The organism is Kibdelosporangium philippinense, from assembly GCF_021390435.2.
Classification (GTDB): domain Bacteria; phylum Actinomycetota; class Actinomycetes; order Mycobacteriales; family Pseudonocardiaceae; genus Kibdelosporangium; species Kibdelosporangium philippinense.
Map to the genome: position 1 here is coordinate 2,637,965 of NZ_JAJVCN010000001.1, position 115,343 is coordinate 2,753,307.

85 protein-coding genes, 2 pseudogenes and 1 riboswitch (1 of these 88 cut by a window edge) are annotated in these 115,343 nt (G+C 66.2%); of the genes and pseudogenes, 37 read left to right on the forward strand and 50 right to left on the reverse strand.

All coding sequences use genetic code 11. The features are described from left to right. Positions 1-1,300, reverse strand: the 5' portion of a protein-coding gene (locus LWC34_RS12080) for a monocarboxylic acid transporter (protein WP_233725143.1). The gene continues 302 nt to the left of window position 1, outside the view; the window shows 1,300 of its 1,602 coding nt (coding positions 1-1,300); the start codon lies at positions 1,298-1,300; the stop codon falls past the left edge of the window. Continuing rightward, positions 1,297-1,659 carry a DUF485 domain-containing protein gene (locus LWC34_RS12085; RefSeq protein ID WP_233725144.1) on the reverse strand — a complete coding sequence of 121 codons (363 nt, stop codon included), beginning with the start codon at positions 1,657-1,659 and terminating at the stop codon, positions 1,297-1,299. The genes LWC34_RS12080 and LWC34_RS12085 overlap by 4 nt, the downstream gene beginning before the upstream one ends. A 315-nt stretch (positions 1,660-1,974) precedes the next feature. Between LWC34_RS12085 and LWC34_RS12090 the strand changes: the two genes are divergently transcribed. From LWC34_RS12090 to LWC34_RS12100, 3 genes are read left to right on the forward strand one after another with little or no spacing between them, the layout of a single operon-like run. Then, a complete protein-coding gene (locus LWC34_RS12090; RefSeq protein WP_233725145.1) occupies positions 1,975-4,431 on the forward strand; it encodes a sensor histidine kinase in 2,457 nt (818 codons plus the stop codon). Then, positions 4,428-4,859: a roadblock/LC7 domain-containing protein gene (locus LWC34_RS12095; RefSeq protein ID WP_233725146.1), complete on the forward strand. Its 432-nt coding sequence runs from the start codon at positions 4,428-4,430 to the stop codon at positions 4,857-4,859. The genes LWC34_RS12090 and LWC34_RS12095 overlap by 4 nt, the downstream gene beginning before the upstream one ends. A gap of 12 nt (positions 4,860-4,871) precedes the next feature. Next, the gene (locus tag LWC34_RS12100) at positions 4,872-5,363 is read left to right on the forward strand and encodes a DUF742 domain-containing protein (protein WP_233725147.1); all 492 of its coding nucleotides are present in this window, start codon (positions 4,872-4,874) and stop codon (positions 5,361-5,363) included. Here LWC34_RS12100 and LWC34_RS12105 read toward each other — a convergent pair. Continuing rightward, the gene (locus tag LWC34_RS12105; protein ID WP_233725148.1) at positions 5,353-6,219 is read right to left on the reverse strand and encodes a TIGR03564 family F420-dependent LLM class oxidoreductase; all 867 of its coding nucleotides are present in this window, start codon (positions 6,217-6,219) and stop codon (positions 5,353-5,355) included. The genes LWC34_RS12100 and LWC34_RS12105 overlap by 11 nt on opposite strands. A gap of 87 nt (positions 6,220-6,306) precedes the next feature. Here LWC34_RS12105 and LWC34_RS12110 point away from each other — a divergent pair, with 87 nt between their 5' ends. Continuing rightward, on the forward strand, positions 6,307-6,843 hold the full coding sequence (locus LWC34_RS12110; RefSeq protein WP_233725149.1) for a TetR/AcrR family transcriptional regulator: 537 nt from the start codon (positions 6,307-6,309) through the stop codon (positions 6,841-6,843). A 178-nt stretch (positions 6,844-7,021) separates the two neighbouring features. Here LWC34_RS12110 and LWC34_RS12115 read toward each other — a convergent pair whose 3' ends face one another. Beyond that, positions 7,022-7,939, reverse strand: a complete 918-nt coding sequence (locus LWC34_RS12115; protein WP_233725150.1) for an SDR family NAD(P)-dependent oxidoreductase — start codon at positions 7,937-7,939, stop codon at positions 7,022-7,024. Between the two features lie 96 nt (positions 7,940-8,035). On the opposite strand from LWC34_RS12115, the gene LWC34_RS12120 reads away from it, so the two are divergent. The 3 genes from LWC34_RS12120 (at position 8,036) to LWC34_RS12130 (ending at position 10,810) form a co-directional block, all read left to right on the forward strand. After that, positions 8,036-8,572 (forward strand): TetR/AcrR family transcriptional regulator, encoded by a 537-nt coding sequence (locus LWC34_RS12120; protein WP_233725151.1) that lies wholly within the window; start codon positions 8,036-8,038, stop codon positions 8,570-8,572. A gap of 103 nt (positions 8,573-8,675) precedes the next feature. Next, positions 8,676-10,109 (forward strand): purine-cytosine permease family protein, encoded by a 1,434-nt coding sequence (locus LWC34_RS12125; RefSeq protein WP_233725152.1) that lies wholly within the window; start codon positions 8,676-8,678, stop codon positions 10,107-10,109. Beyond that, positions 10,106-10,810 carry a GntR family transcriptional regulator gene (locus tag LWC34_RS12130; protein ID WP_233725153.1) on the forward strand — a complete coding sequence of 235 codons (705 nt, stop codon included), beginning with the start codon at positions 10,106-10,108 and terminating at the stop codon, positions 10,808-10,810. The genes LWC34_RS12125 and LWC34_RS12130 overlap by 4 nt, the downstream gene beginning before the upstream one ends. On the opposite strand, the gene LWC34_RS12135 is transcribed toward LWC34_RS12130, so the two are convergent. Next, positions 10,807-12,288, reverse strand: coding sequence for an alpha/beta hydrolase (locus tag LWC34_RS12135; RefSeq protein WP_233725154.1), 1,482 nt, complete (start codon positions 12,286-12,288; stop codon positions 10,807-10,809). The two genes, LWC34_RS12130 and LWC34_RS12135, sit on opposite strands and share 4 nt — an antisense overlap. Positions 12,289-12,363: 75 nt before the next feature. Next, the gene (locus LWC34_RS12140; RefSeq protein ID WP_233725155.1) at positions 12,364-13,068 is read right to left on the reverse strand and encodes a VIT1/CCC1 transporter family protein; all 705 of its coding nucleotides are present in this window, start codon (positions 13,066-13,068) and stop codon (positions 12,364-12,366) included. 154 nt (positions 13,069-13,222) lie between these two features. Here LWC34_RS12140 and LWC34_RS12145 point away from each other — a divergent pair, with 154 nt between their 5' ends. The 8 genes from LWC34_RS12145 (at position 13,223) to LWC34_RS12175 (ending at position 19,828) form a co-directional block, all read left to right on the forward strand. Continuing rightward, positions 13,223-14,512 carry a ThuA domain-containing protein gene (locus tag LWC34_RS12145; RefSeq protein WP_233725156.1) on the forward strand — a complete coding sequence of 430 codons (1,290 nt, stop codon included), beginning with the start codon at positions 13,223-13,225 and terminating at the stop codon, positions 14,510-14,512. Positions 14,513-14,581: 69 nt separating this feature from the next. Further along, complete coding sequence (locus LWC34_RS12150; RefSeq protein ID WP_308200021.1) at positions 14,582-14,989, forward strand: HIT family protein; 408 nt, start codon at positions 14,582-14,584, stop codon at positions 14,987-14,989. Positions 14,990-14,991: 2 nt separating this feature from the next. Continuing rightward, positions 14,992-15,531, forward strand: a complete 540-nt coding sequence (locus LWC34_RS57995) for a pyridoxal-phosphate dependent enzyme (protein WP_308200022.1) — start codon at positions 14,992-14,994, stop codon at positions 15,529-15,531. Further along, complete coding sequence (locus tag LWC34_RS58000) at positions 15,414-15,998, forward strand: pyridoxal-phosphate dependent enzyme (RefSeq protein ID WP_308200023.1); 585 nt, start codon at positions 15,414-15,416, stop codon at positions 15,996-15,998. Before LWC34_RS57995 ends, LWC34_RS58000 begins: the two co-directional genes overlap by 118 nt. 67 nt (positions 15,999-16,065) lie before the next feature. Beyond that, positions 16,066-16,956 carry a hypothetical protein gene (locus LWC34_RS12160; RefSeq protein WP_233725158.1) on the forward strand — a complete coding sequence of 297 codons (891 nt, stop codon included), beginning with the start codon at positions 16,066-16,068 and terminating at the stop codon, positions 16,954-16,956. A 163-nt stretch (positions 16,957-17,119) separates the two neighbouring features. Next, complete coding sequence (locus tag LWC34_RS12165) at positions 17,120-17,482, forward strand: DoxX family protein (protein ID WP_233725159.1); 363 nt, start codon at positions 17,120-17,122, stop codon at positions 17,480-17,482. Positions 17,483-17,635: 153 nt separating this feature from the next. Further along, entirely contained in the window at positions 17,636-19,174 is a 1,539-nt protein-coding gene (locus LWC34_RS12170) for a DHA2 family efflux MFS transporter permease subunit (protein ID WP_233725160.1), read from the forward strand. Positions 19,175-19,264: 90 nt separating this feature from the next. After that, positions 19,265-19,828 carry a DUF3558 family protein gene (locus LWC34_RS12175; RefSeq protein ID WP_233725161.1) on the forward strand — a complete coding sequence of 188 codons (564 nt, stop codon included), beginning with the start codon at positions 19,265-19,267 and terminating at the stop codon, positions 19,826-19,828. A 71-nt stretch (positions 19,829-19,899) separates the two neighbouring features. Here LWC34_RS12175 and LWC34_RS12180 read toward each other — a convergent pair whose 3' ends face one another. The 4 genes and pseudogenes from LWC34_RS12180 to LWC34_RS12195 form a co-directional block, all read right to left on the reverse strand. Next, complete coding sequence (locus LWC34_RS12180) at positions 19,900-21,144, reverse strand: IS701 family transposase (protein ID WP_233726375.1); 1,245 nt, start codon at positions 21,142-21,144, stop codon at positions 19,900-19,902. 362 nt (positions 21,145-21,506) lie between these two features. Further along, a complete protein-coding gene (locus LWC34_RS12185) occupies positions 21,507-22,751 on the reverse strand; it encodes an IS256 family transposase (protein ID WP_233726419.1) in 1,245 nt (414 codons plus the stop codon). 304 nt (positions 22,752-23,055) lie between these two features. Then, positions 23,056-23,334 (reverse strand): annotated as a pseudogene (locus LWC34_RS58770) (IS21 family transposase); the annotation flags it as partial. A 229-nt stretch (positions 23,335-23,563) separates the two neighbouring features. Next, positions 23,564-24,655 (reverse strand): IS701 family transposase, encoded by a 1,092-nt coding sequence (locus LWC34_RS12195; protein WP_443667746.1) that lies wholly within the window; start codon positions 24,653-24,655, stop codon positions 23,564-23,566. A gap of 642 nt (positions 24,656-25,297) precedes the next feature. Between LWC34_RS12195 and LWC34_RS12200 the strand changes: the two genes are divergently transcribed. The 8 genes and pseudogenes from LWC34_RS12200 (at position 25,298) to LWC34_RS12235 (ending at position 32,829) form a co-directional block, all read left to right on the forward strand. After that, positions 25,298-26,101: an ABC transporter ATP-binding protein gene (locus tag LWC34_RS12200; protein WP_233725162.1), complete on the forward strand. Its 804-nt coding sequence runs from the start codon at positions 25,298-25,300 to the stop codon at positions 26,099-26,101. 17 nt (positions 26,102-26,118) lie between these two features. After that, complete coding sequence (locus LWC34_RS12205; RefSeq protein ID WP_233725163.1) at positions 26,119-26,997, forward strand: ABC transporter permease; 879 nt, start codon at positions 26,119-26,121, stop codon at positions 26,995-26,997. 95 nt (positions 26,998-27,092) lie between these two features. After that, entirely contained in the window at positions 27,093-28,178 is a 1,086-nt protein-coding gene (locus LWC34_RS12210) for an ABC transporter substrate-binding protein (RefSeq protein WP_233725164.1), read from the forward strand. 22 nt (positions 28,179-28,200) lie between these two features. Beyond that, a complete protein-coding gene (locus LWC34_RS12215; protein WP_233725165.1) occupies positions 28,201-29,259 on the forward strand; it encodes an LLM class flavin-dependent oxidoreductase in 1,059 nt (352 codons plus the stop codon). Continuing rightward, on the forward strand, positions 29,259-29,918 hold the full coding sequence (locus LWC34_RS12220) for a cysteine hydrolase family protein (protein WP_233725166.1): 660 nt from the start codon (positions 29,259-29,261) through the stop codon (positions 29,916-29,918). The genes LWC34_RS12215 and LWC34_RS12220 overlap by 1 nt, the downstream gene beginning before the upstream one ends. A 5-nt stretch (positions 29,919-29,923) precedes the next feature. Continuing rightward, positions 29,924-31,249: an NtaA/DmoA family FMN-dependent monooxygenase gene (locus tag LWC34_RS12225; protein ID WP_233726420.1), complete on the forward strand. Its 1,326-nt coding sequence runs from the start codon at positions 29,924-29,926 to the stop codon at positions 31,247-31,249. A gap of 54 nt (positions 31,250-31,303) precedes the next feature. After that, positions 31,304-31,534 (forward strand): annotated as a pseudogene (locus LWC34_RS12230) (YkvA family protein); the annotation flags it as partial. Positions 31,535-31,815: 281 nt separating this feature from the next. Beyond that, positions 31,816-32,829 carry an ABC transporter substrate-binding protein gene (locus LWC34_RS12235; RefSeq protein WP_233725167.1) on the forward strand — a complete coding sequence of 338 codons (1,014 nt, stop codon included), beginning with the start codon at positions 31,816-31,818 and terminating at the stop codon, positions 32,827-32,829. A 69-nt stretch (positions 32,830-32,898) separates the two neighbouring features. Here the strand turns inward: LWC34_RS12235 and LWC34_RS12240 are convergent, their stop codons facing one another. The 7 genes from LWC34_RS12240 to entS are packed head-to-tail and all read right to left on the reverse strand — an operon-like array spanning position 32,899 to position 57,433. Beyond that, on the reverse strand, positions 32,899-36,273 hold the full coding sequence (locus tag LWC34_RS12240; protein ID WP_372496470.1) for a non-ribosomal peptide synthetase: 3,375 nt from the start codon (positions 36,271-36,273) through the stop codon (positions 32,899-32,901). Next, positions 36,267-43,529 carry a non-ribosomal peptide synthetase gene (locus tag LWC34_RS12245; protein WP_233725169.1) on the reverse strand — a complete coding sequence of 2,421 codons (7,263 nt, stop codon included), beginning with the start codon at positions 43,527-43,529 and terminating at the stop codon, positions 36,267-36,269. The genes LWC34_RS12240 and LWC34_RS12245 overlap by 7 nt, the downstream gene beginning before the upstream one ends. Continuing rightward, a complete protein-coding gene (locus tag LWC34_RS12250; RefSeq protein WP_233725170.1) occupies positions 43,522-47,835 on the reverse strand; it encodes a non-ribosomal peptide synthetase in 4,314 nt (1,437 codons plus the stop codon). The genes LWC34_RS12245 and LWC34_RS12250 overlap by 8 nt, the downstream gene beginning before the upstream one ends. After that, complete coding sequence (locus LWC34_RS12255; protein WP_233725171.1) at positions 47,832-55,127, reverse strand: non-ribosomal peptide synthetase; 7,296 nt, start codon at positions 55,125-55,127, stop codon at positions 47,832-47,834. Before LWC34_RS12255 ends, LWC34_RS12250 begins: the two co-directional genes overlap by 4 nt. Before the next feature lie 3 nt (positions 55,128-55,130). After that, positions 55,131-55,337, reverse strand: coding sequence for an MbtH family protein (locus tag LWC34_RS12260; RefSeq protein WP_233725172.1), 207 nt, complete (start codon positions 55,335-55,337; stop codon positions 55,131-55,133). 51 nt (positions 55,338-55,388) lie between these two features. Continuing rightward, on the reverse strand, positions 55,389-56,195 hold the full coding sequence (locus LWC34_RS12265) for an alpha/beta fold hydrolase (protein WP_233725173.1): 807 nt from the start codon (positions 56,193-56,195) through the stop codon (positions 55,389-55,391). Then, positions 56,171-57,433, reverse strand: coding sequence for an enterobactin transporter EntS (entS, locus tag LWC34_RS12270; protein WP_233725174.1), 1,263 nt, complete (start codon positions 57,431-57,433; stop codon positions 56,171-56,173). Before entS ends, LWC34_RS12265 begins: the two co-directional genes overlap by 25 nt. 68 nt (positions 57,434-57,501) lie before the next feature. On the opposite strand from entS, the gene LWC34_RS12275 reads away from it, so the two are divergent. The 3 genes from LWC34_RS12275 to LWC34_RS12285 are packed head-to-tail and all read left to right on the forward strand — an operon-like array spanning position 57,502 to position 61,120. Further along, on the forward strand, positions 57,502-59,106 hold the full coding sequence (locus LWC34_RS12275) for a (2,3-dihydroxybenzoyl)adenylate synthase (protein WP_233725175.1): 1,605 nt from the start codon (positions 57,502-57,504) through the stop codon (positions 59,104-59,106). After that, positions 59,103-60,104 carry a FecCD family ABC transporter permease gene (locus tag LWC34_RS12280; protein ID WP_233725176.1) on the forward strand — a complete coding sequence of 334 codons (1,002 nt, stop codon included), beginning with the start codon at positions 59,103-59,105 and terminating at the stop codon, positions 60,102-60,104. The genes LWC34_RS12275 and LWC34_RS12280 overlap by 4 nt, the downstream gene beginning before the upstream one ends. After that, a complete protein-coding gene (locus tag LWC34_RS12285; protein WP_233725177.1) occupies positions 60,101-61,120 on the forward strand; it encodes a FecCD family ABC transporter permease in 1,020 nt (339 codons plus the stop codon). Before LWC34_RS12280 ends, LWC34_RS12285 begins: the two co-directional genes overlap by 4 nt. Before the next feature lie 35 nt (positions 61,121-61,155). Here the strand turns inward: LWC34_RS12285 and LWC34_RS12290 are convergent, their stop codons facing one another. Continuing rightward, the gene (locus tag LWC34_RS12290) at positions 61,156-62,463 is read right to left on the reverse strand and encodes a salicylate synthase (protein ID WP_233725178.1); all 1,308 of its coding nucleotides are present in this window, start codon (positions 62,461-62,463) and stop codon (positions 61,156-61,158) included. A 362-nt stretch (positions 62,464-62,825) separates the two neighbouring features. Between LWC34_RS12290 and LWC34_RS12295 the strand changes: the two genes are divergently transcribed. Beyond that, a complete protein-coding gene (locus LWC34_RS12295; protein WP_233725179.1) occupies positions 62,826-65,912 on the forward strand; it encodes a hypothetical protein in 3,087 nt (1,028 codons plus the stop codon). A gap of 36 nt (positions 65,913-65,948) precedes the next feature. On the opposite strand, the gene LWC34_RS12300 is transcribed toward LWC34_RS12295, so the two are convergent. The 7 genes from LWC34_RS12300 to LWC34_RS56815 all read right to left on the reverse strand — a co-directional run bounded on the left by LWC34_RS12300 (position 65,949) and on the right by LWC34_RS56815 (position 71,877). After that, entirely contained in the window at positions 65,949-66,512 is a 564-nt protein-coding gene (locus tag LWC34_RS12300) for a hypothetical protein (RefSeq protein WP_233725180.1), read from the reverse strand. Positions 66,513-67,063: 551 nt separating this feature from the next. After that, the gene (locus LWC34_RS12305; protein WP_233723014.1) at positions 67,064-68,068 is read right to left on the reverse strand and encodes an IS3 family transposase; all 1,005 of its coding nucleotides are present in this window, start codon (positions 68,066-68,068) and stop codon (positions 67,064-67,066) included. Beyond that, on the reverse strand, positions 68,065-68,496 hold the full coding sequence (locus tag LWC34_RS12310) for a hypothetical protein (RefSeq protein ID WP_233723013.1): 432 nt from the start codon (positions 68,494-68,496) through the stop codon (positions 68,065-68,067). The genes LWC34_RS12305 and LWC34_RS12310 overlap by 4 nt, the downstream gene beginning before the upstream one ends. Before the next feature lie 524 nt (positions 68,497-69,020). Next, positions 69,021-69,695 carry a helix-turn-helix transcriptional regulator gene (locus LWC34_RS12315; RefSeq protein ID WP_233725181.1) on the reverse strand — a complete coding sequence of 225 codons (675 nt, stop codon included), beginning with the start codon at positions 69,693-69,695 and terminating at the stop codon, positions 69,021-69,023. Positions 69,696-69,782: 87 nt separating this feature from the next. Continuing rightward, entirely contained in the window at positions 69,783-71,066 is a 1,284-nt protein-coding gene (gene eno, locus LWC34_RS12320; protein WP_233725182.1) for a phosphopyruvate hydratase, read from the reverse strand. A 77-nt stretch (positions 71,067-71,143) separates the two neighbouring features. Next, positions 71,144-71,395: a hypothetical protein gene (locus tag LWC34_RS12325; RefSeq protein ID WP_233725183.1), complete on the reverse strand. Its 252-nt coding sequence runs from the start codon at positions 71,393-71,395 to the stop codon at positions 71,144-71,146. 350 nt (positions 71,396-71,745) lie between these two features. After that, positions 71,746-71,877: a hypothetical protein gene (locus LWC34_RS56815; protein ID WP_284051438.1), complete on the reverse strand. Its 132-nt coding sequence runs from the start codon at positions 71,875-71,877 to the stop codon at positions 71,746-71,748. A gap of 211 nt (positions 71,878-72,088) precedes the next feature. On the opposite strand from LWC34_RS56815, the gene LWC34_RS12330 reads away from it, so the two are divergent. Next, positions 72,089-73,045 (forward strand): cyclase family protein, encoded by a 957-nt coding sequence (locus tag LWC34_RS12330; RefSeq protein WP_233725184.1) that lies wholly within the window; start codon positions 72,089-72,091, stop codon positions 73,043-73,045. 59 nt (positions 73,046-73,104) lie between these two features. Here LWC34_RS12330 and LWC34_RS12335 read toward each other — a convergent pair whose 3' ends face one another. Further along, positions 73,105-73,284 carry a hypothetical protein gene (locus LWC34_RS12335; protein WP_233725185.1) on the reverse strand — a complete coding sequence of 60 codons (180 nt, stop codon included), beginning with the start codon at positions 73,282-73,284 and terminating at the stop codon, positions 73,105-73,107. Between the two features lie 170 nt (positions 73,285-73,454). On the opposite strand from LWC34_RS12335, the gene LWC34_RS12340 reads away from it, so the two are divergent. Next, on the forward strand, positions 73,455-73,799 hold the full coding sequence (locus LWC34_RS12340) for a DUF3140 domain-containing protein (RefSeq protein ID WP_372496534.1): 345 nt from the start codon (positions 73,455-73,457) through the stop codon (positions 73,797-73,799). A 140-nt stretch (positions 73,800-73,939) separates the two neighbouring features. Here LWC34_RS12340 and LWC34_RS12345 read toward each other — a convergent pair whose 3' ends face one another. The 9 genes from LWC34_RS12345 to LWC34_RS12385 all read right to left on the reverse strand — a co-directional run bounded on the left by LWC34_RS12345 (position 73,940) and on the right by LWC34_RS12385 (position 86,231). Continuing rightward, positions 73,940-76,051, reverse strand: a complete 2,112-nt coding sequence (locus LWC34_RS12345) for a catalase (protein ID WP_233725187.1) — start codon at positions 76,049-76,051, stop codon at positions 73,940-73,942. Between the two features lie 356 nt (positions 76,052-76,407). Beyond that, entirely contained in the window at positions 76,408-78,510 is a 2,103-nt protein-coding gene (locus tag LWC34_RS58005; protein ID WP_233725188.1) for an ATP-binding protein, read from the reverse strand. Between the two features lie 27 nt (positions 78,511-78,537). Next, positions 78,538-78,705, reverse strand: a complete 168-nt coding sequence (locus LWC34_RS12355; RefSeq protein ID WP_233725189.1) for a hypothetical protein — start codon at positions 78,703-78,705, stop codon at positions 78,538-78,540. 941 nt (positions 78,706-79,646) lie between these two features. Continuing rightward, positions 79,647-80,984, reverse strand: a complete 1,338-nt coding sequence (locus LWC34_RS12360) for a type 1 glutamine amidotransferase family protein (protein WP_233725190.1) — start codon at positions 80,982-80,984, stop codon at positions 79,647-79,649. A 39-nt stretch (positions 80,985-81,023) separates the two neighbouring features. After that, a complete protein-coding gene (locus LWC34_RS12365) occupies positions 81,024-82,349 on the reverse strand; it encodes a hypothetical protein (RefSeq protein WP_233725191.1) in 1,326 nt (441 codons plus the stop codon). After that, entirely contained in the window at positions 82,342-83,802 is a 1,461-nt protein-coding gene (locus LWC34_RS12370) for a purine-cytosine permease family protein (RefSeq protein WP_233725192.1), read from the reverse strand. The genes LWC34_RS12365 and LWC34_RS12370 overlap by 8 nt, the downstream gene beginning before the upstream one ends. Further along, positions 83,799-84,227: an RbsD/FucU family protein gene (locus tag LWC34_RS12375; protein WP_233725193.1), complete on the reverse strand. Its 429-nt coding sequence runs from the start codon at positions 84,225-84,227 to the stop codon at positions 83,799-83,801. Before LWC34_RS12375 ends, LWC34_RS12370 begins: the two co-directional genes overlap by 4 nt. A gap of 17 nt (positions 84,228-84,244) precedes the next feature. Next, positions 84,245-85,240, reverse strand: a complete 996-nt coding sequence (locus LWC34_RS12380; RefSeq protein ID WP_233725194.1) for a LacI family DNA-binding transcriptional regulator — start codon at positions 85,238-85,240, stop codon at positions 84,245-84,247. Between the two features lie 91 nt (positions 85,241-85,331). Then, a complete protein-coding gene (locus LWC34_RS12385) occupies positions 85,332-86,231 on the reverse strand; it encodes a LysR family transcriptional regulator (protein ID WP_233725195.1) in 900 nt (299 codons plus the stop codon). 79 nt (positions 86,232-86,310) lie between these two features. On the opposite strand from LWC34_RS12385, the gene LWC34_RS12390 reads away from it, so the two are divergent. Both LWC34_RS12390 and LWC34_RS12395 read left to right on the forward strand, forming a co-directional pair. Next, entirely contained in the window at positions 86,311-87,714 is a 1,404-nt protein-coding gene (locus tag LWC34_RS12390) for an aminopeptidase P family protein (RefSeq protein ID WP_233725196.1), read from the forward strand. Positions 87,715-88,405: 691 nt separating this feature from the next. Continuing rightward, positions 88,406-88,549, forward strand: a complete 144-nt coding sequence (locus LWC34_RS12395; protein WP_233725197.1) for a hypothetical protein — start codon at positions 88,406-88,408, stop codon at positions 88,547-88,549. 203 nt (positions 88,550-88,752) lie between these two features. Here the strand turns inward: LWC34_RS12395 and LWC34_RS12400 are convergent, their stop codons facing one another. Beyond that, on the reverse strand, positions 88,753-89,130 hold the full coding sequence (locus LWC34_RS12400) for a BlaI/MecI/CopY family transcriptional regulator (RefSeq protein ID WP_233725198.1): 378 nt from the start codon (positions 89,128-89,130) through the stop codon (positions 88,753-88,755). 31 nt (positions 89,131-89,161) lie between these two features. On the opposite strand from LWC34_RS12400, the gene LWC34_RS12405 reads away from it, so the two are divergent. Further along, positions 89,162-90,085, forward strand: a complete 924-nt coding sequence (locus tag LWC34_RS12405; RefSeq protein WP_233725199.1) for a M56 family metallopeptidase — start codon at positions 89,162-89,164, stop codon at positions 90,083-90,085. Between the two features lie 59 nt (positions 90,086-90,144). On the opposite strand, the gene efeB is transcribed toward LWC34_RS12405, so the two are convergent. The 7 genes from efeB to LWC34_RS12440 form a co-directional block, all read right to left on the reverse strand. Beyond that, complete coding sequence (efeB, locus tag LWC34_RS12410; RefSeq protein ID WP_233725200.1) at positions 90,145-91,392, reverse strand: iron uptake transporter deferrochelatase/peroxidase subunit; 1,248 nt, start codon at positions 91,390-91,392, stop codon at positions 90,145-90,147. Beyond that, a complete protein-coding gene (gene efeO / locus LWC34_RS12415; protein WP_233725201.1) occupies positions 91,389-92,513 on the reverse strand; it encodes an iron uptake system protein EfeO in 1,125 nt (374 codons plus the stop codon). The genes efeB and efeO overlap by 4 nt, the downstream gene beginning before the upstream one ends. Beyond that, positions 92,510-93,355: an iron uptake transporter permease EfeU gene (gene efeU, locus LWC34_RS12420; RefSeq protein ID WP_233725202.1), complete on the reverse strand. Its 846-nt coding sequence runs from the start codon at positions 93,353-93,355 to the stop codon at positions 92,510-92,512. The genes efeO and efeU overlap by 4 nt, the downstream gene beginning before the upstream one ends. Before the next feature lie 743 nt (positions 93,356-94,098). Then, complete coding sequence (locus LWC34_RS12425) at positions 94,099-94,596, reverse strand: hypothetical protein (RefSeq protein ID WP_233725203.1); 498 nt, start codon at positions 94,594-94,596, stop codon at positions 94,099-94,101. Between the two features lie 415 nt (positions 94,597-95,011). Next, on the reverse strand, positions 95,012-95,332 hold the full coding sequence (locus LWC34_RS12430) for an NrdR family transcriptional regulator (protein ID WP_233725204.1): 321 nt from the start codon (positions 95,330-95,332) through the stop codon (positions 95,012-95,014). 82 nt (positions 95,333-95,414) lie between these two features. Further along, positions 95,415-96,491 (reverse strand): ribonucleotide-diphosphate reductase subunit beta, encoded by a 1,077-nt coding sequence (locus LWC34_RS12435; protein ID WP_233725205.1) that lies wholly within the window; start codon positions 96,489-96,491, stop codon positions 95,415-95,417. After that, the gene (locus LWC34_RS12440) at positions 96,482-99,325 is read right to left on the reverse strand and encodes a ribonucleoside-diphosphate reductase subunit alpha (protein ID WP_233725206.1); all 2,844 of its coding nucleotides are present in this window, start codon (positions 99,323-99,325) and stop codon (positions 96,482-96,484) included. The genes LWC34_RS12435 and LWC34_RS12440 overlap by 10 nt, the downstream gene beginning before the upstream one ends. Positions 99,326-99,445: 120 nt before the next feature. After that, positions 99,446-99,679, reverse strand: a riboswitch (cobalamin riboswitch). Between the two features lie 110 nt (positions 99,680-99,789). On the opposite strand from LWC34_RS12440, the gene LWC34_RS12445 reads away from it, so the two are divergent. Beyond that, on the forward strand, positions 99,790-100,056 hold the full coding sequence (locus LWC34_RS12445; RefSeq protein ID WP_233725207.1) for a hypothetical protein: 267 nt from the start codon (positions 99,790-99,792) through the stop codon (positions 100,054-100,056). Between the two features lie 1,021 nt (positions 100,057-101,077). Next, positions 101,078-102,289 (forward strand): YncE family protein, encoded by a 1,212-nt coding sequence (locus LWC34_RS12450; RefSeq protein WP_233725208.1) that lies wholly within the window; start codon positions 101,078-101,080, stop codon positions 102,287-102,289. Positions 102,290-102,591: 302 nt separating this feature from the next. Here the strand turns inward: LWC34_RS12450 and LWC34_RS12455 are convergent, their stop codons facing one another. After that, the gene (locus tag LWC34_RS12455) at positions 102,592-103,632 is read right to left on the reverse strand and encodes an ATP-binding protein (protein WP_233725209.1); all 1,041 of its coding nucleotides are present in this window, start codon (positions 103,630-103,632) and stop codon (positions 102,592-102,594) included. A 788-nt stretch (positions 103,633-104,420) separates the two neighbouring features. On the opposite strand from LWC34_RS12455, the gene LWC34_RS12460 reads away from it, so the two are divergent. Continuing rightward, a complete protein-coding gene (locus LWC34_RS12460) occupies positions 104,421-105,359 on the forward strand; it encodes a class II glutamine amidotransferase (RefSeq protein WP_233725210.1) in 939 nt (312 codons plus the stop codon). Here LWC34_RS12460 and LWC34_RS58780 read toward each other — a convergent pair. The 5 genes from LWC34_RS58780 to LWC34_RS12485 all read right to left on the reverse strand — a co-directional run bounded on the left by LWC34_RS58780 (position 105,326) and on the right by LWC34_RS12485 (position 109,937). Next, positions 105,326-105,706 carry a phosphatidylglycerol lysyltransferase domain-containing protein gene (locus tag LWC34_RS58780; protein WP_372496472.1) on the reverse strand — a complete coding sequence of 127 codons (381 nt, stop codon included), beginning with the start codon at positions 105,704-105,706 and terminating at the stop codon, positions 105,326-105,328. The genes LWC34_RS12460 and LWC34_RS58780 overlap by 34 nt on opposite strands. A gap of 195 nt (positions 105,707-105,901) precedes the next feature. Next, positions 105,902-107,662, reverse strand: coding sequence for an aa3-type cytochrome oxidase subunit I (ctaD, locus tag LWC34_RS12470; RefSeq protein WP_233725211.1), 1,761 nt, complete (start codon positions 107,660-107,662; stop codon positions 105,902-105,904). Positions 107,663-108,096: 434 nt separating this feature from the next. Beyond that, positions 108,097-108,735, reverse strand: a complete 639-nt coding sequence (locus LWC34_RS12475) for an AMP-binding protein (protein ID WP_233725212.1) — start codon at positions 108,733-108,735, stop codon at positions 108,097-108,099. 21 nt (positions 108,736-108,756) lie between these two features. Continuing rightward, positions 108,757-109,260, reverse strand: a complete 504-nt coding sequence (locus tag LWC34_RS12480) for a hypothetical protein (protein ID WP_233725213.1) — start codon at positions 109,258-109,260, stop codon at positions 108,757-108,759. Continuing rightward, the gene (locus tag LWC34_RS12485; protein WP_233725214.1) at positions 109,257-109,937 is read right to left on the reverse strand and encodes a hypothetical protein; all 681 of its coding nucleotides are present in this window, start codon (positions 109,935-109,937) and stop codon (positions 109,257-109,259) included. The genes LWC34_RS12480 and LWC34_RS12485 overlap by 4 nt, the downstream gene beginning before the upstream one ends. Before the next feature lie 574 nt (positions 109,938-110,511). On the opposite strand from LWC34_RS12485, the gene LWC34_RS12490 reads away from it, so the two are divergent. Further along, positions 110,512-110,661, forward strand: coding sequence for a hypothetical protein (locus tag LWC34_RS12490; protein WP_233725215.1), 150 nt, complete (start codon positions 110,512-110,514; stop codon positions 110,659-110,661). Between the two features lie 461 nt (positions 110,662-111,122). Continuing rightward, a complete protein-coding gene (locus LWC34_RS12495) occupies positions 111,123-114,926 on the forward strand; it encodes a Pls/PosA family non-ribosomal peptide synthetase (RefSeq protein ID WP_233725216.1) in 3,804 nt (1,267 codons plus the stop codon). Between the two features lie 193 nt (positions 114,927-115,119). Here LWC34_RS12495 and LWC34_RS12500 read toward each other — a convergent pair whose 3' ends face one another. Then, positions 115,120-115,314 carry a response regulator transcription factor gene (locus LWC34_RS12500; protein ID WP_233725217.1) on the reverse strand — a complete coding sequence of 65 codons (195 nt, stop codon included), beginning with the start codon at positions 115,312-115,314 and terminating at the stop codon, positions 115,120-115,122. Positions 115,315-115,343: the final 29 nt, after the last annotated feature.

The window sequence follows — 115,343 nt, forward strand, 5'->3', positions numbered from 1 at the left end:
ACAGGATCGCGGGCAGGTTGGCCGAGGCGGCGAGCGCGAACGCCAGCGCCACCAGGAAAGCGACGTTCTGCCCGGTGGCCAGGATGCCGCCGCCGACGGAGAGGGCGCCCACCACGACCGCGGTGATCCGCGCGACCTTCACCTCGGAACCCGGCTCAGGGTTGCCGTTCTTGAGCACGTTGGCGTACACGTCGTGCGCGAAGGACGCGGACGCCGTCAGCGTCAGACCTGCCACCACTGCGAGGATTGTGGTGAACGCGACGGCCGAGACGAGTCCGAGCAGGACGGTTCCGCCGACATGGAACGCAAGCAGTGGCACAGCGGAGTTCTCGCCGCCGGGGGCGCTGGTGATCGCATCCGAACCGACGATCGCGCTTGCGCCGTAACCGATGACGAGCGTGCTCAAGTAGAACAGCACCATGGCCCAAATGGCCCAGACCACTGACCTACGTGCCTGATAGGCATTCGGCACGGTGTAGAACCGCATCAGCACGTGTGGCAACGCGGCCGCGCCGAGTACGAGTGCCAGCGACAGCGAGACGAAGTCCAGCTTGGACGTCTCGGTCCGGCCGTACCGCGCGCCTGGCTCGAGAATCAGGTCGCTCAGCGCGTTCTTCTCCGCCGCACGGCCGAACAGCGAACCGAGGTCGAAACCGAACTTGCCGAGGATGAACACGCTCATCAGGCTCACGCAGACCAGCAGCAGCGCCGCTTTGACGATCTGCACCCACGTGGTGCCCTTCATGCCGCCGACCAGCACGTACAACACCATGATCACGCCGACGACACAGATCACCAACGCTTGCCCGCCAGCGGTGTGCACGTCGAGCAGCAACGCGACAAGGCCGCCGGCACCGGCCATTTGGGCGAGCATATAGAAAAACGAGATCACCAGGGTCGCGTTGGCCGCCGCGGCGCGTACCGGGCGCTGCTTCATCCGGTAGGCCACGACGTCGCCCATGGTGAACCGGCCGGTGTTGCGGAATCTCTCCGCGATCAGCAGCAGTGGGATGAGCCACGCCACCAGGAAGCCGATCGAGAACATGAAGCCGTCGTAGCCGTAGACCGCGATCGCGCCAGCGATTCCAAGGAATGACGCGGCGGACAGGTAGTCACCGGACAGCGCGATGCCGTTCTGCATGCCGGAGAAACCGCCGCCTGCGGCGTAGTAGTCGGCCGTGGTGGTATTCCTGCTGCTCACCCGGTAGACGATGAACAGGGTGACGACCACGACACCGAGGAAGATGCTGACATTGACGGTCGGATTGCCAGCTGCCTGCGCCAGATTCACCGTGTTCATCGACCCGCGCCCGCCTGGTTTCGCAATTGTGCGGTTTGTGGGTCGATGCGCCGTTTCGCGAAGCGCACGTACACCAACATGATCACGACTGTGCTCACGAACTGCGACAACCCGAGCAAAAGGCCTACCGTGATGTTGTCGCTGATGCGGTGGCTCATGAACTCCGGCACGTATGCGGCAAGTACGACATAGCTGAGATACCACACAAGGAACAACAGTGTGACGGGGATGACGAACCGGCGGATCCGCTTACGGAGCTGGACGAATTCGGCACTCTGCGCGATCGCGGAGAAGTCCGGCGCGCCCTCGTCTACCTCCGTGAAATCGTGCTCCCGTGAAAAGGACGGCATCGTTTTCATCGGGGTTGTCCTCCGCGGGGTTCTCGTTCGGCGCGTTCCATTGGATGGGGGAGCGGGCCGTGGCCGAAGCCAAGCTAGGCTGTCGTCCCTGCGACGTCAAGCACCATCCCGGAGAGGTTTCAACGCAGTGCTGTTACGGTGTGAAAAGTTCCAACACCATTGTTGGTTTGGATGCCGAGTCATTGACTGACCGTGCCGCGATCGTGGCGTAATTGACACTTGAACAAATGGGCGACAGTTACCTAGGTTATCCGCGATGTCCTATTTGTATTTGAGGTTCTCGTGACTGCTCGGCGCTCTTGGTCCAGGGTGGCCATGCAGTGGCGGAACTGGCCCGTGCTCGTCAAGATCGGCGCCGTACTGGTGGTGCCGGTCGTTGGCGCGATGACGCTCGGCACTTTGCGGGTGCAGTCAGACCTTGACCTGGCTGATTCCTACGCCGAAGTCGAGCGGCTCGCCCAGCTTCGTGAGGAGCTCGTGCCCACGCTCGGTCTGCTGCAGGGCGAGCGCAACCTCGCGATGGAGGCGGACCAGGACGAGTACCGCGCGCAGTGGGCGCGGACCGACACGTTGATGGAGACCGTCGACTGGATGGTCGCCAACACGCCTGACTTCGGTCCAACCGCGACAGCGGGCTACGACAACCTCAAGCGCGCCATGCGCGCGTTGCCGGGGCTGCGCCAGCAGGTGCTCAACAGGAGCGACACCGAGGTCATCCGGTCCGGCTACGCCATCCTGACCCAGGCGATGCTCGACTTCGACCGGTCGCTGGTCAGCAAGTTCCCCGACGAGGAGCTGACCGGTTCGTCCACGGCCCTTTTCGACCTGCAGGTCGCCCGTGAACAGGTGTCGTTCCAGCAATCCCTTGTGCTGGAAGGGATCCGGCGCGGCGAGCTGACCGGCCCTGAGCGTGAGCGGTTGATCGAGTCGGACGTCCGGCTCGCCGACGTGATCGCCGACATGCGCTCGGTCGCCCCGCCCCAGCTGTGGCAGCAGTACCTCGACACGGTAGCGGGCTCGGATGTCACCCAGCGCCAGGAATTCGTCCGCCAGGCACGTGCCGAGGCCCCGCCTCGCCGCCCTGGGACGCGGGCGACGATGCCGTTCAACGCAGTGGACTGGACCAGGACATCGGACCAGACGACCGCGCTGATGACGTTCGTGCTCAAGGCGGTTGCGACCGAACTGCGTGACGGCGCGACGCGGCTGCAGGACGAGACGAGCAGCCGCGCGGGTTTGCAGTCCGTGGTGCTGCTGGCAATGGTGTTGCTCGCGGCCGCGATCGGTGGCGTCGTCGGTCGATACCTGTTGCGCTCGTTGAGGTCGCTGCGCAACGCCGCGCTGGATGTCGCGTCGACCAAGCTGCCGGATGCCGTGTCGGACATCCGGGCCGGTCGCCCGGCGAAGCTCGATCCGATGCCGGTCAACACCGACGAGGAGTTCGGTCAGCTGGCCCGCGCGTTCGACACCGTGCAGAACCAGGCGGTCCGCTCGGCCGAGGAAGAAGCCGAGCTGCGCGGCAACCTCCGCAACATCTTCGTGAACCTCTCGCGGCGAAGCCAAGGTCTCGTGGAACGCCAGCTGCGGCTGATGGAGCAGCTCGAGCAGAAGGAAGACGACCCGGACCAGCTGGCCAACCTGTTCAAGCTGGACCACCTGGCCACCCGGATGCGGCGCAACAACGAGAACCTCGTCGTGCTCTCGGGTGCGGAACTCGGTCGCCGTTTCACCGAGCACGTCCCGCTCGCCGACGTGCTGCGTGCCGCGGTGTCCGAAGTGGAGCATTACGAACGCGCCTCGGTCCGGTCGGTTCCGCGCGTCGACGTGCTCGGTTACGCCGCCGGTGACCTGGTTCGGTCAGTGGCCGAACTAGTGGAGAACGCCACCGCGTTCTCGCCGCCGGACTCGCAGGTGATCATTCAGACGACACTGCGTGACGACGGCGCGGTGCTGATCGAGATCATCGACGACGGTATCGGCATGGGCGACGCCGAACTGGCCGACGCCAACGCGCGTGTGGCCGCCGGTGGTGGCGTCGACGTTCCGGTGTCCCGCCAAATGGGACTCTTTGTTGTCGGTTCCCTCGCGAACAGGCACGGTATTGGTGTGCTGCTGGCCAGAAAGGACAACGGCGAGGATGGTCTCGTCGCGTCCGTTGGCGTGCCGGCGGAACTGATCACCAGTTTGGTGCCCGCACAGGCAGGCGCGCCTGCCCCTTCGGCCGCCCCTTCAGGTAAGGCCGAGCCCTCGCCCGAGGAGACGATGGTCTTCGATCGGCCTGTCCCCGACGAGGGCAGCCTGACCGGACGGCTGCACTCCGTCGGGATCACGGTGAAACTGCCTGACCTGCCGTTGGCCAGTTCACCCGCGTCGATTCTGTTCCGCTCACACCGGCCGGTCATCGAGGACGACCAGGCGCCGCCGGCCGTGGCGCAACCGAAACCCCAGGAAGAATTCGCTTGGCTCGGTGGGCCCGGAGGCGGGCCCACGTCCCCTGCCAAGCACGCCGCACAACCGTCGGTCCCGGTGCAGGCCAGGCCGACGGCCCCTCCACCGCCGCCACAGAAAGAAGGGGAGCTGCCCAAACGGGTCCCCAAGGCGCAGTTGTTCGTCGAACCGATGGCTCCGACGGGAGGCGACAGCGGCAAGCGTGCCGCCGCCGTGCCTGCCCGTGGGCCAGGCAACGCCGAACGCGCTCGCGGATTCTTGAGTAGCTTTCAATCTGGCATCCGCCAGAGTGAGAACAAGGAACAGGGGGAGGAGCAACCATGACCGAGACGCCGACCAAGGGCCGGCAGGTCAGTCGGTTCGGATGGCTCGTCGACAACTTCACCGAGCGGGTGGCAGGCGTTGCCCACGCGATCGTGATCTCCGTCGACGGTCTCCTGCTCACCGCGTCGAACAGGCTTCCCCACGACCGGGCTGACCAGATGGCCGCGATCTCCGCGGGCATCCACAGCCTGAACCAGGGTGCGGCGAAGGTGCTCGGCGCGCAAACGGTGAACCGCGCGATCGTGGAGATGGACTACGGCGTGCTGTTGCTGACGTCCATCAAGGACGGTTCGTGCCTTGCTGTGCTTGCCCGTCGCGACAGCGACATCGCACAGATCGCGTACGAGATGACCGTGCTCGTCGACCAGGTTGGTCAGATGCTGACTCCGGAACTGCGTGCCGAGCTGAGTGGGTCAGTGCGGCGGTAAGCGAGGTGATCCATGAGCGCAGGGGATCCTGACAACAGATTCGCCGATGTGCTCAATGGATTCAGCCTGAACTTCCGTTCAGGTGGCCATGCCGGACCGTCGTCCGCTGAATCGATACCGCCACGGCCAGTGCCCGCACACGCCGCCGAACCCGACTATCCGGTCGAGCAGGCATCCAGTGTCCGGGCATACGCCTGGACAGGTGGGCGGACGCGGTCGAACTACCGGATGGAGATCGAGACCCTGGTCTCGACCAGTGCGCGAGCGCTGGAGAAGATGTGGGAGCTCAAAGGCGAGCACCAGGAAGTTGCCGAGCTGTGCCGTCAGTCCAAATCGGTCGCCGAGGTTGGCGCGCTGCTGCGGCTGCCGCTCGGCATCGCCAAGGTTCTGCTCGGTGACATGGCGATGCTCGGTCTGATTACCGTGCACGAGAGCAACTCCACCAGCCCGGACATGGAACTGCTCGAACGAGTCCTCAGAGGACTGACGAACCTCAGGACGTGAGCTCGCCAAGCAGCTTGACGGCGCGCCTGTGGTCGCCGACAGTCACCGCGATGATCTCGGTGGCGCCAGCATCCTGGAAGCGTCGGAGTTCTTGTGCCACTTGGTTTTCATCGCCCGCGATCACGGTGTCGCCGATGTTGTCGACACCCTCCCGGTCAAGAATGCGGCGATAGCTTGGAAGATCGCGGGCAGGCGCGTACGTCCGGTTGAGACTTTCCCGTGCTGCCTCAGGGTCATCGGTCACGGCCACCGTGACGGTCGCGACGATCTTGGTGCCTTTCCCGCCTTTGTCCAATGTGGGCGCGAAGTAGTCGGCGATTGTCTTTGGCCCCGCCCAGACCGTGATCGTGCCGTCGGTGAGTTCGGCGGCGAGCTTGAGCATCTGCGGGCCGAGTGCGGAGATGAGCACCGGCGGCGGCTGGCTTCCCCTGGCGGTGATTTGCCCTTGTGTTGTTAGGGTTTCGCCTTGGTAGTCGACGCTTTCCCCGTGCAGCAAGGGGATGAGAGCGGTCAAGTACTCACGCATGTGGCGGATGGGTTTGTTGTAGTCGTAGCCGTACTGCGCTTCGATCAGCGGCTTGTGGCTCGGTCCGATACCTAAGATCAGCCGATCGCCGACGGTCAATGCTTGGGCTGCCAACGCAAGCGGGTGATGTGGGTATGTCCGCACGACGGCCGCGCCTAGGGCGATGTCCGGCACCTCGCGACTGGTCATCGCCAGCAGGGTGAGGGGATCCCAAGACAGCCGTTCGCCGAGCCAGACGGCTTGGATGCCAGCCTGTTTGGCCGTTGCGACCTCCTCGAAGTACTCGTCGATGGTCTTGCCCATGTCCTCGACGAACAAGCCGATCCGCATGTCGGTCGCCCCCTGTAAGTGGACTAAATCCTTCCGCTTACGCTACACTAAGCGGAAGGATATCGTCCACATTCCGGGAAGGGCGGCATGAGAGCGGACGCGCAGCGCAATCGTGCTCAGATCGTCGCCGCCGCGCGCACGCTGTTCGTATCCAAGGGTGTGGACACCCCGATGGAGGAAATCGCCCGCGCGGCCGGGGTTGGCGTTGGCACGCTGTACCGGCGTTTCCCCGACCGGGATGCTCTGATGAACGCGGTGTCGACGGACATGTTCGAACGTCTGGTCGAGATGATCACCTCGGCTTCGGCGGCTGAATCGTCCGCATGGGGAGTATTGCAACGGTTTCTGCGGTCATGGGCGGAGATGCGGCTCGGCCTGTTGCTCGACCCGATGTGTCACGGGATGCCCGCGGCGATCGAGGCGGATCCGCAGCTGCGTACGGTCCGGCAGGAGTGGCTCGACTTGTTCGATGACCTGATCCAACAGGCCCATGTGGACGGTGAGCTACGGAAAGACGTTGGCCTTGCGGAGATCGCGACGTTCATGAACATGGTCGTCCGGGACGACCGCAGCGAGGTCACCGACCGGATTCTCGACGTGATGATCGATGGACTGAAGGCTTAGGTGACCTTGCGGACCTCGCCCCCGCGGGCGGCGTCGATCAACGACTGTTCGGTGGGAGAGAGATCACTCGGCATGCCGGGGCGGGCGTCCGGGGTCCCGTCGGTGTCTGCCACACCCGGCATGTTGCTTCCATCCGGCCATTACCGGCGGCTGGCCAGTGCGGCCGTTGGACTGAAAATCACACGGGGAACTTGATGCCGGTCAGCTCCTCCGAGACTGTCCACAAGCGACGCTGGACTTCCACGTCGTGCGATTGGGCGCTGGATTTGACCAGGACCGGCCTGCCACGGGCCTCGCCGATGCCGGATGGGCCGTAGTATTGGCCGCCAAGAACATTCGGGTCTGTTGCCGCGCGCAGAATCGGCAACGAGCCGTTGGCCGGTGTCTGAGTGACCACCGGGCCGAGCACCCGGTACGCGATGCGAACCCCGAGGGGAGGGTTGCGCGTCAACTGGGTCCGTGCGCCGCCGGGGTGCGCGGCGACGGCGATTGTCTTGCCCTTGCCCGATAGCCTGCGCTGCAGCTCATAGGTGAACAACAGATTGGCCAGTTTGGACTGTCCATACGCGCCGGCCCAGCTGTAGGACTTCTCCCACTGCAGGTCGTCGAAGTGGATCGCGGCCTGCATCCGGTGGCCGACGCTGGAGACCGTGACCACCCGTGAGCCGGGCACCGGCAGCAGCATGTCCAGCAGCAGGCCGGTCAACGCGAAGTGACCGAGGTGGTTGGTGCCGAACTGCAGCTCGAAGCCGTCGGACGTGGTCTGTTTCGGCGTGTACATCACGCCAGCGTTGTTGATCAACAGGTCGATACTCGTGACATTGTCGCGGATCGCGTCCGCCGCCGTGTGGATCGAGTCCAATGAGGTCAGATCCAGCCGTTGCACCCGCACGTCCGCGCCGGGGCCGGCGGTGCGGATCCGGTCGGCGGCCGCGTTGCCCTTCGCGACGTCGCGGACGCCCAGAACCACTGTGGCGCCACGGGAGGCGAGCATCTTCGCCGCCTCGAAGCCGATCCCGCTGTTCGCGCCGGTGATCACCGCGGTCCGGCCGTCCTGGCTCGGCACGTTCGCTGCCGTCCACTTTTGTTTTGCCATGATCTCTCCTGGAGTAGAATCCGGGGCGCGCGTTCCGGTTATCGACGACTATACGGAACGTGCGCCCCGTTTGTCGAGACAGGGAGGAGCGTCACCGTGCGTGCCGACGCTGCCCGAAACAGAGCCAAGGTCCTCAAGGTGGCCTACGAGACGTTCGCCGAGGAGGGGCTCGGCGTGCCGATCGACGAGATCGCCCGGCGGGCCGGGGTCGGCGCTGGCACCGTGTACCGGCATTTCCCCACCAAGGATTCGCTGTACCAGGCGGTCGTCACCGATCGGATGCGCCAGCTTTCCGAGGACGCGCAGGCGCTCGCGGCCGAGGATCCCGGGGGAGCGCTGTACACGTTCCTTCGCCGGATGATCGACGAGGCCGCTGTCGACCACGGTCTCGTCGACGCGATGGCTGGGATCGGGATCGATATGAGTGTCGTGGTCCCCGAGGGGGAGCGGGAGTTCATGGTCGCTCTCGGCGAACTGCTCATACTGGCCCAGCGGGCGGGCACCGCGCGGTCCGATGTGGACGTCATGCACGTGAAGACGTTGCTGATTGGTCTACAGGCGATGCAACGGTTCGGTGGCGATTCCGATCGGATCTTTCAGATCATCCGGGACGGCCTGGCACGATCATCGTGACGTGAGGGTCGAGTTCGGGGCGTTGGGCGCCACAAGGTGGTCTTCACGGCGCGAGGTTTGTACAGTCAACTGAACAGGTCTGAACCGGATCAGGGAGCTCGAGATGGCACAGGCCGAGAGCAAGGCGTTCCAGATCGAGGCGAACGGCATCAACGTGATCACCGATGCCGAGCGCAAAGGAACGCCGCGCCAGCTGTTCTGGCCATGGTTCGCTGCCAACGTCTCGGTGTTCGGCCTGAGCTACGGCTCGTTCGTGCTCGGCTTCGGCATCTCGTTCTGGCAGTCCGTGATCGTCGGCATCATCGGTATCGGGGTGTCGTTCCTGCTCTGCGGATTGATCGCGGTCGCGGGCAAACGCGGATCCGCCCCCACGATGGTGTTGTCCCGCGCGGCCTTCGGCGTCCGCGGCAACCGGCTGCCTTCCCTGATCTCGTGGATGCTGACCGTCGGCTGGGAAAGCGTGCTGACGATCCTGGCGACGTTCGCGACCGCCACCGTGTTCGAACGGCTCGGCTGGGGCGGCGGTACGACCACGAAGATCGTCGCCTTGATCGTGGTGACCGTGCTGACGGTCGCCGGTGGCGTGCTCGGGTTCGAGCTGATCATGCGGATGCAGACGTGGATCACGATCATCACCGGCGTGCTGACGGTCGTGTACATCGGATTTGTCGCGCACCGCGTCGATTGGTCCGCGGTGTCCGCTGTGCCCGCGGGCTCGGCGCAGAACGTGATCGGCGCGCTCGTGTTCCTGATGACCGGGTTCGGGCTCGGCTGGGTGAACGCGGCTGCGGACTATTCCAGATACCTGCCACGCGGCACGTCTGGTCGCGCGGTCGTCGGATGGACGGCGTTTTCCTCGTCGCTGGCGCCGGTGGTCTTGCTGCTTTTCGGTTTGTTGCTGGCCGGTTCGTCCAGTGAGCTGAACGAGTCCATCGCCGCCGACCCGATCGGCGCGCTGGCCGCGATCCTGCCGACCTGGTACCTCGTGCCGTTCGCGTTGGTCGCCGTGCTCGGCCTGGTCGGTGGGGCGGTGCTGAACATCTATTCGTCCGGTTTGACCTTGCTGGCGCTCGGCATCCGGATCCCGCGCTATGCCGCGTCTTTCGTCGATGGCGTGGTCGTGGTGATCGGCACGGTGTACGTCGTGTTCTTCGCAGGCACCTTTTTCGGTCAATTCCAGGGCTTCCTCATTACCCTCGGCGTGCCGATCGCGGTATGGTCCGGCGTCATGTTGGCCGATATCGCGCTACGCCGAACCGACTACGCGGAACAGGACCTGTATGAGCCATCTGGGCGGTATGGGGATATCCGTGTGCTGCCGATCGCGACCGTGCTGGTTGGCACGGCGATCGGCTGGGGCTTGGTGACCAACAGCAGCGCGGAATGGCTTGGCTGGCAGGGCTATCTGCTCTCACCGCTCGGACTCGCCGACGGCTGGTCCGGCGCGAACCTCGGGGTGCTGGTGGCGTTGGTGATCGGCTTCCTGGTCACGTTCCTGTTCAGCCGCAAGCAAGTCAGTGCACAGGAGCGAGTGTGAACGATCGAGTTGGCAGGCTGAAGCACGAGCGGATCGTCGAACAGCTGGCAAAAGAGATCCAATCAGGACGGCTGGCGCATGGCGCCCAGCTGCCGGGCGAGAACGCGCTGGCCGCGCGGTTCAGCGTCAGCCGTAACACTGTTCGGCAAGCGTTGACAGAGCTCGGCAACCAGGGCCTGATCGCGACGCATTCGGGCAAGGGCTCGTTCGTCACGTTCGACGACCGGACCATCGACGACCGTCTCGGGTGGACCCGCGCATTGGCTGACCAGGGCGTACGTACCGAGGTCATCCGGATCGCGCTGGTCGAGGAGGTCGAGCTGGCCGAGCGGCTCGGCCTTGAATCGGCCGAACTGATCGCTGTGGACAGATTGCGTTCCATAGTGGACGGCATCCCGATTTCCTTTGAGCGGAGCCGTGTCCCGGCCATCGGGAGCCTGCGTGACCTGCCGTCCCAAGGACTCGACGGATCGCTGTACGAGGCACTACGCGGCGTCGGCCTCGTGCCGGACTACGGCGAGGAGTGGTGCGAACTCCACCGTCTCAGTGCGACAGAGGCCGAACTGCTCCAGCGTCCTGTGGGTGAGCGGTTCATGCGCACCCGGCGACTGGCCCATGACGTCAACGGCCAGTTCGTCGAGCACGTGGAAAGCCTGCTCGATCCCGACCGGTTCCGCCTGCACCTGAGGTTCGGCAGCTAGGGATCACACGTCATGTCCCGAGCGGGAAGGGTGCCGTCGAGCAGGTAGCGGTTCACGGCGGCGGCCACGCATTCGTTCGGGTAGTAGGGAAATATGCCGTGTGTCCTAACTGGAACAGTGACTAGCTTCGAGCCACGCATCGCCCGGTACATCCCGAGACCGTTCGCATAGGTCGTACGAGTGTCCCTGGTCGCGTGGAGGATCAACGCGGGCAAGGAATTCCCGACCGCGAGCGGTCGTTCGCGCGGTGGAGCCCAGAAGGCACAGGGTGACGCCATACTGTGCATCGCGCCGAAGATCGGCTGGGTTGCCCGTGCACGCTGGACAGCGCGCCAGTAGTACTCGGGATCGCGCGGCGCTACCTTGTCGCCGCAGATGATCGCGAGCATCAGGGAGTTCTGGGCGCTGCTGCGGGTTGTGATGTCGCCGAGTCCGGGGTGTGCCAGGTACGTCGCGACTCCGGTCAACCATTCCGACGGCGGCTCAAGGCCTTTCAGGGCACGGACAGTGCTCGCTAACTGCTCGCGTTGACGGTCGTCTGACGAGACCGCGTTGTACACGAACGGCACGGTGTGCTCGTCCAGGGTCTCATCGCCGACTTGCAATGGCTTGGTCGCGGCATCACGGATGACCTGCTGCATACCTTCACGAACCTCGGCCGCCGTCTGGCCAAGACCCAGCCGTGAGTGCTGTACTGCGGCCCACGCGGCGAACTCGTCGACGGCTTCTTCGTTGGCAGGCCCCATGTCCTGCAGCATCTCGGTGCCGTAGCGCTTCGGGTCACTGGCGCTGTCGAGCACCAGTCGGTCGACCTTGTCCGGGAACATTGTGCTGTATACCGCCCCGAGGTACGTGCCGTACGACTGGCCGAAGAACGAAGTCTTCCGCTCTCCCAACGCGCCGCGGATGACGTCCATGTCCCGTGCGATGTCGCGGGTTGTGATGAAGGGGAGTACCTCCGGGTACTTTCGTTGGCACCGCGCGGCTTCGTCCGCCGACTGGGCGAGCGTGTCGTCGAAACTCGCACGGTCGAACCCGGCCGAACGCATCCAGATGCTGAACTTGAGGCCGCAGTCGATCGGTGTGCTACGGCCAAGTCCGCGGGTGTCCATGCCGATCACGTCGTAGCGGCTGGCTACTTCGGGCGCCAGGCCTGCCCTGATGTCCTTGGGCATGCCGAGGCCGTAGTCTCCTGGCCCGCCGGGATTGGTCTGCAGGATCCCGATTCTGCCTTCGGTGTCGGTTGCTTTGATGCGTGAAATGGCGACCGTGATCGTCCGGCCGCGGGGCTTGCTGTAGTCGAGCGGCACGGTCACGTCCGCGCATTGCGCCGCCAAGTCCGGGTCGGCGCAGTCTGTCCACTCGATGTCTTGTCGGTAGTACTGGTCGATACCGTCAACGGTGCAAGCGGGCCCAGCGAAAACCGCGGTCCCGATGATGACGACGAGCGTCATGGCACCGGTTCGCTTGAGGTTCACACCTTACTACTTTAAGTGATCATCTGGTTACGGAAAGGGTATCTGCACCCGTTTCACGCTTATGGCTAGCCCTACCTAGATCGCTGCTCCGACCAGGTGACCGATGCCGTACGTGGCCGCCATAGCGACGATGCCGCCTGCGACGTTGCGCGCGATCGCGGGCAGACGCGGTGCGCCGCCGAGGCGGGCGCTGGTCGAGCCGGTCAAGGCCAGGGCGAGCACGGCGACGAGGACTGTGAGCGACACGCGAAAGTCGCCAGTCGGGATGATGAACGCCAGCAACGGCAACAACGAGCCCACGGTAAAAGCGACAAAACTGGCGAATGCGGCCTGCCATGGGCTGGTCAGGCCCTCCGGGTCGATTTTCAGCTCGGCCTCGGCGTGTGCCGCCAACGCGTCCTTCTCGGTGAGCTGTTCGGCGACTTCCCGAGCCAGTTCCGGCGACAGTCCTTTTTCCTCGTAGATCTGGGCCAGTTCCTCGAGTTCGTACTCCGGCATCTCCTTCAGCTCACGCCGTTCCTGATCAAGCAGTGCCTTTTCGGCGTCCCGCTGGCTGGAAACCGAGACGTATTCTCCCGCCGCCATCGACATCGCGCCCGCGAACATTCCGGCGAATCCGGCGGTGAGGATTTGCGGAACCGAAGTCGTCGCACCCGCGACGCCGAGGACCAGGCTCGCGGTGGACACCACACCGTCGTTCGCGCCTAGCACACCGGCCCGCAACCAGTTCAGCCGTGCCCCGGTGTCCTCGTGCGGCTCATGGTGTAGTTCCGTTGTCACAGGCCAAGCCTAAGTCATGGCAGCCGTTCGGCCTCTTGCGAAAGTGGTTTAGACCTCTATACGCTGCATATCGCTGTAAAAACCGCCTGTCGTGTCGGTCTGGGCCACCCATCGCGCCCAGTTCAGCGCCGCCATTGATTGAAAGGGCACCTGCATGTCCAAAAATGCGGGAATGTCCGCGATGACGCGGGCATTTGTGGTCCTGGGCTTGTTACTCGGCGTGATTCTCGTGCCAACGCAGAACTCCGCCCAGGCCGCGCCGCAGTTCAACGTGATCGGCTTCTATCACGGGACCTACGATTCGGGGCACATCGCGTTCGTCCGTGAGGCCAACCCTTGGTTCACCCAGGCGGCCGCACAGAACAACTTCTCCTACACCGCGAGCAACAACTGGGACCTGCTGAACAACATCAGCCCCCAGCAGTACCAGGTCGTCATGTTCCTCGACGACCAGCCTGCCTCCGGCTCGCAGCGGGCGGGCTTCCAGCGCTACATGGAAAACGGCGGTGGCTTCTTCGGCTGGCACGTGTCGGCGTTCACCCAGAACGCCTCGCAATGGCCGTGGTACCACAACACGTTCCTTGGCAGCGGCAACTTCCGCAACAACACGTGGTTCCCGACCGCGGCGACGTTGCAGACTGACAACCGCACCCACCCGGCCACCAAGCGCCTGCCCGCGACGTTCCGCTCGTCGGTCAGCGAGTGGTACAGCTGGAACGGCGGCCTGCGCAACAACCCGAACATCACCGTGCTGGCCTCGGTGCACCCGTCGAGCTTCCCGCTCGGCACCGACCCGAACCAGTCCTGGTACAGCGGTGACTACCCGATCATGTGGACCAACAAGAACTTCAAGATGGTCTACGCGAACTTCGGGCACAACTCGGTGAACGGCAGTGGGCAGAGCACGTCGTCCACGTTCGCCAGCGCGGATCAGAACAACTTCATCATCGACAGCCTGCTGTGGCTGGGTGGCGGGACCATCCCGCCGCCGGACCCGCCCGGTCCGATCCCGCCGAACCAGTGGTTCTCGGTGGTGAACAAGAACAGCTCGAAGTGCGTTGACGCGCGGAGCGCGGGAACGGCCAACGGAACCGCTATCCAGCAGTACGCGTGCAACAGCAGCTTGGCGCAGGGCTACCAGTTCCAGGCAACCGACGGTGGCTACGTGCGGATCAACAACCGCGGGAACGCCGCCCAGGTCATCGACGTCAGCAACGTGTCGTCCGCGGACAACGCGCTGCTGCACCTGTGGGCCTACGGCGGCGGGAACAACCAGCAGTGGCAGCCGGTCGCCGAGGACGGCGGCTACTTCCACTTCGTGAGCAGGCACAGTGGCAAGTGCCTGACCGTGCCGAACAGTTCGACCGCCGACAGCGTTCAGCTTGTCCAGCTGACGTGCAACGGCAGCGCCGCGCAGTCCTTCCGGCTGACGCAGCAAGCCTGAAAAACCCTCGTGAGTGGTTATCAGGGCTAGAACCCTGATAACCACTCACGAGGTTCTAGGCTCACCGCTGTGGCTTGTTTGTTCTGTGAGATCGTGGCCGGCGAGAAGCCCGCCTTTGTCGTTGCCGATGAACCCGTTGGCATGGCTTTCCTTGATATCCGTCCGGTTTTCAAGGGGCATACGCTCGTTGTGCCACGGACGCACATCGTGACCCTGACCGACCTGCCCGAGGCCGATATTCCCGGGTACTTCGGCTTCGTACAGCGAATCACGGCCGCGGTGACCGAAGCGCTTGGCGCGCAGGGCACGTTCGTGGCCATGAACAACATCGTCAGCCAAAGTGTTCCGCACCTGCACACGCATGTCGTCCCACGGACCAAAGGCGACGGTCTGCGTGGATTCTTCTGGCCACGCACCAAGTACGCCTCGGACGAGGAAGCTCAGTCGTTCGCCGACGACATCCGTGCGAAGGTGTGACGATGGCGATCGACCTGTCCGGCCAGCCCCGTGTCGCACTCGGCCACTGGCCCACTCCGCTGGATGAATGCCCGAGGCTGTCCGAGGCCATCGGCGGCCCGCGGATCTTGATCAAACGCGACGACGTCAACGGGCTCGGCGTCGGTGGCAACAAGCTGCGTAAGGCCGAGTTCCTGCTGGCGCAGGCCCAGAACGACGGCGCGGACACGATCATCACGTTCGGTGCCGTGCAGACCAACCATGGACGGCAGACCGCAGCCGCCTGCGCGCGCCTTGGCCTGCGCTGTGAGCTCGTGCTGACCAAATCCGTGCCCATGTCCGGCGAGGCGTACGAACGCTCTGGCAACATGGCGCTGGATGGCCTTTTCGGCGCCCACGTGCACGTGTGTGACACGCCTGAGCAGACGGCCGAGGTCTACACCAGGTGGTCGCGGTCGCCGAGGCTGAGGGCCGAAAAACCGCGACCTTCCCGGTCGGCGGGTCCAACGCGGTCGGTGTCCTTGGGTACGTGGAGGCAGCCAGGGAGTTGCACGGCCAGCTGAGTGAGATCGACCGGCTCGTCGTCGCTGTGGGTAGTGCCGGTACCGCGGCTGGGCTGGCGCTGGGAATTCATCTGCTCGACTGGCCGGTGTTGCTGGATGCGCAATGCGTCTCGCACACGGCTGAGGAATCGGAATCCGATATCCGCAGGCTGGCTGGCGAGGCGGCCGAGCTATTGGGCGTGGACACGGGCGACCTTGCGCACGTGCGCGTCTCCGATGGCGCGGTCGGGCCTGGTTACGGCGTCGCGACCGACGAGATGTGGGAGGCGCTGCATCTGTTCGCGCGGACCGAGGGAATCGCGTTGGACCCGGTCTATTCGGGCAAGGCCGCGGCCGGGCTTGTTGCCGGTGTGCGCAGTGGGGCCATTGGGCCTGATGAAACCGTTGTGTTCATGCATACGGGTGGCCTGCCCGGACTGTTCGCCTATGCTCCGGAACTGGTTCGTTTGAGCGAAAACTCGCGGTAGGTATCCCGCGCGAGGTCATCCGCACGGGAATATGGGCCCAGGGTGGGGCTGACGAAAGGCAGGTCCCATGGGGCACAGCAACAAGACCCGGCTTGCCTTGTTGGCGGCCGTACTGACGACCATTGTCGTATTGGCGTCGAGCCTGCTGTTACCTGGCCCGCTCGGCATGTGGGCGGCGATCCTTGTCGGCGCGAACGGAATTGCTGTTCTGCTCGCGAGACATCTGGTGCACCGATGGGAGCAGGCCGAATTGCGGAAAGCGATGGAAGAACAACGGCAGGCCAAGATGCCGGAACCGGTCGCCGAACAACCGACCGCGAGCTCGGAGCCGGAGCAGGCGACGCACGTGCAGTACCCGGTTTCCGCGGTGCCGTTGCCCAGTTCCGAAGTGGATTACCGGTTTCTGTTCTCGGCGACGGTGTGCTGGCGGCAGAGCAGCCCGAAAACCGTTGTACCGCACGCGAGCCCTGGCGACTTGGCCGTGCATTGGATTTTGACCAGGGCCCGTGAACTGACGGTTCTTGAGCGGCCGGAGGATTACCGCGTCGTTCAGCACCGGTTGGCGGTCGCGTTGGGCACGGCGCTGGCCGAGCCGTACGGCCACGTTGTCGCGTGGGCCGTTGACGTGTCGCTGGCGATGTCCGACGAGGACACCAAGCGCCTTGAACGGCTCGCTGAGATGCGCAAGCACGAGCGGATGTGGGAGCAGGAGCGGCGCATGGAGATCAGCATGCGCCGGTACCTCAGCGAGGACGTGCTCAAGGACACCGGCAGCGCGGTCGTCTGGTGGTTGTCGCGGCACACCGACCAGATCGAGGAAAGTGTGCAGATGATCGGCCACCTCGCCCAGCTCACGGCCGCCGCGAACAGCAAGGAGATCCCCGGCCCCGACCTGCTGCGGGCGATTCAGGCGGGGGAGAACGGCAGGCACATCAACGGCTCAGCCCAAGATCTCTAGCGCGACAGGACCGGTTCTACCGGGCGTCCGGCGCGCGGTCGCCCGGTAGAACGCCCTGACATCGAGGCTGGCATCCAGGCGTTCACGCACTGCACGGCCGACCACTGCTTGGCGGCCGTCAGAATAGATCTATTCTGACGACTATCAGAAAGCGGAGGTCGGGATGAACGTGGTGTTGTGGATCGCGCAGGGCCTGCTGGCGGCGGTGTACCTGATGTCAGGGACCTTGAAGGCGACGCAGCCGAGGCAGAAGCTGATCGCGAACATGGGCGGCGGCTGGGTCGAGGATTTCTCGCCAGGCGCGGTCAAGGCGATCGGCGTCGTCGAAGTGCTGGGCGCGCTCGGCCTCGTGCTCCCTTGGGCGACCGGAATCGCCCCTTCGCTCACCCCGATCGCGGCTGCCGGATTCGTTGTCGTGCAGATTCTGGCCAGTGTTGTGCACGGCAGGCGAAAGGAATACAAGAACCTGCCGGTCAACGTTATTCTCTTGGCGCTCGCGCTTTTCGTTGCGATCGGCCGGTTCTGACCGTCCGATCATGATCGGCAGCGGTCCGTAGTGTGATCGCGCACACTCACCATTGTCTTTGCTGGCAACGATGTGCCGCGGATAGGGTTTCTTTCGTATTGCCCGCGATGGGGGTTGCGGGCAAATCCGAACGAGATCCTTGGGGGATTCTTCGTGACCAGCTGGGCCCCGGCTGGGGCGGACAAGCTCGACGCGGCAACACTCAAGATCGCCGGTGTCGTCATTCTCGGCACTGTCATGGCGATTCTGGACACCACCGTCGTCAACGTGGCGCTGCAGGCGCTCGCCCTGGAATTCAAGACTTCCTTCGACACAATTCAGTGGGTCGCGACCGGTTACATGCTGGCGCTGGCGACGGTCATTCCGGTGACCGGCTGGGCGTCCGACCGGTTCGGCACCAAACGGCTCTACATGCTCGCGATCGTGCTGTTCCTCGCCGGTTCGATCCTTGCCGGGATGGCGTGGGACATCACGTCGCTGATCGTGTTCCGTGTCCTGCAAGGACTCGGCGGCGGCATGTTGATGCCCGCCGGTATGACGATCTTGACGAAGGCGGCCGGCCCGCAGCGCGTCGGCCGGGTGATGTCGGTACTCGGTGTGCCGATGCTGCTCGGTCCGATCGGCGGCCCGATCCTTGGCGGCTGGCTGGTCGACGAGGTCAGCTGGCGCTGGATCTTCTACATCAACGTGCCGATTGGACTGATCGCGTTGCTGCTTGTCTGGCGGGTGCTGCCGCCCGACGAGCCGCAGCCGGGCGAGAAGTTCGACTTCGCTGGCATGCTGATGCTTTCGCCCGGTCTTGCCGCGCTGATCTACGGCGTGTCCAACATTCCGGCTGCCGGTGGCGTCGGTGAGGTCGAGGTCTGGCTGCCTGTCATCGGTGGCATCGTGCTGATCGGCGCCTTCCTGATGCGGGCGAAGCGCGTTGCGAACCCGCTCGTCGACCTGAAACTGTTCGCCAACAGGAACTTCTCCATCTCGGTGCTGGCGACCGCGTTCTTCGCGATGTCGTTCTTCGGTGCGATGCTGCTGTTCCCGACGTACTTCCTTTTGGTACGAGGGGAAACGGCGCTGGACGCCGGACTGTTGATGGCGCCGCAAGGCATCGGCGCGATGCTGACGATGCCGATCGCGGGCGCGCTCGCCGACAAGATCGGTCCCCGCAAAGTCGTTCTGCCAGGACTTGTCCTGATCGTCGCGGGGATGGTGATGTTCACACAGGTCGGCGCGGACACTCCTTATTTGCAACTGCTTGGCGCGCTTTTCGTGACCGGCCTTGGGATGGGCGCGACGATGATGCCGATGATGTCGGCTGCCTTGCAGACGCTGACTCAGCGAAATGTTGCCAGGGCGTCGACCGCGTTGAGCATCATTCAGAACGCTTTCGGCGCCATCGGAACGGCGATCATGTCGATCATCCTCGCCGCGCTGCTCGCCGGAAAGTTCAACGTACCGACGCAATTGGGCCAGCTCGCGGCCACACAGGCGATCTTCGATCCACGCACCCACGACATCGCGGCGGCTGCCGCGGGCGACGCGTTCGCGGCGACGTTCGTCTGGGCGCTGATCTTGATCGCCGTGTGTGTCGTGCCCGCGATGTTCCTGCCAAGTGCCCGAAAGAAGGTATCGTCGGGCCCGGCGGGGGATCAAGACGAAGAAGAGGGCACCACACCGGTGATGCTCGGGCACTGAATGCCCCGGGCGGATATTTCAGATCGACAACGGCGTCGACTGTGGTATCAGAGGTGTGCGAACCGTCCCGGCAGAGGGAGTGCGGAGGAAATGTTCCGGATCGGGCTTGGCGTAGCGGCGTGTCTTGTCGTGCTGGGTGGCTGCGCTCAACGCGGCCAAGGCATCATCATGGCCACCCCACCGCCGCCCCCGAGCCGGCTGGCGCCCGAAGTCTCCCTGCCGCTGGACATCAAGCAGTACGCCGACAACCCGTGCTCGATGCTCAAGCAAGGCCAGCCGGTGACCAAGGATCTGGCCGCCGGTGTCAACGAAGGCGGCAACACCTGCACGTGGCGGGCGAAAACCCCGCAACAGCCGCAGATGACGGCGACGATCGACCTGGTGTCCGGTGGGCTGGAAGGGTTGTACGGCAAGCGAACCCGCTTGCCGTACTTCGAGCCCACCGACATCCAGAACTACCCAGCGGTGCGCTACGACGCCGATCGCGCTGTACCGGACCAGGGCAGGTGCACAGTGAGTGTCGGCGTTGCCGAGGACGCGTTGCTGACGGTGACCACGACGATCGCTGATTCACGGACGTTGAACTACCCGGTGCCCTGCCCGGACGCGGAACTGTTGGCCAACGCCATCATCAGCGACATCACCCGCAGCTGACCCCAAAACCCCCTCGTGAGTGGTTAGCCGTGTTCTAACCCTGCTAATACTCCAGTCGTAGATCGTGATCTTCATGGTTCCTGGAGCGATTGGTGCTGGTAGTGGGCTTGCTGGGCTCGGTATTGGTGTCGCCTGCGCCAGTGTGAGCAGTGCAGGACGTGCCGGATGTCTGTGGCCGGAGTGAGCACCAGTGCGTTGTAGAGATGGCGGATTTCGTTGAGTGTCAACGGAATCAGCCCGTCCGCAGCGGGTCTGGCGCGGGCGGTGACCGTCACGATCGCGAGGAAGACGTGGGCGAGCAGCACCAGGGTTGTCCAGCGATACCAAGATGTCCACGTGCGGACTTGGTGTTCGTCCAGACCGGTTTGGCCTTTGCCGGTTTGGAAGGACTCCTCGACGGTCCATCGGCGCCCGGCCACCCGCACCAGCGTGGCCAGCGGCACCCTTTCGGGCGCGTAGCAGCGGTAGAAGGCACGTTCGCCGGTGCGGCGGTTGCGCCGGACCAGCAGCCACCGATGCCCGGCGGGCTCGTCATCACCGCTGGTGAGACTGATCCAGGCCCAGTCGTAGAACCGGTGTCCTTTCACGCCTTTGCCCGCGGACAGTCGCTGCCAGGCACGTTTCGGTAGCCGCGCGAGCAGTTCATCGGCCCGATAGGTGCCCGTGGCGGTGCTGACCCGGTGGTCGCAGGCCACCGCGAGCACGTACCCGACCCGCCGTTTCTCCAGATCGCCACGCAGCGTCGGATTGCTGCCGTAGACCTCGTCCGCGGCGACCCACCCGGCGGGCACACCACCGTCGAGGGCACGCAGAATCATGCGCGAGGCCAGCGCGGGCTTGGTCGCGAACCCGGTGTCCTCAGGGACCCCGGCCGCCGCGCACCGATCAGGATCACCGGTCCAGGAGCGCGGCAGGTACAGCTCACGGTCGATCAGTGTGTGCCCGACCTTGGTGGTATAGGTCAGAAACACCCCGACCTGGGCGTTCTCGATCCGCCCGGCGGTACCGGTGTATTGGCGCTGGGTCGCGACCGTGCACGTCCCTTTCTTGACGTCGCCGGTCTCGTCCACGACCAGCATCGCGTCGGTGTCACCGAGATATTCCACCGCGGCATCCCGCACGTCGTCGCGCACCTCATCGGCATCCCACACCGCCCGCGACAGCAGGTGCTGCATCCCGTCCGGCGTCGCGTCCCCGGCGTGCTCGGCGATCGTCCAGCAGTTCTTGCGCGGCAGGTCGGCCAGCAGCCCCTCCACGAACGCTCGTGCTCGCCGGCGCGGTTCCACCCGCTTAAACCGCTTCGCCACCCGAGCCATCAGCCCGTCGAACTTCTCCCGCCAGCCAACGGGATCCACACCCTCAACGGGGTTTACGATGGCGCCCGCGGCCACCACACGATCTTGAGTTGTCCACACAACTGCTCATGATCAACTGGTGGCCGCGTCCGTATTCAGGGACCCTCACCAGCCAAGATCACGAAGTCCGGCTGCCGTACTAGACTGGTAGAACAAACGGCCTCTACAATCCTTATTCTCCCCGCTCAGGAGCACTTTTCCCATATCGACAGACAAGATCACATGCCATCAGCTGTGAAAGGCCGAGGTTAAGCTTGTTGTTTAAGCGGTTCGGCGGGGTCTGGGGGTCTGTCAAGTTTTCGGTGTAACTGTTGATCTTCGGTTTACGTGCGTCCAACGGACAGGCGTCCGTCGAAGGTGATCTCGAACGCGTTGAGTGCTTTCTTCCAGCGGTTGGACCAGCGTTTGCGGCCCGTGCCGGTGGGGTCGAGGCTCGTGATCGCGAGGTACACGCACTTCAGCGCGGCCTGCTCGTTCGGGAAGTGCCCGCGCGCGTTGACGGCCCTGCGGATGCGGGCGTTGATGCTCTCGATCGCGTTGGTGGTGCAGATGATCGTGCGGATCTGGGTGTCGAACTGCAGGAACGGCACGAACTCGGCCCACGCATTGGTCCACAGCCGGATGATGGCCGGGTAGCGTTGCTCCCACTTGTCGCTGAACTCGGCGAACCGGTCCAGCGCGGCCTGCTCGCTGGGCGCGGTGTAGACCGGCTTGAGGTCTTTCGCCAGCGCCGACCAGTCCTTTTGGGGCGCGTAGCGGAAGCTGTTGCGCAGCAAGTGAACGATGCAGGTCTGCACGATCGTCTGCGGCCACACCTGCGCGATCGCGTCGGGCAGGCCCTTGAGCCCGTCACACACCACGATACAGACGTCCTGAGTGCCCCGGTTCCTGATCTCCGAGAGCACCCGCGGCCAGAACTTGGCGCCCTCCCCGTCGCCGTGCTCGCCGGCCCACAACCCGAGCACCTCGCGGGTGCCGTCCACGGTCACCGCGAGCGCGACGTAGATCGGCCGGTTGGCGACCTGGCCGTCGCGGATCTTGACGTTGATGCAGTCGATGAAGATCACCAGATACACCGCGTCCAGCGGCCGGTTCTGCCACTCGGCCATGCCCTCGATGACCCGGTCGGTGATCGTGGAAAGGGTCTGTTTGGACACCTCCGCGCCGTACACCTCGGCCAGGTGCGCCGAGATCTCGCCATGCGTCAAGCCTTTGGCCGACAACGAGATCACCAGATCATCGACCCCGGTCAGCCGCCGTTGCCGCTTCTTGACAATGGTCGGCTCGAAACTCGCCTCCCGATCCCGCGGCACCGCGATCTGCACCGGACCGGCCTCGGTCAGCACCGTCTTCGCCCGGGTGCCGTTGCGCGAGTTGCCGCCGTTGCGGCCGGCCGGATCGTGCTTGCCGTAGCCGAGATGGTCGTCCGTCTCGCCCTGCAGCTCCGCCTCGGTGACCAGCTTGGTCAACCGGCCCAGCAGCCCGCCCTCACCGGTCAACTGCAGCCCCCCGGCCCGAGCCCGATCCGCCAGCCGCTGGATCTCCCCCTCCAAAGCGGCAAGATCCACAGCCGCCGCCTCACTCGCCTTCTTGCCAATCTTCACATCAGCCACAGCTGCCTCCTACATCTCAGGAGTTACACCGTTGAAATTACAGTCCCTGGTTTTTGGGGGGACGGCGGTGCAGCAGCTCGTCGTAGACACTCACCTGTGGTGGTGGCCGTTGGTCGGCGGGCAGGCCGGCGATCACTGAGGCCGGGTCAGCGAGGCGGCGCTCAGTCAGACTCACCACCGACGCCGGCGCGGCAGAAGTCGTTGGCGCGGTTGCTGTCTCGAGCGTGACACCGTCCTTCTCGGTGTCGTTGTCGCTGGCTTTCCGGGCCTCGACCGCGACCACGTCCGCGCTGACCGCGCCAATGCTGGTGGCGGCGACCAGCCCGGCGACCACATTGGCGTGACGCAGGTGCCGGTGCAACAACAGCACCTCGATCAGGGCGCGGGTGCCGGCCGCATCACCGAGTTTGGCACGGGCGGCGGACCAGAACGCCTCGTGCGCGGCGGTGAACGTGCCGGCCTTGCGCGCCTGCGCCAGCGCGGTGGAGCCGGGCAGCGCGCCGGGCTTGCGCGCCAACACTTCCAGGTAGTGGTCCAGCACCAGCACCGCGTTGAGCGGCCTCGATTTTTCCGGACAGCTGCTTAGTACGGCAGCCGCACCTTGTGATATTTGAGGTGTTGTCGCTGGTAGTGGCTGCGGCGGGCTCGGGTTTGGTGGCGTCGTCGCCAGTCTGACCAGTGGTTGGTGTGGGTTTCGGGGTGGACCGGGTGGGTGAGGGTGGCCCAGAGTCGTCGAATTTCGTTACAGGACAACGGAATCAGTTGGCTTAAGGTGGCGAGATCGCCCCTTTTTGGTCATTGCGGCCGCGTTCTCGATATGCGGTGACGGCGAGGAACGCGGCGGCCAGCATCGCCAGGGTGATGTGCCGGTACCAGACGTCGTACTTGCGCACCTGATAGTGATCCAGTCCGGTCTCGTTCTTGGCGAACTGGAACGTTTCCTCGACCGCCCAACGGGATCCGGCTACCCGGACCAACTCGGCGACGGGTACTGGTTGGGTGCTGTGGCAGATGTAGTAGGCCAGCTCGCTGGGCTTGGAGATCGAGCGACGCACCAGCAGGAGGTGCTCGTCAGCGCCGGGGTCGATGAGCAGCCAATCGTAGAGGCGATGTCCCTTGCTGCCCTTACCGGCTGAGAGTCGTTGCCAGCCTCGTTTCGGCGCGGTCGCGGCGAGTTCGTCGGCTCGCTGAGGCCCGGTTGGAGTGGTGAACCGGTCGTCGCAGGAGACCGCCATGACGTAGTTGATGTCCTCGTCCTCCAGCCAGTCCCGCAGTCCGGGGTTGTCGCCGTAGGCTTCGTCGGCGGTGAACCAGCCCACCGTCTGCTTGCCGTGCTTGGCGATGAGTCGTTCGAGCATCCGCCGCGCCAGCTTCGGTTTGGTCGCGAACCCGACCGTGTCCGCGATGCCCGCCTCGGCACACCGCTCCCGGTCACCGGTCCAGGATTTCGGCAGGTAGAGCTCTCGGTCGATCAACGCCCGCCCCCGCGACGACACGTAGGTCAGGAACACGCCGAGCTGGCAGTTCTCGATACGCCCGGCAGTGCCGGAATACTGACGCTGCACGCCGGCGGATTTGGTGCCCTTCTTGAGAAAACCTGTCTCATCGCCCACCACGACCCCGCTGGGGTCGGCGAGAGTGTCCAGCACATAGGAACGTAGATCATCCCGCACCGCCTCGGCGTCCCAGCGGTAGAAGTTCAACAACCGCTGCATGCCATCCGGAGTCAGGTCACCAGCCTGCTCCGCGATGGTCCAGGAGTTCTTACGCTCGGCTGCCGAGAGCAGTCCCAGCAGGTACATCCGTGCCCGGCGACGTGAGTCCGCCTGCGCGAAACGCCCGGCCACCAGCGCGAACATCTCATCGAACCCCGCTCGCCACCGCGTGAGGCGATCATCAACTACAGTCTTCGACGCGGCCACCGCGTCTGCTTCGAGTCCTAACACACCTTGAAGTTGATCACGCGGTGGCCGCGTCCATGATCACGACCCCACACCAAGATCACACAGTGCGGTTGTCGTATTACTTGCCCGGGTGTTGCCGAGCGGCGCGTTCTTGACACTCGATAGAGGTATGCTGAACTGCCGTTCGTCGTCGCTGGTGCATCGCTGGTTTATGTAGGGTTCTGTAGAGCTCGCGGAACTCCCCTCGGGTCGTGGTTGTCGACGACTCGCCAAAACTCACTCCGACGGGCCGTCATGAAATTTGTGGTTAGTTAGATCCTGGCAATTTCTTGCCGTAGAGGATGTTGTCGAAGCGGCCACGGGTAAAGATGAGGATCGCGAGGCCTGTAGCGTAGACGGTGGGAGCCGAGAATGTATGCCAGTCTGGGATCATTGTGAAATTGCCCGCTCCACCCCTGCCCGCCTGTGAACTGCGTACGAGTGATCGTCTGACCATCATTTTGGGGAGCGGTAGACCGTAGTGCGACAAGTCCATCTGATCTTCCGGCTGCCGCGATGCTCGGCTTACCAGAGGTTACAGCTGTTGGGAGCGTTATGGTGTCCGATGGTTCGAATGTCGCCGCGATCGAGGTCCGCGACGTCCGCCGCGTCTACGGTCTTGGCGCCTCGGCGATGGTGGCGCTGGATCGCGTTGGCCTGTCGATCGAACCCGGCCGGTTCGTCAGCATCATCGGCCCGAGCGGGTGTGGCAAGTCCACGTTGCTGCGGCTCGTGGCCGGGCTTGAACCGCCGGCCGAGGGAACGGTCCGCGTGCACGGGGTCAGCCCCGAGGAGGCGTGTGCCGCGAAGATGATCGGGCTCGTGCCGCAGACGCCCGCCCTCCTACCGTGGCTTTCGGTGCTGAAGAACGTCTCTCTGTCACAGAAGGTGAACCGGGCGGCGAAGCTTCACCGCCGCGATCCGCCCGACATGCTCGAACTCCTGCACAAGGCCGGACTCGGGGAAGCGGTGCACAAGCTACCGTCCGAACTGTCGGGCGGAATGCAGCAACGGACCGCCATTGTCCGCGCCTTCGGGCTGCGGCCCGCGGTGTTGCTCATGGACGAGCCGTTCTCCGCGCTCGACGAGTTCACCCGCGAGAGCCTGCAGGAGCAGCTGCTGGACCTGTGGGACGAGCTTAAGACCACCGTCGTGTTCGTGACTCACTCGGTCAGCGAGGCGGTCCGCCTGTCCGATCAGATCGTTGTTATGGCCCCGAAACCGGGCCGTGTCACTGACGTCGTCACCGTCGGTCTGCCCCGGCCACGCGGGCGTGAGCTGCTTAAGACACCGGAGTTCCACCATCTCGAGGACCTGATCCGCGACAAGCTGCGCGGCGCCTGGCACGCGCCGGTGGCGTGAAGGGAGCACGGGCCGCTATGGTCACCGTCGGCGACTACGTCTCGACCACCCCGGAAACCGGCCGCGCCGCCGCGGACGTGGCGCCCGAGCCGTCCCGCTTCAGCTTGCGCCATCCGAAGTCACGGCTGGGGTTCGTGCGTCCAAGGGTGTGGCTGCCGCTGGTACTCATGATCGTTGTGCTTGGCGCGTTGTGGGAGTGGGGCGCGAGCTCGATGCCTTATCTCCTGCCGAAGCTGTCCGCGATCGGCCGAGCGCTGGCCGACGACCCCGGCTACTACCTCGACAACGCACTGGTGACGTTGTGGGAAGCGTTGCTGGGGCTGGCGATCGGGTTCGCCGCGGCGTTCGTGCTCGCGGTACTGGTCAGCGAGCTGCCCTGGGCACGGCGGGCGATCATGCCCGTCGCGGTCGTGCTCAACGTGACCCCGCTGGTCGCGATCGCGCCGGTGCTCGTCGTGGCGTTCGGTTTCGGTCCAGAGCCCAAGCTCATCGTCACCGGGTTGATTTGCTTCTTTCCGATCCTGATCAACACCTCGGTCGGGTTGCGCGCGGTGCCGCCCGCGGTCGTCCAGGTCTACCGCACGGTCAACGCGTCCCGCCTGGAAATGCTGTGGTGGATCCGGGTGCCCAGTTCGCTGCCGTTCCTGTTCGCCGCGCTGCGCATCGTCTTCCCACTGTCCATTGTGGGCGCCGTGGTCGCTGAGATGTCCGCGCCCGGCGCGGCCGAGGGCCTTGGCACGGCGATCAGCCTGGCCTCGACGATGAACCAGCTCGCGGTGGTATACGCGTCGATCGCGATCCTGGCGCTGATGGGCTCGCTCCTGTTGCTCATCGTCACCACGGTCGAACGCCGGATGCTGCACTGGCACGAAAGCACTCAGGGCGCGAACTACTAGCTCGCCGCTCGTCGACGGCATCCCGCCGTTCGGCTGACACGCCGCCGAACCCGCCCCTGCGTTCGCATGCGCCGATGAAATCCAGGAGCTCCCTCATGAAGAGACCGTTGTTCCGTTCCCTGATGGCGATCGTCGCCGTCACCGCGCTCGCGGCTTGTGACAGCGGCAGCAGCGGCGCACAGCAGGTGCCGACCGGCACCGCTATCTCCGCCGCCCGCTGTGCGCAGAACAAGGCGGCAGGCAAGATCACGTTCCTGACCGGGTACTACTACCAGGCTTCGGCGTCCATTCTGGAATACGTCGCCGCCAAGAAGCTCGGCTACTTCGACGCGCTGTGCCTCGACGTGGGCATCCAGCCGGGCACCGGCGACACCGGCCACAACACGCAGCTGCTCGCCAGCGGCCAAGCCACCGTCTCACCAGTCAGTGAGCAGGACGTGATCCAGGCGCGTGACAACGGTGTGAACGTCGAAGGCATTTCGGCCTACTCGAACGCCGGGCTCGAGATCCTGATGACCATGCCGGACGTGACCGCGCTGAACCAGCTCAACGGCACCACTCTCGGGCACAGAGGCGCCCTCCCGATCGGCGTCCAGGTGATGCTCGTCGACGCGGGCGCGGACCTGAAGTCCATCAAGCAGGTCACCGTCGGCTACGACTCGTCGGTCCTGACGCGCGGGCAGGTCAAGTCGCTCACCGGGTTCGTCTCCAATGAGCCGAACCTACTGAAAGCGGCCGGAACGCCGGTCACGGCGTGGCGACCCTACGATTACCATGTGCCCGGCTCGCTCGGTGGCATGGCGGTCAACCCGGCCTTCGCCGCGAAGAACCCGACGGCGGTGCAGGACTTCCTGCGGGCAGGTCTGCACGCCTACGAATACTGTTCGGCCAAGAGCGAGGAATGTGTCGGCTACGCCTCGGATCTTTCCGCCGGCGGTTACGACAAGGCGCACAACCTTAAGATATGGCAGACCGAGACGGCCCTTGTGCAGGAGACGAAGCCGGCCGCCACCCCGCTCGGCACCATCGACCTGAACAACGTGGCCGCACTGGCCGACCTGCTGGCCAGGTACTCGGTGCTCAAGAACCCCGCCACCGCGGAGCAGGCGAAAACCTACTTCGACAACTCCTTCGTCTCCGCCATCTACGATTCGGGCAAGCTCGTCTGGCCCGCCCCATAAACGCATTCGAAAGGTTCGACAGTTGTCCGGAAAGGAATACGGGATATTCTTGCCCATCGGCAGCGGCGGCTGGATGCTCTCCACCACCGCACCACATCCCGAAGCCAGCTACGCGTACAACAAAAGGGCCGCGCTGCACGCGGAGGCCATCGGGCTTGACTTCATCATGTCGATGGCGAAATGGCGGGGTTTCGGTGGCACAACTGACCATTGGGGCGAGAGCCTGGAATCGATGACCATGATGGCTGGCCTCGCCGAGGCCACCGAACGGATCAAGATCTGGGCCACCACGCACGCGAACATCCACCACCCAGGGATCGCGGCGAAGATGTACACGACCCTGCAGGAAGTCTCGAACGGCCGCGCCGGAATGAACATAGTCAACGGTTCATACGCGGCGGAGTTCGAGCAATTCGGCCTGTGGGACGAGATGACCCACGATGACCGCTACCGGATGACCGCCGAATGGACCGAGGCGATCACCCGGCTGTGGACCGAGGACTCGGTCACGATGAAGAGCGACTTCTTCATCCTGCAGGACTGCGAATCCCGGCCGCACCCCAAGACCCTGCCGACCATCATCAGCGCCGGGCGCTCCCCTGCGGCACGGGAGTTCCAAGCCGCATACGCCGACGGCGCCTTTCTCTCGGCTGCAAACCTTGAGGAAATGCGCACCATTTCCCGTGATGTCCACGAGAAGGCCACGGCGCTCGGTCGGACCGTCAAGACGTACTCGATGCTCACGGTCGTCCAGGACGAAACCGATGCCGACGCGAAGGAAAAGGTCCGGCGCTGGGGTGATGGCGTGGACCGCGAGGCGCTCGCGTCGATGCGCCGGTCATGGGGCATCACCGACGAGCAAGCGCGCGCGTGGGCCGAAGACGCCACCGGAGAGGCGGCTTTCCAGACACCGTATGTCAGCGGCTCGGCCGACACGGTCATCGAGCACATCGCGACCATCGTGCGCGAGGCTGAGCTCGACGGCCTGATGCTGATCTTCCCCGAGTACGACCAGGACATGGTGTTGTTCGGCGAGACCGTGCTGCCCGCGCTGCGGAAGATCGACGAAGGACCGGCGTGATGGACGACCTGCGCACCCGGCAGCTGGGGCAGCTCTCCGCACCGGGCCGCCGCCCGGCGCTGCTCGTGGTCGACGTGCAGCGTTCCTTCGGCGATCCGGAGTTCCTTGGCGCCTACGGGCTCGACGAGAAGGCGGCCGCGCTGGTCGAGGCCGCCGTCACGACGATCGTGCGGCTCGTCGACGACGCGCGCGAGCGTAACGTGCCTGTCGTCTGGATTGAGCTGGCCAGTGACCCGGCGAACCCGTGGCGGGCTAGTTCCTGGTTCCGCAGCGGTGATCTCGACGCGCCGTTCGGCCCGGACGAACCGTGTGTGATCGGCACCCCAGGTGCTGAGTGGTATCGGCTCACCCCGGCGGCGGGCGAGCAGCGGGTGGCCAAACGTGGTTACAGCGGTTTCCTCGGCACAGACCTCGAAAAATGTCTCAGGGCAAGAGAAATCGACTGGGTCGCGGTCGCCGGGCTGACCACCGACTGCTGCGTCGCCGCCACCGCGACGGACGCGTTCCAACTCGGCTGGCCCGTGCTGGTCCCGTCCGACGCCGTCGCCGCCTACGACACCGACCTGCAGGAGAACGCACTCGCGAAGCTCGCGCTCAACGTGGCCGTGCTGTCTACCGCCTGGGAGCTGGCCGCAATGTGGACGGAGGTCGGTCGGTGAACGGGATGCACATCGCGTTCGACCTGTCCTTCACCCACACGGAGGGACGCTGGGCGCGTGCCGGCTCCTGGATCGGCCGGGACTTCCCCGATGCGCGCATGTACATGGAGCTGGCGCAGACCGCGGAGCGCGCCGGGGTCGACATGCTCTTCTTCGGTGATGGCACCGGGATTCCCGACACATGGCGCGGCTCGATCGCGCCTGCCGTCGAATGGGGCATCCAGTGGCCGAGGCACGACATGTCCCCGGTCATCGCGGCCGTGTCGACGGTGACCTCGGCAATAGGGTTCGGCCTGACCTACTCCTCGACCTTCATGCACCCGTTCTACGTGGCGCGGCTGCTGAATTCGCTCGACCATGTGACGAACGGCCGGATCGCCTTCAATGTGGTCGCTTCCACGCGCAGCGCCGACGCGGCGAACTACGGGTACGACGAGTTGCCCGAACACGATCTGCGGTACGAGCGGATGGAGGAGTTCGTCGGCGTCTGCCAGGCACTGTGGGACTCGGTCACCCCGGACGCGATCATCAGGGACCGGGCGTCCGGCCGGTTCGCCGACCCTGCGAAGATCGCGCCGATCAACCATCGGGGCCGGTTCTTCAGCGTTCGGGGTCCGCTGCCAGCCGTGCCGAGCCCCCAGGTGCGCCCGGTGCTGGTCCAGGCAGGGAACTCGGCACGCGGAATCGCGGCCTCGGCACGGTTCGCCGATGTCGTGTTCGGGTTCGGCGCGAACCTGCGCGGGCAGCAGCGGCACCGGGAGAGGCTCGACGAGGCACTGACCGCTGAGGGACGAAAACCGGAAAGCGTCGGGATTCTCTGGGCCACGCAGGTGATCGTCGGACGCACCACGGAGGAGGCGAAGGCACGACGGGCACACGTGCTCGAGTTCTGGGACACCGAAGCCGTCGGCGCTTTCCTCTCGCACAACATGGGGTACGACCTGTCGCGGCTGCCGGCCGCGTTCCGGTTAGGCGACCTGCGTGACGAGATCCATGCGGCCCAAGCGAGCCAGGCCGGGCTGATCGGTGCCCTCGTCGCGGAGTACGGGGACGACCACCGGATGAGCCGCGAGGAGTTCTTCGAGCACGGCTGGAAGAGCGCCACGGGCATCGACCACTCGATCGTCGGCGATGCCGGGACCATCGCCGACGCACTGGAAGAGAACTTCGCCGCGACAGGTTCGCGCGGGGGGTACATGTTCTCCACCCCGCTCAGCATGCCTTCGGGATTCGGGGAGATCGCCGAGCTGCTCGTCCCCGAACTGCGCCGCCGTGGTGTGCTCGCACCCAGGTACCCCGGCCGCACGCTCCGGGAGAACCTCGCCGGATGAGAGCAGCGGGCGCCGCGATGATCCCCGTGGGTGCCGATAATTGCGTCCACGCAGGTCGACCTCATCCCCGACTTCGTTCCCGTCCTGGGCTATGCCGATGACGCGATCATCGTCATCGCGGTGCTGCGCAGCGTGGTCCGCCATGCCGGGATCGGGGCCGTCCGTGCGCACTGGCCCGGCACCGATGACGGAGCTGACGTGCCTGGGTCAACCGGCCGGGTCAAACGCGCTGACCGACGTCGTGTAGGTGTCCGATGCGACTCACCGACCCTGGCGGATCGGTGAGTGATCGCACTGATACGCACTGTTCAGCTTGGGCCGAACGAGGTCACAGATGCGTTGCGGTAGGTCGCGGATTCGGCTGGCTTTCGGCAGGTATCCAGGCGGTCGCGGATCTTCCATGCCGACTGGAAACCCGTGATCCAGGCCGTAACGAGCTACGTTCGGAGGTCGGTCGGCGGCCTGGCTGGACGTGATCGGTGTCGCAGACGAAGGGTTTGCTTAATTAGGTTAGCCTTGCTTGACTTGGCGCGCTCTCGACCACCGTGCACCGAAAGGGTGTTGCCATGTCCAGCAGGGTTCGTCCGTCCGGCAGAGCGCTGGGGAGTTTTGTCCTCGCCGCGGTACTGGGTGCCGGTCTGACCGCGTGCGGCCAGGTGCAAGAGTCGCCCACCCAGTCGACGAGCCCGCCGAGCTCCGACGCGTCGGCGTTCCCGGTGAAGATCACGCACAAGTTCGGCACGGCGGAGATCACCAAGGCGCCGTCGCGTGTCGTTGTGGTCGGCACCGCCACCGACGACCTCGACGCCGCGCTCGCACTGGGTGTCACGCCCATCGCGTGGTTCAACAAATCCGGCTCCGAGACCGTGCCCAGCTGGCTGACGGGCAAGCTCGACCCGGCCAAGACGAAGATCGTCAACGCGGCCGCCGGTGTGAACGCGGAGGAGATCGGTGCGCTCACGCCTGACCTGATCCTCGCCACGTCCAGCTACGGGCTCGAGCAGGAGTACGCGAACCTCGCCAAGCTCGCGCCGACCGTCGGCTACGCCACCGAGTGGGGCAAGCAGACCTGGCAGGAGCACGTGCAGGTCGTCGCGCAGGCGCTCGGCAAGACCGGTGACGCGAAGAAGATCATCGACAGCACCGAGGCCGCGATCGCCAAGTTCAAGAGCGACAACCCGAAGGCAGCGGGCAAGACCTTCACCGCGTCGGTCGGCAACACCGCGGGCAAGATGTTCTCGCTGGTGTCCAAGGAGGACTTCGCGGTCAAGCTGATCGAGCAGACCGGCCTGACGCTCAGCCCGGCCGTCGCCGACACGACCAAGAACGAGTCCGGCAGCCCGACCGGCACGCTCACCCCCGAGCAGTACGACAAGCTCAAGGCCGACCTGGTGATCGTCGCGTTCACCACGCCGGATCTGCAGGCCGCGTTCGAGGGCAACCAGCTCGCCGCCGCACTCAAGAGCGGCAACTACCTGCGCGTCGACATGGAGACCATCTCGGCGCTGCGCTACCCGACGGCGCTCGACATCCCGTGGGTGCTGGAGAAGCTGCAGCCGGGCGTGTCCAAGCTGGCCTGACACCCGAGCGAACGGGGCGGCATCCCGCGGGATGCCGCCCCGTTCGCGGTTCTGGAGAGTTCCGTGGTTCTAGAGGCCGAGCTCTTCCTCGGTCATCGCGTCGACCTCCAGGTAGATCTCCGCGACCTGGCCAAGGCGTCCGGGCACCGACTCGTCGGCCTGCATTCGGGCCGCCATCGCGCCCACGCTCAGCGTCGCGAACAGCGTCCGCACCGTCACTTCGGACGTGTCCAGCGCCTCCCGCAGCCGGCCGACGATCATCGTCGCCAGTACCGAGTCACCGCCCAGTGCGAAGAACGCGTCGTCGAGCCCAACCCGTTCGACGCCGAGCACCTCGGCCCAGATCTTCGCCAGCACCTGCTCCAGCGCGGAAACCGGGGCGACGTAGGTGTCCGTCTCGGCCGCCCAGTGCGCGGCCACCACCTTGCGGTCGACCTTTCCGTTGGCAGTCAACGGCATCGCGTCCAGCACGACCACTCGCGTCGGGACCATGTGCGGCGGCAGCAGGGTGCGCACGAACTCGCGGACCTTCTCACCGTCCACCTCGCCGGAGACGGCGGCGACGAGCTGCGTGCCTGCCACGCCCGCCACGCCACGCCGGACTCCGGGGAACTCGGCCAGCGCCGCCTCGACCTCACCCAGTTCGATCCGCATGCCACGCACCTTCACCTGGTGGTCACGGCGGCCCAGGAACTCCAGCGTGCCGTCCGGCCAGTACCGCGCCAGGTCACCCGTGCGATACCAGCGACGTCCCTCATACGTAACGAACCTGTCCGCAGTGCGCTCCGGATCAGCGCGGTAGCCGTGGGCCACGCCGTCGCCACCGATCCACAGCTCGCCGGTGACCCAGTCCGGGCAGTCACGGCCGCGCACGTCCACGACCCGGCACGCGACGTTGCGCAGCGGCGTGCCGTAGGGAACCGAACGCCACGACGGCGCCACCTCCCGAACCTCGCACACGGTCGAGTGGATCGCCGTCTCGGTGGTGCCGCCGAGGCCGGCGAACCGGCAGGAGGGCGACTGCTCGAACACCCGGCCGGGCAGGTCGGTGCCCACCCAGTCGCCGCCCAGCAGCACCGTGCGCAGACCGGCGAGCTCACCGGGCCGCGCGGTCACGAGCAGCATGTCGAGCAACGCTGGCACGCAGTTCACCAGCGTAGCGGCGCGCGTAGCGGCCAGCTCAACCCACTGGCGGGCCTCCTTGCGGTCGTCCTCCTCGACCAGAACGACCGCGCCGCCAACGGAAAGCAGACCGAACACGTCGTAGACGGACAGGTCGAACTCCAGTGCCGACACGGCCAGGCAGCGGTCGGCCGGGCCGATGCCGAAGCGCTCGTTCAGGTCGTCGATGGTGTTCATCGCGGCCCGGTGCGGCACCTCGACACCCTTCGGCTCACCCGTGGAGCCCGACGTGAACAGCACGTACGCGATGTTCTCCGCAGGCACGGGCACCGGCGAAGCCAGCGGCTCGGCCGTCGAATCCCACGACGTCAGCACGTGCTCGACGCCCGCGATGCGCTGGATCCGCTCGGCCCGCGCCGGCGGCTGGTCGACGCCGATCGGCACATACCCGGCGCCCGCCGCCAGCACACCGATGGCGGTGGCGACCTGCTCCGGGCCCTTGCGCTGGCTCACCCCGACGAGGTCGCCGGGCTTGACTCCCTTGGCCGCCAACGATCCCGCAATGCGCAGCGCCTTGTCGGCCAGCTCGCCGTACGTCAGCACGCCATCACGGCCCCACAGCAACGCGGGCGCGTCCGGCGTCTCCTGAGCCCGCGCGAAAAACCCGTCGTGCAGCAGCTTCCCGCTGCGCGGGCCCTCGGTGGCGTTGGCGGAAGCGCGGACCTGCAGCTGAGAGGAGGGCAGCGCGCCCCCGGCCGGACGCTCCCACACGTCGTCGCGCTGCCCGAGATTCGTGACGAGGTCGCGGAACGCCGCGAACATCGCATCGATCACGCCGTCCGCGAAGGCGTGCTCGCGCACGTCCCAGTTGATCAGCAGTCCCTCGTTGACCTCGGTGACCTGCGCGTCCAGCAGCACCTGCGGGCCCTGCGAGACGATCCACACCGCCTCGCCGAAGCAGCGGCGGACCCGGGCGTCGAACAGTTCGCCGAGGTTCAGCGCGCTGGTGAACACGATCGGCGCCAGCACCTGCTCGCCGTGGTGGCGCGACAGGTCACGCAACACCTCGACACCCGAGTAGGCGGCGTGTGCCGCGTCCTCGTGCATCCGCGCCTGCAACGCCCGCGCGTGCGTCACGAACGACGCTTCCTCGCTCAGGTCGACCTCCAGCAGCACGGAGCTGGTGAAGTCGCCGACGAGCTTGTCCACGTCGGGGTGGTCGCTCTGCCGGTCGAACATGGGCAGGTTCATCAGGAACCGCGGCTGCGCGCTCCATGCCGACAGTGTCTCGGCGAACGCGGCCGCCACCACCATCGCCGGCGTGAGGCCGTGCTCGTGCGCGCGGGCGGCGAGGCGCTTGCGATGGTCGGGCGTGAGCCAGTGGTGGCGCCGGGTCACCCGGGAGGCGTCCGCGCGCTCGGACTCGGGCACCAGCGGCAGGTCCGGCGCGGTCGGCAGCTCGGAAACCCTGTTCTGCCACCATTCCCGCGCGGCCTCCTGCTCGGCCTTACGGCTCAGCTCGCGCTCGGCGAGGTAGCGCGGGTAGCTGTAGTTGATCGGCGCGGGCACGTACTCGGGCTCGTCGTAGAACCGCGCCAGGTCGGCGAGCAGCACGCGGTAGCTCAGCGCGTCCGCGGCCAGCATGTCGACGTCGACGTGCAGCCGCGCCGTGCCACCGGGCAGACGGCTCAGCGCCACCTGGAAGACCTCACCGTTCGCCACGTCCATGCGCGCGTGCGACAAGGCGTCCCGCAGCTCGTCGAGCCGTTGCGCGACAACGTCTTCATCGAACGAGCGCAAGTCGTGCACGGTCAGCGGGTCCTGGCGGCGGTCGGGCAGGATGCGTTGCTGGCCGTTGTCACTGAACTCCGCGCGCAGCATGCCGTGCCGGGCGACGAGCTTGCGCACCGCCGTCGCGAGACGCACCGGATCCAGGTCGGGCCCGTCGAACTCGACGTAGAGGTGAGCGGCGACCGAGCCGAGAGTGGCCTCCTCGTCGCGGCCGATCCAGTACGCGTGCTGCATCAGCGCAAGCGGGAACGGCGCGCTCTCGTCGACCTCGACCGTCACCGCCGGCTCCGGCGCCACACCGGCGTCGGCGAGGATCTTGCGCCAACCCGCGAGCGTCGGGTTCTTCGCCAGCAGCGCGAACGGCACCTTCACGCCGTTGCGCCGCCACTGGTTCGCCACCTGCATGAGCTGGATGGAGTCGAGGCCCCACTCGATCAGGCTGTCGTCGTCCGACAACCCGGCGGCCTCCGGTCCCAACAGGTCGGTGACATCGCGCAGGAGTTGCGCCGCTGTCGGTTGCTGACTCACCACGTGCCCAGCTCCACTTCGAATTCGTCCATGTCTGCCGCCGAAACGTCTACAAAGGACGTCTCGATCGCCGTCGGTGCGCTGCCCGCCAGTTCCGTGCGGAACTTGCCGACCAGCCCGGGTTCGTCCGGTCCCGTCACCGCCACCCGCAACGTGTCGCCGACGGCGACGGCGTTGATCTCCAACGCCCAGTGCGGTGTCTTCGGAGGCACCCGCAGCGCCGGTGCCTCCGGTGCGACCGTCCAAGGTGCGCCTGAACTCTCGGGCAACCGGCCGTGGTAGTTGACGACGATCGTGGGTTCACGCAGCCCCGCGAACGGCCGGACCAGGCCGTAGCCGAGCCCGTGGTCGGGCAGCGCGTCCAGTTGCTCGGTGATGTCGCGCAACCGGATGCCCGGCCGCAGCCGCACCGGGTGGATTGTCGTGAACCAGCCGACCGTGGCGGACAGGTCGGCGCCGGGCGAGATCTGCTCCTCCCGGCCGTGGCCCTCGACCGCCACCACGACGTCACCGCTGCGGCCGCGCCATGTCTCCAACGCCCGCGTGAGCGCCGCCAACAGCAGCTCCCGCACGCCCTTGGTGTCGGGCAGTGGAACGGTGAACTCGGTAACGAGCTGCTCGCCGCCCAGCGACAGCACGGGGTCCGCGCCGTCGAGAACATCCCGCCACATGCCGGTTTCGCCGCCGCGCTGCTGCTCGGCGAGTACCTGCGACCAGCGCCGGAACGACGTGCCGGTGCGCATGAGCTCACGTCCCGCCCACGCCTCGGCGAGGTCGTCCATCAGGATCCGCCACGAGACACCGTCGACCACCAGGTGGTCGGCGACGATCAGCACGCGGTCGTCGAACCACACGACCTGGATCATCCGGTCGGCGGTGAGACGTTCGCGGGCCGCGGCCAGCTCGGTGTCCATGTCGCTCTCGGCGCGGCGGACGACCTCGGCCGCGTCGAACGAGTCCGCCGGCACCTCCAGAGTCGTTCCGTCCCAACGGGAACGCAGCACGTCGTGCCGGTCCAGCACGGCCCGCACGGTCCGCACCAGCTTGTCGTGCGTCAGGCCGTCCGGCGCGACCAACAGCATCGCCTGTGCGAGACCGCCGCGGGTCCAGCGCATGATCGGCGTTGGCTCCACCCGGCCCACCGGCTCGTCCTCGATCGCGAGTGCGGGTGCCGAGATCAGCGTGGCCAGCGCTGCCGGAGTGCGGTGCTCGAACACCTGCCTCGGCGTGATCACCACACCTTCCTTGCGGGCGCGGCTGACCAGCTGGACGGACAGGATGCTGTCGCCGCCGAGGGTGAAGAAGCTGTCCTGTGCGCCGACCTCGGGCAGTCCGAGCACCGCGGCGAACAGCTCGCACAGCACGGCTTCCCGCTCGTCGGCGGGCTTGGCGTCCCCGGTGAGCGCGGCGAAGTCCGGCGCGGGCAACGCCTTGCGGTCGAGCTTGCCGCTCGGCGTGAGTGGCAGCTCGGGCAGCGGTACCAGCGCGGCCGGGACCATGTGGCCGGGCAGTTCGCGGGCGAGCTCGGCGCGGATCGCGTCCGGCGTCGCGGCGCCGACGATGTACGCGACGAGCCGATCGTCCCGCACCACCACGGCGGCTTGCCGTACACCGTCGACCTTCGCGGCCGCCGCCTCGATCTCGCCGAGCTCGATGCGGAAGCCGCGGATTTTGACTTGGTCGTCGGTGCGGCCGAGGTATTCCAGTGCCGCGCCGTTCCAGCGCACCACGTCGCCGGTGCGGTAGAGCCGTTGTCCTGCGGTGAAAGGGTTGGCGACGAAGCGTGTGGCGGTGAGGCCTGGTCGATTGAGGTATCCGTCGGCCAGCTGTACGCCGCCGAGGTAGAGCTCGCCGGGCACGCCGGGTGGGACCAGGCGTAGGTGGTGGTCGAGTACGTAGACCTGGGTGTTCCAGACGGGTTTGCCGATGGGCACGGTGGTGTTGCCGATGCCTCGCGCGGCGGCCCAGTAGGTGACGTCGACGGCCGCTTCGGTTGGGCCGTAAAGGTTGTGGATGTTCGGCAGTGCCTGGCCGAGGTCGGACGGTAGTGCTTCGCCGCTGCAGATGACGCGTTCGAGTGTTTCCGGTCGGGCACCGGATTCGATGAACGCGCGGAGCATGGAGGGTACGAAGTGGACAGTCGTGACGTTCTCCCGCTCGATGAGCTCGGCCAGGTAAGCGGGATCCTTGTGGCCATCGCGTTTCGCGACCACCAGAGTCGCGCCGGTGATCAGTGGCCAGAAGAACTCCCACACCGAGACGTCGAACGATGATGGTGTCTTGTGCAGGACCCGGTCATCGGCGGTGAGCCGGTATTCGTCCTGCATCCACAACAACCGGTTCACGATCGCCCTATGCGACACCACGACACCCTTGGGACGCCCGGTAGAGCCAGACGTGTAGATCACGTAGGCGGCGTCACCGGGAGTGGGCGGGTGCACGGGAGCGGTGGGTCCGTCGAGCAGGCCGGGTTCCAGCACGACGACAGGCTGCGCGTCCTCGATCATCATCGCGAGCCGGTCGGCCGGGTAGGACGGGTCCAACGGCAAGTAGGCCGCGCCCGCGCGCTGAACGGCGTACAGGGCGATGATCAGGTCGAGTGAGCGGTCCAGCCGCACACCCACGATCGAGCCGGGACGAACACCGCGGGCAGCGAGGTGGCCCGCCAACTCGCTGACTCGGGCGTCGAACTCGCGGTACGTCAGCGAAGATCCCTCGAATACCACCGCAGTGGCGTGCGGAGTGCGGGCAACCTGCTCTGCGAACAGCTCCACCAAGGTGGTGTCCGGAATCTCGTGGTCGGTGCCGCGGCGCAGCAGCGCCTCCCACTCGCCGGACGTGAGCACGGAGGCCCGCGACAGCGGCCGGTCCGGGCTGGCCACGAGCTGGTCGACCAGCTGTACGAAACGTGCCACCAAATCGTCCGCAGTGGACCTGTCGAACCGGTCCTCGCTGTAGACGAGCCAGCCGTCGAGCCCGCCGCCGTCGGCGTGCTCGAACAGGTGGAACGACAGGTCGAGCCGCGCGGCGTAGAAGTCGACGTGTTCCTCGCGCAGCGAGGCGGCACCGAACGGGACAGGTCCGCCGGACGCTCGCTGGAACGCGAGCATCACCTGGAACAACGGGTGCCTGCCGAACTGCCGCGCCGGGTTGAGTGCCTCCACGAGCCGTTCGAACGGCAGGTCCTGGTGCGCGTACGCGGCCAAGTCGGTGTGCCGCACCCGTTCCAGCACCTGCTGGAACGTGGGGTCGCCGCTGATGTCCGTGCGCAGCACCAAGTTGTTCACGAAGAACCCGACGAGACCGTCGAGCGTGGTGTCCGTCCGGCCCGCCACCGGCACGCCGAGCGGGATGTCGTCGCCCGCGCCGACCATGCCGAGCAGTGCCGCGACCGCCGCCTGCACGGCCATGAACACCGTGCCGCCGCACTGCTGAGCGACGTTCGCCAGGGCGCGATGGGTCTGCGGGTCGATGTGGAACGCGACGGCGTCACCCGCGTACGTCGCCTCAACGGGACGCGGCCGGTCCGCGGGAAGGCTGATTTCCTCCGGCAGGTCGGCGAGCTGCTGCGTCCAGTACGCGAGCTGGCCGGCCGCGAGACTGTTCGGGTCCGTGTCGTTGCCGAGCAGATCGCGTTGCCACAGCGCGTAATCCGCGTACTGCACGGGCAGCGGCGTCCACGCGGGCGTGCGGCCGCGCGACCGTTCGTGGTACGCGGTGGTCAAGTCCGCGACGAGGCGCTCGGCCGACCAGCCGTCGCTCGCGATGTGGTGTGCCAGCAGCGAAAGCACGTGCGCGTCGTCGCTAACTCGGTAGAGTGTGGCCTCGAACGGCGGTTCACGGTCGAGTTCGAAAGCCCGTGCCGCCGCGTCGCGTGGCGCGCCCGTACCGAACTTCAGTCGCGGTAGGACGTTGAGCACCTGCTGGTACGGCTTGCCTTCGAACTCGGGGTAGATCGTGCGCAGCACCTCGTGCCGCCGTACCACGTCGGCGAGCGCGAGCCCGAGCGCATCGGTGTTCAGCGGACCGTCGATCCGTACCGCGAACGGCACGTTGTAGGTCGCGCTCGGCCCCTCCAGCCGGTACAGGAACCACAGCCGCTGCTGCGCCGACGACAACGGGATCCGCCGGGGCCGCGGCATCGGGGTGAGGGCGGGCCGCTTGCGCCTGCCGTCGTCAAGCAGCGCCGCCAGGCCCGCGACCGTGGGCGCCTCGAAGACCTCACCGATCGCGATCTCCGCGTCCAGGTCGGCACGAACCCGGCCGACGAGCCGCGTGGCAAGCAGTGAATGCCCGCCCAGCGCGAAGAAGTCGTCGTGCCTGCCGACTCGCTCGACCCCGAGCAACTCGGCGAAGAGCGTGGCCACCGCCTCTTCCCGGGGCGTGGCCGGTTGCACCGACACCGTGGTCAGTTCGGGTGCGGGCAGCGCCTTGCGGTCGAGTTTTCCGCTGGGGGACAACGGAAGCTCGTCGATCTCGACAATCACCGACGGCACCAGGTGCTCGGGCATCGCGGCGGCCAGCCGGGACCGGATCGTCGTACTGTCCGCGCCGTCGCGCAGCACAACGTAGCCGACGAGCTGCTGGCGTTCCTGGCGAGCGACCACACCCGCGCTGACGACCTCGGGCAACGCCGTCAGCGCAGCCTCGACCTCGCCCAGTTCGACGCGGAAGCCGCGGATTTTGACTTGGTCGTCGGTGCGGCCGAGGTATTCCAGCGCGTTGCCGGTCCACTTGACCAGGTCGCCAGTGCGGTAGAGCCGTTGTCCCGCAGCGAAAGGGTTGGCCACGAATCGTGCGGCGGTGAGGCCCGGCCGGTTCAAGTAACCCTCAGCCAGTTGCACGCCGCCGAGATACAGTTCGCCCGCGACACCCGGTGCGACCGGCTTCAGGAACCGGTCGAGCACGTAGACCTGGGTGTTCCAGACGGGTTTGCCGATGGGCACGGTGCCGGTGCCCACGCCCGCGGCCGCGGGCCAGTGGGTGACGTCGACGGCTGCTTCGGTTGGGCCGTAAAGGTTGTGGACGTGGGGCAGCGCGTGCCCGAGGTCGGACGGGAGTGCTTCACCGCTGCAGATGCCGCGTGTGAGTGATTCGGGTCGGGCGCCGGATTCGACGAAGGCGCGGAGCATTGAGGGTACGAAGTGGACGGTCGTGACCCGCTTGTGGTCGATCAAATCGGCCAGGTATGCCGGGTCTTTGTGGCCTTCCGGCTTGGCCACGACGAGGGTGGCGCCGGTGATGAGTGGCCAGAAGAATTCCCAGACTGAGACGTCGAATGACGATGGTGTCTTGTGCAATACCCGGTCATCGGCGGTGAGCCGGTATTCGTCCTGCATCCACAACAACCGGTTCACGATGGCCCGGTGGGAGACGACCACGCCTTTGGGGCGGCCGGTGGAGCCAGACGTGTAGATCACGTAGGCGGCGTCGCCGGGAGTGGGCGGTTGCACGGCAGCGGTCGGTCCGTCCAACAGCCCTGGTTCGAGCACCACGACAGGCTGGGCGTCCTCGATCATCATGGCCAGCCGGTCGGGCGGGTAGGACGGGTCCAACGGCAAGTAGGCCGCACCGGCCCGTTGGATGGCGTACAAGGCGATGATGAGTTCCAGTGAACGGTCCAGCCGCACGCCGACGATCGAGCCGGGACGGACACCGCGGGCGGCGAGTTGGCCCGCGAGTTCGTCCACCCGTGCGTCCAGTTCGGCGTAGGTCAGCGAAGATCCCTCGAACACCACGGCCGTGGCGTCCGGAGTTCGCGCGACCTGCTGCGAGAACAGCTCGACCAGTGTCGAGTCCGGAACTTCGGCCGCCGCGCCGAACGCCTGCGACAGTTCGTCAGCGGAGAGGAAGTCCAAGTCGCTCAGCCGGGCTGACGGGTCGGCGAGTGCGGTGGTGAGCAGGCTTTCGAGGTGTGCCAGGAACCTGTCGATGGTCGCGGGCGCGAACAGCTCGGTGGAGAACGTGGCCTCCACGCGCATCTGCCCACCGGTGACGAACGCCTCCAGCGCCAAGTCGAACTGGGTCGTGTCGTTGTGCACGGTCTCCCAGCTGGCCCGCACACCAGGCAGGTCGAAACCCTGCAGGCCCTGCACCAGGAACAGCAGCATCACGTCGAACAACACGGAACGACCGGGCACCCGCGGCGGGCGCAGGCGTTCGACAAGCAGGTCGAACGGCAGGTCCTGGTGTGCGTAGCCCGCGGTGCACACCTTCTGCACGCGTTGCACCAGCTCAGCGAACGTCGGGTCGCCGGTCAGGTCCGCGCGCAGTACGAGGGTGTTGCCGAAGTTGCCGATCAGCTTCTCGACCTCGCCCGCGTCGCGGTTCATCGACGCCGAGCCGATCGGCACGTCGGTCGCGCCGGTGTACCGGCCGAGCAGGGCCGCGTAGGCCGCGAACACCACCATGAACGGTGTGACGCCACGGGTCTGCGCGAACTCGCCGACCAGTTCCGTGACGCTGGGGTCGAACGTGCGCAACCGCCGGTCACCCCGGTCCGACCGCGACGCGGGCCTGGGCAGATCTGTTGGCAGCGGCAGGTTCTCCGGCATCGGGTCCAGCGTGCGCCGCCAGTACTCGATCTCACGGTCCAGTTTGGAATCGAGTGTTTTGCGTTGCCACACCGCGAAGTCCGCGTACTGGATGGGCAGCGGGCCGAGCTCGGCCGGGCGGCCCGTCGTGTCCTCCCGGTACAGCGCCGAGAGGTCGCGGGAGAGCGTGTTGAACGTGAAGCCGTCCCATGCGATGTGGTGCACAGTCAGGACGAGCACGTTGTCGTCCTCGCCGCGCCGCAACAGCCGCAGCCGCAACGGGTGGTCGCGCCGCAGGTCGAAGACGTACCCGGACTCCTCCCGGGCGATCCGCGCGACCGCGCGGTCCCGTTCCTGCGCGGCCAGCCCGCGCAGGTCGGACTCCGGCATGGTCACCACGGCGAACTTGTCCACCACCTGGCGGGGTTCGCCGTCGTCGCCCTCGGTGTAGCGGGTGCGCAGGATCTCGTGCCGTTCCACCAGTCGCTGGAACGACCGGTGCAGCGCCGCCGTGTCGAGCGGGCCGCGCAGGTCGATCGCGAGGCACACGTTGTACGCGGGGCTGTTCGGGGCGATTTGCTGCAGGAACCACATGCGCGACTGGGCGTACGACAGCGGCAGGTCGTCGTCGCTGTCGCGCTTGGGGATCTGTGCCGTGTTCGCGAGACCGGCCTCGGCCAGCCTGCGGCGCAGCAGCTCGCGCTTGCGGGCGGCAAGGTCACTCACCAGGGGTCTCCTTCGCGATCAGCGTCAACGCGGCGAACCACGCACGCGACAACTCGCGGATGCGGTCTTCGGTGAACAGCGCGGCCGGCCACTGCCAGTCGGCCTCCAGGACCGACCCGCGCACCAACACGTTGAGCACCAGGCAGTACGGGGCGGGTGCGTCGTCGTCGACCCCGCCACCCATCGCGCCCACCTCTGGCGCACCGGTCCACGGCTGGCCGTCGCGTTCGCCGATGGTCAGCCGGCCGAGGTAGTTGAACTCCAGCTGCGGTTCGGGCAGCCGGGCCAGCTCGGCGGCCGTGTCCGGGTTGAGGTAGCGCAGCAGGCCGTGGCCGATGCCCTTGTCCGGCACCGCGAGCTGCTCGCTGACCCGTCGCAGTCCTTTGTGGACCTCCGAGGCGAGATCGCCCGGATCGACACGGACCGGGTAGACGCTGGTGAACCAGCCGACCGTGCCGGACAGGTCGGCGCCGGGCACGACCTGTTCCTCACGTCCGTGGCCTTCCAATGCCAGCAGCAGACCGGTGTCGGACGTGTCCCGCCAGTGGGAAACCGCGTGCGCCAGGCCGGATAGCAGGACGTCGTCGACGGTGACTTCGTGTCGCGCGGGCACTCTCGTCAGCAACGCCTCGGTGGTCTGCTCGTCGAGGAACGTGCGTGTGGCGAGCATCGTGGCGCGGGTGTCCACCGCCGGGTCGAGCCTGCGTGTGCCGAGCAACGGATCCGGGCCGGCGAGCATTTCCCGCCACAGCGCCAGTTCCGGCGTCTTCGCCCGTGCGGCCTCCTGTAGGCCGGTAGCCCACTCGCGGAACGACGTGCCGACCGGCGGCAGCTCGCGGCCGTCCCACAGCTCGGCCAACTCGGGCACCAGCACACCCCACGAAGCGCCGTCGACGACGAGGTGGTGCAGCAGCACGAGCAGCCGGCCCGGACGGTCGCCGGTGTCGAACCACACGAACCGCGCCATGTCGCCGGTCGCGGGCCGCAGTTCGGCCAGCTCTTGGTCCATCACCGACGGCAGCAGCTCCGCGATGTCCTGATAGGACAACAAGGTCGCGTCGATCCGGCGTACCGAAGGATGCACCGTACCGCGCGGCGGCACGGTGAAGGTGCCGCCGAACCGGGCCCGCAGCACGTCGTGCCGGTCGAGCAACGCCCGCACCAGGTCCACCAGCCGCGGCTCGGTCAGCTCGGCGGGGGTGCAGAGCAGGCGGGCCTGGCTGAGCCGGTCGTACGGAGGGTTGTCGACCAGCCAGTGCAGCATCGGCGTCAACGGCACTTGCCCGATGCCATCCGACTGTCCGGAGTGGACAGATTCACGGGTGACGGCGGCCAGCGCGGCCACAGTCCGTTGCTCGAACACGTCACGCGGGCTGAACGACAGCCCGGCCCCACGTGCCTTGCTCACCAGCCGCATCGACACGATGGAATCGCCGCCCATGGCGAAGAAACTGTCGTCGGCGCCGACCGACGGCAGGCCCAGCACCTCGGCGAACAGCTCCGCGATCCGCCGTTCCCGCTCGGTGGCGGACGGTCGGGACGTCGTCGCCGTCCAGTCCGGCGCGGGCAGCGCCTTCACGTCGAGCTTGTCGTTGCGGGTCAACGGGAACGAGTCGACGCGCACGATCGCCGCGGGCACCATGTGCTCGGGCAGCGCCGCGGCGACGTGCTCGCGCAGCCCCTCGGTGCCGCGCGCCACGACGTATGCCACGAGCCGCTTCACACCCGGCACGTCCTCGCGGGCGATGACCACGGCCCGCTGGACGCGTTCGTCGCGCAGCAGCACGGCCTCGATCTCACCGGGTTCGATGCGGAACCCGCGGATCTTCACCTGGTCGTCCACGCGGCCGAGTAGCTCGATCAGGCCCTCGCCGTTCCACCGGGCCACGTCACCGGTGCGGTACATGCGGGCGCCGGGCGCGCCGAACGGGTCGGCGACGAACCGCTCGGCGGTCGTGCCAGGGCGCTTGAGGTAGCCGCGGGCCAGGCCCGCGCCCGCGATGTACAGCTCGCCCTCCACCCCGGGCGGGCACGGCCGCAGGTCGCGGTCGAGCACGTAGGCGTGCGCGTTGCCTACCGGCGAGCCGATGCACGGGTTCTCGGTGCGGTCGAAGTCGCACGCCGCCGAGTCGACGGTGCATTCCGTTGGGCCGTAAAGGTTGTAGATCGCGAGGTCCGACTCCGCGCGCAGCGAACGCCACAACGGCAACGGCACCGCCTCGCCGCCGACACCGAGCACCTTCAACGCACCACGCCAGCCCGGCTCGGACGCGACCTGTGCCAGCAGCGACGGGGACAGCTCGACGAACTCGATCTCGTTGTCCGCCAGGAACTTCCGCAGCAGGTCAGCGTCGCGCCGGGTGTCGGCGGGCACCAAGTGCAGCTCGTGCCCGGCGAACATCCACAGCATCGGCTGCCAGGAGGCGTCGAACGCCATCGGCCACGCGTGCGCGACCCGCAGCGGGCGGCCGACGCGTTCCCGTGCCGGATCGAACAGGTCGGTGCGATGGCTGACCAGCAGGTTCGCGATCGACCGGTGTGGCACCACGACCGCCTTGGGCGTACCGGTGGACCCGGACGTGTAGATCACGTACGCGGGGTGCTCCGGCCGGGCCATCGGCTCCAGGTCGTGGCCCGGCACGCCGGTGACGTCGGGCAGGCTGGTCAGCACGACCGCCGGATCGGCGTCACGCACCATGAAGTCGATGCGCTCGGCTGGCCACTCCGGGTCGAGCGGCAGGTACGCCGCGCCGGCTTTGAACGCCGCCGCGAGCGCCACCAGCACGTCCGGACCGGGCGGCAGGAGCAGCGCGACGATCTTCTCCGGCCCGGCGCCCGCCTCGATCAGCTTGCGGGCCACCTGGTTCGCGTGCTCGTTCCACTGACCGAACGTCAGCCTGCGCTCGCCCGCGACGATCGCGACCGCGTCCGGCGTGCGGCGTGCCTGCTCGGCCAGCACCTGCGCGAGCGTTATGCCCGCGGTGCCGAGCACCTTGCCCGTGCCCCACTGGCGAAGCTCGGCGATCTCGTTGTCGCTCAACAACTCCACGTGCCGCACGTCGATGCCGGGCTCGTCGGCGAACACCTCGGCGGCACGCCGGAACCGGTCGGCGAGCGTGTGCGCCCACGTCTCGTCGAACACGCCCGGCCGGTACTCGAAGACGACGGTGAGCCGTTGCTCGGCGCCGACAGCGAGGGTGAGCGGGTAGTGCGTGGAGTCGTCGACCTCGACCTGGCTGATCGCGATGCCCGCGGCGCGTTCCCGTTCGGCGACGGCGTCGGTGTCGACCGGGTAGCTCTCGAACACCACGAGCGTGTCGAACAGGTCGCCCTGCCCCACAGCCCGCTGCACCTCGGTCAGACCGATGTGCTGATGCTCCATCAACGCACCCTGCTCGTCCTGCACGGACCGCAGCACGTCGAGCACGGTGCCCCGAGTACGAACGCGCACCGGCACGGTGTTGATGAACAGACCGATCATGCTGTCGGCACCGGGAAGGTCGGCCGGTCGGCCGGACACCGTCGCGCCGAACACGACGTCCTTACGGTTGGTCGCCAGCGCGAGCAACAACCCCCACAGACCCTGCACGACGGTGTTGATGGTCAGGCCGTGCTTACGGGCACGCGCGTAGATTCGTGCGGTCAGCTCTTCGGACAGCTCCAGCCGCACCTTGCCCGGCCGGACAGGGACCTTCGGCGCCGACGGGGCGAGCAGCGTCGGGCCCTCGACGTCGCCGATCGCGTCGAGCCACGCGGCGACAGAGGTGTCCCGGTCCTGTGCGGCGAGCCACGCCAGGTAGTCGCGGTACGGCCGCGGCGCGGGCGGCGTGACGCCCTGATACAGCTCCAGCAGCTCCCGTACCAGCAGCGGCAGTGACCAGCCGTCGAGCAGCACGTGGTGATTGCTGATCACCAGGCGGAAGTCCCGCTCGCCCAGCTTCACCAGGGTCATCCGCAGCAACGGCGGCTCGTCCAGAATGAACCTGGCGGTCCGGTCGCGCTCGAGGAACTCGGCGAACTCGGCGGCCGTGAACTCGTGCTCGGCCCATGGCAGCTCGACGTCGCGCAGGACGACCTGGACGGGCTCGTCCACGTCCTCGTGCACCAGCGCGACCCGGAGGTTGGCGTGCCGGTCGAGCAACGCCTGCGCCGCCTTGTGCAGCCGATCGGCCTCGATGTCGCCGCTGAGGCCGAGCACGAACTGCGCGGTGTAGACGTCGTCGGCCGACTCGTCGTACAGCGCGTGGAACAACATGCCTTGCTGCAACGGAGACAGCGGCAGCACGTCCTCGATGGGGTCGCTCACTTCTTCCGCCATTTCGCTGCGATCTTGTCCAGCTGGTTCTGCGGCAACGACACCAGCGGCACGTCCGACGGCGTCAGCGCGGACACCTGACCCCCGCGCGCCTGCTCCACGAGCGTCTCCAGCGCCGCCAGCCAGGCCTGGGCGATACTGTCCACTTCGGACTGAGTGTGTGCACCGGTCCACGACCAGGTCGCCTTGAGGACCGGCCCCTCGGCCCGGTCCTCCGTGACGATGTCGATCTCCAGTGGCCGGTGCTGGATCCGTGATCGCGGCAGCCGCTCGGCAGCGGGCACCCAATAGCCGTCCGGGATGTCGAAGCGGCCCAGGTAGTTGAAGCCGATCGCGGGATCGGCCGCGCCGTTGAGCAGTCCGTAGCCGATGCCGTTGTTCGGCACCGCCCGCAGCTTTTCCTTGACCTGCTTGAGAGTCTCGCCAGGCGTGCCGGCCGGTGCCAGCGTGACCGGGTAGACCGTGGTGAACCAGCCGACCGTGTGGCTCAGGTCGGCGCCGGGTACGAGATGTTCCTCGCGGCCGTGGCCTTCCAGCGCAACGGTTTCGGCCTTGCCCAGCGCGGTCGCGAGCGCGGCCAGCAGCACGTCCTGCACACCTGCGCGGAACGCACCGGGTACCTCGCGCAGAAGCGCGCCTGCCAGGTCGCCGCCGATCTCGACGGTGCGCCAGCCCGCGGTCGGACCGGGACGCACCGGTTCGGTGACAGTGAAGGCTTGCTGCCGCCACCACTGCGCCTCGGAGTCCGGGGGAGTGGGCAGGTTCCTGGCCCACCAACGGAACGACGTCGGCACCGGGTCGAGCTTGACCGCGTTGCCCGCCACCCGAGCCGTGAACGCCTGCTCCAGGTCGCCCGCCAGCACCCGCCACGACACGCTGTCCACCGCGAGATGGTGGACAGCGAGGAGCAACCGGCCCGGCGTCGACGGCCCGAGGTCGAACCACACGGCCCGCACGAGCGTGCCCGCTGCGGGATCCAACTCGGCCGAAACGCGCTCGAACTCCCGGCGTACCAACGGTTCCAGCTCGCCGTCGACCTGAACGTGGGTGAACACGCCGTCCGGCGTGGCGGCCGGCACGGTGAGCACCCCGTCAGCGAACCGGGCGCGCAGCATGTCGTGGTGCTCCAGCAAAGCGCTCACGGCCTCGGCGAACGGCTCTGGACCGTCGGCAGGAGGCACGCGCAGCAGCGCGGACTGAGCCATCTTCTCGTCGCCGGATGTCGTCCACCAACGGATGATCGGCGTCAGTGGCACGTCACCCACACCGCGCGCACGCTCCTCGTCATACGCGGCAGGCGGTTCGCCGACCACACGGGCCAGCGCGGCGGCGTTCTGGAACTCGAAGACCTGGCGCGGCGAGATCCGCAGCCCGGCCGACCGGGCCCGGGTCACGAACTGAATGGACAGGATGCTGTCGCCACCGAGGGTGAAGAAGTTGTCGTCCGGGCTGACCCGATCGAGCTTCAGCACCTCGGCCATCAGCCCGCACAGCAGCTTCTCGGCCGCTGTCTCCGCGTCCCGGCCACCGGTCTGCTCCGCGGGAGGTTCCGGCAGCGCCTTGCGGTTGACCTTGCCCGACGGCAGCAACGGGAACTCGTCGAGGAACACGAACCGTTGCGGCACCATGTGATCCGGTAGCCGGGTCCGCAGCCAGTCGCCCAGATCGTCCACTTCGGACCCGATGTGGTAGCCGACGAGACGCTTGTCGCGCAGCAAAACCACCGCCCGGCGCACGTCCTCGTGCTGTTCCAGGACAGCCTCGATCTCCTCCAGTTCGACCCGCATGCCGCGGATCTTGATCTGGTTGTCGGCGCGGCCGAGGAACTCCAGCGTGCCGTCCGGGCACCAGCGTGCCAGGTCGCCGGTGCGGTACAGGCGGGAACCGGGCGGCCCGAACGGATCGGCGACGAACGCCGCTGCCGTGCGGCCCGGGTCGTTGATGTAGCCGCGTCCCAAGTAGACGCCACCCGCGTACAGCTCACCGGGCACACCGACGGGCACCCGCCGCAGGTTCGTGTCGAGCACATGCAGCTGCGTATTGCCGTTCGGGTGGCCGATCGACACCGCACCGCGCATCGCGCTCGGCTCGCGGTACACGATGTGGCTGACGCCGATCGTCGCCTCGGCCGGCCCGTAGCCGTGGTACATCACCGCGTCGCTGAGCGCGCGGAACCTGGCGAACAGCTCCGGCGTGAGCACCTCGCCACCGCACCAGACGTGCTTGAGCGACCGTCCGCGCCGCTCGAAGTCCGGCAGGCTGACTAGCAGGTCGAGGATCGACGACGGCAGATAGGTGTACGTGACGCCGTGCCGCTCGATGATTTCGGCCAGGTAATCGATGTCGCGCTCGCCGCCGGGCTCGGCGATGACGAGCTTGGCGCCGGTGGTCAGCGGCAGGAACACCTCGTTGATCGAGATGTCGAACCCGAGCGGCGCTTTGAACAGCCCGCCGTCACCCGGCCCGAAGCCGAGCAGTTCCCGCTGCCACAGCAGCCGGTGCGTGATGGCCCGGTGCCTGATCATCGCGCCTTTGGGCCGGCCGGTCGACCCGGACGTGTAGATCACGTACGCGAGACTCTCGGGCTCGATGTGGACGCCGAGGTTCTCCGCGTTTTCGCTGGCCAGATCGACGTGCAGCACCGGGATGTTCAGGTCGCGCACCGGTTCGTCGTGCTCCGGCCCGCTCAGCACCGCGGTGAACCTGGCGCTGTCGGCCACTTCGGCGATTCGCTGCCGTGGCCACGAGGGTTCGAGTGGCACGAACGCGCCACCGGCCTTTTCGACGGCGAGCAGCCCGACGACGAGCTCGAGCGATCGTTCCCAGTGCATGCCGACCGTGCGCTCCGGCCCGACGCCCGCCTCCTGGAGCCGGCGGGCCAGGTGGTTGGCCTTGGCGTTGAGTTCGGCGTAGGTCAGCGACCGCTCGTGGAACTCGACCGCGACGGCCTGCGGAGTGCGGGCCACCTGCTCCTCGACCATCGCGGTGAGGGTGGTCGCCAGCCGTTCTTCCGCGGTGTCATTGAAGCCGTCGAGCACCGCACGCTCGGCGTCGTCGAGCAGATCGACGGTATTGATCCGCTGCTCCGGCTCGGTGACGAGAGTCGTCAGCACCTGGACGAGCCTGCGCGCCAGCGAGTCCACGGTGGACTTATCGAACCGGTCGGCGGAGTAGGTGATCAGGCAGTCGTCGTCGCCGAAGTGGAACGCCAGGTCGAACTTCGCCCCAGTGACCTCGGTGACGATCTGCTCGACCGCGAGGTCCGCCAGCGCGAGGTCGGTCGCGCCGTCGTCCCGACGCGACACCATGACCTGGAAAAGCGGGTGAAGGCCCGGCGACCGCGGCGGGTTGAGCGCATCGACGACCTGCTCGAACGGCAGGTCTTGGTGCGAGAACGCGTCGAGGTCGGCGTCGCGTACCTGTGCCAGCAGCTCGCGGAACGTCGGGTTGCCGGACACGTCGGTACGCAGCACGAGCGTATTGACGAAGTACCCGACCACGTCGTCGACGGCGGCGTCGGTGCGGCCAGCGACCGGCGTGCCCAGCGGGACGTCCTCGCCCGCACCCATCGCCGCGAGCAGGACGGCGGTGGCGGCCTGGCCGATCATCAGCTCGGTGACGCCGAGCTTGCGGCCCAGCGCACGGATTTGCCCGGCGAGACCGTCAGGGAACTCGATGGTGACGCTGCCCGCGTCGCGGGTCGCCTCGCGCGGGCGTGCGCGGTCGGCTGGGAGTGCGATCACCTCGGGGAGGCCTGCCAGCTTGCTTGTCCAGTACGCGCGCTCGTCGTCGGTGGGGAGTTCTTGTTGCCAGAGCGCGAAGTCGGCGTACTGGACCGGGAGGGGCGTCCACTGTGGAGCCTCGCCTTGCCGTCGCGCTGCGTAGGCCGTGGCCAGATCGCGGAACAGCGGACGGGCCGACCACTCGTCGGCCGCGGAGTGGTGCACGACCAGGGTGAGGACGTGTTCCGCGGGGCCGACGGCCAGCAGTTCGGCGCGGAAGGGGATTTCCTGGTCGAGCCGGAACGGCCGGTTCGTCGCCGCCGCTACGAACTCCGCGTCGTCGAGCCCCTCGTCGAGCCCGGAGCGCCGAACCATCTTGACGAGAGGTGCGTCCTGCACGTGCTGGCCTTCGTCGGACAGCAGCGTCCGCAGCGACTCGTGCCGAGCTACCACGTCAGCGATTGCGGCGTCCAAGGCATCGACATCGAGCCGTCCGGTCAGCCGAGCCGCGAACGGGACGTTGTATGTGGCGTCCGGCCCTTCCAGCCGATACAGGAACCACAGACTCCGTTGCGCCGCGGACATCGGCACGACCGCTGGACGTTCTCGCGCCACCAGCTCGGGCCGCCGGGCACCACCGTCCAGCGACCGCGCCAGCCGAGCGACCGTGGGCGCGTCGAACACCGCACGGATCCGCAGGTCGACGTTCAGCGTGCGGCGGATCCGGCTGACCAGTTTGGTCGCGAGCAGCGAATGCCCGCCCAGCGCGAAGAAGTCGTCGTCCCGGCCGACCCGCTCGACGCCGAGCACGTCGGCGAACAGCCCGGCCAGCACCTGCTCGCGCGGATCACGGGCCGCCTCCCCGGCGGCCTGCGTGACCTCGGGCAACGGCAGTGCCTTGCGGTTGAGCTTGCCGTTGGGCGTCAACGGCATCTCGGCGAGCACGATGATCGTCGACGGCACCAGCTGCTCGGGCAGCTGGTCCCGCAGCGCCCGCCGTGCCGCCGTGAGATCGAGTCCGTCGCCGACCACGTAACCGATCAGTTGCTGGCGTTCGGTGAACACATGAGCCGCTGCCGCACGCACCCCCGGCAACGCCATCAGGGCGGCCTCGATCTCGCCGAGCTCCACCCGGATGCCGCGGATCTTGACCTGGTCGTCGGACCGACCGAGGTACTCCAGCGCCACGCCGTTCCAGCGCACCACGTCACCAGTGCGGTAAAGCCGTCGTCCCGCGGTGAAAGGATTGGCGACGAACCGCGACGCGGTGAGGCCTGGTCGGTTGAGGTACCCGTCGGCGAGTTGGATGCCGCCCAGGTACAGCTCACCCGCCACGCCTTCCGGCACTGGCCGCAGGTACCCGTCCAGTACGTAAACCTGACTGTTCCAGCACGGCACGCCGATCGGCACGGTGCCGTTTCCGACGCCGGCTGACGCGGGCCAGTAGGTGATCTGGAGAGTCGCTTCTGTTGGCCCGTAAAGGTTGTGGACGTGAGGAAGAGCGGCACCCAGGTCGGAGGGCAGTGCTTCTCCGACGAGGATGATGCGTTTGAGCGATGACGGCCGGGCGCCGGACTCGACGAACGCACGGAACATCGACGGGACGAAGTGGATCGTTGTGATGCCCGAGCGGTCGATCAGGTCGGCGAGGTAGGCCGGATCCTTGTGGCCCTCGGGCTTCGCCACCACGAGCGTGGCGCCGGTGATGAGCGGCCAGAAGAACTCCCACACCGAGATGTCGAACGACGATGGCGTCTTCTGCAGTACGCGGTCGTCGGCGGTGAGCCGGTACTCATCCTGCATCCACAACAGGTGGTTCACGATCGCCCGCTGCGACACCACGACACCCTTGGGACGCCCAGTGGAGCCGGACGTGAAGATCACGTACGCCGCATCGCCCGGCGTGGGGCGCCGCACGGGAGCGGTGGGTCCGTCGAGCAGACCGGGTTCCAGCACCACGACCGGCTGGGCGTCCTCGATCATCATCGCGAGGCGGTCGGCCGGATACGACGGGTCCAACGGCAGGTAGGCGGCACCGGCACGCTGAACGGCGTGCAGCGCGATGATCAGTTCCAGCGAGCGGTCCAGGTGCACGCCGACGATCGAGCCGGGACGGACACCGCGAGCGGCGAGTTGGCCTGCCAGTTCGTCGACTCGGGCGTCGAACTCGCGGTAGGTCAGCGACGAGTCCTCGTAGACCACGGCGGTGGCGTCCGGAGTACGGCCGGCCTGCGCGGAGAACAGCTCCACAAGCGTCGTGTCGGGCACGGGATGCGCGGTCGCGTTCGGCACCTCGACCACGGCGTGGAACTCAGCGGGGGAGAGCGGTTCCAGGCGGGCGACGGGCAGGTCCGGCGTGGCGGCGAACCGTTCAAGCACGTCCAGAAGGCGCGCGGCGACGCGATCGACGGCGGTGAAGCGGGCCGGGTCGTGGGCGAAGCGCAGCGACAGCGACTCGCCCGGGACGACCAGCAGAGCCAGCGGGTAGTGGGTGGCGTCCCGGGACTCGATCGCGGTGACCAGCGAGTCCTCGAAGTCGGTACCGGGGTAGCTCTCGAAGGCCAGGAGCGTGTCGAACAGCGTCGGCCGGCCGGCGGCCTGCTGCACGTCGGCGAGACCGAGGTGCTGGTGGTCGAGCAGGGCGGCCTGCTCGGCCTGCACGCGCGTGGCCAGCTCGGCGAGCGTTTCGGTGGGGGACAAGCGGATGCGGGCCGGCACGGTGTTGATCAGCATGCCGACGATCGACTCGACGCCGGCCACGTCGGGGTGGCGGCCGGAGACGGTGGCGCCGAAGACGACGTCCTCGCGGCCGGTCTGCTCGCCCAGCACAAGAGCCCACGCCGCTTGCACGACGGAGTTCACGGTGAGGCCGCGGTCACGGGCGGTGCGGGTGAGCGCGGCCGTCGTCGACGCGGGCAGGGTGGTGTCGACAAAGGAAGGTAAGCCGGATGGCGCACCCTCGGCGGCGACGAGCGTCGGGCCGTCCAGCCCGGAGAGCGCGTCGGCCCACGCGCGCGAAGCGGCTTCAGTGTCCTGTTTGGACAGCCAGCTCAGGTAGTCGCGGAACGGCCGCACGGGCGGCAACGCGTCGCCGGAGTACAGCGTCAGCAGTTCGCGCACGAGAACCGGGGCTGACCAGCCGTCCCACAGCAGGTGGTGCGCCGAGATGATCAGCACAGGACCGGTCGCGGTGCGCGCCAGCGTGAAGCGGACCAGCGGTGGCCTGCCGAGGTCGAACGACGCCGTGCGGTCCGATTCCAGCAGGCGCTGCAACGCCTCGGGGTCCGCGCAGTCGACCTCGCGCCACGGCAGGTCGACAGACCGGTACACGACCTGCACGAACTGGCCGGAGGACTGCGTGCGAAACGAGGCTCGCAGCGTCGTGTGGCGCCGCATCAGCTGATCGGCGGCCGTGCGCAGCCGGTCGACGGCCACATCGCCGGACAGGTGGAGCACCGTTTGCATGGTGTAGACGTCGACGCCCTCGCCAAGCAGAGCGTGAAACACCATGCCCTGCTGGAGCGGCGTCAGCGGCTGGACGTCCTCGACGTTCGAGGCCACGCTTCAGCGCTCGCCGCGGACGAGGCTCAACGGACGCATGTCCGTCCAGTTCGCCTCGATGTACGCGAGGCAGGCCTCGCGAGTGTCCTCGCCGAACACCGTTCGCCAGCCCTGAGGGACCTCCGCGAACGTCGGCCAGAGCGAGAACTGACCCTCGTCGTTGACGAGCACGTGGAAACGCCCGTTGTCGTCGTCGAAAGGGTTCGGCACAGCAAGCCTCCAGGGTGGGGGTTAACTGAGGCTTACCTTAGTAAGGCGTGTCTAACCATGTCCAGCGGCGAAGAACTCCAGAACTGCGGCGTTGACCACGTCCGGACGCTCCAGATAGCCGTAATGGCCGCAGCGCTCCAATTCCACGTACTCGGCACCGGGAATGACGTCCGCGACTTCCCGTGACAAATGCGGCGGGAGGCGAACGTCGTCGGCGAAACCGATCACCAGGCATGGCACCCGGATATCGGCGTAGGCGTTCAGCCGGCTCGATTCCAGCGTGATGTCCAGGTCCAGCTGGGCCCGCAACCCCGGCGTCCACAAAGTCGGCGACATCTCGAAGATGTCGAGCCAGTCGGAGATCGCCGCGTCGTTGTTCAACGTGTGCGGGGAGAGGTTGCGCAACGCGCGGTCGACGGCCTCCTGCCGGGCCGGCAGTACGACGCCCGAATCGATCAGCTCCTTCTCCGCCAGGCTCATCGCGGCGCGCATCACGTCTGACCGGCCGTGGGTGGCGATCAGCACGGCCTGGGAAACCAGGTCGGGATGGGTCAGCGCCAGCTCCGTCACCACCTGGGCGCCCAGCGAGGTGCCCATCAGCCTGCACCGGCGCAGTCCCAGGTGCTCGATCAGCCCTGCCGTGTCGGCGACCAGGTCGTCGATGGTGAATCCGGGTTCGGCTGGTGAGATTCCCCGGTTGTCGAACGTGATCACGCGGTAGCCGGCCTCGACGAGGGCGGGTACCTGGTGCAGGTGCCACACCCTGCCGGTCGCGCCCGCGCCCATGACCAGCACCACGGGTTCGCCGGAACCTGTGTCCTGGTAGGAGAGTTTCACGCCGGGGAGGTCGGCGAACACGCCTCACCTCGCAGGTTCGCACGACGCAGACCGGGCATGGTCAGCGCGACCAGGACAACGCCCGCGACGCAGACGAGACCGCCGGCCACGATTCCCATCGCCGGGCCGAGGAAGCGCGCGGCCAGACCGGCCTCCGCACCGCCGACCGCGGGCCCGCTGGTCGCCTGTGCGAGCCAGAGGCTGCTCACCCTGCCCTGCAAGCGATCCGGCGTGTTGTGCTGCAACAGCGCACGACGCAGGATCTCCGAGGTCGTGTCGGCCGCGCCCGCGACCACCAGGAATGCCAGACCGAGCCACAGCTGCCCGGACAGGCCGAACGCGGTGATTGACAAGCCCCATAGCAACACGGCCGCGATCAGCGCGCGGCCGCTGTGCCGGAACGTGTTCACCCAGCCGCTGAACAGGCCGCCGACGAACGCGCCCACCGCGGGCGCGGTGTGCAGCAGGCCCACCGCCTGCGGGCCGCTGCCGAACACTTCGGCCGCCATCTGCGGGAACAGCGCGTACGGCATCGCGAAGATCATCGCCCACAGGTCGATGATCAGCAGTCCGCGCACGATCTCGTTGCTCCGCACGAACTTCCATCCCTCGGCGATGGACCGCAAGGGATGTTCCTTCTCCTCGTCGACGCCCTGCGGCCGCAGCGCGGGCAGCTTCGAGAGCAGCGCGATGCCCACCAGGTAGCCGATCGCGTCGATCCCGAAGCACACCGCCACGCCAGGTCCGGACGCGATCAGGCCCGCGACCGACGGCCCGACCATCGCGCCGAACTGGCTTGCCAGCGTCAGCAGCGCGCCCGCGGCCGCGAGGCGCACGGGTTCGACCGTGGACGGGATGGCGGCCATCAGTGCCGATCCGCCGACGCCCGCGACCCCGCCCGCGATGACCGCGGCGACGTAGACGAACCACAACGACGGCGACGGGATCGACGCGTTGACCGCGAGAGCGCCGAGCACGACCGCGACGATCAATCGCGAGCCGAGGATGAGCCTGCGCCGCTCGCCCCGATCGGCGAGCACACCGCCGGTCAGCAGGCCGACCAGCAGTGCGGCACCGAACACCAGACCCACCAGACCTACCTGTACGGACGAGCCGGTGATCTGGTAAACGTGCACGTTGATCGCGACGTTCGTCAGCGCTGTGGTCAGCACGGTCACCGTCTGCGCGGCGAACACCAGGCGGTATGCCGGATCCTCGCGCAGTGGTGTGACGTCGATGACGAGTTCACCGAGACGCACGGCACCATCCCTCCAGTATGTCGGCTAGCCTAACCTAACTTTCTCGATGTGATCTCAGGGAGTCAACGATGCTGGACGGCTGCGTGCCTTGGCCCGGGGAGCTGGCCGAGAGGTACCGGGCGGCGGGGTACTGGGTCGAGCAGACGCTGGACGTGCTGCTGCGGGACGGCGCGCGACGCCACCTGGACCGGACCGCGCTCGTCGCCGCCGACGGCACCCGCTTCACGTGGGCCGAGCTCGACGCGTGGGCGGACCGGATTGCCGCCGGACTCGTCGCCGCCGGCCTCGCACCCCAGGACCGCGTGCTGGTGCAGCTGCCGAACGTGCCGGAGTTCGTCGCGTTGTTCTTCGGTCTGCTGCGCGCCCAGGTGCTGCCCGTGCTCGCGCTGCCCGCGCACCGCGAGAGCGAGATCGTGCCGCTGTGCGAGCTGAGCGGGGCGGTCGCGTACTTCGTCGCCGAGGACGACGGCGCGGGTTACGACTACCGCGACCTCGCCCGGACCGTGATCAAGGCAGTGCCCTCGGTCCGTCAGGTGTTCGTGGTCGGTGACCCGGCCGAGTTCGCGCCGCTGCCCACGGCCGACCCCATCGAGTTGCCTGCGGCGGACCCGTTCGCGCCCGCGCTGTTCCTGTTGTCCGGTGGCACGACGGGCACGCCGAAGCTCATTCCCCGCACGCACACCGACTATCTCTACAACGCGCGCGCGAGTGCCGAGGTCTCCGGCTTCACCGCGGAGACCGTGTACCTGGTGGCACTGCCCGCCGCGCACAACTTCGCGCTCGCCTCGCCTGGCCTGCTGGGCGCGATGTCCACCGGGGGCACCGTCGTACTGGCGCCGGACCCCAGTGCGGACACCGTGTTCGAGCTGATCGAACGCGAACGCGTGACGGTGACCGCGGTCGTGCCGCCGATAGCGTTGCTGTGGATGGACGTCGTCGACTTCATGGACGCCGATCTGTCCACTTTGGAGCTGATACAGGTCGGTGGCGCGAAGTTCAACCCCGAGCCCGCCGCGCGCGTGCGGGAAACGCTGGGCTGCGACCTGCAGCAGGTGTTCGGCATGGCCGAGGGCCTGCTGAACTTCACGCGGCTCGACGATGCCGACGAGCTGAAGATCACCACCCAGGGCGCCCCGCTGTGCCCGGCCGACGAACTGCTGATCGTCGACGAGGAAGGCGAACCGGTCGCGCCCGGTGAGAGCGGCGAGCTGCTCACGCGCGGCCCGTACACGCTGCGCGGCTACTATCGCGCCGCGGAGCACAATTCGCGTGCGTTCACCGCTGATGGCTTCTACCGGTCCGGTGACGTGGTGCGGCAGCTGCCGTCCGGGCACCTGATCGTCGAGGGCAGGCGCAAGGACCAGATCAACCGCGGCGGCGAGAAGATCCCCGCGGAAGAGCTGGAGAACCACCTGCTCGCGCACCCCGCCGTGCACGACGCCGCCGTCGTCGGCATGCCGGACGAGGTGATGGGCGAACGTACGTGCGCGTTCGTCGTGGTCAAGGGAGACGCTCCGGCCCTGCGCGAGGTGACGGCGTTCCTGCGGGAACGCGGTGTCGCCGCGTACAAGCTGCCGGACCGGCTCGAAGTGCTCGACGAGTTCCCCCAGACGAAGGTCGGCAAGGTCTCCAAGGTCGCGCTGGTGCGGTTGCTCACCGGTGAGGACGGGTGAGCGTCAAGGCACCTGCGCTGTCCCGCGGCGCGGGCCTGGTGCTCGGCCTGGTCGCACTTGTTTTCGTGGCGCTGCTGTCGCTCGCGGTGGGCGCGCGGTCGATCCCGCTGTCGACGGTGCTGAACGTACTGGCCTCCCCGGACGGCTCCGATTCGGCGTTCGTCGTGTGGGAGCTGCGGATTCCGCGCACGTTGATCGGCGTCGCGGTCGGTGCGGCACTGGGCGTGGCGGGCGCGCTGATGCAGGCGCTGACCCGCAACCCGCTCGCCGATCCCGGTCTGCTCGGCGTGAACGCGGGCGCCTCCGCCGCGGCGGCGTTGTCGATCAGCGTGCTCGGGCTGACGGACCTTCGGGCGTTCGTCTGGTTCGCGTTCGCAGGCGCCGCTGTGGCGGGCACGGTGCTGTACGTCATCGCGGGCCGGTCGGGCGCGTCGCCGGTGCGGCTCGCGTTGGCGGGTGCGGCGGTGATGGCTGCCCTGACCGGGTTCACGCAGGCGGTGACCCTGCTGGACCAGAACGCGCTGGACCAGATGCGGTTCTGGACCGTGGGCGCGTTGGAACGCGCGAACATCGGGACGCTGACGGACGTCGCGCCGTTCCTGGTGGTAGGGCTGGTGATGGCGATCTTGCTGGCGCGGCCGTTGAACGCGTTGTCGCTCGGTGAGGAGATGGGGCGGTCGCTGGGTGCGCATCTCGGCCGGACTCAGCTGCTGACGCTGGTAGCGGTAACGCTGCTGGCCGGTGCGGCGACAGCGGCCGTGGGCCCGTTGGTGTTCGTCGGCCTCGTCGTGCCGCACATGGTCCGGGCGATCACCGGGCCCGACCAGCGGTGGATAGTGGGGTACTGCGCGGTGTTCGCACCGGTGTTGCTGCTGCTGGCCGACGTGCTCGGGCGGGTGATGGCGCGGGAGGAGATCGACGTGGGTGTGGTGACCGCGTTGCTGGGCGGTCCGGTGTTCCTGATCCTGTTGCGGCGCCACAAGGCGGTCCGCGTATGAGCGCGCTTCCTCCGGCTTCCGTCGCTCAGCCTGTACGCCTCCGCACGCGGCCCCGGCGTTCACTTGTCGTCTCTTTCGGTCTCGTCGCCGCGATCGTGGTCGTCGGCGTGATCGCGCTCGGCACCGGCGCGATCTACGTGGCACCGCTCGACGTAGTGCGTACGTTGTTCGGCAACGGCAGCCGCATCACCAACTACGCGGTGCTCGACCTGCGGCTGCCCCGCGTGCTGATCGCGCTCATGGTCGGCGCGGCGCTCGGCATGAGCGGCGCGGTGTTCCAGAGCCTGTCGCGCAACCCGTTGGGCAGTCCGGACATCATCGGCTTCAACTACGGTGCCGCGACCGGCGGCCTGCTCGTCATCCTGGTTTTCGGCGGCAGCCCCGGCACGGTGTCGGCGGGCGCGCTGGTGGGTGGCCTGGCGACGGCGCTGCTCGTGTACGTGCTGGCGTGGCAGCGCGGTGTGCTCGGGATGCGGCTGGTGCTGACCGGGATCGGCATCAGCGCGATCCTGCAGGCGGTCAACTTCTACCTGATCGTCAACGCGGGCGTCGCCGACGTGGCGCGCGCGACGGTGTGGCTCACCGGCAGCCTGAACAACCTCGGCTGGACCCAGCTGTGGCCCACCTCGATCGCGCTCGTCGTGCTGGTGCCCGCGCTGCTGTTCGGCGTGCGGTGGCTGGAAATGCTGGCGATGGGCGACGAAGTGGCGCGGGGCCTCGGCGTTCCGGTGGAAGGCGCGCGCGTGTACCTGCTCGTCTCCGGCACGGCGGCGTGCGCGGTGGCGACGGCGGCGGCCGGCCCGATCGCGTTCGTGGCTCTGGTCGCGCCGCAGTTGGCGAAACGGCTGACCCGGTCGTACGGCGCGAGGCTGCTGCCCGCGGCGTGGATGGGTGCTTTCCTGGTGCTGGCAGCGGATTTCGCCACGCAACGGATCGGCGGTGCGTTGCCCGTCGGCGTCGCGACCGGCGCGTTGGGCGGCGTCTACCTCGCGTGGCTGCTCTGGCGAAAGTCCTGACACCGCAAGGCCGGGGCCTTGCGGTGTCAGGCCGGTCAGGCGGGCACGACGAACGGTGCGACCGAGCCCAGCTTCTCGCAGGTCTCCTCGAACTCGCGGTCCGGTGTCGAGTCGACCACGATGCCCGCTCCCGCGCGCAGCCACGCCTGGTCGCCCTCCTGATACACCGCGCGCAGCACGAGGGCGGCGTCCAGCGAGCCGTCGGCGTCGATCGCGACGACCGCGCCCGAATAGAGGCCGCGGCTGCCGTCCATGCGGGCGATCGCGTCCAGCGACTCACGCTTCGGGATGCCCGACGCGGTCACCGCCGGGAACACCGCCTCCAGTGCGTCCCACGCCGACCGATCCTCGGCCAGGTCGCCGTTGACGAGCGAGGCGAGGTGCTGCACGGACCCCCGCTCCTTGATTCCCATGAAGTCACCGACGTGCACGGATTCCGGCTTGCAGATGCGGCGCAGCTCCTCCTGCGCGGCGCGTACCGAGACGGCGTGCTCGAAGACCTCCTTCGGGTCGTTCTCCAGCTCGCGGCGCGCCGCCGCGTCCAGTTCGGCGCCGCGGCCGAACGCGCGGGTGCCCGCCAGCGGCTGCGTGACGACGTGGCCCGCACCGTCGACCGACACGACGATCTCCGGGCTGAAGCCTGCCGCCTCGGCGCCGTTGAGGCGCAGCACAAACGACCGCGCAGGGGTGTTGCCGAGGCGGCCGCGCTCGTAGGTGCCCACGATGTCGACCTGGAACGGAATGTGCACCGCCCGCGACAGGATGACCTTCTGGTACTGGCCCTGACGGATCTCCTTGATCGCCTGCGCGACCCGTTCGCGGTAGTTGGCGCTGTCCGCCGTGATGTCGACCGCGGAGGTCTGCCCGGTGTCCAGCTCGATGTCGGCGGTCAGCAATTCGCGCACGTGCTCGGCGGTGTCGACCGCGCGCACCACGGCCGTGCCTTCGGCCAGCGTCACCTCGACGCGCGGCACGATCAGCCGGACGATCTCGCCCGTCGGCGCGGCGGCACCGCGCAGCGTCAGTCCGGGCACCAGCGAGGCGAACCCGAAGTTGACCCGGCCGTACGCGCGCCAACCGGTGACCGGCAGTTCCGCGAGCGCCTCGCGCAGCGCCTGACCTGGCGAGCCGGACCAGGACCGCTCGGTCACCTCACCACCGGCCTCGACCCGCACCCGCCGCGCGTCGAGCGTCACCGTGGCGAGCGCGCCACCGGCGAACGTCCAGGTGCCCGCGCGCTCGTAGACGACGTAGTCGTCGAATCCGGACCGCGCCAGCCGAGTTACCAGGTCCAGCGGATCAGCCGACCCTGTCGCGATCTCTTCACGGTCGTACTCGGTCACACCAACTCCTCGTCCTTGGCGCCGGATCTCGGCATGGTCGGCCAGAGGCAGGCCGAGACCAAGGTGATCCTAACCTAAGTAAGGGGACCCTCTATAGGTCCGAATGACCGGTCAGAGACAGATAGATCACACCTCGGCGGACAGCGCTGTCCTCCGACCCGCGTTGCCCCTGAAGGGTCGCTTGATCAGGCAAGGTCTCCATTCAAGCCGTGACGCAGCGGTGCGGTGCGGCATTCCCGAGAGCCGAGGCTTTCACTGCTGTGCTCGGGTTCTTCGCCAGACGAGGAGCAGGACCAACGCACACGCGTTGGTTTGTCGTGAGTGATGAACATTGTTCATTCCGGATGAACGCATAGCGAGGTGTGAGACACAGGAGACCCTTCATCCGGCGGCGTGTGTTCGGTGTGCTCGCCGCGCTGACCATGGCCGGATCACTTGTGGCCGTGCCGCCTGCGTACGCCGAGATCGACCCGACCGCCATGGACAACGCGGTGTTCAGCGCGTACATGCGGGCCACTGCCAAGTCCGAGGCCGATTTCGTCAAGAGTGTCGTGTCCAGCGCCGAGATGCTGGACTGGCGGGTGCTTAACCCGCAAGCGACCAAGGACCAGCTGTTCGACCACTACCTGTGGGTGGCCAGGCACCGGGAGGAAGCGTCCACCGCCTTCTCCGGCCTGTGGGAACGTTCCGAGCACGAGATGCTGGCGTGGACCATCGCGGATCTGCCGCATGCCCCGCAGGCGGAGTACCGGGGGCCGACGGTCTCCGTACTGGTCGCCGCGATGACCGGCCGGGACGCCGAGCGGATGTCCCCGCGGATCAAGGACCGGCTGACCGCCAACGAGCAGTATTTCGACGGCGAGCGCCGCTACTCCGAGGCGCCGGGCCTGGTCTGGGCCGCGGTGGCCAATCGGGCCCGGCAGGACCCGGTCTTCAAACAGGTGTGGGACGGCGAGATCGGCGCGGCGCACAAGTGGGTGAGCGCGACCGACAGCGCGCAGACCATGTCCGACCACCCCATGCTGAGCATGTACTACGACCTGCCGTCGATCCTGTCGAAGAAGAACGACCCGGTCGCGGTCAAGCAGGAGGTGATCAATCAGGTCGCCGAGCTCGGCAAGGGCATCAACCGGGAGTACTCCAAGATCATCGATGTGATCAAGGAGGCCGCGGGCAAGAACGTTCCCGGCGCGCCGCCGAAGCCTGATGAGAAGGTGCCGGTCGAGAAGGCCGAGGACGAGCAGAAGCAACGTCAGGACGTCATCGACGGGATCAAGGCCGGGTTCGACGGACTGTCCTACATCGCCGGAGCGCTCGGCCAGCACGACTTCGCCCAGCAGGTCATGAAGGTCGGCGAGGCGGGGAGCAAGTTCGCGACTGCGAGCAACAAACTGCTGTCGTTCATGCAGACGGCCGGTGAGATCTCGGGATTCGCCACGGCCGCCGCGATGGGCAACTTCGCCGGTGCCCTGATCTCGGTGGTGTCCATGTTCACCGCGGGCCCACCGAGTATCGAACAGGTGATCCTCAGCCAGATCGCCGAGTTGCGCAAGGAGGTCCAGCGGCTCGGGCGGGACATGAACGCCCGGTTCGACCAGATCGACAGCAGGCTCAAGGAGGTGTACGGCAAGCTGGCCGCCGAGTTCGAACGGACCAATGCCCGCGTGGAGGAAGTCCGCCTGATCGCCAAGGACATCGCCAGCAACGTGCTGCACCACCAGGCACGGACCCAGGCCATCGGCGAGGCCACGCTGGACGCGATCGCCGACATGGAGCGCGACAAACTGCTGGAATGGGCCAATCTCGGAGTCGACTACTCACGGGCGCACCAGGGCGACCCGATTCCCAAGCAGACGTTCGTCGACGCGGAGAACATCTTCAACGCCTACGGCACGCAGAACACGACGTCCGCGGCGTATGTCGTACCGGAAGGCCGCTACACCACCGAGCAGGAGGCTGTCTCCACGCTGCTGAAGCTCTACGGGGATCCGACCAAGAGCTTCGGGCCGACCGGGGCGATCCGCTTCTTGGCCTGGTACGCCAACGAAAGCAAGCTCGCACCCGGCTTCCCGGTGCCGCCGAGTGGCAAGATCGCCAACCCGGCGGTGTGGGCGTTGGCGGCCAACGCGTACACGCTGATGACCGATCAGAACCGGGCCATGGCTGCGACGAGCGTCGCACGGTGGCGGGCGGACGATGTGATCACCGTCGGCAAGGACATCCAGAACGCCATCCAGCAGTTCGTCCTGTACGGGCAGGTGGAACCGGGTAAGGCGAGTCTGCTGTACCAGAACCTGATGACGAAGTACCGCGTGGCGATGCGGGACTTCCTCAACAGCCTGCGCGTGCACGAGAACGCGGCGCGGGACGGCAAGAAGTACGAGCTCTTCGGCAACTACGAGCAGGCCATCCCGGCGGACCACGGGATGCCGGTGGCGGCGGACATGCCGCACTGCTCCGGGTTGTCCACCTTGCCGCGGATCAAGACACCGGCCAACGCGACCGGGCTCGACCTCAGTCCCGCGGTGATGTTCGCCAGGTACCTGCGGTTCAAGTCGGACATGCCGGAACCGGCCTACACACCGTGCTACTCGGCTCAGTGGGTGAACACGAGGGTGGAGACCGGCACCGACCCGCTGACCGGCAAGCGCATCACCGTCAAGTTTGGTGACCTGCAGATCAGCGCGCGCCAGTTCATGGTGTGGACACCCACTACCGGCCTTGTCGAGGCCCGCCGGATGTCCGCGGTGGTCAAGAAGAACGTGGAGATCCAGTTCTGCATGTGGGACGGGCCGACGGGGCCGCGCGCCTGCAAGCCGATCGAGGAACGCAGTGAGCACGAGGAGGCAGCCAAGGGCTGGGAACCGGAGTTCCGGCAGGCCTTCGAGAAGACCGCGAAGCCGGAGAACATCCCGGACCTCGCCAGGTCCGACGGGCTCGGCAAGATCTTCACCGGCGAGTACCTGGACAAGCGGAAAGGCACGTACTACAAGAAGGTCTCCGAATCGCTGGACACGGCACCGGCCAGGGACGTCGACTTCGCGGTGCAACTGCTGCGGGCGTACACCGAGGTCGGCCTGTCCCGGGTGTTGGAGTCCGACGACCAGATGAAGGCGTTGCTGTACGGGGAGCGGCAGTTGTATTCGACTCCGCTGCTCAAGCAGCTTTTCGGCAAGGCGAAGGCCAACTACGAGTCGGGGACGATGGATCCGTTCGCGGGCCAGACCGCGTTGGAGAAGGCCGATGCCCAGCCGTACCCGCCGGGGCTGGAGAGCCCCGACAGGTTCTCGGCATGGCTGATGCACAGCGCGGGCGTGCGAACCGACCGGTTGTCGACCCGGCTGGACGTCCCGTTCGCCTCCTTCGATGACCAGTCGTTGCCCGAGGTCCAGCACGCGTTGACGAAGCTGCAGATCGTCACGGACGCGATTCACGGCCGCAAGAACTGACCGGGACACTGACCGGAAGTGCCACCGCACTTCCGGTCAGGACCAGTCGCACTGCCAGGTGAACGCGGGTGCGGGTCCCGGTTGGTAGCTGACGAAGGCGCCGGTACGCACCGAGGTGTCCAGGTGATGTCCGAGCACCGGCAGGGTCTGCCCGATCCGTGCGATCGTGGTCCGCAGTGCCCTGGTGACGTTGATCCTGGCCTTCTCGGCGGCCGACCCGGTCTGCCGATCACGCCCGCCGAGTCCGACCGCGTAGGCCAGTTGCCGTGCCAGAGCGTCCAGTTCGGACCTCGCGGCCCCGGCCCTGACGATGTCGTGAAAGGATTCCGCCTCGGCGATCACCTCCCGCAGGTCCTCGATCCGGGCGCGGTACGCGGCCTTGGCCTGCCCGTCCAGCACAGGCCCGAGGCTGGATTGCCGCACTGCGGCGGTCAGCTGCATCGTGTGCACCTCGACGCCAGGCCGGGACAGCAACTCGGCGAGATACCGGACCCCCTTGCTGTGCTTGAGCCGCACAACGTCGGCCGCGTGCGTGAGTGACCAGTATTCGCCTTCCCTACGGAACGAGTTCGTACATTGTTGCCGGATCACCACATCCATAGGGCAAGTACACAGATCAGGTTCCCGGACGACCAGGGTGCGCTGTCCCCAGCACACCGGGAGAAGTTCCCGGCCTCACAAGGTAACTGGTCAGATCAGCGCTCGCAGTGAGCACAACCCGCCGGACCCAGGAACACGTGCTCACTCGTCGCGCCAACGGCTGGGTCCGGCTGATGGCGGTTCCACTGCTGACGAGTACCGATGAGGCGCACGTCCGGACGATCGGGGGACGCTCGATCACCTGGTGCGCACCGGCGGGTGCTTGTACCTCACTGGACACGATCGTCCACCTTCTGCCTGTTGACGCGGAATGTCTGGATCATCGTTGCCGGGCAACGACTTCGACCTCGATGGACGCGGCGCTGAACGGCGAGGTGTCCACGATCGGCACGAATGTGGTGGGTGGGAGGGTTGGTCCGAAGAACATCGTGCGCCAACACGTTCGACGACTGCCATCTCGTTGGCGTCCTTCAGGTACACGGTCTGGTGGATGACGTCTGTCAGGTCCAGGCCGAACGGTAGTTGTCAAGTCCAATTGAGACGGTTTGTGTCTACAGGGCTGGTTGTGACTGTGGAATGGGTTGGTTGATCCAGACTGCCTCGGGCAGTTTGGGTGGCCGGGGTCGGCGGGTGAAGCGTTCGGGGTGTGCGGCGTAGGCCCGGTTGAGGGTGGTTTGGCGTTGGGTCTGGATCTGCTCGGCGGTGCCGAAGTGGACCGAGGCCGGGGTGTGCATCCCGATCCCGGAATGCCGGTGTTCGTGGTTGTAGGCCAGGAAGAAGCTCTCGCAGAACGCGCGGGCGTCGGCCAGTGACCCGAACCGGTCGGGAAAATCCGGCACGTACTTCATCGTCTTGAACTGGGCTTCGGAGTACGGGTTGTCGTTCGAGGTTCGGGGGCGGGAATGCGACCGCAGCACGCCGAGATCGACCAGGAGGTCGGACACTGGTTTGGAGACCATCGCCCCGCCGCGGTCGGCGTGGATGGTGTGCGGCTCGACCCCGTTGCGGGCGACCGCGTCAGCGAGGAAATCCTTGGCCACGACCGCGTCCTCGGCCGCGGCGACCAGCCAGCCCGTCACATAGCGGGAGAAGATGTCCAGCACGACATAGCACTTGTACCAGACGCCTTTGACCGGTCCTTTCAACGCGGTGATGTCCCAGGACCACACCTCGCTGGGGCCGCGGGCGATCAGCTCCGGGCGGACCCGGGGTGGATGGGTGGCCAGCCGGCGGCGTTCGGACACCTGCCCAGCCGCGCGGGCGATGCGGTACATGGTGGAGATCGAGCAGTGATATCGGCCCTCGTCCAGCTCGCGGGCCCAGACCTGTGGGATCGCCAGATCCGCGTAGGTCGGGCTGGTTAGCAAGGCCAGCACGGCTGTGCGTTCGGTGTCGGTCAACGCCGAGGGCGGTGGTTGGCGCGGTAGCCACGGACCGTGCTTGGCCGGCGGCGGGTTGGCGCGCCGGTAGTAGGTCGCGCGGGAGATCCCGGTCAGCGCGCACGACTGCTGCACCGAGACCTCGGCTGCGCGTAGTTCGGTGAACGCGGCCGTCATGACGTCCTCGGCGGCTCGTCGTTCTCCGCGCTCTCGGAGAGTCCTTCCAAGAGCGCGTGTGCTTTTCCCATGATGTCCAGCGCTATCCGGGTTTTCGCCAGGTCGGATCGCAGTTTCTCGTTCTGGCGGCGGAGTTTCTCCAGCTCGATCTGCTCGGCTGATTTCTTCGAGCGTTTCGCCGGTGTCGACGGGTCCGCCGGGCCGCTGGTCAGGGCGGCCGCGTCGCGGGCGCGTGTCCACTCGATGATGTGCGAGGAATACAGGCCTTCCCGGCGCAGGATCGCGCCTTTCTCGCCGTTGGGGGCGTTCTCGTACTCGGTGACGATCGCCAGCTTGTACTCCGGGCTGAACACCCGCCGGGACGGACGCGGCGCGGGATCGCCCGCCGGTGTCGACGGGATGGGCTGGTCGTCAGCGGGAGTGGACACGTACACAAGGATCTCCGATCCCGCCCTTGGTCAGGAACCCCGGTACTCACACCGGGTGTCTCACACGATCCTGACAAAGAGGGGAACGCCTCGAGGTACCCGATGTGCGACTGGTAGACGTACCAGGCCTTCGCGCGTAACCCGGAGTCTGCTTCCAGGTGCCCAAAGGACAGGCGGCGGCCGTCGTCGGGCAGGCCGGCGTTGCTGTCGACCAGTCGCCTGTTGGGTCCGTCGATGGGAACCTCGCTGCAGGTGAACACGAGATCGCCGCCCCGGACCGCGCCGACGTGGTAGCGGGCGATGTCCGCTTGGGGCAGACGGACTTCCTTCGCGTCGCCGCGGCTGCGTGGCAGGAAGGCCACGCACCCGCAACGCCAGCCGGGTCTTGCCGACCACTGCGACCCCGGTCACCGTGACCAGCCGCACCAGCCGCGCGGCGCGGGCGGTCTCGCGTTGGCGACCGACAAAGCTTGTTGTCTCGTCCGGCAGATTGCCCGCCGGCCAGCGTGATCCGGCGCCCGCCGTCACGAGTGTCGGCCTTGTTGTTGTTCGGCGACCCATGCGGCGAGTTGGATGCGGTTGGTGAAACCGAGCTTGGTCAGGATGCGTTCGACGTGGCCTTCGGCGGTGCGTTGGGCGATCACCAGCCGCGCGGCGATGTCCTTGTTGGACAGCCCCTGCGCGAGCAGTTCAGCGACCTGCCGTTCCCGGCGAGTCAGCGGCGTCGACGGTTCGTCGGTGGGGGCTGTGGGCGTCGAGGGGGAGGGCTGTGCGGGTTCGCCGAGGGCGTAGGCGACGGCCTGATCCAGGTCGAGCGCTGCGCCATGGTCGACGGCGATCTGGAACGCACGGTCACCGAGGGCGCGGCGGGCCTGCTGCTCGCACGCCTCGTGCGCGGCGTGGTAGTGCGGGGAGCCCAACAGGGACTGGCCGCCGAGTAGCGGCCACAGTTGCTGCGCCACGCCGAGCAGCACGGCGGCCCGCTCGCTCTCGCCGGCTGTCCCCGCGATCCACGCCAGCCGCTCGACGAGCAACACCGTGCCCAAGGTGTCGTTGAAGGTACACATGATCCGGAGGCTTTCCTTGGCGTGCATGCTCGCCTGCGCCAATTCGCCTCGATGCCACTGTGCGAGGGCGAGCAGGGAGAGGGCATGAGCCCGGGTCGATTGCTCGCCCTGCCGCTCGCCGATCGCGCACACCTGCGTGGCGAGGGCGATCGCGCGGTCGGGATCCCCTTGGAACGTGGCGGTGCGAGCCAGCAGGACTTGGGCCAGCCGAAGCGGGCGTCAGCAGGCCCCGCGCAGGGAGTCGCGGCCTGCGTACCGTGCTTCCGTGCCCAGCTCTTCCTCGATGCGGATGAGCTGGTTGTACTTCGCGGTGCGGTCCGATCGTGACAATGAGCCGGTTTTGATCTGTCCGCAGCCTGTGGCCACGGCGAGATCGGCGATCGTGGTGTCCTCTGTCTCGCCGGACCGGTGGGACATGACCACGGAATAGCCCGCCTTGTGCGCGGTGTCCACTGTGGTCAGAGTTTCGGTCAGTGTGCCGATCTGGTTGACCTTGACCAGAATGGAGTTGGCGATCCCGCGCTCGATCCCGTCCCGCAGCAGGGTCACGTTGGTGCAGAACACATCGTCGCCGACGAGCTGAACGCGGTCGCCGATCGTCTCGGTCAACTGCTTCCAGCCGTCGAAGTCGTCCTGGGCGATTCCGTCCTCAATGGACACAATGGGGAACTTGGCGGTCAGTTCGGCGAGGTATGCGACGTGCTGCTCGACGCTGCGCTTGTGACCTTCGCCGACGTAGTCGTACTCGCCATCGGTGTAGAACTCCGACGCGGCTGGGTCAAGCAGCAGTGCGATGTCCTCACCAGGGGTGTAGCCGCAGTACTCGATCGCCTTGACCACGAACCGCAGCGCTTCGTCGGCGGAGTTCAGGTTGGGTGCGAATCCGCCCTCGTCGCCGACGTTGGTGTTGTGTCCGGCTTCGTGCAAGGACTTGCGCAGCGTGTGGAACACCTCCGAGCCCATCCTGACGGCCTCGGCGAAGGTCTCCGCGCCGACCGGGCCGATCATGAACTCCTGGAAGTCGATCGAGTTGTCGGCGTGCACGCCACCGTTGATGATGTTCATCATCGGCAGCGGCAGCAGGTGCGCGAACACGCCGCCGACGTAGCGGTACAACGGCAGGCCACTGCTGGCGGCAGCCGCCTTCACGGTCGCGAGGGAGACGCCGAGCGTCGCGTTCGCGCCGAGCCTGGCCTTGTTCGCGGTGCCGTCCAGGTCGATCAGGGCACGGTCGACTTCGGCTTGTGCTTCCGCGTCGAGCCCGACAAGTGCGTCCCTGATCTCGCCGTTGACCGCGTCGACGGCCTTGCGCACGCCCTTGCCGTGGTACCGGGCCTTGTCGCCGTCGCGCAGCTCCACAGCCTCCCGCGTGCCGGTTGACGCGCCGGACGGGACCGCGGCGCGGCCCAGCGACTCGTCTTCAAGCAGAACATCCACTTCGACAGTCGGGTTGCCACGACTATCGAGGACCTCCCGGCCGTGTACGGCGACGATGGCAGTCATGTGCGCTCCTCACAGGGGTTTCAGCAGGCAGCGCAACGTCGAGCCGCCCCAGGCATCGGGGACGGTATCAGAATCGATCAAGAGCGGAAGATCTTTCCCTGTGGCTGATGGCTAGGGCCACAGCAGGCCTCGGCTCCACGCGTCGTCGGCGCGGGTGTAACACAGCCGCACGTGCCTGCGGCGTTGTCGCCTTGCCAGAACTCGACTTCGTCGGCGTGCACGGTACCCAACGCGACCACCACAGCCGCGCAAACGCCCGCCTGCCACGCGACGTGAAACCGGGACAGCCCGGGGTTCATCCGCACCAGGACGTCGAGTGCTCTTGCCACCGTGCCAGATTTCCCAGCCATTTCAACGAAGTCCAGAGCACACTGTACCGATCAGTCATACCCGTCAAGCTGGTCAGTCATCTGACGGATGGCGTTGCTCGGCAAGGTTGTCGCAGGCTGCCTGGTGTTCCCGGCAATCCGTCCGATACGGCATAAGGCAGGAGACGCGAGGATGACCACAGTACAGACCCAGCGTTGTCGCCGCTTTCGTTTCGTGGAAAGGCCCGCTGTTGGCTAGAAAGGTCGAAAACATTCGATCACGACGAGCACCCTCCGGCATCGACTTCACCCACTAGGCGCTCCCCGCCGAAAGCGACGGCGAGAGGGAGAGGCACGTAGCCGTGGCAGAGTTATGCCACAACCTCGGTACGACTCTGATGGTCGTTGCCGCGGCGCTCGCGCAGCTGTTGAAAGTCGGGTTGGGCCGCCCGGACCGCGCCCAGCAGATCCCGTACACCGACAACAGTTTTCCCAGTGGGCATGTCACCGTGGCGGCTATCGGCGTTTTCGCGGTGTTGCTGGTGGTGCCCGGGCGGCCCCAGTGGGCAAGCAGCACCGCACCCAAGAAGTCACTCGGCCGGTGCCGGCCCGCGACCAACGCATGCGTGGTCAGTGAGCCTTGGCAGATCACAGGAGAGGGCGGGATACTGTGCCTGTGGTGCCTGAATGGTGGCTGGAGGAGTCGATGCTCGGATGACGGCGGGGCGACCGTTGCCCACACAGGACGACGTGCTCGGGTACTTCAACGCGTTGTCGAACTGGGGACGGTGGGGCGACGACGACGAGCTCGGCACTCTGAACCACATCACCGACGACATCCGGCTGGCGGCGGCGCGGGCCGTGCGCCATGGCAGGAGCGTGTCGTGCGCATGGGAAGTTGCCGTACCGCAAGACATGGAGCGGTCGACGACGACGTGCCCGCGCACCGCCGACATGCCAGGCGCCGAGGACATGCCGGCGCCCGGATTTCGCGACGACCACCGCTTCGGCTTTTCGTTCGAGCGGCTCGGCTTCACGTTCCACGGCAACACCATCACCCACATCGACTCGCCATGCCCCGTCTTCTGGGACGGCACGATGTACAACGGGCGGTCGCACTCGTTGGTCGACGCCGCAACGGGATCGGACTGGGCCGCGGTCACGGCGGCGGCGAACGGGATCATCACGCGTGGTGTCCTGCTGGACATTGCGAGGGTCCGCGATGTGCCGTGGCTGGAACCGGGACAGGGTGTGTTTCCCGAGGATCTCGAGGAGGCCGAGCGTCGCCAGGGTGTGCGGGTGCGATCCGGCGATGCGGTACTGCTGCGGACCGGCTATGGCCGCTTCCGGCATGAGGTCGGTGAGGCCACCGGTTTCATGCAGGCTGGCTGGCACGCATCTTGCCTGCCGTGGCTGTATGAGCGGGAGGTGGCGCTGATCGGCGCTGACACTCCTCAGGACGTTCAGCCGTCGGGGTACGAGAACCTCCTGATGCCGGTTCACGCCGTGAGCCTCGTCGCGATGGGTCTGTGGATGCTCGACAACTGCGACTTGGAGGTGTGCGCGACGACGGCCGCAGAGCTCGGCCAATGGGACTTCCACCTCGCCGTCGCGCCGGTCCGCTTCGCTGGTGCGTCCGGCAGCCCGGTCAACCCGATCGCCACATTCTGACCGCGGGACTCTCGCCTTGATCACACGGCGGGTGCGGCACACAGACATGCCGATCCTTGTCATGGGCTCAGTTGTTTGACCAGGACATCCAGGCGGTTCTCCTGTTCGGCGAACTCGGCGGTGAACCGTCTTTCCGTCCATCCGCGTTGGGTCTGTCGGCCAGCCAGCCCACACTGCTGTAGCCGAGCACCATTGAGCGGGCCAAACGTGGCGTCGATCAACGAATCCACCTCCGCCATGACGGTCATGGTGACCGGCTACCCACGGATGACCTCGTCAACCCGCGCCACCTTGACCGAACTCACTGTCCACTGTGGCCTCATACGGCACGGAACCTGATGGTTGCCTGTCGTCCTACTGGGTAGCCGGAACAGGGGTTCTTGAGTTGAACGAACAAGCCATGCAGTGGATGGAGGCTGTTGTGCACCAGGAAGAGCGGGAGCAGATTCGGCGCGAATTCGGCGAAGCCGTGAACATGACGGCCAAGCAACTGGAACAGTGGCTGGCGAGCAAGGAGTCGAAGGCCGTCGGTGACAAGCCGGACGGAGAGTCGACCGGACACGCCTCGGGCAGACGGATTGTGGCATTGCTCAGGACGCGCCCCGACGACTTGACCGAAGATGACTATCGGCACATGCGCAAGGTCACTGGATACGTGCATCGACACACGGCGCAGCGGCCCGCTTCGGACATCACGACGAGTCGATGGCGATATTCCCTGATGAACTGGGGCCATGATCCGCTCGACCACTAGGCGTCCCGAGTGTTGGAGTCGGCTGTCGGCTCGGTTCGGAAGTTTCGGTCATGCGAACCAGGGAATTCCGCTCCTGGGATGGGAGGTGACGCCGACGGCGGTGCCGCCGTGGCTGTCCCATTCGACCTTGTCACCTTTGCTCACGCTGGGATGCTGGACGTGTCGCGATGCCACGCGCGATGCTGGCCGATCTCCGTGATGAGCGTGTCGAAGTACTGGGCGGGCAAGGAATCCTCCGCGGCTGGTGCCGTCACGACGCCCACATCGCTGACGATGTCGTCCTCATTGGTCGCGATGCGCGTCTCACCGAGGTTCGCCTTGCGCAACAACTTGATACCGACGCCGAAAGCACCGACCGCTTTGCCGTGCTTGAATGCCTCGGTCACGAAGTGCACGGCGTACCCGTCCTTGCTCAGCGCGGCGACGCTGTCGGGTCCACAAGGGACGACAACGGCGTCGTAGAGCACTGATGCCATGGTGTTGATTGCCCGGTCGGCTTGGAGATCGTCATCATTGGCGCTGCGGACCATGCCGTCGGCCGGAGCGAGCAGTTCGGGAATGGCGCCGCTTTCCTTCAGCGCGGCCACGAGTCGGCGTGTGCCCTTTCCGTCGACGCCGTCGGCGATCAGGATGGCGACCTTGCGGGTCCGCACGCCTGTCACGGGTGCGGTGAGCTGGCTCAACGCGGGGGAGCTGTGGCCGTGGTTGGGTATGGCTTCCTGCTCCGGCGCTGGAACTCCGATGCCTTTGGCGACCAGGATCGCGAGCTCGTGGTCGACATGGTTGAGCTGGTCCACCACCGCGGCCCGGATCTCGATGTGGTCGACTTTGCCCAGTTCGAAGCGGAACGCGGCGACGATGTGGTCTTTCTCTGTCTCGCTCATGCTGTTCCAGAACAGGGTCGCCTGGCTGTAGAAGTCTTTGAAGCTCATGCTGCGCCTGCGGATCTTCGTGCCTTCGACTTTCTCCTGGTAGTGCGCGAAGACTTCGGGGAAGTCACCGGAGACCGCCGGGCAGCCGCCGCCAAGGCTGTTCTTGAAATAGCTCGTGCGGCCCCGGTGGATCTGGTGTTGCTGGAAACCGTCGCGCTGGTTGTTGTGCACCGGCGCCACCGGCCGGTTGACCGGGATGTGCGCGAAGTTGGGGCCACCGAGCCGCAGCAGCTGAGTGTCCAAATAGGAGAAGTTGCGGGCCTGGAGCAGTGGATCGTTGGTGAAGTCGATGCCGGGCACGATGTTCGCGGTGTGAAAGGCGACCTGTTCGGTCTCGGCGAAGAAGTTGTCCGGGTTGCGGTCGAGCACCATCCGGCCGACCGGCCGGACCGGGACCGCTTCCTCTGGGATGATCTTCGTGGCGTCCAGCAGGTCGAAGCCGAAGCGGTGCTCATCGGCCTCGGGCACGAGTTGCACACCCAGTTCCCACTCAGGGAAGTTACCCGTCTCGATGGCTTCCCAGAGGTCGCGGCGGTTGAAGTCGGGGTCCTTGCCCGCGATCTTCTGCGTCTCGTCCCAGACAAGGGAGTGCGTGCCGAGCACGGGTTTCCAGTGGAACTTCACGAACGTGCCAGCGCCATGGGCGTTGACCAGCCGGAAAGTGTGCACGCCGAAGCCCTGCATCATTCGGTAGCTGCGCGGTAGTGCCCGGTCGGACATCAGCCACATCATCATGTGCATGGTCTCCGGCTGCAGCGCGACGAAGTCCCACAGTGTGTCGTGCGCCGACTGGGCCTGCGGGATGTCGTTGTGCGGCTCGGGTTTGACCGCGTGTACGAAGTCCGGGAACTTGATGCCGTCCTGGATGAAGAACACCGGCATGTTGTTGCCGACCAGATCGTAGTTGCCCTGCCGGGTATAGAACTTCGTCGCGAACCCACGGACGTCCCGCACGGTGTCCGCCGAGCCGCGCGAACCGGCCACAGTGGAGAACCGCACGAAGACCGGCGTGCTGATGTCAGGATCAGTCAGGAATTGCGCGGCGGTGAACTCAGCGAGCCATCCGTCATAGGGCTGGAAATGACCATACGCTCCCGCCCCTCGTGCGTGTACGACTCGTTCGGGGATGCGTTCGTGGTCGAAATGGGTGATCTTCTCCCTCGTGTGAAAATCCTCCAGCAGTGTCGGGCCTCGATCACCGGCGGTCAGCGAGTCGTCGGTGTGGTCGACCCGGACGCCTTGCTGACTGGTCAGGTGAGTGTCCACTGAGTCCACTCGTGCGGAGTCCAGCTGCCGATCCTTCTCATCGCGAAGTGCCATGCAGTCGGCGTACCCGGTCACTGCACGCCTAATCTGCCACGCACCTGCTTTGCGCCCTGACGGCCGGAGTGAATGTCACTGAAATGGGTGTATGACTGGGTAACGGAAGCGGGATGGCTGGTGGAGAAGGATCTTTATGGCATTCCGGCTGCATCCGCGCAGCGCGGCCAACCAGAGACGATCCGGGGGCTCGTACCGAACATGGCCGGTGATCTGACGGCGGCGGAACAGACACGACCGCAGATCGTCGGACGTCACGATCGGCCAGGTCAAACTGGATGGCCGCATTGTCGACCAGGACAGGTACAACCGTGCAGATGGCCGCTGATGTCGCACCACGGGGACGTGAGAGTTGTTCAGGTGAGGTGTTGGTGGTGGATCCAGGTGGCGATCTGGGCGCGCTTGGCAAAGCCGAGTTTGGTCAGGATCCGTTCGACGTGCCCTTCCGCGGTCCGCGGCGCGATCACTAGCCGGGCCGCGATCTGCTTGTTGGACAGGCCTTCGGCGACGAGTTGCGCCACCTGTCGCTCTCGTGCGGTCAGCGTGGCCGTGTCTGGATGCCAGGCTGGGCTGGGGCGCGAGCGGGTGGCTTCGCCCAGAGCGTAGGCGGCGGCGTGCTCCAGGTCGGTGGCGTGTTCGGCGCCACAGTCGACGGCAGCGTGGAATGCCTGGTCACCGAGGTGCAACCGGGCCTGTCGGGCGCACTGTTCGTGCGGGTCAAGCAGTATCGGAGAACCTATCCTTGGCTCACCGCCGGTCAGGCGCCAGACCTGGTCCGCGGCACCGATCAGTTCGGCGGCGCGTTCGTGGTCGCCGGTCCTGCCGGCAATCCAGGAGAGCATGTCGATGAAGAATCCCACGCCGACGACGTCATTGAAGATTCGCTTGATCCGCAGGCCTTCCCGCGTGTTCGCGGCTGCCTCCGCCAGTTCGCCCCCATGCCAGTGGGCCACGGCGAGTACGTAACGAGCCCAGCCCTGGCTCCATTGCTCGCCGTGGCGTTGGCAAATCTCGACGGGCTGCTGGGCGAGGGGTATCGCCCGGGCATGGTCGCCGCGCCACGCGAGCGCTGTGGCCTGCACACATTGGGCCATGACCGGGACACATCCCACTTCGCCGCTGGCCGCGAAACGGGCGATGGCCTGCTCGGCCAGCGCCTCGGCGGCGTGGAAGTCCCCCTGGATCAGGCGGACGCCCGCGTGCACGAACATGGCGTGCGCCGCTGTGCTGTCGTCGTTGTGCTGTCGCGCCCAGCCCAGACACTCGTCTGCCATCCTTGTCGCGGCTTCGCTGTTCCCGACGGTGAAGCGGTAGTACCCGTTGACCCACAGTGCTTTGGCCCGCTCGCGGCTCGGCAAGCTGTCGGCCGCGAGTACCCGATTCAGCCAGTGGTGTCCCTCGGCGAGGCGACCGCAGCCGACCCAGTAGAACCACAGGGTGTTCGCCATGCGCTGCGCGGTCCGGGTCTGGCCCGCCTCGAGGTAGAAGTCCAGTGCGGCGCGGAGGTTGGCGTGTTCGAGCCGCATCCGGTGATACCAGGCCTGCTGGCTGCGGCCGAACCATTCCTGCTCGGCGTGTTCGGTCAGGCGCCGGCACCAGTCGGCGTGGCGCTGCCGCAACAGCGTCTCGTCCTCGCCGGCGGCGGAGAGCTTCTCGGCGGCGTACTGGCGCAGGGTGTCCAGCAACAGGTACCGCCCGGTGCCGCTGTCGGTGCCGGTGAGAATCGACTTGCCCACCAAGCCCTCGAACAATTCGGCCACCTCCGCCGGACCGCTTCCGCACTCCGAGTACACCCGCTCGGCCGCCTCCAGGTCGAAGCTGCCGGGAAAGACCGACAGCCGGGACCACAACCGCTGTTCAGCCGACGTGCAGAGCTCGAAACTCCAGTCGATGGCCGCCCGCAAGGTCTGATGCCGGGCTGCCGCGAGCCGGGGACCGGTGGTCAGCAACGGGAAACGGTCGTCCAGCCGCTGAAGGATCTGCTCCAGCGAGAGGTACCGCAGCAGGGCTGCGGCCAGTTCGATGGCCAACGGGATGCCCTCCACGCGCCGGCAGATGCCGATCACCCGCTCCCGGTTGCCCGCATCGAGCGCGACATTCGACACCACCGCGCCGGCCCGGTCGATGAACAACCTGATCGCCGGGTGGTCGGGATCCGATGCCGCCTTGGGCAGCGACAGCGGTTCGACGATCAGCAACTGTTCACCCGCCACCCGCAGGCTCTCCCGGCTGGTGGCCATGATCCGCAGGTGACGCACCTCCCGCAACAGCGCGTCGGCGACCTTCGCGCACTCGTCGACCAGATGCTCGCAGGTGTCCAGGATGAGCAACGCCTGCCGCTGCCGCAGGAAATCGATCAGCAGCTCCAACGGCGGGCGGCCACTCTGATCGGGGATGTCCAGCACCTGCACCGCGGTGTGTGCCACCAGCAACGGATCACGCACAGAAGCGAGTTCCACCAGCCAGACTCCGGCAGGGAACGCTCGTCACACCGCGGCCGCCACCTGCAGGGCGATCCGGGTCTTGCCGACGCCGCCGATTCCCGTCAGGGTGAGCAGGCGGTTGGTCGCCAGCAACTGCTTGGCCTGGCTGATCTCGCGCCCGCGGCCGACAAAACTGGTGACGTCGGCCGGGAGGTTGTGCGGAACGACCATGCCGCCCCTCGGTCTTCACGCTGACAACGGCCTCGCGTGGGGACTCACCATGCGAGGGCCGGGATCCCACAGCGACCGAGAATAGCTTCCATCACCGTTTCGAGCCGTCCACAGGATGACGCGTACACGCCACCGGCCGATATCGGCCAAGGTGGCGAGTGGTTCCTGCTCGGATCCTGAGGTTAGACCCGCTCCCGCTGTCCGCCGATCGAGAGATTCGTGCGGTAGTGAGCATGGGTGTACTGACGAGTTCGGAACATCTAGTGGACAAAGTGGACGTTCGGAGGAACGGTACGAGGATCGAAGTGCAGGTCTGGGCACCGGAACGCGTGCCTGGTGACAACGAACAGATCCGCGGGGCACTCCGGTACCACCCAGAAGTCATTCGATTCGCAGATTCATTGGGATCCTCGGAAATCTTCGACATAACGGTTGATCCACCCCATCTGGTTTGGCCATAAATACGAGGCCGCAGACTATCCGCCAGGCGTCCCGCTCGGCGCTGGCGACATCGTGTGCAGCTGCACTCGCGCGAAGCCATAGCATCAGGCGCCACGTCGGTGCACTGACGGTGCACTTGCCGAAATGCCATCCATGCAGGTCAGGCTGCATAGTGGTATTCGTTGAGGATGCCGCCCAAACGCTGGTGTCGATGGATGTCGACAGTGGCGATCTGACCGGTGATCGGCGACGGCAGTGGTCGTAGCCGTCGAGCGTTGGCGATGCCTTGGTGGGGTCGGCGAGAATTGTAGAACTGCTCCTACTGACGGAGGGCGTGAACTAAAAGAGCGTGTCTCATGTGGCTGCTTTGCGGAGTTTCTTGTAGCAGATGAGCGTGGCGGCAAGGGTGAGCAAGGCGCGGAAGCGGCTGCGGATCACACCCAGGGATCAACGGCTGTGCCAACGCTCACAACTCATCCGGCGTCAACCGCAGCGACAGATCATCCGACACAAGAATGATCACGACAGATCATGATCAACCACATGAGACAGGCTCTAAGCGGCATTGGGGTAGAGCCACTAGGAAGATCGCCGACGACCGGTCCCAGTCGGTCAACTGAGGTGGCTTCGGAGCACGGGAACGCCGCCAGTCCGCTGGGTGCGAGCTCTGTGCGTTGACCGCTCTTGGCGTAGTACGCGTTGGCCGCGGTCGAGGCGACGAACAACTTGAGCACGTTCCCTGTTGGCTTCAGCAGGCCGCGCGGTATTGGACAAGAGTAGGGCGGCCAGGCCAGGTTCGCGATTTCCGTGCCGTTGAGCGTGACTTCGGCCGCGGTGTGAACGGCGGGCAGTACCAGCTCCCACTCGGGCCATTCTGGGTCTGGCATGTCGAATCGCAGCCGGTATTCGGCGATACCGCTGTATTCGGCCATTCCCTGACGTTCCCAGCCGATGTCGGTCCGGACTGGCCGCGGACCTTCGCCGATGTCGATGCTCCATCCTGTACTGAGGACAATGTCGGCTGGCACAGAGGTAGGGCCGTCGGTGAACAGAAGGCACACAAGTTGCTCGGCGTGGCATTCCAGGCGGAGCGCGCCCGACGTTGTGCCGAGATCAAGGATCTCACCGGTTGTGGCGTCGAAACGGCGGACGCTTGCGGGGACCGACGGCGGGATGACGGTTACTGTCTGCCGATGTGGACTGTCCACAAAGAACGCGACGCGGGTTCCGTGGTCGTCTCGGCCGCTGCTGGTCCAGACAGTGACGTTGGGATCTGCTGTCCTGACGCGGCCACCGCGCAACGTCATGTCGAGTTCCGCGATTGTGGGAGTGTCTGGCCAATGCTTCGTGCAGGCTGCCGATGCCATGGCGGTGAGTGCCGGGTCGGATCCACGCTGCTGGCTCGCGGCTGGCAGTTCACCTGATGCCAGGACCGTGCCGCCAGCCGCTCGCATCCGTTGCAGTACTTCGACAGTTGCGATGTCCTTGACCACCTCGACACCTGGAAGCACCACTGTGGAGTAGCCACGATCGCTGAAGAAGATCTTTCCTGAAGCCACAGTCGCAGCGCGCAGGTCACGCTCGTCCACCAAGTGGAACCCGATTCCCGCCCGTGCGAGGTATTCCGTCCATACGGCGGTATGTGCGCCGAAGTGGTGACCGGGACCGCATGCCCATCCAGTCCGCAATGGATAGAGCACCGCGACCTCGCACTCCGGACGGGCCGCGTCCAGAAACGCGGACAAGCGGCCCGATTCCTCAGCGAAGGCCCGGTGATGCACGAACCACGGCTCGAAGTTCACGCCAGGTGGAAAATCGAAGCGGGGGTTCACGAACATCTGCGCATCCTCATCGCGCGGCGTCGCCCAGCCATCAGTCTACCAGTACGCGTGCATCACCAACTGGCGGGCACCGAGCAGGTGGTGCCGGATGGCCGCAGCGCGCAACTCACGCAGCGTGAGCTCCCAGCGACCGGCGGCGAAATGCGAACCGTTGGCGTCGCTGGAGAAGTACTGTTCCACGATGCAACGGCTGCGCCCGTGCGCCCTGGCGACCGAATCGCCTAGTTTCGCGGCCATCTGCGGTTGCGCGTTGGAAGCGTCCACGGCCGTCCGGTCGCGGAACCGGTCGATGGCGAAGTGGTCGTTGCCGAAGTTGGTGCGCGGGTCGGCCGTGATGACTGTGTCGGTGAAGTCCCACGAACCTACCGACCCGAACACCTCGTGGCCCGTGAACTCGATGCCATGAGCACGGCACCACTGTCCGACCGTCCCAAACAACGCCTCGATCGCTTGCGCTGAATAGGTTTCGAAGAACTCGCAGCGACTTTTCGCTGTGGCAACACCGACATCGGTCACGAGCGCGAGCAACACCTGTGGCAAATCGCTGAAGCGAGCAGCAAGTTCGGCTGACCACATCAGCGAGCTGCCCACGTGGCCATGGTGCTGGCGCCATCGGAAAAAGCACGCGTGCGGCTGATCGAAGAACGCGTACCGAACGGTCGTTCCGAAATGCTCTCCGAGTGCGGCACGGTAGGGTTCGTAACCAACTTCAATAAACCGTTGCGCGGCTTCGGGAAGGAGGTAGTTGATCATCCTGCTCGACGCGCATCGCGCCGCCACGAAGACAGTGACCGTGGTGTCAGGTTCGGCGGCGCTGACCTCGAGCACGCAGCCAGAAGGGGAGACCTCCGCGAATCGTGCGGTGACAGCGGCACCGTGGTGATCGACGGCGGCCACGATTTCCCACTCATCCCATGCCACCCGGCCATCTTCGAAAACCCACGACATTCCTTGCTCAAGAAGAGCTTCGACATCCGTCGGCCTGATGTCATCCACCATGCACCGCGCCCGACCATCCACAACGGACGCTGTCGTCCAGAACAGATGACGCTCTCGCAACTCGTCCCGGCCGGCAACCGTACGCCCACCGGCGTGCCCGGACAGCCATTTGTACTCATCGTAGATCCCGACAAGCATTCCCTGACGCGCAGCCTCGTCAACAGCCGCCCGATAGGCCGAAAGGTACTCCGGCCCAAGGTATTCCTCGCGGGGAAACGCCATCCGGGTCTGAATCTGGAATGACCGGTAACCCGCCTGTCGCATATCCGTGATCTGGTCGCGGATCTCGTCCGGCGTCGGTACTCGATGCCAGAACCAGTACGTACCCGGAGATTGCCAATCATCCGGCAGGATTTCAGTCATCAGTCACCGTCTTGTTGTCTACTTCGAACACAAAGGTGAGGCACGCGTACACCGCGGCGGCGACGAGCATCGCCAGTACGACACCAAGGTTCGCCTGCCCGACAACACCTTTCTCGGCTTCGCTGCCGAGTAGGAATCCGACAACCGTCGCGATGTTCGGATCGGCCGACGTCACGGTTCCAAGTCCGACGAACGCCGCGAGTCCAAGCGAGACGATCGCGGTCCATCGCACGTCACGGCCACCCGCCGAACTGGGCAGTGCCATCGTGACATCCCAGTCAAGCCACCGCTGCCGGACGAAGTCGACCAGTTGAATGCTGCCCATGGCTCCGGTGAGCACCGAGACCAGCGCGAGAAAAGCCTGAAAAGTCGCCAAGAAGGAGTCCGAGACGAACAACAAGTAGAACGCACCGGCCGAAATGACGATCGTGTTGAGGGCCGTCGTTCCGATCCGGGACAACGGCATTCCGAGTGCCAGCAACGCGAGACCCGACGAGTACACGCTCGTGATCGCGGCCGCCACCAGGGAGATCACGACGACGATGGAGAAAGGGATCAAGAACCACAGCGGCAACAACGCGGTCAGCGCCCCGATCGGATCGCTGGCCGCGGCGGTGCCCAGATCCGAGTTGCCCGCGGCCAGCAGTACACCAAGGACCAGCAAAGCCGTGACTGGCAAGGCAATCCCGGCTGTCGTCCACGTGATCACACCACGAGCGGGCACAGCGCGAGGAAGGTAGCGGGCGAAGTCACCGCCATAGGTCAAGAAACCCAGCCCGACCATCGTCATCGCGAGGATAACCCCGCCAAGAAACCGAACCCAACTGCCGTCGGGAACTGATCCAACGGCCTCCCAACGGATGTGCGGCACGATGAGAACGATGAAAACAACCGTCATGACAGCAGTCAGCCACGCGATCCAGCTTTCCACCTTGACGATCAGCTGATGCCCGATCATCGCGACGAGCAGCGTCACCGCAAGTACGACCACGAACCAGATCACGACGGCACCGGACGACACCCCACCGCCTTCGGCCACGAAAGCATTCGGCCACAGCCTGCCCAGCAGCGCGGCGCCTGTGGTCCAAGCCACCGCGATGATGATGATATTCCAGCCGACACTGGTGATGTACGCGAACACGGCCGGGAACTTGTTGCCCTGCAAGCCAAACGCGAACCTGGTTTGGGTGAGCGTTGGCAACCCCGTACGCGGGCCGCCGACCGACAGCACACCCACCAGTAACGCCGAACCGACGTAACCAAGTGTGCCGGCCAGAATCGCCTGCCAAACACTCAGTCCCAGGCCGAAAACGTAGATGCCGTAACCGATTCCGAGGATCGAGACGTTCCAGGAGAACCAGATGGCGAACAGTTCCCTTGGCCTGCCACGCCGTTCGGTGTCCGGAACCGGGTTGATCCCGTTGCGTTCAACGGCACTAGGTGCTGTGCTCATCGGACCACGCCTTTCGCGACAAGAAAGCACCCATATGGACGGAACTCGTCGGTCACGACGACCACACTGACCTCGGTACAACGCTTGTAGAAAGCCAATCGGTCCAGCGCGACGGCGCCGAGCGGCCTGCCTTCCGCGCGCTGAGCCTCGTCTATGAACTCGCGCTGCACCTCGTTCGGCGCATCGGCGTGATCGGGATCGCGCATGTACGTGATCGGGTGCTCGACGAAGTCGTCGACCGGCAGCAGGGTGCCGAGTTTGGTCATGAATTCCGGCGCGGAATGTCCATGGATCCGGACGACCGGCTGGCGAGCGCTGTAAGCCGGGTAGTTGAGATCCACGATCGCGAGCTGGTCGGCGTGTCCCATCCGGGCAAGCGGGGCCAGCAGTTCGGGCCCGAAGACGGGATCGATTCCCTTGAGCATGAGGCGCCTTCGAAATGTCAGCAGCCGCAGGACCGCCCGATGACCAGCTCGAATTCGCAGACGACCCGTTCGGGCCGCGCCTGGGAAAGCAGGGTGACGGCGTTCGAGGCGATTTCGTCCAACGGCTGGGCGATTGTCGTCAGGGGAGGGGTGAAGTACTGCGTGTCACTGGTGCCGTCGAACGTGACAATCGCCAGGTCGTCCGGTATGCGCCTGCCCATGTCGGCTGCGGTCTTGCCCACGCCCAACGCCATCTGGTCGCTGGCCACGAAGACCGCGTCCAGGTCGGGGCGCTCGGCCAGTAGCCGCTGCCCCGCCCTCAGCCCACCGGCACGTGAGAACTCCTCGACGAACACCGCCGATTCGTCCGCGCGCAGTCCAGCATCGACGATCGCGATCTGCCATCCCCGCCGACGGTCCGCGGAGGTGGAGAGGTTCGCGGGCCCGGTGACCAGGCCGATGTCGCGATAGCCGTGGCTGACCAAGTGACCGGTCGCGACTCTCGCGGCCTCCGTGTTGTTGATCGTCACGCAAGCGGCGTCGGTCCCGTCGGCCATCCGGTCCAGCATCACGACCGGAATCCCGCTGGCGGTCAGCAGATCCAGCCCGCCAGGCGGATTCACGCCGACGTACAACACCCCGTCGACCTGCTGCTGGATGAACTTCTCGATGATCGCCCGCTCGCGGTCGGAACTCTGCCCGGAGTTGCCGAGCAGGAGCACCTTGCCCATCGCGTACGTCCGGTCTTCCAACGCGTGGGCGAGCGCGGCGAAGAACGGGTTGGAGACGTCCGGCACGATCAGCGCGTAGGTGCCGGTCCGGCCGGCCGCCAGCGCCTTGGCGATCCCGTTTGGGCGGTAACCCGTTTCGGTGATCGCTTTGAGGACCCGCTCCCTGGTCAGCCGCGAGACCGGCCGAGGCCCGTTGTTCACGACATAGCTCACCACCGCGACCGACGTGCCTGCCGCCCGCGCCACGTCCTGGCGGGTCACCCGGGGACGCTCGGTGGTCATCGCGTACCGTTCCTGTCCTATGTGGTCTACGCGCGTAGACCGTTCGAGCAGAGTAGATCGGTGGTTGGCGTTTCCGCAATGGTGAACGGTCCTACCGGTGCCGGGCCGCACGGTAGGCGCGGACGAGGTGCTTGACGATCACGTCGCCCGATTGGGCCAGCGGGCCGTCACGGTGCCAAGCGAGCAGATGGCGGTAACGGATCGGATCACCGGCGATAGGTCTGGTCACGACGCCGGGGACTTCGTCGAAGGTGGGCTGTACCAGACTGACCGCGTGACCGTGACGGACGATTTCCACCAGGGTCCGGCCCTCGGCCTCGTACCGCACACGCATCCGCCCACCGGTGCCGAGTCCTACCCTGGCCCAGTATTCGGGCGTACGGTCCTCCGGCCTGGGAACGGCCCAATCGTGCTCCATCAAGTCCGCGAGATCGACTTCCGAATGCCTGGCCAGCGGATGGGTTTCGGGAAGCAGAGCGAACACGGGTTCGGTCACGACGGGCCGAAGCACGACACCGGGAGGCGCGGGCAGTTCATAACCGGGGCTGTCACCGACCACAGCCACCTCGAGACGGCCGTTGGCCACGTCATCCACCAAGGGCTGCGATGTGTGATGGCTACGTGAGGTGATGCTCGCATCGTGATGCAACGCGCGGACCTCACTGATCAGCGCGCCCATGAACGGTCCGGACACCGAGCCGAGCCGGAACTGCCTCGGCGAGCTTCCAGGCATAACAGCGGCCGTGTTCATCAACTCGTCGAGCGTCGGCAGCACGGCTTGGGCACGGGTGATGACCAGCTCACCCAACGGAGTCGGGACGACGCCGTTCTGGCCCCTGTCGAACAACCGTCCGCCGAGCATGGTCTCGATCCTGCCCAGCTGGGCGCTCACGCCCGGCTGGGTCTGCCGCAGCGCCGCGGCGGCCCGGGTCAGACTGCCTGTCTCCGCGATCGCGCAGATCACCCGAAGATGCCGAACCTCCAGCTCCATAACGCGATGTTAGGCAGAGCCGGGAGTTGCCCGAGCCACCTGCCCCACGCATTCTTGAGCTGACGAAAGGTGGACCACAGTGACCAGACCAGCCCGCCGGGACCCGAGCAACTTGGTGCAAGCCACCGGGTTCCGCGGATTCGTCCGCGGTGACTGGGGTCCGATCGACCGTGGCGTGCGGCTGGTTGACGGCGCGGCCGAGGCTGCTGCCCGGCACCGCGACCAGTTGCGGGCGGCTCTGCCTGGCGCGCGCATCGCGGCGGCCTCCGGCTGGGCGCCCGCACGATCCAACGACACCGACTATGACTTCCGGCCGGACAGCGACTTCTCGTGGCTGACTGGGTGTTCGGCCGAGGGCGCGGTGCTCGTGATGTACCCCGACGGCGACGCCGAGTTGTTCCTGCACGAGCCGGCCGGGCCAGCCGAGCCGGACTTCTTCGCCAACGCCCGCGACGGGGAGCTGTGGATCGGGCCGGTGCCCGGTCTTGCGGAGTGGGCGTCGGCGACGGGTTTGCGCTGCCGCCCGATCCAGGATCTTCCGTCAGCGTTGCGTGGCAAGGTGCCTGCCGTGCACAGCACCTTCGGCGTGGATCCGTTGCTGGACTCCCTGACGGGCCCGGATCGCACTGCGCACTTGCGCCGAGTGCTTGCCGAACTGCGGAGGGTGAAGGACGACTGGGAAATCGGGCAGCTCCAGTCCGCAGTGGACGCGACCGTGCAAGGATTCGCGGACGTCGCCGCTGAGTTGAAGAACGCCGTGGAATCCGGCGGCGAACGGTGGCTGCAGGGCACGTTCGATCGCCGCGCCCGCACAGCGGGAAACGGTCCAGGTTACGCGTCCATTGTGGCCGCTGGTCCGCACGCTCCGGTGCTGCATTGGGTACGTAACAACGGCCCAGTGCCAGAGGATGCCGTGCTGCTGCTCGACGCCGGTGTGGAGATGAACACGCTCTACACCGCGGACATCACCCGTACCCTGCCGGTGTCAGGCCGCTACAACGCAGCCCAGAAACAGATCCACGACCTAGTGGAACAAGCGACCGAGGCGGCATTGGCGGCGGTACGACCTGGCGCGCCGTACATGGAGTTCCATCGTGCGGCGATGCGTGTACTCGCGACGGGCTTGCACGATTGGGGTTTGCTGCCGGTCACGGTCGATGAGGCGCTGGATGACCGTGGGCAGCATCATCGCCGCTACATCGTTTGCGGTGTCGGCCATTTCCTCGGCCTTGATGTGCATGACTGTGCCAGTTCCTCTCCCGAGGCGTACCACCAAGGCACGGTGGCAGCGGGCATGACGCTCGCGGTCGAGCCTGGCTTGTACTTCCACCCCAATGACGAGACGGTACCGCCTGAACTGCGTGGGATCGGCGTACGTATCGAGGAGAACGTCGTGGTGACCGACTCAGGCAACCGGGTGCTGTCCACCGCACTGCCACGGGACGCGTCAGGATTGGAAGCGTGGGTGTCGGCCCGGCGTTGATCGGACAACGACTGAGCAGGGATGACTCCATACGTCTTGAAGCAGGGGATGAGAGCATTGCGCCCGTTATGGCGTTCAGCCGCCGCACTGTTGTCTCTTGTCCTCGTCCGTCGAGCAGAGTGAGGGGTGTATTTCCGTCAGCCCACGTCACGCGGTATCTGCGTCAGTCCGGGCCGCTGGGGGAGCGCGAGCACCCGATACAGGACCGGCAGGGAAAACAGACGGGTGGGTGGCGCGACCAAGGCGATCACTTCGCGGAATGCCGCGCTCACAACAGGATCGACGGCCGCCTTGGCAACTACACCGGCTCAAGTACCAGTTCGTCAACCGTTCCGATGCCGTTGGACGCGTCGACTCGCCGGCCGCATGCGGCCGGTCCGCGCCGACCGCGATCTTCCAAGGCACGTCTACGCTTCGTGCGACAGCGGCCTGGACGGTCGCGGCCAGGCCGGGGCGGATCCTGCCCCTAGCCACGAGATCGCCCATCGCCCTCGCGCCCATCGCTGCCTCGGCCATTCCGTAGCTGTAGAGCGGATTTGTCGTGCAGGCCGCGTCCCCGACGACCACGAACCCGTCCGGAACACCGCGGTAGGAGCGTCGCCGGTGTCGTGAACGGGCAGATGCCCTCTGACTTGGGACGATTGTTCTTGCGACAGAAACATATCGGTCCGAGTGAGAGGACATCTGCTGGGTGAAAGCATCGCATACGCGTGGCGTGGTGTCGGTGATGCGGCTGGCCGAGGATGCGGGGTTGTCGGGTCTGGCGGATGAGCTGGTCCGGCTGGGTGGTTCGGTGGGGGCGAACGCGGGCGCGAAGATCAGCACGATTAGTTAGTCGCGGATCTCGTCGGCCGATGTGGTGAATACGGCGCGCCAGACACCTCGGTTCGGGATATCCAAAATGGCTCGCGAAGTATCTATTGGGCTTTGGCAGGTATGGGAATGTCCGGCGAGCGCGTAGTCAACTGATGTGGTGTACGCCTGCGGCGGCCGACGCGTAGACCAGGTAGGCGCGTGAGGTTAGGCTTACCTGAACGGTTAGCCCTTGTCCTTGTTCAGCAGGTCGCGCAGGAGTTGCTCATCTTGTTCGTTCAGTGCGCCCACGAAGCGGGTGAGCACCGACGCGTGATCAGCCTCGGTCTCGAGGATGCGGCCCATGCGCCAGGCCACGAGAGCTGTTTGGTCGCCGGTCGCGCGGTAGCGGTATGCGCGTCCATCGCGTTCGCGGGTGACGACCTCTTTTTCGTGCAGGCGTGTGAGGGTTGTGACTACAGCACTGTAGGACAGGCCGTCTGGGAGAACCGCCAGGATCTCGCCTGGGGTCAGTGCTTCGTCCGACTTGCTGAGTGCGTCGAGGATCTCGGCCGAGAGGGCGCCGGGCTTACGCCGCTGCCGCCGGTCCGCCGATTCAGTCACGTGGAGAGCTTACCCATCGGGGGTGGCGTGGATGTTTGACCACTTTGTGGTGTCGGTTGTGGCGGTTCCGCTGGTCGTGTGGTTCGCGATGTGGTTGCTTGCCGATCGGCTGAGGCCTGATCTCGCCGCGCGGGCGTTCGCGTGGGCCGCGATCGTCGCGGCGGCGTCGAGTGTGTTGAACCTGTTGTCGTTCGCGCTCAAGGCTTTGGCTGAGATTCCAGCGGTCGCGGATCTCGGCGGCTGGTCGTATCAAGTCGTTCTCGCCGATACGGCTCACGTGTCGTGGGTGTCGTGGTTTTCCTTCGCGTGGACCGTGTTCATCGTCGTCGCAGTGATCTGGCAGGTGTGGCGGCATTCCCGGGCGATGCATAGCGCGCACACGCAGGCTGGCATGCTCGAATCTGAGGGCGAAGTGGTCATCATCCCAGACCGTCGGGTTGACGCGTTCGCGTTGCCCGGTGCGCCCGGCAGGATCGTGGTCACCAGAGGGATGCGGGATACTCTCGATGAGGCCCAGTACGCCGCCGTCGTTGCCCATGAACGCGCCCACCTTGTGCACAACCATCAACGCCTGGTCTGGCTGGCCAGGCTGGCCGCGGTGATTCATCCCGCCCTGATCCCCGTCGTTCGCAAGGTCGAGTTCTTGGTCGAGCGGGCTGCTGACGAGCAGGCGGCGATCGAGCTCGGCGATCGTGGGTGCGTGGCTCGGGCGATCGGGCTGGCCGCTTTGGCCGCCTCGGCGCGTCCGGCTGTGACGAGTCGGGTGGGGCCGCTGATGATGGCGGTGAGTGCTGCGCCAGGTGTCGTGCCAGGCAGGGTGAAGGCGCTGCTCGGTCCTGGGCAGGTTCGTCGTTGGCAGGTGGTCGTCCCGGCTGCGCTGGCTTTGGGAACGCTGGTTTGGACTGCGGAGTGCATCTACGACCTCTTCGAGTTGCTGGCGTTGGCCAGCCGTTGACTGGGCCGTTCGGGGTGGCGTGAGAGTCCATTGCGGACCGAGGCGGCACTGGCGGCCGATCATGCCAGCAGAGCGTCTCCCCAATAGCCGTTCTTGCTGACACCCGGCGGTATGGCGAAGTGGCCCGAACCGTTGTGCTGCAGGTACTCCATCATCTTGTCCGTTCCGGACAGAGCATGCTGCATCGGTACGAACTGGGTGCGTGTGTCACGGTTGAATCCGATGAAGAACAAGCCGGCGTCCAGATGGCCCAGACCGTCCGTGCCGTCGGTGAAGTTGTACCCGCGGCGCAGGATCTTCACGCCGTTCAGGCTTTCCGCCGAAGCCAGCCGGATGTGCGAGTCGTCGGCGATGACCGGGAGCCCGCCGGCACCACGAACATGCAGATCCGGCTCGTCGAATTCGTCGACCTGGCCGAGTGGCGCGCCGACCCCCTTGCTACGGCCGACAATCTGTTCCTGCTCCGACAGTGATGTCCGGTCCCAGATCTCGATGTGCATCCGGATTCGGCGAGCCACCAGGTAGGTGCCGCCGGTCATCCAGTCCGGTCCGTCGCCGGGCGCGACCCAGACGTGGTCTCGCAAGGACTGGACGTCCTCGGCCTTGATGTTGCGGGTGCCGTCCTTGAAGCCGAACAGGTTACGAGGTGTGGCCTGGGTACGGGATGTCGAGGAGGTCCGGCCGAAGCCGAGCTGTGACCAGCGCACGGCGACCTTGCCGAAGCCGATCCGCGCGAGGTTTCGGATGGCGTGCACCGCGACCTGCGGGTCGTTGGCGCAGGCCTGCACGCAGATGTCCCCGCCGCTGCGGCGTGGGTCCAGTGCGTCGGCTGGGAAGAGTGGCAGGTCGATGAGTGCGGGCGGGCGCTTGTCCGCGAGCCCGAATCGGGAGTCGAACAGCGACGGCCCGAACCCGACTGTCAACGTCAATGCTGAAGCAGGGAGCCCTAGTGCTTCGCCGGTGTCCGCGGGCGGGGCGTCGGGATGGCCGCCGACAGCCCCTTTGTCGGCAGCCTCCATTCCTTCGATCATCCGCCGGGCGGCATCAGTCCAGTCAAGCAACAACGAGGCCAGCTCGCGCCGGTCCTTTGTGGTCACATCGAACGCGACGAAGTGCATCCGGTCCTGTGCCGCGGTGACGATTCCCGCTTGCTGCGGGCCGTGGAACGGAACTGATTCGGCCGTCGCGTCACCAGGTTCGGGGGTTGAGCTGTCAATGAACCGATCGCCGAGCACGCCGGCGGCTACACCGGTCGCGGCCGCACCCGCCAAGCCGAACATCGAACGGCGGGTCATCTTGCCAGTCATCTCGCCGCCACGACTTCCGCGACCTTGCTCACCGGCTCGCCCAACGCGTCCACCGCCGCGGCCAGTTCCTTGACCTCGTCCGGAGTCAGTTCGGTATAGAGCTTGAACGTGTCGCCTTTGCGTTGCTTCTCCAGCAACGCGCCGACGGCGGCGAACTTGTCGTCGAGTACCGCGCCCAAGGCCTTGTCCCGGCTGTCGATCACCGGGCGCAGCGCGGCGACCGCTGCCTGCGAACCGTCTAGATTGGACCGGAAGTCGTACAGGTCGGTGTGCGAGTACTGGTCTTCCTCGCCGGTGATCTTGCCGCGGGCGACTTCGTCGAGCAGTTCCTTGGCGCCGTTGGCCATCTGCACCGGGGTGTACTCGAGGTTCAACGCCTTGGCTCGCAGGTCCTGAACGTCCGCGAGCAGCTGGTCGGCGATCTGTGGCGAATCGGCCTGCAGGCCGGAGACCCACAGGTCCTTCTCCAGCCGGTGGAACCCGGTGAATTGCTGCCCAGGCTCCACGTCCGGCTCGCGCGCGTCGATCTTCGGGTCGATGTCGCCGAAGCTCTCGGCCACCGGTTCGATGCGTTCCCAGTAGATTCGCGCGACCGGATAGAGCGCCTTGGCCTCTTCGACCTTGCCTGCCTTGACAGCGTTGACGAACTCGGTGGTCTTCACCGTGAACGACTCGGTCTGCGAGTTGACATACCGCTGGTAGCTCCTGGTGGCCTCACCCAGTTGCGCGTTCGCGTCCGCGGCCTTGACCACGCCGCCGGACACGGTGAAGTCGCCGCGGATGCCGTCGCCCTTCATACCGGGTTTGCACGCGGTCTGGAACTTGCCGGCCTCGGCCACCTCGACGATCAGCCGGCGGGTCAGGCCGGGGCCGATGTTCTCGACCTCGCCCATGATCCGGTCGCCCTCGCCGTAGAGGTAGAACTCGGTGACCTTCGAGCCCTTGTTGGAGACTTCGAAGGTGATGTTGCCGGCGTCCGCCGAGTTCCTTGCGACCTTGCAGGCGTCGTCGTTGGCCTCTACAGCGATCGGGCCTCCCGCGGCGGCAGGAGCGTCCGTGTTGCCGCTACAGGCGGCCAGCACGAACAGTGGTGCCACAACAGCGGCGGCGCGAACCTTCACGAGGACCTCACGGGTGTCGGATGGACGGTGTGATGTGGGGTGCGACGAGGCCAGAGGAACAACGTCAGCACCACCGCGACATAGCTGACCCACGTGACCGCCTGCAGGACAGTGGTCTGCTGGGAGTAGTTGAACAATCCTTTGAGCAAGGTGCCGTACCAGGAGGCCTCCGGGATCGGACCGGACAAGTCGAACGCCAGCGTTTCCAGACCCGGCAGGAATCGGCCCTCCTGCAGGTCGTGCACGCCGTACCCGAGGACTCCCGCGGCGACGATCACGAGCAGGACACCGGTGATCTGGAAGAACTTGGTCAGGTTGAGCCGGACGCTGCCCCGGTACAGCAGATACCCGAGGATGACCGCGAACAGGATTCCGGCGACGAAACCGATCAGTGGCTGGGACGTCCCGCCGCCCGCGGTCTGCACGGCCGCGTAGAAGAAGACGGCCGTTTCCAGACCTTCCCGGCCGACCGACAGGAATGCGACGCCGATGACCGCGAGAGGCCCGAGAACGACGGCTTCGGACAATTTGCCCCGCAGATCCGACGCGATGGTGCGGGCAGTTGCCCGCATCCAGAAGATCATGCCGGTGACCAGCGCGACAGCGACGATCGACAACGCGCCCCCGACGAGTTCCTGCGTCTGGAACGACAGGCTCGACGTGCCGTACGTCAGAACTGCGCCCACCGTGACCGACAGCGCGACTGCCATGCCCACACCGGCCCAGACCCACTTCAGCGAAGCTCGCTGGCCGGTCTTCACCAGGAACGCGATCAGGATGCTGACGACCAGCGCGGCCTCGAATCCTTCCCGCAGCCCCAACAGGGCGTTACTGAAAAGCATCGCACTCCCTTGCCCGGCCGGATCTCGCCTGGTCGGCGCACCGGCAAGGAAAGATAGGCTGCACTAACTTTTACGCGCGTGTAGAAGCTAACTCAAGCGTGAGGCCGTGACAACAGGCAGTCCAGGAACGGCGTGCGCCGGTCATGAACGCGACTGGCAGCGTGACCAGCCGGACGGTCCGCGCCTGGTCCGACGCTGGCACAAAGTGCCCGTCCAGCTGTCGGGACGGCAGATCAGTAGGGCCGCCGGAGACTGGACCGCTGCCGTCGACGCTGTGGCCAGGTCTTGGTGCTGTGCGAACGTTCAGCCCGGCGTTGCGGTGGTTCGCTCGGCCTGGCAGCCCAATGCATGCGAGGTAGGAACCGTGTGCCGCCGCGCATGTACGGTGCGATCACTGATTCGATGCTGTATAGCGCTTTGTAGCGGGCGAAGTCGCGTACAGGCGGCCTTCAGTCCGAGCAAACACCGCTTGAAACGGGTAGTTGAACTCTTCGTCGGCGGTAGAACTTCGCTGGGGAAGCGATTTCTGTGCGTCCAGGTTGGTCACGTCCGATGCCAGCCGTCGTCAGATCCACACGCATACACAATGGTCGTCGCAACCGGTCGCGTACCCGAAAACGCGGACATTTTTGCTACTTGATCGGGACGGGAACGCAACGGCGTGGTGCGTGATGCGGGACACCGACCTCATTCGAGATCGGCTGGCTTCATAAACCAGCCGATCTCTGCGCGCGGTGCATCGGTCAGAAGTGCGGAACGCCAACGATGATCACATAGCCGAGGCTCCCGATCACCAGCCCGAGGCAATATGGCGCGGCGCGGTCCCTGCCTTGGCCAAGAACGTACACGATGAACGAGAACCCGGTGGCCAGCACGAGCTCAACGATAGGAATTGTGGTGGACAACTCGAGCAAGAGCATCGAGACTCCGCCAACAACAGCCATGATCGCGACCTCTGCGAGCGTCGGCAGTTCAGGGAGTTCGACTTTTCGCTGGCGTTCGACTTCGTGCGAGAGTTTCTTCCCCGCGTACACGAATGCGAGCACCATCAGCGGAAACACTATCGCCGCGAGGCTGCGGAATCCTGATCCCACCCCGGCGACAAACGCCCGCGACACGAAGAAGATCGCAAGCCCGCCAAGGAAGGCCGGGGCGACAACCAGTGCGGCGTTCATCAAGAACTTCATCAGCTCGCGCGCGATTCTGAAACCTGGATCGACATCTGCGCGGTAATCGGCCATGACGGCTCCCTCAACTGCTGTTCCCAGCTTCACGGTGTATGAGAAGCCTTCGGACAACCGTCACCAGCTGTTACATGTACGGGCCACTTCACTCGGTTGGCCTACGAAAATTGTTGATCGATATCGCCCACGGTTGCAGTACACCACTAGGCACCTCAATGAGGGGCAAACTCCACGGCTGGCAAAGGATCAAGGCGCTGAGAAAGAAACCATGCCAACACCAGCTTCAGGCTGATTCCGTTTCACCGGATTCCACTTCTCCCGCGCCAGCGGGACATGTCCACTATGGAGCGTGTGCGGCGCGTTCGCGTTACCTCTGGGTCGCGCGGGCCGCAGCGGATTCATCCGCCCCGGCAAGACCTTCGCCATCGGCCTCGGCTGCGAGATCAGGCACACGAGCCGGTAATTGTGTGGGTCAGGTTTTCGAGCGCGGCCGGTTGCCCTTGGGGGTCGGGGTTTCCTCGCCCACTGTAGTGTCCTTGTGCCTGTTGGCGCGCAGCTCGTCGATCGCCTTCGCGAAGTCGTCGGCTGAGTCGAAGGAGTGATACACGCTGGCGAAGCGCAGGTAGGTGACCTCGTCGAGCTCACGGAGCGGGCCGAGGATGGCCTCCTCGACGGTGGTGAACCTGCGACCGCATTCCGTGCAGGACCTCCTGCGGCGGATGACCTGTCCTTCATCGACTTCACGGGAGTCGACCACGCGGGAGTCCGCGTTGCGGCAGAACGGGCAGCGCATGAGTCACCTTTCACGGCGGGGACGGAGGGTGCTGCGGGACCGGGTTCGGCCGGGGTGCCCCGGCCGAACTCCGAGAGGTTGATCAGTCCCAGTCCAGCGAGGATCCCGAGGCGTACTCGGTGACCCTGGTTTCGAAGAAGTTCTTCTCCTTCTTCAGATCGATCGCCTCCGACATCCACGGGAAGGGGTTCTCCGCCGGTCCGAACACCGGTGCCAGGCCCAGCTGCGCGCAGCGCCGGTTGGTGATGAAGTGCATGTACTGCTCGCACTGTTCGGAGTTCAGGCCGAGCAGGCCGTTGGGCATGGTGTCGCGGCCGTACGCGACTTCCAGCTCACACGCCTCGCCCAGCATGGTGCGAACCTCTGCCTGGAAGTCCTCACCCCACAGGTGCGGGTTCTCGATCTTGATCTGGTTGATCGAGTCGATCCCGAAGTTCAGGTGGATCGACTCGTCGCGCAGGATGTACTGGTACTGCTCGGCGATGCCGACCATCTTGTTGCGCCGCCCGAACGACAGGATCTGCGCGAATCCCGTGTAGAACCACATTCCCTCGAACACCACGTAGAACGCCACGAGGTCACGCAGGAACGCCTGGTCCGCCGCGGGAGTGCCGGTGTGGAAATCCGGGTCTTCCAGGTTCTGGGTGTAGTTCAGTGCCCACGCGGCCTTGTCGGTGATCGACGGGACCTCGCGGTACATGTTGAACAGCTCGCCCTCGTCCAGGCCGAGCGACTCGCAGATGTACTGGAAGGTGTGCGTGTGCACGGCCTCCTCGAAGGCCTGGCGCAGCAGGTACTGGCGGCATTCGGGGTTGGTCAGGTGCCGGTACACCGCGAGCACGATGTTGTTGGCGACCAACGACTCCGAAGTGGCGAAGAAGCCGAGGTTGCGCTTGATCGTGTGCCGCTCGTCGTGGGTGAGACCGTTCGGCGAGCGCCAGAGGGCGATGTCGGCCTGCATCGAGACCTCGGTCGGCATCCAGTGGTTGGCGCACCCGGCGAGGTACTTGTCCCACGCCCACTGGTACTTCAACGGCAGCAGCTGGTTGACGTCGGCGCGGGCGTTGATCATCGCCTTGTCGTCGACCTGCACCCGGCCGGCGCCGCGCTCGATGGTGCCGAGGCCGGTGGTGTCGGCGGAATTCGTGGTCACTGGCATGCCTCGCAGTCGGGGTCGGTGATGGAGCAGACGAGGGCCTCATTGGCCGCGCTTGGCGCGAGTGTGGTGGGCGGAGCCGCTGTTGCAGTCGGTGTCCCGGTCGGTGTCGCCGCGGGCTCGCTGACCGGGCGCACGGCGTTGAGCTTGCCGTCGGTGCCGCGCAACGTGGACTTCTCCACGCTGGTCGCAGCGGTGGAACGCAGGTAGTAGGTGGTCTTGAGACCCTTGTGCCACGCGAGCCGGTACAGGTTGTCGAGCTTGCGGCCGCTGGGAGCGGCGATGTACAGGTTGAGCGACTGCGCCTGGTCGATCCACTTCTGGCGCCGCGACGCGGCTTCGATCAGCCACTCGGAGGGCATCTCGAACGCCGTGGCGTACAACGCTTTCAGGTCGTCGGGCACCCGGTCGATGGGCGCGAGCGAACCGTCGAAGTACTTCAGGTCCGAGACCATCGCCTCGTCCCACAGGCCCCGCGCCTTGAGGTCGGCCACGAGGTGCCGGTTGAGCACGGTGAAGTCGCCGGACATGTTCGACTTCACGTACAGGTTGCGGAACAGCGGCTCGATGGACTGGCCGACACCGCAGATGTTGGAGATGGTCGCCGTCGGCGCGATGGCCATGGTGTTCGAGTTGCGCATTCCACCGCGTACCCTGGTCCGCAGGGCTTCCCAGTCCAATGTGGACGACGTGTCCACGTCGAGCGCGCCACCCCTGGCTTCGGCGAGCAGTGCGATGGAGTCGATCGGCAGGATGCCCTGGCTCCACAGCGAACCATCGAACGTCTCGTAGGCGCCGCGCTCGCGTGCCAGGTCCGCTGAGGCCGACAACGCGTGGTAGCTGATGTGCTCCATGCTGCGGTCAGCGAATTCCACAGCCTCCGGCGTACCGGGCACGAGCCGGAGGGTGAACAGGGCGTCCTGGAAGCCCATCATCCCAAGGCCGATCGGGCGGTGCCGCAGGTTGGACCGCTCAGCTTCCGGGATGGTGTAGAAGTTGATGTCGATCACGTTGTCCAACATCCGCACCGCGGTGTGAACGGTGCGCTTCACACGCTCGGCGTCCAAGCCGGCAGAGGTGACGTGGTTGGCCAGGTTGACCGAGCCGAGGTTGCACACCGCGACCTCGTCGGAGCTGGTGTTCAGCGTGATCTCGGTGCACAGGTTCGACGAGTGCACCACGCCCACGTGCTGCTGCGGCGAACGCAGGTTGCATGGGTCCTTGAACGTGATCCACGGGTGACCGGTCTCGAACAGCATGGTCAGCATCCGCCGCCACAGGTCGACCGCGCGGACACGCTTGAACACGCGGATCTCGCCCGCGTCGGCTGCTTGCTCGTACGCGCGGTACCGCTCGGCGAACGCCAAGCCGTACAGGTCGTGCAGGTCAGGCGTTTCGTCGGGGGAGAAGAGCATCCACTGCGCGTCGGCCTCGACCCGGCGCAGGAACTCGTCCGGCACCCAGTTCGCGGTGTTCATGTCGTGCGTGCGGCGCCGGTCGTCGCCGGTGTTCTTGCGCAGGTCGAGGAACTCCTCGACGTCGATGTGCCACGTTTCCAGGTACGCGCACGCCGCCCCCTTGCGGCGGCCGCCCTGATTCACAGCGACCGCGGTGTCGTTGGCAACCTTCAGGAACGGCACGACACCCTGGGACTGGCCGTTGGTGCCCTTGATGTGCGCGCCCATGCCGCGTACGGGCGTCCAGTCGTTGCCGAGCCCGCCGGAGTACTTCGCGAGCAGCGCGTTGTTCTGGTAGCTCTGGAAGATGCTCTTGAGGTCATCGTCCACTGTGGTCAGGAAGCACGAGGACAGCTGCGGACGGGTTGTGCCGGAGTTGAACAGCGTCGGCGTCGAGCACATGAAGTCAAATGTGGACAGCAGCTCGTAGAACTCGATCGCCCGAGCCTCGCGGTCGTCCTCACGCAGCGCGAGTCCCATCGCGACACGCATGAAGAACGCCTGCGGCAACTCGTAACGCACGCCGTCGTCATGCAGGAAGTAGCGGTCGTAGAGGGTCTGCATGCCCAGGAAGTCGAACTTGGCGTCACGGTCCGGCCGAATGGCGGCCGCGAGCCGGTTGACGTCGAACTCGGCCAGTTCCGGGTCCAACCGGTCAAGGGCGATGCCCAGCCGGACGTACTCCGGGAAGTAGGTCGAGTACGACATCTGCTCGCCGGTCGCCTCGACCGGGCGGCCCGCGACCCTGGTCAGCACCTCGCGGCGCAGTTGGTCCAGCAGCAGGCGAGCGGCGATGAACGAGTAGTTCGGCTCGGTCTCCACCAGCGTCCGCGCGGACATGACCAATGCCACTGCCAGTTCATCCGCCGTGATGCCGTCGTAAAGGGCCCGGCGCACCTCGGCCAGTACCAGTTCGGGTGACACGTCTTCGAGGTCCGCGCACGCCTCGTTGACCACAGCCGCGGTCCGGTCCCAGTCCATCGGGGCGAGGTCGCCGTCCGCCTTCTTCACCCGGAACTCGGGAGCGGCCGGGACGGTCTTCCGTGCCTTGGCGTGCTCCTCGCGGTACAACACGTAGGCCCGGGCGACCTTGTGGTGCCCGCCGCGCATCAACGCCAGTTCGACCTGGTCCTGGATCTGCTCGATGTGCAGAGTCGTCTCGGGGCGGGTGTGCCTGAGCAGCGCCGACTGAACCTGGTCGGTGAGCTCCGTGACCATCGGATGCAGATGGGACGCGGAAGCCACCCCGTCGCCGCCGACGGCCAGGAACGCCTTGGTTATCACCACATGGATTTTGGTGGCGCTGAACGCCGAGACACTGCCATCACGGCGGATCACCCGCACCTGCGCGACCCCGGTGTCCGTGGTTGTTGTCGACACAGCCCTCTCCTCGCGAGCACGTACGGCCCGGAGCGTGAAGGTGGCGACACAAAGCACGCACTACTGCGCACCCTTTGTCGTGTCGGCCCACCCGCGAGGCCCCAGACACGCGTACGCCGGTCGGCGCACGCATCGACGGCAGGTCTTCGGACTTATGGACAGTGGAGTCACCCGGCTGATTGACCGGATAACACCGCCTACTGGCTGTCGCTTCCCAAAAGCAAACGCTCTCAGTGCTGTGTGACAGCTGTCGTTTCCACTTACCGCTGCGGGGCAGTCCCGGATTCACACCGGGTTCCCTCTTGCCTCCTCGACCCTTTCGGGGGTCGCGGAACCATCGACGTGCGGAACACTACATGTTGTAGATCCGTCCGCAACGCAGCCCCACCGGGTGTGTCGCGCAACGTGGTGTGCTGCGAGAGGCGACGACTGCACAAGTCGGAAGGTGGAGCCGATCGGCGGCGATGGAGATTCCGGCCGCGCAGGCGTTGAAAGCGGGCGGACGGCCACTGGCGTTTCTCAAGGCCAAGGTGTTCATTCTGAGCGTGCCGGTGGATTGCTCTGGTGTGCATGCCAACCGGGGTGCGATCGCATACGACGACAACGGTTACGACCCTGACACGGTCGCCCGCGCCACCCCACAGGCGATTCTCGGACTCGGCGGTCCGAGCTTGGCGGCGCTGAGTGCGTCCGGCTCGAAGCCAGGCGTGCCAGTACTTTTGTGCCGGTAATGGCCACATAGGAGGGAGGTCGGGCCTGGTTGGTCTCTCCGGTCTTCATGCACACGACGTGTCGTTCGCCGCGGTCGTTGGTGTAAGGATTCGTACAAGCGGTGGGCGGGCGCGAGTGGGATCGGTGCACAACCAGGCACGGGGCCCTACCGGACACGAAGCTATCGAGGAGAGCCCGGCCGATTCCGTGTCGCCGGTAGTCAGGGTGCACTATCAGTTCGGCCACGACCACCGTACAGATCAGCAACTACCGTTCGAACGGTGCGCCACCGACACCCCGGCACGGCCGGTCCGGGACCGCGCCACGGCGTTCATCGCGTGCCGCCTATCTTGCGCTCAAGCCGCTCCAGCAGCAGCGGGCCGATCATGAGTACGACAAGCACAACCACTACCACCAGCACCACGTCACCTCCGCGTTCTCTCGACATCTCGCACCACCCGCAACACTCCACACCGGGCGACCGGCCCGCTTCACCCGCAACAGGTGGCTTTCGGTCATCGCGCTGTTCGGCGCTCGGCGAGTGCGTGGTTGCAGATAGCCGTAGTGGTCCAGCAGCTGTGCCAGGCTTACCAGCGTCCGGTCCACAGTCGACAGAGGACGCCTATTTGTGGTTGGTGGGCGGGTCGTCCTCTCGCAAGCCCCTGGTCTCCGCTTTGAGAATGCGCAGTGCCCGGCCGGCGGAGCGGGCGGTGTCGGGCAGTCAATTCTTCCTCTATCGAACTAGCCAGCATCACCGCGCGCGGGCGACCGTGAAACCTTCAGAACCAGGCGAATAGTGGTCACTGACTATTGCCCGCCTGCGGTCTCGTCGAAACAGAAATGCCGTGACGGCAAGTGCTGCCGGGTTCGGCTAGCGTTGAAACCAAGCCGCCATGCCGTCGCTGGAGGACTTTGTGTCCGAGCAGACGAATCCGATATCTCGCCGCCTCTCCCGCGGCTTCGGCAGGCAGTGTCGTCAGTACGCACCTTGGCCATGCGGGCACGGTCAATCATGACCGCTTCGAAACTGGTGAGCTGAACATGACAAAAACAACCAAGATCTTGTTCGTTGCCGCTCTGGCTGTAGCGCTGGTGGCCAGTTGCACCTCACCGCCACGGCATCCTGGTGAGCACATGCCGGGCATGTCGCAGTCCGGTGCGCCGATGACGAACCTGCCGAGCGAGCCGAACCCATCGGCGCCAGCCCTCGGCGACCAGTTGCCTGGCATGCCACCGGTGACCGACCCGAAGAACATCGACGCGGCCGCGGGCACCGGAATGCTCCTGCCCGCCGTGGCTGCCGACAAACCGCTGGTTTACGTGCCGCACAACAAGTCCGGTGACGTGTGGATGATCGATCCGATGACGTACCAGGTGGTCGGCAAGACGCACGTCGGTGGCGAACTGCAGCATGTCGTGCCGTCGTGGGACATGCGCACGCTTTATGCCACGGACGACAAAACCAACCGGGTGATGTCGTTCGACGCCCGTACAGGTCGCGCCGGCTCGGTCTTCCCGGTCATCGACCCGTACAACATGTATTTCACCCCGGACGGTAAATACGCGATCTCCGTGGCGGAGGGTCTGCGCAAGCTCGTTTGGTACGACCCCCACACGTGGCAGATCCACGACGAGACGCCGACTCCGGACTGTGCGGGAATCGACCACGCCGACTTCTCTGCCGACGGCCGTACCGTGGTGTTCACCTGTGAATTCGCTGGCCGGGTGGCGGTCGTCGACGTACCCAGCCACAAAGTGCTCCGGATGATCGACATGACCCATCGGCACACCCACATGGGTCCGCAGGACATCAAAGTGGCCCCGGACGGCTCGGTTTACTACATCGCCGACTCGGACGCCGGCGGCCTCTGGGTACTGGACGGTGCGGCAACCCACGTTCTGCGCTTCATCCCGACCGGCAAGGGGGCCCACGGCTTGTATCTGTCCCGGGACGCGAAACGGCTGTTTGTCACCAACCGCGGCGAAGGCAGCGTGACCGTGCTCGACGCGTACACCGGCTCGCCCGTGACGACTTGGCGCATACCAGGAGGTGGCAGCCCGGACATGGGAAATGTCACCGCGGATGGCACCCAGCTGTGGCTTTCCGGCCGCTACAACGATGTCGTCTACGTCATGTCCACTAAGGACGGATCCGTGATCAAGACGATCCCCGTCGGCGCCGGGCCGCACGGCCTCTGCGTCTGGCCCCAGCCCGGCCGGTATTCCCTTGGGCACACCGGCATCACCCGTTAGGCCCGATCGGCCGTCCACAGCGGCTAAGTGGCTGGGGCGGACGATGCGTCAACTGCGTGTGAATAGCGCGATGTCGTGTGACCACGACCATCCCCTTCTTCGGCTTGTCGATCTGCGGTAGGCGCCATCTTGGTGCCCTTGCGGTTGCACTTCGACAAGGCGAGATGGCGTTGTGGCGCCCCTGACGCAGGTCAGCCAGCTTGGTCGACATCGGCGGCGTCGCATTCGTCACGGGACTCCCGGACAGACGTGCCAGGCCGGTGGACACCTGATTCAGTGGCCACAGAGGACATTGCGCGCATTCACAGCGCAGCCTGGGTTTCGCTGGGGTGCGTGAGACAGAACTCCGGCGTGGCCGACATACTGGAGTGCTGGTTTGCCACGGGGGTGGACAACGCCAGCCGTTCCTGCCCGTACTGACGGATGGTCTCCAACATCCGGAACCGCGCCTGCCCGTCGTGCTCATCCCTGGTCAGGATCGACTTGTCGACCAGCCTGGCGATCAGGTCGAGAACGCTTCGCGTTGGCCGAGCGCCATCGTGATCGGAACACGCCTCGGCGGTCTCCAGGTCGAACCCGCCGCGGATCACCGACATCCGCGCCCACAGCCTCTGCTCGTCGGGAGAGCACAGGTCGTAACTCCACTGGAGCGTCGCCCGCAACGTCCGATTGGGCGCGGCACGCTTTGTGGACGGCCCTGTCTCGGTCAATAGGGCGAGGCATCGGTCCAACCGCACCGCGATCTGCAGCGACAGCGACAGCGACAGCGTCCGCAGCCGGGCTGCGGCTAGTTCGATGGCGAGTGGTATTCCCTCCACCTGGCGGCAGATCGCAGCCACAGTGGATTGGTTGCCGGTGTGGACCAGGAAATCCGATCGCACGGACGCAGCCAGCAACGCGAACAGTTCGACCGCCTCGGCCCCGGTGCCCGACGGCAACGTCCCGGGCACCTCCTGGGGCAAGGACAATGGCGGCACCGTCAGGACATGCTCCCCGTTGGCGCCCAGGGTCTGGCGGCTGGAGACCAGAACCCGTAAGCGTGGCGCTGCTTTCAGCAGTTCGGTGACCAGGGTCGCGCAGGCATCTACGAGGTGCTCGCAGTTGTCCAGCACCAGTAGCAGCCGCTTGTTCCGCAGGTGGTCGGCCAGCACCCGCCGTGGCTGCCGCGCGGATCGATCGTCGACCCGGAGCGCATCCAGCACCGTCCGCGCCAGCAGTTCACCGCAGTCGAGGCCGCTCAGTTCGACCAGCCACACCCCACCCGGAAACCGGCGTCGGACCTCGTCGGCCACGCGTCGTGCCAACCGCGTCTTGCCCACGCCCGGCACTCCGGTCAACGTCAACAACGCGACCGGGCCAGCAACCGCTTCGCCTCCGACACCTCACGGCGTCGACCAACGAATACGCCCTGCTCACCTAGCACATTACTCACCCGTCTTCGGAGATTTCACAGCAGCGAACACAAAATCCTACAATTTTCTCAAATCTTCGTAACGAAACAGAAAAATCGGGGAAATTGCCCGGTTTCTTCGTTGGGAATCGTACGCCATGATGGCTGCCGTCGGACGGGTTTGGGAGGGTTGAATGATGCGGTGTGTAGCTCCGCAACCGTGTAGGACCTCGGGTCGCGCTCATCGATTGTCCGTTGGTAATGGTGTCTAATGGGCGGCTAAACGAGAATCGATATCCGAGCCCGACTGGCTGTGTATCGGACGCCGCTCGGCTTCGGAACGCGCGGCGATCTGGCCAAACCGCGTCAAACCGTAGAACTGGCCAACGCGGCGGCGTCAATCGGGTGTAGCGTTGTTTTTGTTCTCCTAAATGCCTTGCGTGAAATCGTCTCAGGAAGAGCGTCAGGAGACGATTTTGGGGGATGGTGAATGAGGAATGAACGTCTTCAGCAAGGCCAAAGAGGTCGGCGATGAGCTGCGCGACAACGCAGCTGATGCGGTGCACGACGTGAAGGAGGCGGTGCGGGACGATCAGTAGCGATCAGTGAGTCGCGAAATGCTGGAAGGGCTTGCCCTGGGGCTCGGCAGGTCCTCCGGCGTTCGTGCGATACCGAGCCGCGACCGGGAGTGCGGCTGCGGCCCGGACAACACCACGCGGGTGGCGATCATCTGGAGGACCGATGTGCCGACTGTTCGGACTGTCTGCCGCGCAACGGGTCCGTGCCACGTTCTGGTTGCTGGAAGCCCCTGACAGCCTGGCGCAGCAGAGCCGGCGGGAACCGGACGGAACGGGACTGGGCACCTTCGACGCGGAAGGCAGGCCGCTGGTGGAAAAACAGGCCTTCGCCGCCTACGCGGACCGGCAGTTCGCCCGCGAGGCCAAGGAACGTGAGTCGCGGACCTTCATCGCGCACGTCCGATACGCGTCCACCGGCAGGATCGATGTCCGCAACACACATCCGTTCTGCCAGAACGATCGCTTGTTCGCCCACCACGGTGTCATCACAGGGCTGGACTCACTGGACGAGGAGCTGGGGGACTACCGGGACCTCGTGACCGGGGACACCGATTCAGAGCGATTCTTCGCGTTGGTCACCAAACACATCGACCAACGAGGCGGCGACGTGGCTGGCGGTGTCGCCGCGGCCGCACGATGGGTCGCCGGCAATCTTCCGCTGTACGCGATCAACCTGATCTTGACCACCGCGACCGAGCTGTGGGCGCTGCGCTATCCGGACACCCATGGCCTGCTTGTCCTCGACCGGGCTGCCGGTGGGCCGCACCATGACCGGCATCTCGATCACGCCAGCCCCGCGGGCACTGTCCGGACACGCTCCGGTGACCTCGCACAGCACCCGTCGGTGATCGTGGCCAGTGAACGCATGGATGAGGACCCGGGCTGGCATGAGGTGCGGCCGGGCGAACTCATCCATGTCGACGAATCACTGACGCTGACTCGCCTCGTGGTGATCGACCACCCGCCCGCATACCTGCTGTCTCTCGATCAGCTCGGCCACCGCGCGGCCGCGTCCCAAGACCAAGAACTGACTGCCCGCCAACCACCCCAGGACACAGCTCATGCCGCTCACGCATCCTCTCCAGCCGCGAAAAAGGCCTGATCGCGGTCGAGCTCGTCCTCAGGACCGCGTTGCTCCTCATGGCGAGCCAGGTCGGGTGCGCCGTCCGACCGGCGCGACGCTACTGGACGGTGAGGGGTGGGGCGGCGGTTCTCCGCAGGGCGCGCAGCAGCAGCGAAGCCCTCGGCCTCGAGCGTGGCGGGGTATAGCAGGTACCGAGGTATCCACTGTGGACGGAACTTGGCATTGAACCGGTACAGGCTCTCGATCTGCCACCACCGCGAAACCAGCCTGAGCAACCAGGCCCACAGCCGGGCGACCGGTCCGGCGCCGATCTTCTCGCCACGCTCGGGGCTGCGCGGAACGCGGCGAAGTTCAGCGATACCCACCGCACTCCTAAGCCACGGGAGGCCGTCAGGGTTTCGGCGATCATGAGCTCGGTGAGGCCATGGTTGGCGCACAGGTGATCACGACGCGTCCTGAGCAGGCTGCGGAGCTGCCGCTGGTCCGACTCGCTGAGGGTCGGCCGCGGCTCGGCTGAGCGCAGGAGCAGGTAGGCGCTTGTGGAGTTGGGCGTGCCCGGTTCACCGGTTGTCGACAGTGTCTGGATCATCCGGGTCGTCGGGTTGTGTGGTGGCATCGATTTTCTGTGGTGTGGCGGCGTTGTTGCGGTGTTCTCGTCCGGAGTGGGCTTCGTCGCGGATGCGGTCGATCAAGTGCGGGTAGTGCAGCTCGAATGCCGGCCGTTCGGAGCGGATCTTTGGTAGTTCGAGGAAGTTGTGGCGGGGTGGTGGGCTGGTGGTGGCCCATTCCAGTGAGTTGCCGAAGCCCCATGGGTCGTCGGCGTCGGCGCGCTGGCCGTAGCGATAGCTTGTGAACACGTTCCAGATGAATGTCAGCATGGATACACCCAGGATGTACGCGCCGATCGTGGAGATCACGTTCAGCGTGGTGAAACCGTCGCTGACGAGGTAGTCGGCGTACCGGCGGGGCATGCCTTCGTTGCCCAGCCAGTGCTGGACCAGGAATGTGGCGTGGAAGCCGATGAACGTGGTCCAGAAGTGGAGCTTTCCCAAGGGTTCGTCCAGGTATCGGCCGGTGATCTTGGGAAACCAGAAGTAGATCCCGGCGAAGGTGGCGAACACGATGGTGCCGAACAGGACGTAATGGAAGTGCGCGACGACGAAGTACGTGTCTGTCACATGAAAGTCGATCGGGGGCGCGGCCAGCAGTACGCCAGTCAACCCGCCGAGCAGGAAGGTGACCAGGAACCCGACGCTGAACAGCATGGGCGTGTGCATCATCAGCTGGCCTCGCCACATGGTTAGGCTCCAGTTGAAGAACTTCACGCCCGTGGGCACGGCGATCAAGAAGGTCATGAACGAGAAGAACGGCAACAGCACGGCTCCGGTGGCGTACATGTGGTGTGCCCACACCACGGCGGACAGCACGGTGATGCTGACGGTGGCCCACACCACAGCCTTGTAGCCGAAGAGAGGTTTGCGGCTGAATACCGGGAAGATTTCGCTGACGATGCCGAAGTACGGCAGGGCGACGATGTAGACCTCGGGATGGCCGAAGAACCAGAACAGGTGCTGCCAGAGGACCGCGCCGCCGTTGGCGGGGCCGAAGACGTGGGCGCCGAGGTGCCGGTCGGCAAGCAGGGCGAACAGCGCCGAGGTGAGGACGGGGAACGCGAGCAGGACGAGGATACTGGTGAAGAAGATGTTCCAGGTGAAGATCGGCATCCGCCACATGGTCATCCCGGGACCGCGCAGGCAGATCACGGTGGTGATCATGTTGACCGCGCTGAGGATCGTCGACAGGCCGCTGACGATCAGCCCGGCGGCCCACAGATCGCCGCCGATGCCGGGGGAGTAGGCCTTGTCTGACAGTGGGGTGTAGGCGAACCAGCCGAAGTCCGCCGCACCGCCCGGGGTCAGGAAGCCGGACAGCACGATCGTCCCACCGAACAAGTAGAGCCAGTAGGACATCGCGTTGAGCCGTGGGAACGCGACGTCCGGGGAGCCGATCTGCAACGGCAGCACGAAGTTGGCGAACCCGAACACGTTCGGCGTGGCGTACAGCAGCAGCATGATCGTGCCGTGCATGGTGAACAGCTGGTTGTACTGCTCCGGCGAGAGGAACTGCAGACCGGGCCAGCCCAGTTCGGTACGCATGAGCAAAGCCATTGAACCGCCGGCCATGAAGAACACGAACGAGGTCGTCAGGTACAGCACATCGATCTGCTTGTGATCGGTGGTCCGCAACAGCCGCAGCAGCGCGTTTCCCTTGACGGGCGGCGCCGGGGGCCTGATCACGACTGGTTCTGGAGCGATTGGCACGGTGAGTCTCCATGAGCATCTCACTACTGGTGGCTTCTTCGTCCCATCACGAGCGCACCCGCCCGCTCAACCCCGACGTGGTGGCCGAACCAACGAACTTGACCATCGTTACCTGGTCTCACTCCCTCCAATATGGTTCTGCTGCCTTAGCATGCACCCGACAACATGTAGGATCACGCCATCGGCGTTCATCCGCCAGCACAAGCAAAGCGGCCGTCACTCGATCGAAGCGCCGATGTGCCACCCGGCACCGAAAACACCTGCGGGTCCATTTTGGACACGAGTCCAGAATGGACCCGGATATGTCCACCAGTGAACCGCTGGACGAGCGGCTCGCCGAGGAGGAACCCGAGCCGTGACAGCGATGTCGTTGGGTACTCGGTGTGACATGACCAGCATCGAGCAGTCGATCGCGTGGATGGCACTGGACACGTTCAGCAGCTGACCAGCCGCGACGATTCATTCGTCGGCATCCAAGCCGCCAGCTGCGTGGTAGCGGCCACCATGTTGCGTTGCGTGACCTGCACACCTGCCGGTGTCCTGGTCGACCCTGATGTGTATTGCAGGTAGGCCACTGCGTCGCCGCCAGGTGGACTCGGCAGTGCTGGGCGGGAGCGAGGCTTGATCTGATCGACCAGCATGACTTCCTTCGGCAGTACCGCAAGCCGGAGCGAGGCGAGCAACTCCTGCACAGCGTCAGCGTGTTTGCCGCTGGTCAGCACGATCTCCGGCGTGCAGTCGTCGATCACGGTGAGCAGCCGGTCGGCCGTCCGGAACGGCTGCGGGGCGAACAGCGGTACGCCGATCACACCGGCCCGCAAACAGCCAAGGAAGGTGATGACGTAGTCGGCGTCATGTCCACAAAGGATCGCGGCACGTGTGCCCGGATCGGTCTTCTCCAGCAAGCCAGCCGCCACCGCGGCGATTCGCTCGGCCAAGTCCCGGTAGGTCAGGCAGGTCGTCACCCCACCGCGGTCGGTGGAGTAGTCGACGAACGTCATGGCGATCCCGTCCGGTTGCTCCACCGCGGCGCGGACCACCGCCAGACCAGGACTCAGAGCCGCGCCTGCCACACCGCACTTGTCTCCTGGGCATCACGACGATGTGCCCTCCGACACCAGCCATTCCTCGAACGCGGCGAGATCCGGCAAGATCACCGTCGAGCACGCAAGGACCGCGAGCGTCTGGCGCATCTCGGTGACCGCGACGACTGTGCTTCCCGCTAGATAGGCGCGCTGCATCTCAGCCGCGGTACTCATACTTGTCTCCCGGCCGGGCAACCATGCCACGCACACGTCTGAGGCAGCGGCCAGGCCGGTCAGCTTGTGGAAACCCTCGATCAACTCGAGCATGGCGGGATCGAGCTCGTGCCGCCGGATGACCGACTGGTCCGACAGTGCCGCGTGTGCCGAGAGGATCCGGCTTTGGTCCGCGGCGAACCACTCGACAAGGATTTCGATGGGGTCGTGCACGACGGCGTCCGGCTGGTGTCGCTTGATCACTTCGCGGAGCTGTCGCCGATAGTCCTGGTCCGCCATGTCGGCCCCCTGCCTGGCCCCTTGCATGAGCCCGGCAAGGAAGAACGAGCCCATGCTCATTCGTCCTCCACCGAGTACTCCAGAGCCGCGACATCCTCCGGCGCCATCCGGGCATAGGTCTCGGCAGCGCCGAGCAAACAGCCGGTCAGCTCGTCCGGGCTGCCGGACACAGCCGCGCCGATGTCGGTCAGGTCGCGCTGGAACTCGTCTGTCCCGGCGCGACTAACCGTGCCCTGGTTGTCTTTCGTGATCAGACAACGCGCGTCGGCCAGCTGCTCGCGGTGCCGCCCATCGAACGGGAGCACCAGTTCACGCATGCGGCCGCTGTTGCGATCGATACCCCTGATCGACAGATTGTTCTGCTCGGCGTGCGGCAGCAGCCGACGAACAAGCCCGCGCGGCGGTGGAAACGCTGGAAGCGTCGAGCCTGGGCGGAATGTGAATGCCCGGAAAGTGATATACCGGCCGAGCCTCGGACTGAATCGGCTGTACTCGCTGTGCAGGCCGCCGCTCGCGGGAATCCAGCTCAACCTGAGTTTCGACGGCATGGGCTCACCGCTCGCGCTCCTTCGAAGCGGGAACCCGTCCTCGGTCACCCACGCACACCCCGTACCCAGCCGACGAGGCAGTGGACCTTGACCGTAGTACTCATGGAATTGAGTGGCGCTGCAGTACGGAACGTCAAACAGCACATCCTCCAATGCCGTCGCGAACGGCGACACGACAGTAGCGGTCAAGCAGATCACTCCTTCCAGGCCATCGACAGCCCGGCTACTGCGCACAGCAACCGGATCACGCTTCGCCGTGCGAGGCTGAGACAGAAGGGGAGTACCGCGGATTGATGGCGAATTCAGCGACGACACATACAGCGCCCTTCTGCTGGACGACGCCGGACGCGGCTCGATCAGCCGCAGATCACCGATTCATGCGGACAGTCACCCGGCTTCCATGGGATGAGGCCGAATCGATGAACCCGTAGCGGTCAATGCTCACTCCAGTACTCTCCATCCCGAAATCGCCACAAAGCACAGGAAACGCCCTCTATGCCCCTGAATCAGGGACAACCCGAGCGCACTGCGATCCAGCTCCGGAGCGGCGGCCGTAACCTTGTCGGTGCGGCATGCAGTGTGCGGATCAGTAAGAGCATTGTGGAGGACTTCCCCCATCTCATGCCGTGGCCAGCGAAGAGGCCTCACGCCAACTGGGGGTCAAGGGGTCGCAGGTTCAAATCCTGTCGTCCCCACGGTCGTAAGAAAGCCCTGTCCTGGGCGAAAACTCGGTTACCGGTTCTGGCACCGGCCGAGTGACTTCTTGGGTGCGGTGCTGCTTGTCGCGAGTTGCTACGCCACCGCAACGGCATTGGTGACGGAGCTCGGCCAATGGGACTTCCACCTCGCCGTCGCGCCGGTCCGCTTCGCTGGTGCGTCCGGCAGCCCGGTCAACCCGATCGCCACATTCTGACCGCGGGACTCTCGCCTTGATCACACGGCGGGTGCGGCACACAGACATGCCGATCCTTGTCATGGGCTCAGGTGTCGCCTACGCGCAGTGTGTCTGTCCGTGGTTGCCGAAAGAGGTTCGGTGTCAGCTTTCGGTGCGGGATCTCTCCGGTCCGCCGAGCGGATTAGATTCCCCGTGTGAGGAAATGAAGTGGTCGGCCCGCTTCTTTGGGGTAGCGGTTGCGGTGGGGGCGACAGTGGAACGTCAGCGTCTCGACAGCTTTACCCGGCTCTATTGTGGAATCACTCACTTGTGCTATACGCGGCGATCTGGGTAAGTCGTTGCTACACATGGATTTCACCACGAATGGGTGATCTGGGTCGGTACAGCATTCCAACAGCCGACTTTCAGCCTGCGCTCAGAAAGTGATCTTACGTTGAAAAAAGTAAGCGATCTTTCGATCCAGTGTAGGAGTTCCCAACATGCGCAACCTGGTAGTCGCCGAGTCTACTTCGGACAGGCAGGCACGACTAGCGGCCCCTGCGCCGCGCACCCTGGTGGACATCTTCACGCGTACTGTGGCCCGGCACCCCCGTGCGGCCGCGCTTGACGACGGCGTCAACCGCCTCACTTACCGTGCGCTCGCCGACCGTGTCGAGCGCAGTGTTCGCAAGCTGCGGGCGCAGGGCATCGGGCCCGGTGACCGGGTCGGCATCGCGATCCCGTCCGGACGCTCCGAGCTCTACATTGGAATCCTCGCGGTGCTTGCCAGTGGCGCGGCCTACGTGCCAGCCGACCATGATGAACCGGCGGAGCGTGCCGAGTTGGTATTCCGTGAGGCGGGAGTGTGCGCGGTCCTCGGAAGCGGCCTTTCTCTGCGGATGCGGCCCGATCTCGCGACGCCACAAGGTACTCGACGGTCACCGCGACTGGAAGACGATGCGTGGATCATCTTCACGTCCGGTTCAAGCGGTACACCGAAAGGCGTCGCGGTCACGCATCGTTCGGCCGCCGCGTTCGTCGACGCTGAAGCTTCCTTGTTCGTGCCGGATCAGCCACTCGGCCCTGGCGACCGCGTACTCGCTGGGTTGTCGGTCGGTTTCGACGCCTCATGTGAGGAAATGTGGCTGGCCTGGCGGCACGGCGCCTGCCTTGTGCCCGCGCCGAGATCGGTGGTTCGCTCCGGCGCCGACCTCGGTCCTTGGTTGTCCGAAAGGGAAATCACGGTCGTGTCCACTGTGCCGACCCTTGCCGCGCTGTGGCAACCGAACTTGCTCAGCCAGGTCCGGCTGCTGATCTTCGGCGGTGAAGCGTGCCCGGCCGAGCTCGTCGACCGTCTTGACGATGGCCGCCGTGAGGTGTGGAACACCTACGGCCCAACCGAGGCAACCGTCGTATCGACCGCGACCCGGCTGTACGCGTCAGAACCGGTCCGGATCGGGGTTCCGCTGCCGGGCTGGCAGGTCGCCGTCGTCGACGCGGACGGGCGCCCGGTCGAACCGGGCGAAACCGGCGAGCTGATGATCGGGGGAGTCGGCTTGGCTCGATACCTCGACCTGGCGAAGGACGCGGCGGCGTACCCGCCGATGCCCCTGCTTGGTTGGGATCGCGGCTACCGCAGCGGTGACCTGGTTCGAGCCGAGCCCGAGGGACTCGTGTTCGTCGGTCGCGCGGACTCCCAGGTCAAGATTGGTGGGCGACGGATCGAACTCGGCGAGGTCGACGCCGCGCTGCTCACGTTGCCAGGCGTCAGCGCGGCCGCCTCGGTTGTCCACAATGGAATGGTGCTCGTCGGCTACGTCCAGCTCGACGATGGCGCTGGACCGTTTGACCAGTCGGCGGCGCGGGAACACCTAGCGAAACGTCTGCCGCACGGGCTGACCCCGACTCTTGCTGTGCTGCCGGAACTCCCGTTGAGTCCCGCCGGGAAAGTCGACCGCAAGGCGCTGCCGTGGCCGCTGCCCGCGCAACCGCCCAACGTCGAAGAGGTCGCGCCCGAACTGCGTGAGGATCTCGACTGGATCGCTGAGCAGTGGCGAGACCTGTTCGGCGTGATACCCGTGCCGGACTCCGACTTCTTCGCAGATGGCGGCACGAGCCTCGCCGCCGCCCGCCTTGTCTCCGCGCTCCGCCAACGGTTTCCCGACGCGTCGATCAGTGACGTTTACCAACATCCGACGTTGCTGGCGCTGACCGAACGGCTTGCGACGGCTACGGCGTCGACCGCCATGCTCGAAGAGCCGGTCGCGCCGATGCCGCGCCGTGCCGGGTTCGTGCAGAACGCGGTGTACGTGCTGATGATGTGGATTCCTGGCATCCGCTGGACGCTTGCCGTACTGCTCGGCGTCACCATTGTCGGTGCCCTGTCCGGCACCGCGATCCCCGCCACCACATGGGTTGCCCTCACCGCTGGTGTGGTGCTGCTGTTCTCCAGCGCGGGCCGGGCGGTGCTCGCCGGTCTGAGCGCACGTGTCCTGGTCGCCGGGCTGCGGCCGGGCGAATACCGCAAAGGCAGTTGGACGCACCTGCGATTGTGGGCCGCGGAACGGTTCGTTGCCGTCATCGGGGTTACCGGACTGCCCGGAACGGCATGGAACGTCCTCTACGCACGGCTGCTCGGCAACACCATCGGCAGGGACGTCGACCTGCACTCGTTGCCGCCAGTGACCGGACTTGGCCGGTTCGGCGCCCGGTGCGCGATCGAGCCGGCTGTCGACCTCGCTGGCTGGTGGTTGGATGGGAACGTGTTGCGGGTCGGCACGGTCGAAATCGGTGCGGACGCGACCATTGGCGGTCACAGTACCCTGATGCCAGGCAGCCTGGTCGGATCCGGCGCGACGGTCGAGCCGGGAACCAGCGTCCAAGGTGTGGTCGAAGCAACGAATGTCGCGGCGATCCGGCCGCCTCGCCGCAGCCGCTGGCGAGTGGCTTTCGCGGCCGCCCCAACACTTTCCGGCACGATCATGCTGCTGTCGCTGTTGCCCGCGGTTGCCGTGTACACCTGGTTGGACCTCGAACCCGGTGAACTGCTGTCCGGGCTGGTGTGGGTCGTGCCCGCGATGGGCATCGTCACGCTGCTGGTCAACGTGACATTGACCGCGGGCCTGATCCGGCTGACCGGGCGGTGGCTGCGGGTCGGCGAGCATCCCGTGCTCAGCAAGGCAGGCTGGTCCGCCTGGCTGATCCAACGAATGATGACCAGTGTGCGCGAAAGCGCGTTCGCGCTCTACGCCAGCCTGGCCACGCCCGTCTGGCTGCGGCTGCTCGGCGCATCGATCGGACCGCGCACCGAAGCGTCCACTGTGGTCGGAATCCCGCACATGATGTCCGTCGGGTCAGGAAGTTTCCTGGCCGACAACACCACTGTCGCGCCCTACCGGCTGTCCGGCGGATGGCTGCGGATCGGCAAGGCCACGGTGGCTGATCAGGCGTTCGTCGGCAACTCCGCCGAGGTCGCACCGGGCCGTGAAGTCCAGTCCAGTTCACTGATCGGTGTGCTTTCCCAGGCTCCTGAGACATCCTCGCCGGGCACATCGTGGCTCGGGCGGCCGGAAATCGAGATCCCACGCCGCGCTGACCAAGTCGACGCGGCCCGGACTTACCAGCCTTCGCGACGGCTCGTCGTGCAGCGTGTGCTGGTCGAACTGACCCGGCTGGTGCCGCTCGCACTGAGCGCGACGTTGGGCTATCTGGTGTTCGCTGTTCTCGAAGCTGTCGCGGCGACGTACGGAATCGTAGCCGTGATCGTCGTTTCCGGTCCCGTCCTGCTTGGTGCGGGCGCCATCGCGACAGTGCTGGCGATAGGCGCGAAGTGGTTGCTGAACCGAAAGATCCGGGCCGCCGAGCATCCATTGTGGAGCGCCTTCGTCTGGCGCAACGAACTGGTCGCCGTCTACTTCGAAGAGTTGACGACGCGCTGGCTCGGCCCCGGCCTGCTCGGCACGCCCTTGTATAACGCAGTCCTGCGCGCCAACGGCGCGAAAATCGGCCGCGGCGTCTACTGCGAGACAAAGTGGCTGCCCGAACCGGACTTGGTCACTGCGGGGGATGGCGTGGTGGTCAATCGTGGCTGTGTCGTTCAGACCCATCTGTTCCAGGACCGCATCCTGCGTCTAGGTCAGGTGCGGCTTGATTCCGGCACCACCCTTGGGCCACACACCGTGGCCCTCCTGGACACCCGTCTCGGCAAGGACTGTTCGATCGGAGCGAACTCCCTTGTCATGCGCGGAGAGGCGATCCCAGCGCGCCGGCGTTTCGAAGGCAATCCCGTCGCACCCGCCGCCTAGACACCCGGTGGTGCGGGCGAGGTGCAGGTGATGGTCATCGCTGATCACCGGCTGCGCCAGAGAGTTCCAGGTCAGTGCGCCAAACGATGTTGGGGTTGTAGATCGACTCGCTTGGACACATCAGTGCCCCACGGCCTCACGTTCGATCCGAACGAAACGAGACCGTGGGGTCGAAGTGATCCGGTGTCGGGGTTCACCGGTCCCGGCTTTCTCGTTGTTCGATGAACCATGCGGCGAGTTGGACGCGGGTGGTGAAATCCAGCTTGGTCAGGATGTGCCCGATGTGGGCCTCGGCGGTGCGCTGGGCGATCATCAGCTGGGCTGCGATGTCCTTGTTGGACAGTCCGTCCGCGACCAGTTCGGCGACTTGCTGCTCCCGGGGAGTCAACGGGCTCGCCACGGTTTTCGTCGCGGTGG

Coding starts and splice junctions, on each gene's coding strand:
- efeU (WP_233725202.1), bottom strand. CDS start 93,355: ATGCTTTTCAGTAACGCCCTGTTGGGGCTGCGGGAAGGATTCGAGGCC.
- LWC34_RS12275 (WP_233725175.1), top strand. CDS start 57,502: ATGCTGGACGGCTGCGTGCCTTGGCCCGGGGAGCTGGCCGAGAGGTAC.
- LWC34_RS12335 (WP_233725185.1), bottom strand. CDS start 73,284: ATGGCGGAGGTGGATTCGTTGATCGACGCCACGTTTGGCCCGCTCAAT.
- LWC34_RS12340 (WP_372496534.1), top strand. CDS start 73,455: ATGGAGGCTGTTGTGCACCAGGAAGAGCGGGAGCAGATTCGGCGCGAA.
- efeB (WP_233725200.1), bottom strand. CDS start 91,392: ATGACTGGCAAGATGACCCGCCGTTCGATGTTCGGCTTGGCGGGTGCG.
- LWC34_RS12300 (WP_233725180.1), bottom strand. CDS start 66,512: ATGGATGTGGTGATCCGGCAACAATGTACGAACTCGTTCCGTAGGGAA.
- LWC34_RS12175 (WP_233725161.1), top strand. CDS start 19,265: ATGTTCCGGATCGGGCTTGGCGTAGCGGCGTGTCTTGTCGTGCTGGGT.
- LWC34_RS12365 (WP_233725191.1), bottom strand. CDS start 82,349: ATGACTGAAATCCTGCCGGATGATTGGCAATCTCCGGGTACGTACTGG.
- LWC34_RS12460 (WP_233725210.1), top strand. CDS start 104,421: ATGTGCCGACTGTTCGGACTGTCTGCCGCGCAACGGGTCCGTGCCACG.
- LWC34_RS12090 (WP_233725145.1), top strand. CDS start 1,975: ATGCAGTGGCGGAACTGGCCCGTGCTCGTCAAGATCGGCGCCGTACTG.
- LWC34_RS12125 (WP_233725152.1), top strand. CDS start 8,676: ATGGCACAGGCCGAGAGCAAGGCGTTCCAGATCGAGGCGAACGGCATC.
- LWC34_RS12305 (WP_233723014.1), bottom strand. CDS start 68,068: ATGACGGCCGCGTTCACCGAACTACGCGCAGCCGAGGTCTCGGTGCAG.
- LWC34_RS12195 (WP_443667746.1), bottom strand. CDS start 24,655: ATGTTCGCGCTGGTGGCCGGGCGTTTCGCGCAGGCGGACTCACGTCGC.
- LWC34_RS12110 (WP_233725149.1), top strand. CDS start 6,307: ATGAGAGCGGACGCGCAGCGCAATCGTGCTCAGATCGTCGCCGCCGCG.
- LWC34_RS12095 (WP_233725146.1), top strand. CDS start 4,428: ATGACCGAGACGCCGACCAAGGGCCGGCAGGTCAGTCGGTTCGGATGG.
- LWC34_RS12220 (WP_233725166.1), top strand. CDS start 29,259: ATGGACGACCTGCGCACCCGGCAGCTGGGGCAGCTCTCCGCACCGGGC.
- eno (WP_233725182.1), bottom strand. CDS start 71,066: ATGACTGCCATCGTCGCCGTACACGGCCGGGAGGTCCTCGATAGTCGT.
- LWC34_RS12235 (WP_233725167.1), top strand. CDS start 31,816: ATGTCCAGCAGGGTTCGTCCGTCCGGCAGAGCGCTGGGGAGTTTTGTC.
- LWC34_RS12210 (WP_233725164.1), top strand. CDS start 27,093: ATGAAGAGACCGTTGTTCCGTTCCCTGATGGCGATCGTCGCCGTCACC.
- LWC34_RS12495 (WP_233725216.1), top strand. CDS start 111,123: ATGCGCAACCTGGTAGTCGCCGAGTCTACTTCGGACAGGCAGGCACGA.
- LWC34_RS12445 (WP_233725207.1), top strand. CDS start 99,790: ATGGAGATTCCGGCCGCGCAGGCGTTGAAAGCGGGCGGACGGCCACTG.
- LWC34_RS12165 (WP_233725159.1), top strand. CDS start 17,120: ATGAACGTGGTGTTGTGGATCGCGCAGGGCCTGCTGGCGGCGGTGTAC.
- LWC34_RS12160 (WP_233725158.1), top strand. CDS start 16,066: ATGGGGCACAGCAACAAGACCCGGCTTGCCTTGTTGGCGGCCGTACTG.
- LWC34_RS12360 (WP_233725190.1), bottom strand. CDS start 80,984: ATGTTCGTGAACCCCCGCTTCGATTTTCCACCTGGCGTGAACTTCGAG.
- LWC34_RS12385 (WP_233725195.1), bottom strand. CDS start 86,231: ATGGAGCTGGAGGTTCGGCATCTTCGGGTGATCTGCGCGATCGCGGAG.
- LWC34_RS56815 (WP_284051438.1), bottom strand. CDS start 71,877: ATGCCCACTGGGAAAACTGTTGTCGGTGTACGGGATCTGCTGGGCGCG.
- LWC34_RS12105 (WP_233725148.1), bottom strand. CDS start 6,219: ATGCGGATCGGCTTGTTCGTCGAGGACATGGGCAAGACCATCGACGAG.
- LWC34_RS12405 (WP_233725199.1), top strand. CDS start 89,162: ATGTTTGACCACTTTGTGGTGTCGGTTGTGGCGGTTCCGCTGGTCGTG.
- LWC34_RS12115 (WP_233725150.1), bottom strand. CDS start 7,939: ATGGCAAAACAAAAGTGGACGGCAGCGAACGTGCCGAGCCAGGACGGC.
- LWC34_RS12285 (WP_233725177.1), top strand. CDS start 60,101: ATGAGCGCGCTTCCTCCGGCTTCCGTCGCTCAGCCTGTACGCCTCCGC.
- LWC34_RS12345 (WP_233725187.1), bottom strand. CDS start 76,051: ATGGCACTTCGCGATGAGAAGGATCGGCAGCTGGACTCCGCACGAGTG.
- LWC34_RS12425 (WP_233725203.1), bottom strand. CDS start 94,596: ATGGCCGATTACCGCGCAGATGTCGATCCAGGTTTCAGAATCGCGCGC.
- LWC34_RS12225 (WP_233726420.1), top strand. CDS start 29,924: ATGCACATCGCGTTCGACCTGTCCTTCACCCACACGGAGGGACGCTGG.
- LWC34_RS12180 (WP_233726375.1), bottom strand. CDS start 21,144: ATGGCTCGGGTGGCGAAGCGGTTTAAGCGGGTGGAACCGCGCCGGCGA.
- LWC34_RS57995 (WP_308200022.1), top strand. CDS start 14,992: ATGGCGATCGACCTGTCCGGCCAGCCCCGTGTCGCACTCGGCCACTGG.
- LWC34_RS12355 (WP_233725189.1), bottom strand. CDS start 78,705: ATGGTCGTTCCGCACAACCTCCCGGCCGACGTCACCAGTTTTGTCGGC.
- LWC34_RS12375 (WP_233725193.1), bottom strand. CDS start 84,227: ATGCTCAAGGGAATCGATCCCGTCTTCGGGCCCGAACTGCTGGCCCCG.
- LWC34_RS12330 (WP_233725184.1), top strand. CDS start 72,089: ATGACGGCGGGGCGACCGTTGCCCACACAGGACGACGTGCTCGGGTAC.
- LWC34_RS12085 (WP_233725144.1), bottom strand. CDS start 1,659: ATGAAAACGATGCCGTCCTTTTCACGGGAGCACGATTTCACGGAGGTA.
- LWC34_RS12480 (WP_233725213.1), bottom strand. CDS start 109,260: ATGAGCATGGGCTCGTTCTTCCTTGCCGGGCTCATGCAAGGGGCCAGG.
- LWC34_RS12450 (WP_233725208.1), top strand. CDS start 101,078: ATGACAAAAACAACCAAGATCTTGTTCGTTGCCGCTCTGGCTGTAGCG.
- LWC34_RS12370 (WP_233725192.1), bottom strand. CDS start 83,802: ATGAGCACAGCACCTAGTGCCGTTGAACGCAACGGGATCAACCCGGTT.
- LWC34_RS12430 (WP_233725204.1), bottom strand. CDS start 95,332: ATGCGCTGCCCGTTCTGCCGCAACGCGGACTCCCGCGTGGTCGACTCC.
- LWC34_RS12435 (WP_233725205.1), bottom strand. CDS start 96,491: ATGCCAGTGACCACGAATTCCGCCGACACCACCGGCCTCGGCACCATC.
- LWC34_RS12380 (WP_233725194.1), bottom strand. CDS start 85,240: ATGACCACCGAGCGTCCCCGGGTGACCCGCCAGGACGTGGCGCGGGCG.
- LWC34_RS12205 (WP_233725163.1), top strand. CDS start 26,119: ATGGTCACCGTCGGCGACTACGTCTCGACCACCCCGGAAACCGGCCGC.
- LWC34_RS12100 (WP_233725147.1), top strand. CDS start 4,872: ATGAGCGCAGGGGATCCTGACAACAGATTCGCCGATGTGCTCAATGGA.
- LWC34_RS12145 (WP_233725156.1), top strand. CDS start 13,223: ATGTCCAAAAATGCGGGAATGTCCGCGATGACGCGGGCATTTGTGGTC.